95 protein-coding genes, 14 pseudogenes and 1 riboswitch (1 of these 110 only partly in view) are annotated in these 115,343 nt (G+C 31.9%); of the genes and pseudogenes, 77 read left to right on the forward strand and 32 right to left on the reverse strand.

Annotated features, from left to right (window positions below; all coding sequences use genetic code 11):
• Together MHB70_RS28030 and MHB70_RS28035 are read right to left on the reverse strand one after the other, a co-directional pair.
• A protein-coding gene (locus MHB70_RS28030) for a type IV secretory system conjugative DNA transfer family protein (RefSeq protein WP_061530022.1) crosses the window boundary here: on the reverse strand, positions 1-1,155 show its 5' end (the start). The gene continues 1,923 nt to the left of window position 1, outside the view; the window shows 1,155 of its 3,078 coding nt (coding positions 1-1,155); the start codon lies at positions 1,153-1,155; its stop codon lies off the left edge, out of view.
• Positions 1,127-2,677 (reverse strand): replication-relaxation family protein, encoded by a 1,551-nt coding sequence (locus MHB70_RS28035; protein WP_061530023.1) that lies wholly within the window; start codon positions 2,675-2,677, stop codon positions 1,127-1,129. The genes MHB70_RS28030 and MHB70_RS28035 overlap by 29 nt, the downstream gene beginning before the upstream one ends.
• 534 nt (positions 2,678-3,211) lie before the next feature.
• Here MHB70_RS28035 and MHB70_RS28040 point away from each other — a divergent pair.
• The 3 genes from MHB70_RS28040 (at position 3,212) to MHB70_RS28050 (ending at position 6,357) form a co-directional block, all read left to right on the forward strand.
• Positions 3,212-3,898 (forward strand): hypothetical protein, encoded by a 687-nt coding sequence (locus MHB70_RS28040; protein ID WP_061530024.1) that lies wholly within the window; start codon positions 3,212-3,214, stop codon positions 3,896-3,898.
• A gap of 576 nt (positions 3,899-4,474) precedes the next feature.
• On the forward strand, positions 4,475-4,909 hold the full coding sequence (locus tag MHB70_RS28045; RefSeq protein ID WP_001006721.1) for a hypothetical protein: 435 nt from the start codon (positions 4,475-4,477) through the stop codon (positions 4,907-4,909).
• Entirely contained in the window at positions 4,909-6,357 is a 1,449-nt protein-coding gene (locus MHB70_RS28050) for a cell division protein FtsZ (protein WP_001097026.1), read from the forward strand. Before MHB70_RS28045 ends, MHB70_RS28050 begins: the two co-directional genes overlap by 1 nt.
• A 25-nt stretch (positions 6,358-6,382) precedes the next feature.
• Here MHB70_RS28050 and MHB70_RS28055 read toward each other — a convergent pair whose 3' ends face one another.
• Positions 6,383-7,132 carry a terminase gpP N-terminus-related DNA-binding protein gene (locus tag MHB70_RS28055; protein WP_061530025.1) on the reverse strand — a complete coding sequence of 250 codons (750 nt, stop codon included), beginning with the start codon at positions 7,130-7,132 and terminating at the stop codon, positions 6,383-6,385.
• A 2,844-nt stretch (positions 7,133-9,976) separates the two neighbouring features.
• Here MHB70_RS28055 and MHB70_RS28060 point away from each other — a divergent pair.
• The 9 genes and pseudogenes from MHB70_RS28060 to MHB70_RS28100 all read left to right on the forward strand — a co-directional run bounded on the left by MHB70_RS28060 (position 9,977) and on the right by MHB70_RS28100 (position 19,394).
• Positions 9,977-11,290 carry a DUF3854 domain-containing protein gene (locus MHB70_RS28060; RefSeq protein WP_061530026.1) on the forward strand — a complete coding sequence of 438 codons (1,314 nt, stop codon included), beginning with the start codon at positions 9,977-9,979 and terminating at the stop codon, positions 11,288-11,290.
• 340 nt (positions 11,291-11,630) lie between these two features.
• Positions 11,631-11,861 (forward strand): hypothetical protein, encoded by a 231-nt coding sequence (locus MHB70_RS28065; RefSeq protein WP_000532869.1) that lies wholly within the window; start codon positions 11,631-11,633, stop codon positions 11,859-11,861.
• 22 nt (positions 11,862-11,883) lie between these two features.
• Entirely contained in the window at positions 11,884-12,855 is a 972-nt protein-coding gene (locus MHB70_RS28070) for a sigma-70 family RNA polymerase sigma factor (RefSeq protein WP_061530027.1), read from the forward strand.
• 406 nt (positions 12,856-13,261) lie between these two features.
• Entirely contained in the window at positions 13,262-14,833 is a 1,572-nt protein-coding gene (locus tag MHB70_RS28075) for a hypothetical protein (protein WP_097927647.1), read from the forward strand.
• Positions 14,834-14,853: 20 nt separating this feature from the next.
• On the forward strand, positions 14,854-16,581 hold the full coding sequence (locus MHB70_RS28080; protein ID WP_061530029.1) for an adhesin: 1,728 nt from the start codon (positions 14,854-14,856) through the stop codon (positions 16,579-16,581).
• 292 nt (positions 16,582-16,873) lie between these two features.
• Positions 16,874-17,395 (forward strand): annotated as a pseudogene (locus MHB70_RS28085) (peptide ABC transporter ATP-binding protein).
• A 23-nt stretch (positions 17,396-17,418) separates the two neighbouring features.
• Positions 17,419-17,625 (forward strand): hypothetical protein, encoded by a 207-nt coding sequence (locus MHB70_RS28090; RefSeq protein WP_061530031.1) that lies wholly within the window; start codon positions 17,419-17,421, stop codon positions 17,623-17,625.
• A 303-nt stretch (positions 17,626-17,928) separates the two neighbouring features.
• On the forward strand, positions 17,929-18,324 hold the full coding sequence (gene tnpA / locus MHB70_RS28095; protein WP_061530032.1) for an IS200/IS605 family transposase: 396 nt from the start codon (positions 17,929-17,931) through the stop codon (positions 18,322-18,324).
• An 11-nt stretch (positions 18,325-18,335) separates the two neighbouring features.
• Positions 18,336-19,394, forward strand: coding sequence for an RNA-guided endonuclease TnpB family protein (locus MHB70_RS28100; RefSeq protein ID WP_097927646.1), 1,059 nt, complete (start codon positions 18,336-18,338; stop codon positions 19,392-19,394).
• Between the two features lie 372 nt (positions 19,395-19,766).
• Here MHB70_RS28100 and MHB70_RS28105 read toward each other — a convergent pair whose 3' ends face one another.
• On the reverse strand, positions 19,767-20,354 hold the full coding sequence (locus MHB70_RS28105) for a TetR/AcrR family transcriptional regulator (RefSeq protein ID WP_141555850.1): 588 nt from the start codon (positions 20,352-20,354) through the stop codon (positions 19,767-19,769).
• 351 nt (positions 20,355-20,705) lie between these two features.
• Here MHB70_RS28105 and MHB70_RS28110 point away from each other — a divergent pair, with 351 nt between their 5' ends.
• Both MHB70_RS28110 and MHB70_RS28115 read left to right on the forward strand, forming a co-directional pair.
• Positions 20,706-21,896 carry an MFS transporter gene (locus tag MHB70_RS28110; RefSeq protein WP_061530014.1) on the forward strand — a complete coding sequence of 397 codons (1,191 nt, stop codon included), beginning with the start codon at positions 20,706-20,708 and terminating at the stop codon, positions 21,894-21,896.
• A gap of 909 nt (positions 21,897-22,805) precedes the next feature.
• Positions 22,806-23,087 (forward strand): hypothetical protein, encoded by a 282-nt coding sequence (locus MHB70_RS28115; protein WP_061530013.1) that lies wholly within the window; start codon positions 22,806-22,808, stop codon positions 23,085-23,087.
• A 360-nt stretch (positions 23,088-23,447) separates the two neighbouring features.
• Here the strand turns inward: MHB70_RS28115 and MHB70_RS28120 are convergent, their stop codons facing one another.
• Positions 23,448-23,621 carry a hypothetical protein gene (locus MHB70_RS28120; protein WP_002110892.1) on the reverse strand — a complete coding sequence of 58 codons (174 nt, stop codon included), beginning with the start codon at positions 23,619-23,621 and terminating at the stop codon, positions 23,448-23,450.
• Positions 23,622-23,748: 127 nt separating this feature from the next.
• Between MHB70_RS28120 and MHB70_RS28125 the strand changes: the two genes are divergently transcribed.
• The 3 genes from MHB70_RS28125 (at position 23,749) to MHB70_RS28140 (ending at position 26,955) form a co-directional block, all read left to right on the forward strand.
• Positions 23,749-24,162, forward strand: a complete 414-nt coding sequence (locus MHB70_RS28125) for a Holliday junction resolvase RecU (RefSeq protein ID WP_255298238.1) — start codon at positions 23,749-23,751, stop codon at positions 24,160-24,162.
• 63 nt (positions 24,163-24,225) lie between these two features.
• A complete protein-coding gene (locus tag MHB70_RS28130; protein WP_061530033.1) occupies positions 24,226-25,656 on the forward strand; it encodes a sialidase family protein in 1,431 nt (476 codons plus the stop codon).
• 1,098 nt (positions 25,657-26,754) lie between these two features.
• Complete coding sequence (locus MHB70_RS28140) at positions 26,755-26,955, forward strand: hypothetical protein (RefSeq protein ID WP_061530012.1); 201 nt, start codon at positions 26,755-26,757, stop codon at positions 26,953-26,955.
• A 195-nt stretch (positions 26,956-27,150) separates the two neighbouring features.
• On the opposite strand, the gene MHB70_RS28145 is transcribed toward MHB70_RS28140, so the two are convergent.
• The gene (locus MHB70_RS28145) at positions 27,151-27,261 is read right to left on the reverse strand and encodes a YjcZ family sporulation protein (protein ID WP_000542355.1); all 111 of its coding nucleotides are present in this window, start codon (positions 27,259-27,261) and stop codon (positions 27,151-27,153) included.
• Positions 27,262-27,663: 402 nt separating this feature from the next.
• Here MHB70_RS28145 and MHB70_RS28150 point away from each other — a divergent pair, with 402 nt between their 5' ends.
• Positions 27,664-27,933 (forward strand): hypothetical protein, encoded by a 270-nt coding sequence (locus MHB70_RS28150; RefSeq protein WP_000473848.1) that lies wholly within the window; start codon positions 27,664-27,666, stop codon positions 27,931-27,933.
• Positions 27,934-28,115: 182 nt separating this feature from the next.
• Here MHB70_RS28150 and MHB70_RS28155 read toward each other — a convergent pair whose 3' ends face one another.
• The 5 genes from MHB70_RS28155 to MHB70_RS28175 all read right to left on the reverse strand — a co-directional run bounded on the left by MHB70_RS28155 (position 28,116) and on the right by MHB70_RS28175 (position 31,556).
• Entirely contained in the window at positions 28,116-29,009 is an 894-nt protein-coding gene (locus tag MHB70_RS28155) for a helix-turn-helix domain-containing protein (RefSeq protein ID WP_000671042.1), read from the reverse strand.
• A gap of 265 nt (positions 29,010-29,274) precedes the next feature.
• Entirely contained in the window at positions 29,275-29,703 is a 429-nt protein-coding gene (locus tag MHB70_RS28160) for a hypothetical protein (RefSeq protein WP_000476458.1), read from the reverse strand.
• A 200-nt stretch (positions 29,704-29,903) separates the two neighbouring features.
• Positions 29,904-30,464: a DUF4236 domain-containing protein gene (locus tag MHB70_RS28165; RefSeq protein ID WP_061530011.1), complete on the reverse strand. Its 561-nt coding sequence runs from the start codon at positions 30,462-30,464 to the stop codon at positions 29,904-29,906.
• Positions 30,465-30,757: 293 nt separating this feature from the next.
• The gene (locus MHB70_RS28170; RefSeq protein WP_000516004.1) at positions 30,758-31,276 is read right to left on the reverse strand and encodes a DUF4352 domain-containing protein; all 519 of its coding nucleotides are present in this window, start codon (positions 31,274-31,276) and stop codon (positions 30,758-30,760) included.
• A 208-nt stretch (positions 31,277-31,484) separates the two neighbouring features.
• Positions 31,485-31,556 carry a YjcZ family sporulation protein gene (locus tag MHB70_RS28175; protein WP_176546237.1) on the reverse strand — a complete coding sequence of 24 codons (72 nt, stop codon included), beginning with the start codon at positions 31,554-31,556 and terminating at the stop codon, positions 31,485-31,487.
• Between MHB70_RS28175 and MHB70_RS28180 the strand changes: the two genes are divergently transcribed.
• The 4 genes from MHB70_RS28180 to dut all read left to right on the forward strand — a co-directional run bounded on the left by MHB70_RS28180 (position 31,526) and on the right by dut (position 32,712).
• Positions 31,526-31,789, forward strand: a complete 264-nt coding sequence (locus MHB70_RS28180; protein ID WP_043324812.1) for a hypothetical protein — start codon at positions 31,526-31,528, stop codon at positions 31,787-31,789. The two genes, MHB70_RS28175 and MHB70_RS28180, sit on opposite strands and share 31 nt — an antisense overlap.
• A 96-nt stretch (positions 31,790-31,885) precedes the next feature.
• Entirely contained in the window at positions 31,886-32,017 is a 132-nt protein-coding gene (locus MHB70_RS28185) for a Fur-regulated basic protein FbpA (protein WP_080451858.1), read from the forward strand.
• 67 nt (positions 32,018-32,084) lie between these two features.
• Complete coding sequence (locus tag MHB70_RS28190; RefSeq protein ID WP_176548873.1) at positions 32,085-32,225, forward strand: hypothetical protein; 141 nt, start codon at positions 32,085-32,087, stop codon at positions 32,223-32,225.
• A gap of 40 nt (positions 32,226-32,265) precedes the next feature.
• Positions 32,266-32,712 carry a dUTP diphosphatase gene (gene dut, locus MHB70_RS28195; RefSeq protein ID WP_061530010.1) on the forward strand — a complete coding sequence of 149 codons (447 nt, stop codon included), beginning with the start codon at positions 32,266-32,268 and terminating at the stop codon, positions 32,710-32,712.
• Between the two features lie 382 nt (positions 32,713-33,094).
• Here dut and MHB70_RS28200 read toward each other — a convergent pair whose 3' ends face one another.
• Both MHB70_RS28200 and MHB70_RS28205 read right to left on the reverse strand, forming a co-directional pair.
• Positions 33,095-33,343 (reverse strand): hypothetical protein, encoded by a 249-nt coding sequence (locus MHB70_RS28200; protein WP_001008433.1) that lies wholly within the window; start codon positions 33,341-33,343, stop codon positions 33,095-33,097.
• Between the two features lie 1,148 nt (positions 33,344-34,491).
• On the reverse strand, positions 34,492-34,656 hold the full coding sequence (locus MHB70_RS28205) for a hypothetical protein (RefSeq protein ID WP_080451902.1): 165 nt from the start codon (positions 34,654-34,656) through the stop codon (positions 34,492-34,494).
• A 100-nt stretch (positions 34,657-34,756) separates the two neighbouring features.
• Between MHB70_RS28205 and MHB70_RS28210 the strand changes: the two are divergent.
• From MHB70_RS28210 to MHB70_RS28225, 4 genes and pseudogenes are all read left to right on the forward strand, one after another.
• Positions 34,757-35,313, forward strand: a pseudogene (locus MHB70_RS28210) (Holliday junction resolvase RecU).
• A gap of 172 nt (positions 35,314-35,485) precedes the next feature.
• Positions 35,486-35,632, forward strand: a pseudogene (locus MHB70_RS28215) (ArpU family transcriptional regulator); the annotation flags it as partial.
• Between the two features lie 249 nt (positions 35,633-35,881).
• The gene (locus tag MHB70_RS28220; protein ID WP_141543700.1) at positions 35,882-36,073 is read left to right on the forward strand and encodes a hypothetical protein; all 192 of its coding nucleotides are present in this window, start codon (positions 35,882-35,884) and stop codon (positions 36,071-36,073) included.
• 344 nt (positions 36,074-36,417) lie between these two features.
• Positions 36,418-36,693 carry a hypothetical protein gene (locus MHB70_RS28225; protein WP_061530500.1) on the forward strand — a complete coding sequence of 92 codons (276 nt, stop codon included), beginning with the start codon at positions 36,418-36,420 and terminating at the stop codon, positions 36,691-36,693.
• A 130-nt stretch (positions 36,694-36,823) separates the two neighbouring features.
• Here the strand turns inward: MHB70_RS28225 and MHB70_RS28230 are convergent, their stop codons facing one another.
• A complete protein-coding gene (locus tag MHB70_RS28230) occupies positions 36,824-36,961 on the reverse strand; it encodes a DUF3956 domain-containing protein (RefSeq protein WP_000376551.1) in 138 nt (45 codons plus the stop codon).
• Between the two features lie 603 nt (positions 36,962-37,564).
• Between MHB70_RS28230 and MHB70_RS28235 the strand changes: the two are divergent.
• Positions 37,565-37,837 (forward strand): annotated as a pseudogene (locus tag MHB70_RS28235) (HU family DNA-binding protein).
• A 299-nt stretch (positions 37,838-38,136) separates the two neighbouring features.
• Positions 38,137-38,889 carry a hypothetical protein gene (locus MHB70_RS28240; RefSeq protein WP_061530501.1) on the forward strand — a complete coding sequence of 251 codons (753 nt, stop codon included), beginning with the start codon at positions 38,137-38,139 and terminating at the stop codon, positions 38,887-38,889.
• Positions 38,890-39,031: 142 nt separating this feature from the next.
• Here MHB70_RS28240 and MHB70_RS28245 read toward each other — a convergent pair.
• Together MHB70_RS28245 and MHB70_RS28250 are read right to left on the reverse strand one after the other, a co-directional pair.
• Positions 39,032-39,214 (reverse strand): annotated as a pseudogene (locus MHB70_RS28245) (type I glutamate--ammonia ligase); the annotation flags it as partial.
• A 17-nt stretch (positions 39,215-39,231) separates the two neighbouring features.
• Positions 39,232-39,537 (reverse strand): hypothetical protein, encoded by a 306-nt coding sequence (locus MHB70_RS28250; protein ID WP_061530502.1) that lies wholly within the window; start codon positions 39,535-39,537, stop codon positions 39,232-39,234.
• A 672-nt stretch (positions 39,538-40,209) separates the two neighbouring features.
• Here MHB70_RS28250 and MHB70_RS28255 point away from each other — a divergent pair.
• Together MHB70_RS28255 and hfq are read left to right on the forward strand one after the other, a co-directional pair.
• Positions 40,210-40,542 (forward strand): DUF1904 family protein, encoded by a 333-nt coding sequence (locus MHB70_RS28255; RefSeq protein ID WP_001120954.1) that lies wholly within the window; start codon positions 40,210-40,212, stop codon positions 40,540-40,542.
• A 366-nt stretch (positions 40,543-40,908) separates the two neighbouring features.
• Complete coding sequence (gene hfq, locus MHB70_RS28260) at positions 40,909-41,097, forward strand: RNA chaperone Hfq (RefSeq protein WP_061530503.1); 189 nt, start codon at positions 40,909-40,911, stop codon at positions 41,095-41,097.
• A gap of 106 nt (positions 41,098-41,203) precedes the next feature.
• On the opposite strand, the gene MHB70_RS28265 is transcribed toward hfq, so the two are convergent.
• Positions 41,204-41,899, reverse strand: coding sequence for an ArsR/SmtB family transcription factor (locus MHB70_RS28265; RefSeq protein ID WP_000993336.1), 696 nt, complete (start codon positions 41,897-41,899; stop codon positions 41,204-41,206).
• Positions 41,900-41,999: 100 nt separating this feature from the next.
• On the opposite strand from MHB70_RS28265, the gene MHB70_RS28270 reads away from it, so the two are divergent.
• The 5 genes from MHB70_RS28270 (at position 42,000) to MHB70_RS28290 (ending at position 47,715) form a co-directional block, all read left to right on the forward strand.
• The gene (locus tag MHB70_RS28270; protein WP_000738849.1) at positions 42,000-42,620 is read left to right on the forward strand and encodes a flavin reductase family protein; all 621 of its coding nucleotides are present in this window, start codon (positions 42,000-42,002) and stop codon (positions 42,618-42,620) included.
• Between the two features lie 596 nt (positions 42,621-43,216).
• Positions 43,217-44,338 carry an IS200/IS605 family element RNA-guided endonuclease TnpB gene (gene tnpB / locus MHB70_RS28275; RefSeq protein WP_341343701.1) on the forward strand — a complete coding sequence of 374 codons (1,122 nt, stop codon included), beginning with the start codon at positions 43,217-43,219 and terminating at the stop codon, positions 44,336-44,338.
• 60 nt (positions 44,339-44,398) lie between these two features.
• Entirely contained in the window at positions 44,399-45,064 is a 666-nt protein-coding gene (locus tag MHB70_RS28280) for a GNAT family N-acetyltransferase (RefSeq protein WP_230306549.1), read from the forward strand.
• Positions 45,065-45,448: 384 nt separating this feature from the next.
• Complete coding sequence (locus tag MHB70_RS28285; RefSeq protein ID WP_097927753.1) at positions 45,449-46,345, forward strand: helix-turn-helix domain-containing protein; 897 nt, start codon at positions 45,449-45,451, stop codon at positions 46,343-46,345.
• A 548-nt stretch (positions 46,346-46,893) separates the two neighbouring features.
• Positions 46,894-47,715 carry a class I SAM-dependent methyltransferase gene (locus tag MHB70_RS28290; protein ID WP_061530546.1) on the forward strand — a complete coding sequence of 274 codons (822 nt, stop codon included), beginning with the start codon at positions 46,894-46,896 and terminating at the stop codon, positions 47,713-47,715.
• Between the two features lie 439 nt (positions 47,716-48,154).
• Here MHB70_RS28290 and MHB70_RS28295 read toward each other — a convergent pair whose 3' ends face one another.
• Positions 48,155-48,286, reverse strand: a complete 132-nt coding sequence (locus MHB70_RS28295; RefSeq protein ID WP_000442770.1) for a hypothetical protein — start codon at positions 48,284-48,286, stop codon at positions 48,155-48,157.
• A gap of 100 nt (positions 48,287-48,386) precedes the next feature.
• On the opposite strand from MHB70_RS28295, the pseudogene MHB70_RS28300 reads away from it, so the two are divergent.
• From MHB70_RS28300 to MHB70_RS28310, 3 genes and pseudogenes are all read left to right on the forward strand, one after another.
• Positions 48,387-48,574: pseudogene (locus MHB70_RS28300) on the forward strand (hypothetical protein).
• Between the two features lie 359 nt (positions 48,575-48,933).
• Positions 48,934-50,463 carry a thiol-activated cytolysin family protein gene (locus tag MHB70_RS28305; RefSeq protein WP_400564037.1) on the forward strand — a complete coding sequence of 510 codons (1,530 nt, stop codon included), beginning with the start codon at positions 48,934-48,936 and terminating at the stop codon, positions 50,461-50,463.
• A gap of 529 nt (positions 50,464-50,992) precedes the next feature.
• Positions 50,993-52,642, forward strand: a complete 1,650-nt coding sequence (locus tag MHB70_RS28310; RefSeq protein ID WP_061530548.1) for a M4 family metallopeptidase — start codon at positions 50,993-50,995, stop codon at positions 52,640-52,642.
• Between the two features lie 329 nt (positions 52,643-52,971).
• Here the strand turns inward: MHB70_RS28310 and MHB70_RS28315 are convergent, their stop codons facing one another.
• Positions 52,972-53,556 (reverse strand): SCO family protein, encoded by a 585-nt coding sequence (locus tag MHB70_RS28315; protein WP_061530547.1) that lies wholly within the window; start codon positions 53,554-53,556, stop codon positions 52,972-52,974.
• Between the two features lie 801 nt (positions 53,557-54,357).
• On the opposite strand from MHB70_RS28315, the gene MHB70_RS28320 reads away from it, so the two are divergent.
• The 9 genes from MHB70_RS28320 (at position 54,358) to MHB70_RS28360 (ending at position 64,690) form a co-directional block, all read left to right on the forward strand.
• On the forward strand, positions 54,358-54,693 hold the full coding sequence (locus tag MHB70_RS28320) for a cupin domain-containing protein (protein ID WP_000800967.1): 336 nt from the start codon (positions 54,358-54,360) through the stop codon (positions 54,691-54,693).
• A gap of 408 nt (positions 54,694-55,101) precedes the next feature.
• On the forward strand, positions 55,102-56,376 hold the full coding sequence (locus MHB70_RS28325) for an ATP-grasp domain-containing protein (RefSeq protein WP_000791265.1): 1,275 nt from the start codon (positions 55,102-55,104) through the stop codon (positions 56,374-56,376).
• Positions 56,377-56,519: 143 nt separating this feature from the next.
• Positions 56,520-57,428, forward strand: a complete 909-nt coding sequence (gene rocF / locus MHB70_RS28330; RefSeq protein ID WP_001036991.1) for an arginase — start codon at positions 56,520-56,522, stop codon at positions 57,426-57,428.
• 94 nt (positions 57,429-57,522) lie between these two features.
• The gene (locus tag MHB70_RS28335; protein ID WP_001060359.1) at positions 57,523-58,812 is read left to right on the forward strand and encodes a lysine N(6)-hydroxylase/L-ornithine N(5)-oxygenase family protein; all 1,290 of its coding nucleotides are present in this window, start codon (positions 57,523-57,525) and stop codon (positions 58,810-58,812) included.
• Between the two features lie 16 nt (positions 58,813-58,828).
• Positions 58,829-60,844, forward strand: coding sequence for a class I tRNA ligase family protein (locus MHB70_RS28340; protein ID WP_000546771.1), 2,016 nt, complete (start codon positions 58,829-58,831; stop codon positions 60,842-60,844).
• 66 nt (positions 60,845-60,910) lie between these two features.
• Positions 60,911-61,819, forward strand: coding sequence for a branched-chain amino acid ABC transporter substrate-binding protein (locus tag MHB70_RS28345; protein ID WP_000659947.1), 909 nt, complete (start codon positions 60,911-60,913; stop codon positions 61,817-61,819).
• A gap of 10 nt (positions 61,820-61,829) precedes the next feature.
• Entirely contained in the window at positions 61,830-62,858 is a 1,029-nt protein-coding gene (locus tag MHB70_RS28350; protein WP_080451901.1) for an NAD(P)/FAD-dependent oxidoreductase, read from the forward strand.
• Between the two features lie 14 nt (positions 62,859-62,872).
• Positions 62,873-63,328 carry a GNAT family N-acetyltransferase gene (locus MHB70_RS28355; RefSeq protein WP_001061015.1) on the forward strand — a complete coding sequence of 152 codons (456 nt, stop codon included), beginning with the start codon at positions 62,873-62,875 and terminating at the stop codon, positions 63,326-63,328.
• Positions 63,329-63,472: 144 nt separating this feature from the next.
• Positions 63,473-64,690 (forward strand): MFS transporter, encoded by a 1,218-nt coding sequence (locus tag MHB70_RS28360; RefSeq protein ID WP_001122312.1) that lies wholly within the window; start codon positions 63,473-63,475, stop codon positions 64,688-64,690.
• A 418-nt stretch (positions 64,691-65,108) separates the two neighbouring features.
• Here the strand turns inward: MHB70_RS28360 and MHB70_RS28365 are convergent, their stop codons facing one another.
• The 3 genes from MHB70_RS28365 to MHB70_RS28375 form a co-directional block, all read right to left on the reverse strand.
• Positions 65,109-65,438: an Lrp/AsnC family transcriptional regulator gene (locus tag MHB70_RS28365; protein ID WP_000799648.1), complete on the reverse strand. Its 330-nt coding sequence runs from the start codon at positions 65,436-65,438 to the stop codon at positions 65,109-65,111.
• A 3,212-nt stretch (positions 65,439-68,650) separates the two neighbouring features.
• The gene (locus tag MHB70_RS28370; protein ID WP_061530609.1) at positions 68,651-69,241 is read right to left on the reverse strand and encodes a hypothetical protein; all 591 of its coding nucleotides are present in this window, start codon (positions 69,239-69,241) and stop codon (positions 68,651-68,653) included.
• A 161-nt stretch (positions 69,242-69,402) separates the two neighbouring features.
• On the reverse strand, positions 69,403-70,131 hold the full coding sequence (locus MHB70_RS28375) for a polymorphic toxin type 44 domain-containing protein (protein WP_061530610.1): 729 nt from the start codon (positions 70,129-70,131) through the stop codon (positions 69,403-69,405).
• A 189-nt stretch (positions 70,132-70,320) separates the two neighbouring features.
• Between MHB70_RS28375 and MHB70_RS28380 the strand changes: the two genes are divergently transcribed.
• The 6 genes from MHB70_RS28380 (at position 70,321) to MHB70_RS28405 (ending at position 75,886) form a co-directional block, all read left to right on the forward strand.
• Positions 70,321-72,588, forward strand: a complete 2,268-nt coding sequence (locus MHB70_RS28380; RefSeq protein WP_061530611.1) for a PA14 domain-containing protein — start codon at positions 70,321-70,323, stop codon at positions 72,586-72,588.
• Between the two features lie 94 nt (positions 72,589-72,682).
• Positions 72,683-72,976, forward strand: coding sequence for a thiol-activated cytolysin C-terminal domain-containing protein (locus MHB70_RS28385; RefSeq protein WP_371399365.1), 294 nt, complete (start codon positions 72,683-72,685; stop codon positions 72,974-72,976).
• Between the two features lie 648 nt (positions 72,977-73,624).
• Positions 73,625-73,891: an amino acid carrier protein gene (locus MHB70_RS28390; RefSeq protein WP_154698704.1), complete on the forward strand. Its 267-nt coding sequence runs from the start codon at positions 73,625-73,627 to the stop codon at positions 73,889-73,891.
• A gap of 503 nt (positions 73,892-74,394) precedes the next feature.
• Positions 74,395-74,994: a hypothetical protein gene (locus MHB70_RS28395; RefSeq protein ID WP_061530076.1), complete on the forward strand. Its 600-nt coding sequence runs from the start codon at positions 74,395-74,397 to the stop codon at positions 74,992-74,994.
• Between the two features lie 264 nt (positions 74,995-75,258).
• Positions 75,259-75,501, forward strand: a complete 243-nt coding sequence (locus MHB70_RS28400; protein ID WP_230306522.1) for a hypothetical protein — start codon at positions 75,259-75,261, stop codon at positions 75,499-75,501.
• A 187-nt stretch (positions 75,502-75,688) separates the two neighbouring features.
• On the forward strand, positions 75,689-75,886 hold the full coding sequence (locus tag MHB70_RS28405) for an aspartyl-phosphate phosphatase Spo0E family protein (RefSeq protein WP_002040189.1): 198 nt from the start codon (positions 75,689-75,691) through the stop codon (positions 75,884-75,886).
• A 496-nt stretch (positions 75,887-76,382) separates the two neighbouring features.
• On the opposite strand, the gene MHB70_RS28410 is transcribed toward MHB70_RS28405, so the two are convergent.
• On the reverse strand, positions 76,383-76,790 hold the full coding sequence (locus tag MHB70_RS28410; protein ID WP_061530077.1) for a hypothetical protein: 408 nt from the start codon (positions 76,788-76,790) through the stop codon (positions 76,383-76,385).
• A gap of 434 nt (positions 76,791-77,224) precedes the next feature.
• On the opposite strand from MHB70_RS28410, the gene MHB70_RS28415 reads away from it, so the two are divergent.
• Positions 77,225-78,208, forward strand: coding sequence for a glycerophosphodiester phosphodiesterase family protein (locus tag MHB70_RS28415; RefSeq protein WP_061530078.1), 984 nt, complete (start codon positions 77,225-77,227; stop codon positions 78,206-78,208).
• A 507-nt stretch (positions 78,209-78,715) separates the two neighbouring features.
• Complete coding sequence (locus tag MHB70_RS28420; protein WP_061530079.1) at positions 78,716-79,474, forward strand: DUF975 family protein; 759 nt, start codon at positions 78,716-78,718, stop codon at positions 79,472-79,474.
• A gap of 827 nt (positions 79,475-80,301) precedes the next feature.
• Here the strand turns inward: MHB70_RS28420 and mmuM are convergent.
• Both mmuM and mmuP read right to left on the reverse strand, forming a co-directional pair.
• Entirely contained in the window at positions 80,302-81,279 is a 978-nt protein-coding gene (gene mmuM / locus MHB70_RS28425; RefSeq protein WP_061530080.1) for a homocysteine S-methyltransferase, read from the reverse strand.
• Positions 81,254-82,663 carry an S-methylmethionine permease gene (mmuP, locus tag MHB70_RS28430; protein ID WP_061530081.1) on the reverse strand — a complete coding sequence of 470 codons (1,410 nt, stop codon included), beginning with the start codon at positions 82,661-82,663 and terminating at the stop codon, positions 81,254-81,256. Before mmuP ends, mmuM begins: the two co-directional genes overlap by 26 nt.
• A gap of 83 nt (positions 82,664-82,746) precedes the next feature.
• Positions 82,747-82,854: riboswitch (SAM riboswitch) on the reverse strand.
• A gap of 343 nt (positions 82,855-83,197) precedes the next feature.
• On the opposite strand from mmuP, the pseudogene MHB70_RS28435 reads away from it, so the two are divergent.
• Positions 83,198-83,718 (forward strand): annotated as a pseudogene (locus MHB70_RS28435) (IS4 family transposase); the annotation flags it as partial.
• A gap of 371 nt (positions 83,719-84,089) precedes the next feature.
• Here the strand turns inward: MHB70_RS28435 and MHB70_RS28440 are convergent.
• Together MHB70_RS28440 and MHB70_RS28445 are read right to left on the reverse strand one after the other, a co-directional pair.
• Positions 84,090-85,322: a HAMP domain-containing sensor histidine kinase gene (locus MHB70_RS28440; RefSeq protein ID WP_053446571.1), complete on the reverse strand. Its 1,233-nt coding sequence runs from the start codon at positions 85,320-85,322 to the stop codon at positions 84,090-84,092.
• Between the two features lie 4 nt (positions 85,323-85,326).
• Positions 85,327-86,019, reverse strand: coding sequence for a response regulator transcription factor (locus MHB70_RS28445; RefSeq protein WP_000362059.1), 693 nt, complete (start codon positions 86,017-86,019; stop codon positions 85,327-85,329).
• 709 nt (positions 86,020-86,728) lie between these two features.
• Here MHB70_RS28445 and MHB70_RS28450 point away from each other — a divergent pair.
• From MHB70_RS28450 to MHB70_RS28460, 3 genes are read left to right on the forward strand one after another with little or no spacing between them, the layout of a single operon-like run.
• Positions 86,729-87,529, forward strand: a complete 801-nt coding sequence (locus MHB70_RS28450; protein WP_061530082.1) for a lipoprotein BA_5634 family protein — start codon at positions 86,729-86,731, stop codon at positions 87,527-87,529.
• A 21-nt stretch (positions 87,530-87,550) separates the two neighbouring features.
• On the forward strand, positions 87,551-88,264 hold the full coding sequence (locus MHB70_RS28455; RefSeq protein ID WP_061530083.1) for an ABC transporter ATP-binding protein: 714 nt from the start codon (positions 87,551-87,553) through the stop codon (positions 88,262-88,264).
• A complete protein-coding gene (locus tag MHB70_RS28460) occupies positions 88,261-90,729 on the forward strand; it encodes an ABC transporter permease (protein WP_061530084.1) in 2,469 nt (822 codons plus the stop codon). Before MHB70_RS28455 ends, MHB70_RS28460 begins: the two co-directional genes overlap by 4 nt.
• A 444-nt stretch (positions 90,730-91,173) precedes the next feature.
• On the opposite strand, the gene opuD is transcribed toward MHB70_RS28460, so the two are convergent.
• Positions 91,174-92,724, reverse strand: a complete 1,551-nt coding sequence (gene opuD / locus MHB70_RS28465; protein ID WP_061530085.1) for a glycine betaine transporter OpuD — start codon at positions 92,722-92,724, stop codon at positions 91,174-91,176.
• 413 nt (positions 92,725-93,137) lie between these two features.
• Here opuD and MHB70_RS28470 point away from each other — a divergent pair, with 413 nt between their 5' ends.
• The gene (locus MHB70_RS28470; RefSeq protein WP_061530086.1) at positions 93,138-93,416 is read left to right on the forward strand and encodes an AbrB/MazE/SpoVT family DNA-binding domain-containing protein; all 279 of its coding nucleotides are present in this window, start codon (positions 93,138-93,140) and stop codon (positions 93,414-93,416) included.
• Between the two features lie 566 nt (positions 93,417-93,982).
• Here the strand turns inward: MHB70_RS28470 and MHB70_RS28475 are convergent.
• Positions 93,983-94,045: pseudogene (locus MHB70_RS28475) on the reverse strand (helix-turn-helix domain-containing protein); the annotation flags it as partial.
• A 704-nt stretch (positions 94,046-94,749) separates the two neighbouring features.
• Between MHB70_RS28475 and MHB70_RS28480 the strand changes: the two are divergent.
• The 5 genes and pseudogenes from MHB70_RS28480 (at position 94,750) to MHB70_RS28495 (ending at position 99,733) form a co-directional block, all read left to right on the forward strand.
• Entirely contained in the window at positions 94,750-97,365 is a 2,616-nt protein-coding gene (locus tag MHB70_RS28480; RefSeq protein WP_341343703.1) for a putative mucin/carbohydrate-binding domain-containing protein, read from the forward strand.
• A gap of 254 nt (positions 97,366-97,619) precedes the next feature.
• Positions 97,620-97,808: pseudogene (locus tag MHB70_RS31230) on the forward strand (histidine phosphatase family protein); the annotation flags it as partial.
• 18 nt (positions 97,809-97,826) lie between these two features.
• A pseudogene (locus tag MHB70_RS28485) lies at positions 97,827-98,095 on the forward strand (DDE-type integrase/transposase/recombinase); the annotation flags it as partial.
• Positions 98,096-98,382: 287 nt separating this feature from the next.
• Positions 98,383-98,916: an RNA polymerase sigma factor gene (locus tag MHB70_RS28490; RefSeq protein WP_061530599.1), complete on the forward strand. Its 534-nt coding sequence runs from the start codon at positions 98,383-98,385 to the stop codon at positions 98,914-98,916.
• Complete coding sequence (locus tag MHB70_RS28495; RefSeq protein ID WP_061530598.1) at positions 98,906-99,733, forward strand: SH3 domain-containing protein; 828 nt, start codon at positions 98,906-98,908, stop codon at positions 99,731-99,733. Before MHB70_RS28490 ends, MHB70_RS28495 begins: the two co-directional genes overlap by 11 nt.
• 47 nt (positions 99,734-99,780) lie before the next feature.
• Here MHB70_RS28495 and MHB70_RS28500 read toward each other — a convergent pair whose 3' ends face one another.
• Positions 99,781-101,505 (reverse strand): peptidoglycan D,D-transpeptidase FtsI family protein, encoded by a 1,725-nt coding sequence (locus MHB70_RS28500; RefSeq protein WP_098646536.1) that lies wholly within the window; start codon positions 101,503-101,505, stop codon positions 99,781-99,783.
• Between the two features lie 410 nt (positions 101,506-101,915).
• On the reverse strand, positions 101,916-102,356 hold the full coding sequence (locus tag MHB70_RS28505) for a MarR family winged helix-turn-helix transcriptional regulator (protein ID WP_061530705.1): 441 nt from the start codon (positions 102,354-102,356) through the stop codon (positions 101,916-101,918).
• A gap of 143 nt (positions 102,357-102,499) precedes the next feature.
• Here MHB70_RS28505 and MHB70_RS28510 point away from each other — a divergent pair, with 143 nt between their 5' ends.
• Together MHB70_RS28510 and MHB70_RS28515 are read left to right on the forward strand one after the other, a co-directional pair.
• Positions 102,500-102,973 carry a GNAT family N-acetyltransferase gene (locus MHB70_RS28510; RefSeq protein ID WP_061530704.1) on the forward strand — a complete coding sequence of 158 codons (474 nt, stop codon included), beginning with the start codon at positions 102,500-102,502 and terminating at the stop codon, positions 102,971-102,973.
• Positions 102,974-103,017: 44 nt separating this feature from the next.
• Complete coding sequence (locus tag MHB70_RS28515) at positions 103,018-103,185, forward strand: hypothetical protein (RefSeq protein ID WP_255298309.1); 168 nt, start codon at positions 103,018-103,020, stop codon at positions 103,183-103,185.
• 954 nt (positions 103,186-104,139) lie between these two features.
• On the opposite strand, the pseudogene MHB70_RS28520 reads toward MHB70_RS28515, so the two are convergent.
• Positions 104,140-104,413 (reverse strand): annotated as a pseudogene (locus MHB70_RS28520) (phosphatidylinositol-specific phospholipase C); the annotation flags it as partial.
• Between the two features lie 462 nt (positions 104,414-104,875).
• Between MHB70_RS28520 and MHB70_RS28525 the strand changes: the two are divergent.
• The 10 genes and pseudogenes from MHB70_RS28525 to MHB70_RS28570 all read left to right on the forward strand — a co-directional run bounded on the left by MHB70_RS28525 (position 104,876) and on the right by MHB70_RS28570 (position 115,130).
• Positions 104,876-105,562, forward strand: coding sequence for a response regulator transcription factor (locus MHB70_RS28525; RefSeq protein WP_061530480.1), 687 nt, complete (start codon positions 104,876-104,878; stop codon positions 105,560-105,562).
• Complete coding sequence (locus MHB70_RS28530; RefSeq protein WP_061530479.1) at positions 105,559-106,635, forward strand: HAMP domain-containing sensor histidine kinase; 1,077 nt, start codon at positions 105,559-105,561, stop codon at positions 106,633-106,635. The genes MHB70_RS28525 and MHB70_RS28530 overlap by 4 nt, the downstream gene beginning before the upstream one ends.
• A gap of 284 nt (positions 106,636-106,919) precedes the next feature.
• Positions 106,920-107,681, forward strand: a complete 762-nt coding sequence (locus MHB70_RS28535; RefSeq protein ID WP_061530478.1) for an ABC transporter ATP-binding protein — start codon at positions 106,920-106,922, stop codon at positions 107,679-107,681.
• A 16-nt stretch (positions 107,682-107,697) separates the two neighbouring features.
• Complete coding sequence (locus MHB70_RS28540; protein ID WP_061530477.1) at positions 107,698-109,527, forward strand: FtsX-like permease family protein; 1,830 nt, start codon at positions 107,698-107,700, stop codon at positions 109,525-109,527.
• 255 nt (positions 109,528-109,782) lie between these two features.
• A pseudogene (locus MHB70_RS28545) lies at positions 109,783-109,923 on the forward strand (integrase); the annotation flags it as partial.
• Between the two features lie 87 nt (positions 109,924-110,010).
• Positions 110,011-110,233: pseudogene (locus tag MHB70_RS28550) on the forward strand (YxeA family protein); the annotation flags it as partial.
• Positions 110,234-110,625: 392 nt separating this feature from the next.
• Positions 110,626-111,380: pseudogene (locus tag MHB70_RS28555) on the forward strand (ABC transporter ATP-binding protein).
• Positions 111,370-113,358: an FtsX-like permease family protein gene (locus MHB70_RS28560; protein ID WP_061530476.1), complete on the forward strand. Its 1,989-nt coding sequence runs from the start codon at positions 111,370-111,372 to the stop codon at positions 113,356-113,358. Before MHB70_RS28555 ends, MHB70_RS28560 begins: the two are co-directional and overlap by 11 nt.
• 81 nt (positions 113,359-113,439) lie before the next feature.
• Complete coding sequence (locus MHB70_RS28565) at positions 113,440-114,111, forward strand: response regulator transcription factor (protein ID WP_061530475.1); 672 nt, start codon at positions 113,440-113,442, stop codon at positions 114,109-114,111.
• The gene (locus MHB70_RS28570) at positions 114,108-115,130 is read left to right on the forward strand and encodes a sensor histidine kinase (protein WP_097927341.1); all 1,023 of its coding nucleotides are present in this window, start codon (positions 114,108-114,110) and stop codon (positions 115,128-115,130) included. The genes MHB70_RS28565 and MHB70_RS28570 overlap by 4 nt, the downstream gene beginning before the upstream one ends.
• The last annotated feature ends 213 nt before the right edge of the window (positions 115,131-115,343 follow it).

The following is a 115,343-nucleotide window of genomic DNA, read 5'->3' on the forward strand; positions in this document are numbered from 1 at the left end:
TACAAAATTTATTGAAGGGGTATCAGGATTTGTTGGATCTAAATAGAAAATAACACTTTCGGGAATCTTGTGTGCCAATACCAATTGATATACCTTTTCGCAGAAGTCGTTAGATGGCTCGATAACTGTAAGACCATTTATCTGCGTTCCTTTTACATCCTCTGAATGATAATCTTTTCTTGCATATAGGGTTTTAAAGTTATTAATCATTGAAGCCATATAGTCAAGAATTTGATTGGCAATTGGCAAACCTAGTGCAGCTGATTTACCTGTACCAATATTACCGATGATCATTATGTTAAGTGTTAAAGACTTGCCCTGAATAACTGCCATTTCCCGTGTAGCACTGTTAGGACCAAGAAAAATATCAGGTTCTGGCAATTTTGATGGATTTTTTTCAGTGAAAAATTTGTGTAATGAAGTAGCAAGTTTTCGTTGGCGATCATCATTCAAAAAGGAAAGCATCCAACCAGGTATTTTAAATACGTATTCCCATTTTCCGAATTCATCTAAAAGCTCTTTTTTATGTTCATAAAAAATCTTAAAGAGCCATAAGAGTACGAGAATAATAATAATTACAGGTATAGCAAATACAAGGTGCATGATATTACTGAAATTTGAAAGGATAGTATCTTCTAATCCTTTGTCATTTAGTGAAACCTCTCCAGCTTTCGAGTTTAAGAATGGAATAAATATCTTAGCTAATGGAACACTAAACGCCCATAAGAACTGCGCAACTATACCGATTAACATCATCGAGAAAATAAACCATCTACTCTTTATCTCCTGATAAGTTTTAACCTTGGTTGAAAGCTGCCAAGTATAAATTAAAATCCAAAAGCTAAAAAAGGTTTCAATGTAATAATTAGTTTTGAACGGATTACCGAAGATACTTAAGGTAGGTAATGGAACGCCCATTTGTATTGACCAAAAAGAAGCGTATTTATATATTCCCCTGAAAGCGAAATACCAAGCTAGCAGCAATAGTAAAGTTACAACATAGTAAGATGAGCGAGCTACTAAACGATATTTCCAGCTTTTTGTAATATCGATTGTAACTGTATAGGAATTTTTCTTGCTCCTCCCGGCTTTTGGATCCTCCCCATTACCTGGTGTATTATTAAGTTCAGCATTCTTTTGAACTGCGTTCTCCAAATTCTTGTTTCACCCTCTCTTTTAAAGAATAAAAAGAAGCGGTGAAATTAAGCAATTCAGCAGAAGTAGCCAATAATATATTCTCTGGTGCTATGGAATTGTGATACAAATCAGTAAAAATAGCCTGCTGCCCATGCTCTAATTCGTTCGCTTCATATATCCCCAATATTTTAATTGGGTTTAGTGATCGGTGTTGATTTTGCATGGCCAACAATCCTGATAATTGTTGTAATTTAAAGTGTGTGTTAACCTCCCCTACCTTAAGTATTGTTAATATACAAACTATTTCTAAGTAATCTAAAGATTTTTTTTCTTCATCAGATGTTTTTTTTCGTAATACCAGAATGTCATCTGTTAGCTCAAGTAGTTTAGAATGCTGAACCCCTTTCGCTTGCATTTCATTTTTATTAGATATCCACTCTACCGAATAAGGGAAAGAAGAATTTATGCTTAAACGTTCAGTGATTTTTTTGATTAGGTGACTTTTGCTTAAACTATTAGTTTCGCGAATTTCTTGAAGAATATTATTTACTACAAGTGCAGAACTACCCATATTGCATACGTAAACATTGAGGTTGTTTAACACACTTAAACGTGGAATATTACCAAAAGCTTTTTTTAAATTGGTAACACGTGTGGTCCGTTTTTTGTAAGTAGAAATGGTATGGTAGGAGTCATCAATAATAGAAAATAACACGTAATATTGCTTAGATTGGTTAGCAGCAGCGATATCGAGATATTTTTTTAATTTATTTTCTAAAAACGGAATGTTTTCCGATCCTGTATCAACTTCGATATTGATAATAGAATTGTTACAAGTAATAACCCAATCAGGAATTAGTAATGGGTTTCCCTTTGAGTCAGGATAAAATTCTTTAGATGGACGAAATGAATATACAAGTTGAGGCAGATCTGGTAGGAAAGAAACGGGTTGAAGTTCTGGCTGAAACACTTCACGGTATTCTTCATCTTCATATAAAAAGTAGACATCTTTTGAATCGGAATACATCAGGTGGGGCAACTGTAAGTTTTGCTTTACAATTTGGCTTAGTGGAAAGAGATAATCTCCATTACCGCCTACAATTGCGCCGGCATGTTCATTGTTTGATTCTGCTTTTAGTAAATTTAAGACAAATTGCGTGATTGCTATATTGTGTTCATATTGCCTTTTAGTAACAAATGAGGTGCTACAATCAGAAAGTAATTTTAATCTATATAATATTTCAGCTCCTTTCAAAGAGATAGAAACGAAATCTAGTGTGAAGCCTCGCTTTTTTCTCACGCTTATATTTTCCTTTTTTAGTAATTTCATTTTTGCCCATTTAGTTAACTTTGATGAAAAAGTAGTTCGACTTATAGGCCCCCCACTTATCAATTCATAAAATTTACGTAATTGAATTTGAGATACTGTTCGCTGTTCATATAAAAATAAAACTGTAAAAATATCAGAACGATTAAAATAAACTCCACGATCATTTTCTCCAACGATATATTTAACTGCATGATTAAATGATTTTTTCAATTTTAAACACTCCCCTGATATGGAAATAAAATACGGAAACTTGCATAAAATCGATTGCAACTATCCAAAAGCCAACCTAGACTGATTGGGTAAATAAAACATTTGAGAACATAAAAATGTTTTAAAAATATTTTAACTGAAATTTACAAAAAAACAACTCGTTATCCATCAAGACTCTGGATTTAAAAACACGTAATACATCTTCATGTAGGTCTAATAAAAATCAAATGTAATAAGGATCTATTTACTATTAGGGTTCGTCATATATCCTTCGACATAAATAAAAAGACATGTGACGAAGCTAAAAGATAAAAATAGAGTTCGTCATATGTATTACGTCATATCTGTGTAGAGTCCTCAAAATACATAAAATACAGAGTGAATATATTTTTGAATGGATGAAATTCAATATTGAAATGAATGTTAAAAATTTTTGGATGTAACTGTTTATTAGGAGGAAAAATCACATCATAAAAGAAATAAGTAAATAATTATAATAAAGTAAATGAAAATTTTGTATATTTCGTATTTTGCATGTTACAATCTGATTTAAGGGGTGAAAAAATGCGGAATTGGAACACAGAATATGGGTTAATAAAAAAGATTATACAAAGTGAATTTGAAACAGACTTTTTTTATAACAAGGTAACTAACACATTAAATAACGAATATGAGATAATTCCATTACAGTTTGCTGCTCTAGATCCTTATAAAATCTACAATACTTCACAAGTTAGTAGAATATTGAGACTAAAACCTAATAAATTAAGGTATTTAATTAACAGATACGGTGAATACATCCAATTAATAAAAAAAGGAACTAAATATATTATTTCATTTAAAGCTGTATACAAGATTTATTTAGTACATCTATGTTTAACAAAGAAATTAATTAGTTTATCTGAGTTTAATCGCTTTATGGCTTTACATGTGAGTTATAGTGATTATATTGATATGAAATTGACAAGTTATACTGACAAGTTTGTAGAATTTAATTTCAGAGAAAAACAAATGAATGAAAATGAATCACAATTTTATGTGTTATTTCTGCAAATCTCAGAAATAACTACGGAATTAATAAAAGAAATAACGAAATATAACATGACATTAACATCCCCTTTACTTTCTGTGGACAACCAACAGAAAAATGAGTTATTAAAAAAGAAGCAGGATCATAAAGATCTGTTTAATAAACTAAGTGTTTTATATAAAACTATATAGTTAAAAGAGTAATACTTAAGAAGTATTACTCTTTTTTTATAGGGTTAAATACACGTTTTATTGATAAGTCTTTCATATAAGTCCTTTAAATAGGACGTGTAATAATTCATGGTAATATTCTATTGACATAAAATTAATATAAAATCAAATAAAACCTTTAATAATAAGTGTTTGTCCATACGTCTTATATATAGTTTTTATATATAAGACGTATAAATCAAATAACCTTGATAATAGTACGTTATTTTAGGAGTATTATATATTGGAATTATAATTCCAGAAAAAATATACATAAATACTGCACTCATATTTATTATTTAATAGTTATTGTTAGTTATATGAAACCTGATATTAACATGTTTTATTTACTGCTTATATGAAAGACCTTCATGTACGTCTTATATATTTGACGTTGATATATAGGACATTGTTTCGATTTTACATTTTGTAAATGTTATATAAGTCTTGTATATAACAACTTAATATAAGTCTTATATATAATGACTTGATATACGTCTTACAATGATGTAATATATTTTTAGGAATAATTAACCAACGTTTTAAGGGGGGGACAACTTGAACGAGGTATTAAGTGAAAAATATAAACAAAACAAATTCACTGAAGAAGTTGTGGAAATGTTTGCAGATATTATTGAAGGAGACGAAATACTCTACAATGTATTTCATTACATAGGATCTCAAGTAAACAAACAATACCAAGAGACAAAGTATATGAGAGGAATCTCAATAAATGAAATAGTAGAAAGTGTTGTTATTGATAGGAGAGTAAAGAAACCTAAAGGTAAATCCTATTCGTTAGAACTTGAAAGAACTAACATTTCAAGAAGATCGGCAGAAGGTAGTGTTGCTACTTTAGCTTCAATGTCATTAATAACAGAAAAAATTATGCATCCGTATAAGTTTTTAATTTCAACTATTAGGGGACAACAAGTATTAGTTGAATTAGGGAAACGTAAAAAAAGTAATGAGAATAAGGGAGAGATAAAATAATGGCAAAAAACTTTCTAAAAAACGAAGTAGCAGTGAAAATGACTATGGTTGGTTTTGGTCAAGCTGGAACTAGAATGGTAGATAAGTTTGCTGAGTATAAGCATACAGACGGTACAGCAGTTTATAATTGCCTAGCATTGAATAGTAATGATGGGGATTTAGCTGAACTGAAAAATGTACCGAAAAGTAACCAAGTTTCACTAAAATTAGGTGGTTTAGGTAAGAATCCTGAGCGTGCTGTAAAGGTTTTAGAATCTAATGAAGAAGCTAAAGATAAACTAAAAGAATTTATAACGGAACGTGTTAGACCAACTGATGAATTAGTACTATTTTTTGCAGGTTTAGGCGGTGGTACAGGTACATCTACAATTATTCAAGCAATTGAAGAATTCTCCGCTTTTCATAATAAACCTGTAATTGCTGAAGAACTTAAAAGTATGGCAATGAAAATTCCTAGAGAAGAATTAATAAAAAATCAACAAAAGTATGCAAGAATTGCTTTCAATAATGCTATTGAGCGTAAAGATTTCATTAAAATGGGTATTGTAGTTACACTTCCAGTTAGAGCGGATGGGCCTGATGTACTAAGACAGGTGAATAAATTTTCACAAGAAATTTGGAAGTTAGCTAATGATCCAGCGAAAGGCGTTGCATTTGTTGTATTTGCAGATAACCAACACTTCTATGATGAGTTTAAGGGATTAAACGAAAATGAGAAAAAAGGCATTGGAAACTCACGAGACTATGCAAACCAACGCATTGGAGATATTATTCATGAGTTAAATACAGCTGCAAATGGTTCAGGAACATCAGTAATTCTAGATTCTCAGGACTTTAAACGAATTTTACTAGAAAGAACAGGCTGTTTAGTAATTAATAAGGTTTCACGTAATATGAATCAAATTGAAAACAGTAAAGAAATTGTAGATATGTTCTCAGAATCATTGAAAGGAAGTTCATTCCATCACCCTATTGACCTGATGAAGACAAATGAAAATGGAGATTTAGAGGCATCAAAGGTACATCATTTTGGGATGTTAGCAATTTTAGATGAACAGAAGAACATTGATGATTCATTTATGGATGATGCAAAAGTAGAAGTGACAAATAAACTACCAATCAATGGAACTGTTTTTAATGGTTATTTAGTCAGTAAAAATGACTTTATGGGCAGCGTGTATACTTTCTATAAGACAGATGCACTACCATCACGATTATCTAAAGGATTAGTTGAAGAATATAATGAATTTAAAGAAAAACAAAGCCAAATCCAATATACAAAGTCTCAAATTAATACAATTGAAGCGCAAGACTTTGATGATGATTTCAATATTAACTTTGGTGATTACTTTGAATTAGAACCAGTTAAAAATGAAGAGCCACAAGCGCAAAATGATGAAGAATTAGCAGCATTTATGGATCCAGATAAGATGTTTGGATCAAAATAAAAAATAAGCCTGGGATTTTCCAGGCTTATTTTTCTGTTTTCATTACACTTTTCATATATTCAATCATGTTCTCATCAATATAGTTTTCTATAAAAAGTTGTTTTCTTGCAAGATCTTCCTCTTTTTTAAACCAGCCAACTTTTTTAATACGAGTTTCTTCTGGTTGTGCACTCCACTCTCTTTCAGCTTGTTTTCTTAACTCTGTACGTGCTCTATGTTGAATTATCATATTATCTAGTCTTTCTTGTCTTTGGCGCTCTTTTAACATTTCAGGGTCTTCTGGTTCAGGTAGCACCGCACGTATAGCATCTTCAAACTTTCCTTGATACTCTAATTCAATGTTTTGTAAATGCATTTGAATCTTTTGCTCTACTATTTTCTCAATAGTCGCTGCAGCTTCCTGCATGTTTAATGGGGTTGAGACTTCACCAGTTTGATTTTCTGGAGAAACTGGTCTTAGTTCGAATTGATGTGGTAAAAGCTCAATAATTGCATCTAGCGACCACTTTTCATCCCTCTTTAGCTTAATAAATAAAGCTATGTCTAAATCCAGTGTGTTATATAGCTTTTCATTTGTATTATTGGTTCTTAATGTTCCGTGTAACCCCTTTTCCTCTAGGGTATTGAACCAATTGTACACAGTGTTATGATGTCGGCCTACTAGTTTTGAAAACTCTGTTATTCGCCAAGCTTTTTCAAAAGCATCTTCATGACTAGAGTTTGTATTATTTGACTCCATATGTTCATTTGTATTTTTGTTATCTTGTTCAATCATCGTTATACCTCCTTGAAATATAATGGCCACAATAAAATGGAATTAACATATAAAGTGAGATTAACATGTTAAGTGTTTTTCGATAATATAAACCCGAATCCCTTTATTAATTAACATTCACATGAAACGTATCATTAATATGTAAAGTACCACTTGTTAACATGAAGTTGATAAATAAAGGGTTTGGAATTAACTATTGTTAATATCTTGTTAATAATTCGTTAGTTGTTAATGATTATTGTTGCTATGAAATTAACAAATTAGTCTACAATATATTAATGATAAGAAAATATTAGTGATTTGTAAATAAATTATGAGGATATAGTATTAAACTTAAAGACTTAAAAGCTAAAAAGTATGTATAAATGTAAAGCGAAAAGCCAATACTAATAATAAATAAAGGCCTATATTTATTATAATTTAAGATACTTGGTAGTATAAAGCTAAGAACTGTATAGTTAATTAGTTTCAGCAGGTCTTTAGAATGCACATGAAGGTTATTATAGGTTATTGAATTAGTGTTAATACGGTTTAATATAAACTCGCTTTTTCTAGTGGGCACCGCCCTTTACAAGTGATCTCTATATAATCAAAATTGATTCATACAATTGTTACTTTTAAATCGGAAGTAATAAAAAGCAATTTATTGTTTTTAGCCACTATCAAAATGCTTTCAAGAATGATATCTTTCCCGGTTTATCCAGTGGATTTCGCTATAGAAAAAAGCCTTTTAATAAATGTAGAACTTAAAACTCTATTTGTATGTATATTCTCAACTTTAGAATTAATAATTGTTAATGTCATGTTAATACGTATTGGGGATAGTTGATATGATGCTATCATTAATTGATAACTAGCCCAATCAACATGTCAATCTCAGGTTATATATCAATGATAAATGAAGAGAAAACTATTAATTTTTGTGTGTTACTAATAAGAAACTATCAATTGTATGGAGTTCTTGTTGGTTTCTAGCTACAATTAGAGTTCTTTTGGGGTGTTTTCTTTTTTTTAATAGAAATCTGTGGTGGTAGATAAATTTTTAACTAATGCGGATCTTGAAAAAAATGAAAGTCACTTCTATGACCATTTCAACTATCTAATTGTTAATGTCATATCGATGTTAAATACAAATTGTTAATATGACATTAACAATAAAAGAGCATTTCTCTCTATGTTTGAATTTTAGATTATATATCAATGATAAACAAGGTGTGAAACTCATTGAATTGCTGTCGTCATTTATTATTGCGATTAAATTTCAACTATTTTTTGATAGTGTGAAAACATCTTCTTGGATATATCATTACTAGATTCGCTTCGAGCAAACCGCCACAGCAGAAAATTTTCATCAATATAGATTTTGAAATCTCGAAAGTTATAAACATTCCTTCTTTTTTGATACCGAATTGTTAATGTTATATCAATATCAATTAGAATAATATTGATAACAAAAGAAAACAAGCACTCAACATGTCAATCTCAGATTATATATCAATGATAAATGAAGGGAAAACTGTGGTGGTAGGTAAATTTATAATAAATAAAGATCTCGAAGACTCGAGACCTTTATTTATGCGTATTTCAACTACTTAATTGTCAATGTTATATCAATGTTAATTCCAAATTGTTGATATGAAATTAACAATACAAACTGTCTTCCTTTATATGTGCTGTTTTTTAACTATATGTAAATGATAAATAATGGGTAAAAATCATTGAATTGCTGTCAGCATTTATTACTCGATTAAATCTTTAACTATGTTTTGATAGTGTCGAAACATTTTTTAGGACAGATCGTTACTAGATTCGCTTCAAGAAAACTACCACAGAAGAAAAATTTCAGCCAATATAGATTTTGAAATCTCGAAAGTTATAAACATTCCTTCTTTTTGACACCGATTTGTTAATGTTATGTCAATGTTAATCAGAATGATATTGATAACAAGAGAAAATAATCACTTAACATGTTAATCTCGGTTAACATGTTAATAACAAACGAGAGATTAAAAATCAGTTATCTTTCCATTGGTATCAACATGAGATTGATAGTTTCGTGTTGTTTCTTTTGTATATCTTACTAGCATTGAAACATTTTCAATGCTAGTTTATTAATTAACATACTTCTATACAATCCGTTGCAATAGGCTAATGTTCAACTAATATAGATCTTGAAGTTTTGATAGGCACAAACATTTTTGATAAGCGTCTGCTTGTTAATGTTATGTTAATGTTAATTGATAGATACTGGCATTTAAGTTGGTGCGATTCAGTTGACATGTTAATCTTGTTTGATATGTCAATGTCAAACATGGGTAAGATGTATTGATTTTCTGTTGATATCAACATGAAGTTGATAATTATATAATTGTTTACAAGGGATTGATTATGGTTAACAAGAATGCGCTTAATAGTGCAATTAATTGATTAGTAGGTTATATATACTGTATCAAAAAAATTCAGCAGAGAAACATTAGTGAACCGTAAATAACGGGTATCCTTATAGCTTGGTAAATATAGATTGCTAAAATAGTATCTGATTCTGAAGAAGTTCTCGCTTCAAAAGGTCCAAAAGGAGTTAAATAGTGAGAGGCCCATGTATAATTATAGTGTGGGGTTTAATAATATTTAGAAGATTATTGATTAAGTGAAGAATATTATAATTAACCTCTAGATTAAATTTATAATTTTTAGTATATTCTTATTATAAAACGTAAATTTTTTTATGTTCTAGTGATTACATGAAGCCCTTCGGGTTACGGATTAAATTACACGTTTGTGTGGTATTTAACCTCCGTATTCCAAAGGGCTTTTTTATTTGATTAAGGGAAAAGGAGAGATGTTATGTCAATTGAAAAGTTAGCAGCAAGTAGAATATTAAGACCAGTGAGAAGCATGAATAAGGGGAGTAATGAGAGATGGTTTGAATATTATAGAACAACATGCCCTATATGTGGTAAGCAAGGATGGTGCATGGTTAATGATTCTGAAACCAAAATAATATGTGGACGAATTTCATCAGAAATAGTATTCGGGGAAGCAGGCTATCTGCATATAGTAGCTGAAGATCAAAAAAGGGGATATGACTTTTCTCAAGATCAGATGATTAAAGAACATAGGAAGAAAAATGATTACACCCTTGATATTATTTACACTTTATTCTTAGAATCTTTAGACATGCGAGATGAACATATTAAAATGTTAAGGGGATCAAAACGTAGGATTACAAGGGAAGTAATAAATGTTAGAAATTACAAAAGTTTTCCTATTAAACCTTGGGATACTACGAAAGAGTTAATAAAAAAAGTAGGAGGGAAAACAAGCTATATTGTTGGAATTCCAGGATTTTATGCAAAAGAAACGAAGGATGGAAGATATTTCACGTTTGCAGGTAGGAGAGATTCTTTATTAATACCGCAGAGAAATATATATAATCAGATATGCGGTTTTCAATGTAGAATTGATGATCCTGAGTATATGACAGTTGTAAAAAATCATAAACCAAGCTTTAAGGCAGAAGTTATAGAGCAACCCAATACTATAGAGGTGACCTATAAAATCAATGGGAAGATAGAGTCTATATTTAAAGATAAAGTCGATGTTAAAGAATGGTATGAAATTAATTATGAGGGTGAAAAATTAGGTGAAGTACAATTAAAGTTAGAAAGTAAATATATTTGGATCAGCTCAGGTGGGAGATTTCATGGAACAGGAGTTGGGAACCCATTGCCAATACATGTAGCAGTACCTAGTCTAGAGCTGAAAAATTGGGAACGTGGAGAATTAATAAAAAAGGATAATGTATGGATTTCAGAAGGGGGTCTAAAGTCTGATATTGCTGCAGAAAACTTAGACGAGCTACTAACAAATGAAGAAAAATTGATGTATGGTACCACAGTCGTATCAATACCTGGGGTTAAAGTATGGAAAATATTAATTGAACCATTAAAAAAAATGAGAGTTAAACAGGCAACGTTCGCTTTAGATATGGATATGATTATAAATTCAGATGTTCAGCGGTCGTTATTAGAATGTGCGCAAACGCTTTATCAAGAAGGAATAAGTATTAATTATGCAAGTTGGGATATTAATCTTGGAAAGGGGCTAGATGATTTACTGTTAAACGATTATATTCCAGCAATAGAGAAAGTGAGATAAACGCTATTGTTCAAAGAGGAAACTAACTTGTCAATGAAAGGATAGCATTATTAAGTTTTGAATGAATATTAAAAAATAGAAATTCTTTTTGATATTTAAGTAAAGTATTAAAGTAGATTTATATAAAAATATGTAACACCACTATAAGAAGATAATGACGAAATAGATACCTTTAAGCTTTAAGATTGTTCTAATAATTAATTTTACATTTTTTGTAATCGTATATATATTATATATAGGGGAATTTTGGAATAAATCTAATGGGGAAGTTTCGTATCTATGTAGTATCAATATTAGTCTTTAATTGCTAAATTCTATTCATTTATACGAGGTGAATCAAATGGGGAGAAAAGTTGATAGGAAGAAATCAAAAGAACAGTTTTTATATGAAAGAAAAAAACAGTTAGAAATAATGGAAAGCATCAGCAGCATCTGTAAAGGATGCGATATATATAATGAGTTAAAAAAGACGAAATCACGTAAAGAAGTTGCTAATACATGTGCAAAGGATTGCAATTTAATAAACAGTTTACAAGAAGAGACAAAAATATTTTTAGAAACACTTCGCTAAAAAACAGAAAGGAGGAATATGTATGAATCAATCATATAGCAGTTTAAATCGAGACCAATCACTAACAAGAACTATAAATTTAGGTACTACTGCAAGAAGTATTGGGCCGCTGGTTAAACCTGAGGATGAAAATTTTGAAGTCAAGGAGATTTGGAATTATAAAGTACTGTCAAAGCAAGAGAGTTTAAATTTATTTCGAAGGTACAAACATGGTGAAAAGGATCTACGTGAATATTTGTTCCATGTAAATATAGGCCTAGTACTATCTATTGCAAGAAAATATAAAAAGAAGCACCCAGAAATAGAATTTGATGATTTGGTTCAAGAAGGTAATGAGGGAATGTTGCGAGCAATTGAGGATTTTGATCCTGATTTAGGTTATTGTTTTTCTACATACGCTTACTGTTGGATAAAAAAGAGTATGTTAGGGTTTATATGTAAAAAAAAATATGGGCCTTTTAAAATCCCTAACTATGTGAATCAATTTAATGTGAAATATGTTGAAATCGAAGATAAATATTTACAAATGCACAACAGAATCCCTACAGTTGAAGAAGTAGTAAAAGAGTTAGATGTAACTAGAGAAAAGGTAGTTCGACACAACGTATATTATAATCGGGTTACTACTATGACTTTAGATATAGATACAATAAATGAAGATATAGGTATACTGAACTCATTCTGTAATGATAATTCAGCAATTCCCTCCACAAATGAGATGATAATGGAGGACTTGAATTACGAGATATGGATAATATTTGATGAAGTATTAAATCCGAAGCAAAAGATGGTACTAAATCTATGTTTTGGTCTACTAGATGGTAAAATTCATTTGCATAAAGAAATTGCAAAAGCACTTATGATTACAACTGAAAGGGTATCACAATTAAAAGATGAAGCGATTAATAGATTGAAGAAATGCGACTATAAAGATGAAATTTTTAATCTATTACATGAAAAGTTGAAAGTAATGGATGAACTTAATATGGCGTGAAATTATATATTCGTATTTATTAGAATATACAGTGTAACGAGCGTATTGTATTTTTTAATAGCTATTTCACAAAATTTTGCCCCTCGAGTAACGTGAATTACAAAATTGTTATTTAATTTTGTAATAATACGAGACTATGAGGTTTTTTTGTATCTAAAAGGTGGAAACAAAGTGATGTATTAAGGGTATAACATATATTATAACCTTAATAGATGCAAAATAAAAAAGAAGGATAAATGGGTGCTACCTGTTTATCCTTCTTTTTATATATCATGCTTAAAAAAATAATATTATCTTTTTTCCCTTAGTTTTTCTAAAGAAATATCTCATGATTAATTATGAAGGATAAATAATTTAATTACTCTCATTTATGAGGTACCAATAGAAAGGAGGCCATTGTTGTTATATGCAAAATAATAGAAAAAGAAACGTAATTAAAGAAAGGATTAGACAAGAAAAAGAACGACGGGAACGATTACTAGCAGAGGAAGAAGAACAATATGGGGATTTCCATAAGGATCAAGTAAGTGAGCAATTTCAGCAAGAGCATTTAGAACAACCACTGAAACAAAGCGAAGAAAGTGTAAATTTATGTACACCTAAAAATGAGGTTTCAAATAATAATCCGGCTCTTGATTGGATTACAACAATTCAAAAACAGTCAGGCACTTCTGAAAGTGAATTTAAAATAGAAGAAACACGTAGGAAAGCGAAAGAAGAAGCAAGGAAACAGGCAGAAGCAGAAGCACGTAGAAAAGCAGAGGAAGAAGCAAGGAAACAGGCAGAAGCAGAAGCACGTAGAAAAGCAGAGGAAGAAGCAAAGAAACCGGCAGAAGTAGAAGCACGACGGAAAGCAGAGAAAGAAGCAAGAAAACAGGCAGAAGTGGAAGCACGACGGAAAGTAGAGGAAGAAGCAAGGAAACAAGCAGAAGTGGAAGCACGACGGAAAGTAGAGGAAGAAGCAAGGAAACAAGCAGAAGTGGAAGCGCGACGGAAAGCAGAGGAAGAAGCAAAGAAACCGGCAGAAGTAGAAGCACGACGGAAAGCAGAGAAAGAAGCAAGAAAACAGGCAGAAACGGAAGCACGTAGAAAAGTAGAGGAAGAAGCAAGAAAACAGGCAGAATTGGAAGCATGTCGTAAGACAGAGGAGAAAAAACTTGAAGAAGTAAGAAAACGTAGATTAGAGGAAGAGAAGAAAATAGAAGAAGCACAAAAGAGACAAAAAATAGTAATAGCCAAAAGAGAATCAGAAAGTGAGGAAGTCAATTTAAATAAAGAAACAAATCCGTCAAATGAAACTAGATTTAAACAAGAAGAGAAAGTAGTATTCGATAAAAAAGGAATCTTAAATAATATGAAAAAATATAAGTACGCTATTATAGGAATCGCATCGATTGTTTTATTAATATTAGCAGGTTTTGCCTTTAGCAATTTGAAGAATTCACAGGCTGCATCTGTAAATAATGTAAATAGGTTAGAAGTTAATGTGAATTTAATAAATGGATTAAGATTATCTGCAATTCAAAAATATCAAGATGCTGCCTTGGAATTTGATAAAGTGGATTATAAAAAGTTAGGAAAAGATGATAAAAAGGCAGTTTTATTTACTTATCTTTTAAGCGGTAAAGCACAAAAGGCTATTGACTTAGAGCAAGATTTTGCAGAATCAGTAGTTTCATATTATATAGCTGTAGATAACTTGAAAAAGGTAAAAGAACTTAAAACTAAAAATCTACTAATTCATTTTGAAATTGCCGCGTTAGATAACAAACATGAAGAAGTTATCAAATTAAGAGATCAAGTGCCACTAGATGGCAGAAGAGAAGGAATTATTGTTAATAGTTATTTAAAATTAAATAAATCTGAGGAAGCTAAAAAGTTTGCTCAGAAAGTTGGAAATAAAGATTTACTTGAAAAAATTAATAATTCTGCACCCAATAGTTCTGCTACCTCTGTAGCAACTATTAGTGCAGGTTAAGTAATGGGGAGGAATTGATTGTGCCATTAGATTATTCGGAAATTTTTAAGAAAGTTTTATTTGCTACTACTGCTACTACCCTAAGTGTTGGGGTAGTTTCAGGCTGCTCGCTGTTTTCTTCGGAAAAAAAGAGCACCAAAACAGCATCAGTATCTAAAAAGAAAAAGGATACTGAAAAAGAAAAGAAGAAAGATGAAAGTAAGGATGAAACAACTGAGAATTTAAATGCTAATGATTTCGATGAAATCATTGATAATGCAAAACGTAGCTCAGATCAAAATTTATCTGAAATCATTGAAAATAACAAAAACAAAAAGAAATTTGATGATTTAACGGATTCAATTGCGACCGCGGCTATAAATTCAGATAGAAATCTAGCATCAGTTATTGACAGTGATAAATCAAATAATCGTTTTTCAGATTTAAATACTTCAATAGCATCCGCAACAAACAATCCTTCTGTCTCGGATAATAAGGACAGTAAGAACTTTGTATTTGGTGGCGATCTAAATATCAATGATGGAGTTGCTAGTGCAAATAATTTAATACCCCCAATTAATAATAATAAAAAGCCACCAGCTTCTGGAGACTCTAATGGCGGAGGAGATACAAAACCACCAACAGGCGGCGATGGTAACGATGGTGGTACAACAAAACCAGAGAAACCTGAAAAAGATACAGTGGCACCAGTAATTACAGCAAAACAAGGTGTGAAAGTATATGTCGGTGATGGTCTAAGTGTAGACGATTTAGTAGAAGTAAAAGATAATAAAGATCCAAATCCAGTAGTGACAGTAGGTGCGTATGATACAAGTAAGGCAGGGGAAATTCAAGTAACAGTAACAGCAACAGATGCATCAGGAAATAGCTTAAGTACAACAGTAACCGTTAACGTAGTAGAGAAAGAAGAGGAAAAAGATGCAGAAGCACCAATAATCACAGCGAAGCAAGGTGTGACAGTGCATGTAGGAGATAGTCTAAATGTAGGAGATTTAGTAGAAGTAAGTGATAATAAAGATCCAAATCCAGTTGTAACAGTGGGAGATTACGATACAAGTAAGGCGGGAGAAATTCAAGTAACAGTAACGGCAACAGATACATCAGGAAATAGTTCAAGTACAACAGTAACCGTTAACGTAGTAGAAAAAGAAGAGGAAAAAGATACAGAAGCACCGGTAATTACAGCAAAACAAGGTGTAACTGTACATGTAGGAGATAGCTTAAATGCAGGAGATTTAGTAGAAGTAACTGATAATAAAAATCCAAACCCAGTAGTAACAGTAGGAGCGTATGATACAAGTAAGCCAGGTACAATATCAGTTCAAGTAACGGCAACTGATAATGGGGGTAACAGCTCAACTGCAACGGTAACCGTTAACGTAGTAGAAAAAGAAGAAGAGAAGGATACGGAAGCACCAGTAATTACAGTGAAACAAGGTGTAACCGTACATGTGGGAGATAAATTAAGTCCAGGAAGTTTAGTGAGTGTAAAAGATAATAAAGATCCAAGTCCAGTAGTAATAGTAGGGACGTATGATACAAGTAAGCCAGGTACGATATCAGTTCAAGTAACAGCAACTGATAAGGCAGGTAACAGCTCAACGGCGAAAGTTAACGTGGTAGTTCTTGAGAAAGAAAAACCAGAACAAAAACCAGAACAAAAACCAGAACAGAAAACTGCAGGAACGATTTCTAAAGAGCAAGGTAATGGTTTACTTGTATCAAATTCTAATGGTGTAGCTAAATAAAATTTTAGCATAACGACAAAAAATTAAATGTACCCTATCGAATGGTTTATAGCGTAGAATTATCTTGTTATAAAATTAATGAATTTAATATTCAGAATATTATTGTTTTTGTGGATGGAATTTGCTAAAATTAAGTATACCTTTTTAAATTTTTTATATCTATAACTACTATAGCCCTTTCGGGGTTTCGATTTTCTAAGATAGTTTAAGTATTTTAACTTTACTTTCTCTGAAAATATAACTCTGAAAAGGGCCTTTTTGCGTTTTTTGGAGAACATTACATTGTGAAAGGATGAAGATTAAGAGATTGTTTTTATTGTTAGGCTTTTTAGCTATGATGTTTATTTTTTATAACACCTTTATAAAATACAAACATCAAACAAATGCTTTAACTCCAATCAAAGTAGAAGATTTAAAATATAAAATTCAATACGATTGTTTGTTTGAAGTTGAATTATCACAAAATGTGATTAATAACCTAGGAGGGCAATTCAAATTAATATTTGATGATATTGATAAGAACGGCCACTTAACCATTTTTCAAAATAAAAAAGAACTAGAAATGCTTTTAGGAAATCATGTAACTATTGCAGAATTAGCTGATGGATTTACATAAGACTATTTTAGTTTAAATAAGAATTACAAAGTTACTTATGAAAGTAAACCAAGTCAATTTAATTATGAAAAACCAAGAACTGTTAAAAAAATAAAAAAAGGATTGTTTTTGGTAAAATAAAACGACTTAATTCTGGAATTTAAATATGTACCAGAAATAGATGGATTTCGAATTTCTGAGATTACATATTTAAAATAAAAAATTATTGGGAGGGAGTTATTATGTTATTACAAATTAGAACTGTTATTGCTGATGCATTAAGAATAGATGAAGAAGTGAATGGCTTTTTGAAGTATTGTGCTAATTACGGGAAAGTAGTTAAAGAAATAACACCAAGCGGGTTCATGGAACGTGAACAAGGCCAACCGCTTTTGGTTATGGTAATAGAATATGAAGAAAAAAATGACTGCGGTTATGAAAAAGACTAGGATTGATTCCCTGTCTTTTTTATTTTCTAAGAAGTGTGGATATACCGACTATGAAAATTATAAAAAAGTGGCCGTCTTTAATTAAAAAGAATATGAGAATTCTTGGTTAGAAATGAATAATTGAGAATTAGATGGGGCTGATTTAACGAATTCCCCGAAAAAATTCTCCTTCCTCAAGCGTGTGAATGGTATAGCCTAACAATAGGTGGGAAATGAATTTCGGTTTGGCGTAGCCAAAAGGTTTTGCTTTTTATTTTGTCTCCAATATAATCAGTCTTATAAATTATAAAGGATGGTATATCAATGAAATTAGATGGTAATAACCATTCAGTATTCTCGTTGTATTATCACTTTGTGTTTGTCGTGAAATACAGAAGAGATGTGTTTGATGATATGTCAGGCTATGCAAAAGATATGTTTGTTCGACTATTTGAAAGCTATAACATGACATTAGTTGAATGGAATCATGATGTAGACCATGTTCATATTTTGTTCCAGGCGCACCCTAATACAGAAATGACAAAATTTATTAATGCTTATAAAAGTGCAAGTTCTCGACTAATCAAGAGAGACTTTCCAAAATTAAGAAAGAAACTTTGGAAAGAGATGTTTTGGTCAAGAAGTTTTTGCTTACCAACTACTGGTGGTTCACCAATAAACGCAGTAAAAAAATATATTGAAAATCAAGGTAAAAAGTGAGGTGGAATGATATGACAAAGCATAATAAAGCATATAAATTCCGTTTGTATCCAACAGAAGTCCAAGCACATCTTATGCGTAAAACCTTTGGCTGTGTACGTTTCGTGTATAACAAAATGTTAGCTGAACGGAAAGAAGCGTATGAAAAATACAAAGATGATAAGGAACAACTAAAGAAACAAAAGCTTCCCACTCCTGCGAAATACAAAGCAGAATTTGAGTGGTTAAAAGAAGTTGATTCATTAGCTTTGGCAAATGCTCAACTAAACTTGCAAACTGCCTATAAAAATTTCTTTAGTGGTCAAAATGATTTCCCGACATTCAAAAGCAAAAAAGACAGAAAGTCTTATACAACGAATGTAGTGAACGGAAATATTATGTTGCTTAATGGTCATATCAAATTGCCAAAACTAAAAATGGTACGTATCAAACAGCATAGAGAAATACCACAAGACCATATAATCAAGACGTGTACGATTTCTATGACACCTACTGGTAAATACTATGTGTCCATCTTGACTGAATACGAAAAAGAGATTGTACAAAAAGAAGTAGAAACAGTTGTTGGATTAGACTTTGCGATGGATCGATTATACGTCAGTTCTGAGGATGAGAGAGCCAATTATCCTAGGTTCTATCGTGAAATGTTAGACCAATTAGCAAAGGCACAACGAGTAGTATCAAGAAGAACAAAAGGTTCTATTCGTTGGAATAAACAACGTATCCGTGTAGCTACGTTACATGAAAAAGTAGCGAACCAACGTAAGAACTTCCTTCATCATAAGTCTAAAGAGTTAGCTACTCATTTTGATGTTGTAGCTATTGAAGATCTAAATATGAAAGGAATGTCACAAGCACTTCATTTTGGGAAAAGTGTCGCTGATAATGGTTGGGGTATGTTCACTTCTTTCTTAGCTTATAAACTAAATGAACAAGGAAAACAGCTTGTGAAAAATATGTCATTGTCTGAGCGAGTATATTCTTGTACATGCGGTGTAAATCTCGATAGAGATTATAACGCAGCTATCAATATCAAAAATGAAGCAATACGCCTATTAGCGTTAGCATAAATAGCAATAAAATAACCCTTGGAACAAGGGAGTTAGCTCGGCTGTCTTAGGACGAATTCGTTAGCTATCAAAAGTAACGACTAACCGAGAAGCCCCCACTTCAAACAGTCCGTTAGGACGTTAAGTGGCGGGTAGTTCACAATCCAAAATATAAACTATGTCAATCAAGTTAAGATATTATAAATATCCCATAAAGAAAATTATTTTCATGATGATTCTTTTAGAGTAATTATCAATTTTTAAACGGATGTATATAGGAGATCACTCCATATACATCCGTTTAAAAACATAAAACACTTTATTTATCAAGTTAATTTAATTTGCATCCGCATAGGAGGGAATGGGGATTCTAAACACTTATTTGAATATTAATCACTTCAATCGTATTCCTTCGAATGCATTTATTACCAAGTCATGCACATAGGATTCATCCAACTTTTCACCTGTTACTAGCAAACGATAGAAAATTGGTCCGTAGATGAGATCGATGCTTAAGTCAACATCGAGGTTTTCTTTTAATTCGCCTCGTTTAATTCCCTTCTCCAGAAGTTGCTTTGCTTGCAGGCGACGCGGATGGAAATAGCGAGCACGATATTCCTCTGCCAGTTTCGAATCAAATTGCCCTTCGCCAACTAACTCAGTAATAATAGTGCCTTCTCTACTTATTAAAAAACTGCCTAAACTTGTGGCGTGAGTTAAGATATCAGTCAATGCTGAACCTGTATCAGGTACAGGCAATCTGGCAGCAGCAGCAGAAAGAAAACCATCCATTACCACAGCAGCCTTATTTGGCCACCATTTATAAATCGTAGCTTTGCTAACTTTAGCACGGTCTGCAATTTTATCAACTGTGACTGCTTTAAAGCCACTTTCCAGTAATAACTCATAGGATGCGGAAAGGATAGCCTTTTGGGTTTCGATATTACGTGGTCGACCTCTTTTACTTTGCACATTAATCATTCCTTTCAAGAACATAAACTATACGTTTAGTATACTTAATATGAACGGATAATAAAATAGCCTATTTACAAAACTGAACGTTTAGTATATATTTTAGCTAATTAATAAACTGAACGTTTAGTTTATTAATTAGCTAGCAACTTATAATGGTAAGGTCTTTAAACAGGTTTCCAAATCCCCAAAGTGAATTACTAAAAAAATTTAGAAAAGGGGAATAAAAAAGTGGGGAAATTGGATCTTTTGAAAGAAGAACAGAAAGTAGTTCAGGCTCAATTTAGAATAATGGTAGTGCTGTAGTTCTTGCCAAGGTGATTCAGTAATTTTGAAATAAAAGTATGGGAGGAAATAGATATGTCTAATTTTAAAAATAAAGCAATTAATAAGGAGATTTCATCGGGTTTAATCATTCTTCTAGCAACTGGATGTGGTATTATTGTGGCTAATCTTTATTATGTTCAGCCTTTAATTGGGGTAATTAGTCATGTAATTGGGCTTTCTAATAGTAGCGCTGGATTAATTGTAACACTAACTCAGATTGGATATGTTGTTGGCTTACTATTTCTTGTACCTTTAGGGGATATTGTTGAGAATAGAAAATTGATAATTATATTGTTAATTCTAAGTGCAGTTGCTCTAACTGCCACAGTTTTTGTAAAGAGCGCAATCTTGTTGTTAGTAGTTTCATTCTTTATCGGATTGGGGTCGGTTGCAGCGCAAGTGCTCGTACCTTTTGTATCATACCTTTCATCGGAAGATGCACGCGGTCGTGTAGTTGGTAATGTCATGAGTGGCCTGTTATTAGGTATTATGCTTGCGCGTCCGATATCTAGTCTAGTAGCTGATATCTGGGGATGGAATGCAATATTTGCTTTATCTGCTACTGTAATCATTGTTTTGGCGTTTGTATTATTGAAAGTACTCCCTACTAGGAAACCAACGGAAAAAACAAATTATACTGCCTTACTTAGTTCAATGTGGCAACTACTACGAACTACTCCAATTTTACGCCGTCGCGCAATTTATCATGCTTGTGTATTTGGGGCTTTCAGCTTATTCTGGACCACTGTTCCATTATTATTGTCTAGTCCTGCTTTTCATTTTTCTCAGACTGCCATAGCATTATATGCACTTGTCGGAATTACAGGTGCAATAGCCGCTCCAATAGGTGGTCGTCTAGCTGATTTTGGCTGGACACGATCCGCCACTGGGATAGCTCTCACTGTTGTTATTATTTCTTTATTACTACCACTTATTATTCAAGGTAGTTCGCCCATCGGAATAGCTGTTTTAGTAATTGCTGCAATTCTGTTGGACATGGGAGTATCTGCAAACCTTGTGCTTAGTCAACGTTTAATTTTCTCATTGGATCCAGAAATTCGTAGTCGACTAAACGGGCTATTTATGGCTATTTTCTTTTTAGGAGGTGCTGTTGGTTCCTCTCTTGGAGGATGGGCATATGCCTTAGGTGGTTGGAGCCTAACATTATGGATAGGAATCGCTTTTCCGATCATAGCCCTTCTTTATTTTTCTACAGAGAAATAGTTTTATAATTGAATTTTAGCAGTCCGCATTCGTTTGAATGCTTATTCATTGGTATATCCCAGTTTTATAGATTAATGGCGGTTATTTTAAAATTTGTATCATTTCTATTTTTGTTTTCAGTTCCCTTAACTTTTGTCGCGCTTTCCATTGTCTTGATGATCGATCATCCATTTTTAACATTCCTTATACAATTATTTAAGAATGAGTATAGCATATAATGGCAGGCCTTATGAAAATGCACTTTTTAAATATTAATTAAACAAAAGCGTTATTTGAAAAAAGGACCCCTTATGGAAAGATAAGAGGTCATCAAAAAATGTTGTATTTGAAACACGCGATGTTTCATAACGACATTATAACGTAAATTTATATATTACGTATAACAAATGTAATGGTTTGTGAAAAGAATAAAAGTGCATAAAATCCGTATTTAAATGAAGAATCCCTAGGCTTAGGGGCTAGGGATTCTTGGTTTGGTATACTTCACACGGTATTATTAAAAGAATAGAACGTACTGAAGATAACATATGAATGTTTCGTAAATGTATCAAAAAAATGAATAAAAACGATATTTTAATTGTTGCAACCCCTTGGAGGGCGCTCCAAGGGGCTAAGATTCGAGAATTTTTAAACTCTTGCTTAATTACATGAGAACTCCCTAAGGAGTATATATGGAATTTTAACACTTAACTAGTTATTTTTACAACTATATATTAAGATTTTCATATAAAAATTAATAAAAAAAGGACCCTTACTACTAAGTAAGAGCCCCATAAACAGAGAAAAAGTCGTATGTGATTCTATATAAGAATCACAATAACATTGTAACAATTTAATATATAGTTGTCTATATATAATGGCGAAGTAGAACTGAAAACATGCTATTTTACTTGAAAGGGGAATGGAGAAATGATTGAACAGGTCGAGATTGAAGGGCAATTATCAATATTTGATATAGATGAAACGAAGATCAAGCTGTATGAAGTTTTGAAAGCTAACAACTATCATCACGAGATTAAGAGTTACTATTTACACAATGATTACATCGGATTAGTTAAGTACTTCTATATACGAACGACAGATAATACTGTTATTGATTTGTGTTTAAGTGAGTTCCCTGAAGTATTTGCGGTATATGAGGGATTCACTGAAGCGCAGATCAAGAAGATATACAGAGGAAAATTACAATAAAAGAGCAGCTAGCAAAGGCTAACTGCTCGGCTGGTTCTCCAAAAGGGGGGAAAGGAGAAAGGTTAGGGACTTCATTAAATGAGTTATGGCCATCGCCTATCTATATTATTGACGAAATATTAAGTTTTATTCTGGCGAACCCAAAAAAAGCACCTTTAAAAAGTGCTCTTTAAGGGAAAAGTGAGATACTGAAAAATAAATTAGGGTTTTTTGCTTCGAGATAATATATGACCATTTCATCATAATGTGACGATGAATCACAAAAGAGCAGCTAGCAAAAGCTAACTGCTCATCTCCAAGGGGGAATGGAGAAAATCTAATGTCATATACATTATTGACGGAATATTGAGTTTTATTCATCTATAAAAGTCGAGATAAAATATCTTTAATTAATCCTGAGGCTCCAATAAGGAGTATCGATAGAAAAATTATTGAGAATATACTTTTTTTAGGCTTTTTAAACTCTAGGTATAAGTTAATGATTGCACCAATTGCAACAACAATAAAGATAACGAGTCTTAATATATCTGGCATGAATAACACTCCTATTAATTACTTAATTGTATTATACAGGAAAGATATTTGAGGTTAATCAATAGTGATACGATTTAAGGAAGATTTAAACAAAGTTAATCCTTTTAATAGAAAGCGAGGGATAACAATGGGACTAGGAAACCGTGGAATGGCATTTGAAATGCTTATCAATCTAGCAAACGAAATGTATCGAAGAGGGCAGGTGGCGCTTATAAACAAGCGCCCGACTCCTGTGAAAGTGTTAAAAAGTAAAGGTGGCCGTGTACTAAATGGATTCTATGAAGCTAAAAGTACAGTAGACTATGACGGTGTGTATAAGGGACGAGCTATAGCGTTTGAAGCTAGATCTACAGAGAAGGACACACGTTTTGATTTAAATAACATTGCGCAGCATCAATTGGATTATCTGGAGAAAGCAGAAAGGAGGGGAGCAATATGCTTCTTCCTTATAGAGTTTAGTAAGGATAAGTCAGTGTTTGGGTACCCCTACTTAGAAAAAACAAATTACAAGAACAAATGTTACGGATTTTTCAAAATATAATAAAAAGATACAAACCCCTTTTCATTTTTTTAATATTATATATTGAAAAATAATAATGAAAGGGTGGTTAAAAAACCTCCAAAACCTCCAAAACCAAATAATAAAGAAGTACAAGTGAATAATTCTGCTAGTGATATAGCTAATTTTCCTAACATAACTCAAAGTGAGACAAGCCTAGCCCATTATAAAGATTTCATTCTCTATGGATTTAATGATTCAAATGATGAATTTACGAGAAATAGTTTCTCTGGATTTGCTTTTTCAAAAGATTTAGGTAAGACCTGGACTGATGGCGGTTCAATACCGACAAATCCCGGGGGAGTCAACAACGGAGATCCTGTAATAGCTGTAGATAAAAAAGGAATATTTTATTATAGTCAGATTGGACAAGAAGTTGTAGGAGGCACTCAACAAGACGTAATTAGTGTATCAACTGGAGTGATTAATCCGAACAAAACGATTACAATGAATCCGCCGCAAGTCGTCGGGAGAGGACAAAACCCTCAAAATGGTAACTTCTCTCAAGATAAAGAGTGGATTACTGTAGGAACTGATAGAATTAGACCAGGACAAGAGGCACTGTATATTGTTTGGAAAGATTTCACTACTAATCTAGGACGAATTCGTTTCTCAAAATATACAACCGGTGTTAATTTAAATCCTTTGATTACCGATATAGATATCATTTCTCCTCCAAATGCTAATACATTTGTAGAAGGAGAATACGTGATAGTAGACAAGCAAGGGGTTATTTATGTATTTTATGCAGTAATACCAAACAACAATCTACTATTAAAGCAGGCCAATAGGACAATTCGAATGAGAAAATCAACTTACGGTGGACAAACTTTTCCAGTGAATACGGACGTAGCAGTTTCTACAACACCTTTCGCTGCAGCAGCGAACAATGTTGTTCCATGTGAACCCGGATTTAACCGTACAGTTATTTTTGTAGATGCTCAAAGGGATATCAGGAATAATGAATTTCCTCAAGCTTCCATTGGACCTGATGGCACTATTTATGCTGTATGGAATGGTGGTACAGTTAATGGGGATATTAATATCTTTTTGGCATTCAGCAGAAATCAAGGGGCAACTTGGTCACAACCAGTGAATATCACGCAGGGTCTGCCAGTTGCATTTGTCCCTTCAGTAGCTGCCAATGTTAAAGGAGCGCATATTCAATATAATCGTTTTAATGATCCAGCGGGAGTTGGTGGAATTGGCAACGGAACATTCGGGATATTTAAGAAAACATTTTCTGTTACTAGAGGTTTAAATCCAGAATCAGTAATAAGTAACCCATCTTCTCCAGTAACTATTACTAGACCACCTCAAGATCCTGGTGTTGGTCCTTGTTATATGGCTGACTATAATCAAGTCATTACAGGTTCTCGAGAATCTCTGCTTCATGCCTGGAGTGATAATCGTAATACGTTGAACGGGCTGAATAATCCAAATGTATTCTTTAGAAAAACCGAGTCAAAGCCATAACCTAGCAAATTCCTCTAATAAACCTCTTTCTAGTAATTGCTCAACCCAATCCCAATTATTTAATGAGCCATCACCAGCATTTTGGAAAAAAACACGCTAAGAGTTTTTAAATCATTTTAATCTTATTTTAAATAGTGTTGCATTAAATATTCTTGGCTTTGTTAAAATTACTTGTTTTTATGTCGAAATGTGCTTAACGTGGTTTTTTCCTTTTTGCGGTCTGTATCCAAAAAAGAAAAGGCACCCAAAGGTGCCTTCCTCCGACTTGAACCACGTTCATTTAGTATAAACTTATCCGTAGGATCCCTTTGTTATACGTGTAAACACATTCTATAAAACAGAATCGTCTATATATACCAGATTGTTAGTTCACAAAATATAAAAGATTTGAGATCAATATTAGAGTGACGCCACATCTTCCATAGTGATTGATATGTTACGTCTTTCAAAAGAATCTGCTTTATAGAACGTGTCCACGATTTATATCTTACTACATGTAATATTTATTTAGTGTAACTTTTACAAATATGTATAATTACATAAAGTTTATGAGAAAAAGAGAGTATACTTTGATATTGTGTAATAAAGACAAGGCCCACCTACGGAAATAGGTGGGCTTTTTTATTGGGTATTACTATCTCAGTGCACAAAAGGGAATTTGTATTTAAATCATAGCATTTTCTTAAAGTTCTTATATTGAGAAATAAAGAAAAGACACCCAAAGGTGCCTTCCTCCGATTTGAACTATCCTGTATTAATGCCGTATCAATTAATAAATTAAATTATAATAATAAATTGTTGTATTTCCATGTACCCTAGCTGATATAATGTATAAGGAAATTATTGGTTATATTCCTTATTCTTTCGATAGTTTTAAGTGGTAAAGGTCAGCGAATAGCAAAAGAAATTTTAAAAGAGCTTATTAATGGTCTTGAGGGGAAAATATTAGTAGGTTTTTTTGATCTGCAGCAGTTACAGGAGTAATTTTTGTCATTTGGCCTTTATTGAAGTAAGCATTCCAGTTACTCAGGCTGATACAAGGTGCAAGAAAATTACTGGATAATTAAAGGTACACATATATTAGGGGGTACATAAGCCATGTTAGAGGTAATTACGGCATTTTTCTTACTAATTCTCCATTCCATTGTTTATCTCTTTTCAAGTGGAGAAAAGAAACAACAAGCAAAAGAAAATCTAAAAGAAGTTATTACGGGTGCTGATGGTAAACTCCTATTAATGACTGTTATGGGAATTATAATTGTGGTAATCTATTTATATTTTTATGGTTTCGGTTTATGAATCTAAACTAAAATCATATCCAAGTATACGAGACAATGGTTCACCTGGGAAGTATGCGTATTATGGTGGCGAATGGGACACAGGTGGTCTTTTTGGAGAAGCTAAATGTGTTTATAATAAACTGATGAATTGAATAATAAAATAATATACATAAAGAAAAGGCGCCCATATAAGGGGGCCTTTTACAATAGTTTTTTAGCAGAAGCAACTGCATCCAATAATGATTAATAGAATAAATAATACAACTAATAAAGCAAATCCTCCAGCGAAACCGCAGCCTTCGCCACAACTACCACTATATCCCATAACAATAGTGCCTCCTTTAGATCCGAGGGGAAAACTAGGGGTCATTTGATGTAATTTAATGGGTTCACATTACCTTATGTATTTAAAAATGAATTGAGCAAGTCTTCTTGAAAATAAAAAAAAGACGCTATAAAGCGCCTCCCATTTGGGTAAATAAGAAGTAAGTTTTCTAAGATAACTGAAAAAATAGAACAGGTGCTTAGATTTTATTACGATTTTTTTCTGAATGAACATGCATTATTACATATTATCATAAATACCTTTATTTTCCATTTGATAAAGTATATTTCCAATATTGATAAAATTTAAATAAATATTTCTACATATTCAAAATATTTACAAAAAATACAAAAGTGGTACATTTAAGGTGTAAGTTATAAAAATATTTAAGGAGGGATTTTTATGTTCAAGAAATTAGTAGTTGGAACATTAGCAACTGGTATTATGCTATCTGGTGCAGGTGGAGCGATGGCTGCAACACCTAATACTGATAGTGCAAAGACAGACAAGGTTACTATGGCAGCAGATAAGAAAAATATTAAATTAACAGGGTACCTATCAAGGAATTCTATACCGAGCACAACTGTACTATATGGAATCACGTGGTACTTGAAAGACGCATGGCAAGAAAGGGATGGTACATGGACAGGTTATTTTGAAGGATGGTATTAATTAATAAAATCTATTTATTATAAAAAGCCTCTTATAAAGGGGCTTTTTTATTTTTGTAAAATCATAAAAAAAAAAGACGCCCAAAGGTGCCGTCCTCCGACTTGAACCACTTTAATAATATAGTTCTAAGTTTAAAAACTATATGGATTTTTCCCGTGGGCTTTGTAAGTAGTTTTACGAAATTATGAGTGTTTTTTATTCTGTATTTCAATCAATTCATCTTTAATCATTTGTATATAATGTTCTTTTTCTGTTAATTCAAATATAAATAATGCTTTTTTCATGTTATTAACAACGTCTTCTTCATTATGTTGTTTAACCTTTAATAAATACTGACTTTTTAAATAGTATAGTTCACCTAATAGATATAAAGTGTTTAGATTAATAGCTAATTTGATGCCCTTATCAAGGTATTTTATTGCCTCTTCATGTTGATATGTGAGGTCTAAACATTTTGCTAAATTATAAACGATTTTTAATTTAATTTCTTTATCTCTAGGAAAATCTAACTTATTAAAGTTAGTTAAACATCTTTTTAATATATTAATAGATTTTTCGTATTCCTTGTTTTCCGCATACAATATAGAAGTTGCCTGCATAATAGCTATTTCTCTTTCTGATAAACAATCAATATTAGTTGCAGTTAGTTTTAATGCATTATTTAAAAGAGTTAAAGCCAATTTTGTTGCGTTATTCACACGATATATAGCAATTGCTTCATACCATAGTAGAAATTGTTTATCTTCTATTGATTGGAAATTATTTTCGTTTTTCTCTTTTTTTACTATTTCATGAAGTTCTTCAAATTGTTTTTGCTTTGTACAATCGATCATTACATATTTTACATTTTGTACGTATTTTAATTTCTTGTTTTGAGTTAGTGCAAATATATTATTTGGATCAACACCAAGTCTTTCTGATAATTGATATAACAATATGCTAGATGGATAAATTACACCCTTTTCGATTTTGCTAATTTGACTTTGTGAACATATTCCATGACATAATTCGGATTGTGATATATTTTTTTTAATTCTAAGTTCTTTAATGGTAATCCCCAAATCGTTAAATTTCATTTTCGACACCTACTATTTAGCACTTTATTAGTATAATAATATTTCCTAATCTTAATGTGAAGTAAAATTAATATATTTTCAATTATTGTTTGTTGTAAAGGTCTTACCGTGTTATAAGATGGTGAGGCTTTTTTATGTACAAAAAAAGACACCCAAAGGTGCCTTCCTCCGACTTGAACCACTTTAATTTTAATAATATGTATTGGACTCCCATCCAAATATTATTTTACCATGTTTTCATATAAATGAAAGCGGATTCTTTAACTTACTTAATTACTTTGTCCATAACTTCTTTATATTTGTTAAATTGGGCATCTTCCATATCACCATTCATTTGTATAAGGAAGTTACCTTTTGCGTAAGTATGAGAGAATAGCATTTGATTACCATTACCTAAATCGTCATAGTATTTCTTAGCTTTTTCAAGATCTTCTTTGTTTTTAAACTCAAATATTCTACCACCACTATCTTCACCTAATGCTGGAACAAGAATGCGTTTTGCTTCTTTTCTAGTATTTCCAAATTCTTTTTCTGGTAGGTCACTAGGATTGTCAGCTTCTAATCCTGCAGCTTTAAATTCTTCAATTACCTTACCAACCGTGACATTACTTGTCATTGATTTAACGCTGTCACAAGCGGATAAACCAAATAATAATAGAGCTCCAATAAGTAATACTGCTAATCTTTTAAACATAGTTGTTCATTCCTCCTAATGTAAATAAATCCATAAATATAATAACAAATTATTTATCTTTATATTGTTATATATTGTCGAACGGAAATAAAAAAGAGAGCTGGAGCCTTCAAGGAGGTATGGAAACAATTATGAGCTTCAAGGGTCATCTTGGAATTCAATACCACAATCCATTTGTGGGAAGTGTATTTGAGAACCTTTTATTTTTGGATTATAAGAGTGCTCTCGCATTTACGACAAGCAATCTTCTCTTCCTCAAAAATGAATAAATTCTCAGCATCACATTCTGGGCATATCACTGCAAATGGTGTTTTTATATTTTTATAGCATAGGAAAGAAATGACTGCAAGGACTAGAGCAGGTATAACAAGCAACATAATTAAGAATAGGCCTGCAAAAACGCCTGTAATTATGGAAAGTGGTTTCATTAGTTTTCTACCCACGGAGTTTACTTGATTATCCTTCTTACGAAAAGCAGTAACAATGTAAGTTTTGGTTTCTCTTACCTGCTCAAATGCTCTTACCGTATTGTAATCTTGTTCATTCATAGTGGGATAGGAAGTGTTTTGCCCTTGAAACCCTCGTTGTATATAATAGTTGTTTGACTCAGCTATTCGTGGTGTATACGAGATTCCAGTTCCAGGTATATAAGTTGTTGTTCTTGATTCAGGTGGAATGGCGCTGCCTCCCGTACCTGTGTATGTAAAGTTAATTTTCATACCTGGGGAAACTTGGATAATTCTACGAAACTTATAACCCATAATATTGTATCCTCTCCATCTAATTAATATAATTATTTACTAATTATAACAAATTTTTAACTTAACATTAATATATTAAGTTAAAACAAATTAATAAAAAAAGAGTAATATTGAAGTTTACTAATTTAAGGCGTTTTAGGAGTCCTTTTTTATAAAGAAAAGACACCCAAAGGTGCCTTCTTACGATTTGAACCAACGTAATATGGTATTAGATGCCAATCCAAATATTATTTTACCACGCTAATTAATATTGGCCATTGAGAAAAAAGGCACTCTTTCGAGTACCTTTTTATCTATTCTACTTTTAACTTAATTTCTTTACCTGTCATACCGCCACTAGCTTTTAAGAAAAGTCCTTCAGCATCTTTTGGTATATCAAATACAATTTTCCCTGTCTGTGTTAGACCAGGATTTAATTGTTTTAAGAAGAAGTCAGTTTTTCCACCGTTAGCTAAGTCAAAAGATGTTTGACCTTGTACTGAAGATGTGAATTCACGACCTTTGTTATCTACCAATTTAAAGCTGTTAGTATCGACAGTGATAGCGTCTTTTTGATTATTAGTAAGTGTAACTTCTAAAATCTTAAAGATACCTTGTGCTTGTTCTTTTGAGTATTCATTACCCACAGAATCTACTGTTTCCATAGACCCTACAGAGATTTTCACATCAGAAGATACACCTTCTTTTGATACCGCTTTAGTGTCTGTTGAAGTTTTTTCTGTTGAATCTCCACCACCAGCAACCATAGCAATTATTCCGATTACAAATAAAGCTATAATGCCTAGGCATCCAAACTTAAATATTTTTCCCACGTTTGTTCCTCCAATTATGTAAAATGTTAGATTGCAACGTAATAATAACATATTAAATATCTTTATATTGTCATATTATGTCGAAAGGAAATAAAAAGATAGTTTAGAAGTTTTAGACTATATCCCTGTCCTATAATTTATTTTTCCCACGTATCTCTTATTCATAAAGAAAAGACACCCATATAAGAGTGCCTTTTCCGATAATTTTTTAGCAGAAGCAAGAAGCTCCAACAATGATTAATAAAATAAATAAAACAACTAACACTGGAGGATGTAGCAAGAAGTTTTGATTATAGCGCAATAAGTACAGCGGAAAGATTTTTGAAGAGTAATAGTGTTATGACGTACTCAGTAGAGTTATACGATAAAGACGAGAAGTGGAGGCTTCGTTGGTTTGAGGCGAAGTCCGAGGGCGCAGCTATAGAAATGGCTAAAAAGAAATACGGAAAGATACAAATCATTACTACTTATATTTCGGATAGAACCTTAGAGGAAATCATGAATTTGGATTAGGAGGCATAGCGCCATGATGATAAATAGATGGAATCCACAAAGGGCAGCGACTACACCTATAGGGAGAGCTACGAAGAAAAGAAGCTAGGAGGCAGCATGGACAGGAAACAAATCTACATCGATGTATTACTACAAAAGGGAATTTATAAAGAAGAAAAGACAGGGCGACAACTTTACGAGATGACTGAACAAGAGTTGTGGAATCTAATAAAAGGAGTGTATCAGTAGTGATGGAAATGGAGAACGGTGTGTACGAGATCACGAAGTTAATGAGCGAAGCAAAGGGAAGAAAGTAATGAAAAAAGAAACTGCAGTGCAGGTGCAAAGTGAACTCCAAGTAGTAGAGAGTGAAATTCGTAAGATGGAATATCACTTAGTGGAATTGGATAACGAGAAGTGGAAGACGAAGCTTTCCTTGGAAGTGTTGAAGAAATAGAAAGAGAAATTGAAAAATTACTTATAAGGAGCGGGACAGAATGAAATTAAGAATGAAGATTAAACGATTGAAAGGTGTGGATTTACCAAAGTATGCACGGGAGTTTGATGCTGGTTTTGATCTAGTTGTACCAGAGGTCACGATTATTTGGCCTGGCGAAACAAAGGTTGTACCAACGGGATTGGCGTTCAAAATTCCGCCAGGATATGAATTGCAGGTGCGCCCGCGTAGCGGTATGACGCGTGATACAAAGTTAAGGGCCGCTTTTGGAACGGTGGATAGTGGCTACCGCGGAGAAGTTGGAGTGTTGGTTAATCACACTGAAAAACCAATAAGTTTAAATATGCAAGCCCATGTGATTGAACGAGGAACAAGGATTGCTCAAGGCGTTATAGCGGCAGTGATAACAGCTAATTTTTATGAAGTGGACGAGCTATCAGAATCGGAAAGAGGAAATCTTGGGTTTGAATCGACCGGAATAAAGTAAGACCAAATTTGAATTTTGTTATGAAATGGGATTACAAGCATCGATAATTGTAGGGGAAATAGAGCATTATCACTGAAATAAAAAAGCCCTGCACACAGGGCATCTAAAAAGATACCTTAGTAATAACGACGATTAGGGGACGTATTAGCTAAGGTATCTGGATGGTTACATACTAAGTATGCAATCAAGAGCACTGTTGAATGTATTGGGTTATTCAACAAGTTAAGAATAAAATGAAATTCCTGTTAATTCAGCCGGTAAATTTGTCCAAAAAGGGTGCTTTTATAAAAATAAATAGTGAATCAATTTTAACAAAATAGTTATTTGGATTGATTGTAAATAAAGAGCACTACCCATTAGTACTCTTTGAATGAAACGTAATCTATATTTTGTTTTGAGCTACAATCTTAATATTCTCCGGAGGTATAATGCTTTGGATGTCTTCTTTTAAATCTTCAAGAATCATTTCCTCAAGATGCTCTAAAGGGACTTCAAAGTTTATACATTCTACCGTTTTTATGTTTAATAATGAGTAATTTTCATTCTTTTTAAAAACTAGATATTGAGTATTATCTGTTTTTACTATACATCCTAACTGAATACCTAGTTTACGGTTGTCTTCAAAATTCATAAATGTTTCTCCTTTAATATGTATTTCTGACTAAATAGTTTACTACGTAAATACATTTGTTCATAGTTAATAACCTTACATTGTCATTGCAAGTTTGCAAGGTTCCTGAATATTTTTTGGAGGTAGTGATAAAGAGAGTATAAAAATTTTAATTGAAAATTTAATAATATCCTTATTTAAAATGAAGAAGCCCTAGAGTTAGGGCTCTAGGGCTTCTTGTTTTGGTATTCTCACATGGTTCTACAAAAAGAAAAGAACGTACTAAAGATAACATATGAATGTTTCATAAATGTATCAAAAAAGTGAACAAAATTGCTATTGCAGAAGTAGCAGAAATGAAGTTTCTAATAGTTAAGTACGTAAAAGGTGTTATTTTCAGTGGATAAAATGCGCATGGGGCACCTAATCATTATTTTACCAGAGGAAAAGAATATGTTATGAACTTGGTTGAATGAAAAAATGAAAATTTTACTTTAAGCGAAGTTAATGAAATATATTTTGTGGGTTTTATCAATGATTGTTATCTCGATGGACACTTTAAATTTATAAAAGTCCTAGAAGCAAAACACAACCATGAGGAATAGCAAGCTATAAAAGTGAACAAAATTGTTAATTTAAATAAAAAAAGAGCCCCGCGATAAGGGCTGCAGGGCTTCATTAGGTAGAGTTATGTCGTACTCACAAGGGATTTTAACATGAATGTTGTGGTAAACATACTGGTAAATGTATCTAATTTATTTAGAGCTGTTATTTTAAACAAAAACGCTATTTAAATAAAAAAAAGAGCTTGCAAGGAAACAAGCTCTAACGTAATTGAGATGTCTATATATTACCATTCATTTCATTATAATTCCATAAGTTGTGGTTGAGAAATAAAGTATAAGCAATTTAATAAAAATTTCATTTTGTAGAAATAAAAACCCTAGTTTCCTAGGGTAATGGTATAACAGCTCAATATATTCTACTCTTTTATATGGTAACGTAATATTAAGTTAAAAACATCAGGGAAATGTAACCAATTTCAGAAAATAAGAGCAGCTAGCAAAAGCTAACTGCTCATCTCCAAGGGGGAATGGAGAAAATCTAATGTCATATACATTATTGACGAAATATTGAGTTTTATTCAGGGGGTTTATTAATTATGTAGGTTACATGAGAAGCCCTATTAACATCCAAGCTATCCAGATTAGAATTAAAGTTTCGAATGTAATCCAAAATTTTTTCTTTTCTGGTTTTTGAAATTCTTTAATTACAGAAAATACGGTACTTATTCCTACAAGAGTGAAAAGAACAATTCGGATCGTATCATTCATTTGCATCACCACCTAAGATTTGAACAGTTTAATTATATATTAATTACCTTTTTCGGGAAATAAATGAAATAATCATTTTAATAGAAAGCGACGAATAACAATGGGACAAGGTAACCGTGGAATGGCATTTGAAATGCTTATCAATCTAGCGAACGAAAATGTATCAAAGAGGGGGGAGTGGCGCTTATAAACAAGCTCCAGACTCCTGTGAAGGTATTAAAAAGTAAAAGTGGCCGTGTACTAAATGGATTCTATGAAGCTAAAAGTATAGTAGACTATGATTGCGTGTATAAGGGACAAGCTATTGCGTTTGAAGCTAAATCTACAGAGAAGGATACACGTTTTGATTTAAAGAAAATTGCACAGCATCAATTGGATTATCTGGAGAAAGCTGAAAAGATGGGAGCAATATGTTTCTTTCTTATAGAGTTTAGTAAGGATAAATCAGTATTCGTAGTACCACTATCAGTCATTCAATCTTATGTAAGGATGTCTCATCAACCGAAGGACAAGAAGTCTATACCAGGAGAAGACTTTGATATTTATGGGTAGTTAGTAGAGCAGACAGAACGAGCTCCAGTTATGTTTGATGGAATGATTCAGATTGATCAGGATCATATGAGAGTGACAAATAACATTGAAGCAGCAAAAGAATAGATGGCAAATAAGACACGTAAATTATTAAAGGCTTAATGGATAATAGAAACATGCAGAGTGGATGGTGTGGGCTACTCGCTATGCATGTTTCCCTTATTCAACAATAAGATAGTGAAATTTCACGTACCTTATGTGATGTTAAAAGACAAATTCAGAAATAGGGGATTCCTTCATGGAGAGACAATTAACTTTATTACCGGCTATCGATGATAAGAGAGTACAAAAGGAAGTAGTAAGTGTATTAAAGGAATACATAGCACTCAAGATGCGATTCAGTAATGACGTGGAGCAGGAAGGAATCAGTTTATTCCCTGAGTTACCAAAGAAATACTAAATGCATAAGTGAGAAAGCATCCATAATAGGTGCTTTTTTCTTTTTTATATAGAAATTACATGATAACTGTATTTAAAGAGTGTTCTAGGTATAAAGATAATCGATATATATGAGATGTTGAGAATTAATTAGTATAATGAGATAATAGTGATAGATAGATTTTATGATGTATGTGATCAATCTATTTAATATTGAATTTTAAATAGATGATCTTCGAGTGGAGGAGAAATTAGTTTGTTCGAGCAAAGAAAGAAAAGAATGTTTGTAATCATTTTACTAGGGATAGCCCTCACTGTAGATTTAACGGCTAAACAGCTAGGTTATTACACCGTTGCAGGTGTAAGTGTTCTTTTTGGTATCGCTGTTTCTTTAGCGTGGATTGTTGAAATTATTAGAGATAAGAATAAAGCAGAGGAAACAGGATGATAATTAACATCCAACACGGGTGCTTTTTTCTTTATTGTATAGAAATTACACATTAACCATTTAGCATATAAAGAAATATCGAGCATAGAATGATATTGACACCACGATATTAGAATTATTGCTGCGTTTTAGTGTTACCCCTATGTTCACGAAAGGGCACCTGGATAAGGTGCCTTTTTGATGAACCATTTTAATAAAGAAATCATATAGTATAGTGTAGGACAAGCTAACTGCTTATATCCTATTCAATGCTCATCGAGAAGTCCATTCACATATTTCAGCATCTACTGACGTGGATGCTCTTTTTTATTGAGCAAAACAGACATTAAATTAGGAGGGGAGTGATGGGTATAACATTAGAAGAGTTAGAAAAGTGTTTTAATGAAGCTTTAATTGAAGAAGCAGAGTATGTAGCTGTTCTAATTGAAATGGATGGAATTCCTAGCGATGAAGTAATTATTAACGACAAACATAACATTGATTCTAAACTAGCATATTATATGAAACCGTACAATGAAGATTTAGAACATAGATACACTCCAGGAATTCGTATTGTAGGTTTTGCGTATGGTTATTCGTTCTCAGAAATCCTACGTCAATTAGGATTGTTAGTAAATTAGTGATTAAACCCAATAGTAATTATTGTAGGCGCTGCCGTGATCTGGGTGGCGTCTTGTTTGTTGTTAAGGAAAGATAAAGGGATAAATAAAAAAGAGGACAAAAGCCCTCTTTTTAATAAATACCTAAGGCTTACGCACAAATCGGAATCCCTAATGCTATTAAAGTCAATGCTACTTGAAGAGAAAGCTCTAATCTAGCAATTTCGATTCCAGCAACTGAGACCACTAAAAAAGGTTGTCCATTAACGAACAAAACACAACTGTCCATGCTTACGCCTCCTTTCTAGCAATCTAATACAGTATATGAATAAAACAATAAAATGTAATAGTTTGATTAATTAATTTGATATAATTGATAGATTTGTCCTGTTTAACTATCTAAAAGTTGATACTTCTAGACAACATTTAAAAGTGATGTGAAATTAATCGAAAACATATCTTGAAACTATCTAAAAATTAGTTTGAAATGAAATGTATAAAACACTTATAACTTTTAGACAGTATCAAGTGGATGATTTAATAAAATGATTTAAAGGAATTATCGTGAGGTGTAGGAATATGTCTGGAGAGCCAATCTGCTGCTTTTTTATTTTTAATAGAAAAAAGGAATCCCGAAAGATCCCTTTTTCTAATTCTGATATATCGTAATCGCATATAAGTAAAAACATTAAGTGTTATATAAAAATAAAATAATATAAACAATAAATATTTTAGGATATACAATAAGGAGGAGTTATAACGATTGTCTTCTTAAAATATTGAAAATAGACGATTACACTTGTGACGCATATCAGTACAACATGTTATTTATTGCGCCATGAGTATAGGCACGTTATAATAGTCTCTAATTACATATAAAGAGATGCAGAAAATGAATAAAACAGAATTAATAAAAGTAATAGCGGATAAAGCAGAACTTATACAAAAGGATGCTGCTACAGCGACACAAGCTGTATTAGACGTAATAACAAATACTCTTTCAAATGAAGAGAAAGTACAGATTCTTGAATTTGGTACATTTGAGGTACGTGAAAGATCTGCACGAACAGGGCGGAACCCGCAAACAGGTGAAAAAATGTAAATTGCTGCTTCTAAGGCGCCTGCATTTAAAGCTGGAAATGAATTAAAAGAGGTAGTGAAATAATTATACATAGTGAAAAAGGATCTGATATTCATATCGGATCCTTTTTATTTGTAACATGGCAAGGTCCCTCTTAAAGATGAAAATTTGTATATCTTATTTACGTAATTTATGATATGGTTTCATATGTTAATAAATTACAACAATTTTAAAAAGAAGTATACATTATGATAGATGCTACTTCTTTATAGGAAAAGTCTCAAGGTTAAAAAACGATTTTCGTAGATGAAATGATTGCGAAACAAAAAAGAAAGAGTTGGAAGAAAAGAAACAACAATCACGAAACAAAGGGGTAAATTACAATGAAACGTAAGTTATTAGCAGTTGCACTGCCAGTAATGTTGATGAGTGGTGTAGGTTGTGCAAGTAAGGACGTAGCGGAAGAGAAAAAAGAGGATAGTGTAAAAGTAGCAGACTATAAGGAAACAGAGAAGGAGAAAGATAAAGATAAAAGAACAAATAATGACTCTTCAGCAAGTGATAGCGAGTCTGGAACAACAAATAAGGACCCAATAGCTACTGTAATTAAAGACGTAGATAAAATACACGAAGAAAAAGACAAGTTAGAGAAACAAAAAGAAGCGGAAACAAAGAAGGAAGAAACAAGTAAAAAGGAAGTTCAGGTAGAGAAGAAAGAAGAAGTAAATAAAGAGAAAGACAAGGTGTCTGACGCTACGAAACCTAATAGTATGAAAGAGTATCAAGAAAAAGTAGAAATACAGGCTAATAAATTCATAGCTGCGGTAAAAGCTACGAAACCAATAGTTGAAAAAGATAAAACTCTACGAACAAATAAAGACGAATTAAAAGCACAGTTTAATATAGTGAAAGGAGAGGCAGAGAAGTTAGTAGGCCTTAAACCACCTGAAAAGTACAGTTATTTTAAAATTGAATTTATAGATGCTAATAAGACATTCCTACGGGCATTAGGCGACTTGTTTACAGCTCTAGATGAAGGAGATGTAGAAAAGGGTGATACGGCTTTAAATGGTGTATTATATGGTTTCGAGCAATTTGGTATGACAATAAATGGCATAAGAGACATAGAAGAATAAAGTAAGTCTTAGATTGAATAATAAAATTATGAGAAGTGAAAACAAAAAACCTTGATACAGCTGGTATCAAGGTTTTTTCCTCTTAGTAAGGAGACATATATTGATCGCGTTTCCATTGGTATACTTGCGTGCGGAAGCTATCTCACTCAATTTCTTTTGCTTCGATGAATTGCTCAAATAAATGGTCTCCTAGTGCACCGCATATGACTTCATTCGATTGTAATGTAGCGAATGTTTGCGCTAATGTTGCTGGTAAGTCAATGATACCCGTTTCTTCACGCTCTTCTTATGTCATTACATAGATGCTGCGGTCTACTGTAGCTGGGTCAACACTACGTACTTCTATACTTGTTTTGTTTTCTTTGTTAGTGCAAACTTCAAAAAAGCTGCAAGTAGTAGGAGGAGCGGTATTGCCTGAATAAAGAGAAATCCACTACAAAAATCAAATTCAGTACTATATGGAGAGTCTGTTGCCATCACACCTATAAAAAAAGCCACTGGAATTGTGCATAGATTTACCCCTAAACTGCCCATTATGAATATTAGATTTTTATCCTTAGTTTTTGGTGAATCAGAATTGAAGAATGAGAATACTGCCATGCCGATTATAAAAAGCAGTATTACATAAAGCTGATTAAGATATCCCATAATATTCCTCCGTTATCCTAATTGTACCATTAGTAAGGACGTTTTTGTACAAATTTGGATGAATAAGATATTCATGTAAAGTTAACATAACGTCTCATTATCAGTAGCAAGGAACAGTGGAAACCGTAATCTCACCAAGGAACCTTCTTTTTTGTTCTACGGATCTATGCTTTTTTATACACTCCTATCTTTGCGCAGTTTTAGGGTTCTTGTTTGTTTTTAGATCAACCAAAAAACTGCATTAAATCTTGTTTGATCCTAGGGGTCACTATATATGAACACTACGTATTTGACTTTCTCAATGACCAATATTACTTAACTTGGTAAAATAATATTCAGATGGGAATCCAATGTTATTAAAATTAAAGTGGTTATCAAGTCGGAGGAAGGCACTTTAGGGTGTCTTTTCTTTTTAAAATATATAAGCGCACCATCCCTTTCCTAATAGAGGTCCCCTCATGCCTCCTTACAGGGAGAATGTGATAAGGCATTTTTTATTTACCCAATTACCGAGCTCTCACATGTTTTAAATAGTTACAATACTTGTATTGCTTCAATAACATATGATCATTCTTAAGAATGTCATTGAAATGTATCAATAGATTCTAGTGCAGCAGAATAAATTGTGCTATGATGTGAGCAAATATAAAGCTATCTAACGGAGGGATTCACATGCCGCATGTTGTGTTTCGTGGAATTACTACTGAACAATTAAAACACATAAGCAAGCCATTAGTAGAAGAGCTCGCAGAGATTTGTGAGTGTGGTACGGATAATTTTACGTTGGAACTACCAAGTTCTACGTTTGTATTTAATGGAGAAGAAATAGAAGCGTTTCCTCTTATTGAAGTGAAATGGTTCGAGCGTGGACAGGAAATTCGTGATCGATTTGCCAAGGCCATTACTACATATGTAATGGATTTTGGACTTCCAGAAGTAGAGGTTGTATTTACGGTTTTCACAGAATCAGCGTATTATATTAACGGGAAGCATTGTGCAAGTTAGAGCCATTTGAAAGATTTTTGTAACATTTATAAGGGGTAGAACCACATCGCTATCAAGCTAACTAGACAAAATACCCCCTAAAAAGAAAATGGCGTTATCCTTTCTGAGAAATTATAGGAAAGGATAACGCCTTTATATCAATATGACGGTATCCTATATGAAAAATTAACATCGTTCCAAATGTATATATTGTGTTCATAAGCATCTAAAAGGCAAGGAGTTGAATCATGAGGATCTTACTATCTAATGTAAGCAAAATAGGAAAATGGTTTGGAAAAATAGAAGGTGAATGGGAAATACAAATAGACCACAATGGAAGGCAGAAAGTATTAAAAGAAAAGTAGCTAAAAATAGGGGGCGCATTTCATGTATAACTTACAAGAAGATATGTATGAACAATTGAAAGATAAAAAAGGAGAAGTTACTGTATTTTTAAAGAATGGCATTCCAGTACGTGGAAAGATTCTTGCAACAGATAAATTTACCGTCCTAATGATGGTTCATGGTAAACAACAACTAATCTATAAACAAGCAATCTCTACACTTGCTATTTAATGGGTACCGCCAGCATTTCGGAAAAACCCCACGTTAAGCAAATTTCAACACAAAATAGCCGACTTTAACCCCTTTAAGACTAAATCGGCTGTTTTATATTCAAAACTTAGTTGTTTGTAATATCAAAAGAAAATGTTTCTTTTAGTCCCTTTTTCCCGTCAGAAGTGATTTTTATTGCTCTTGTTTTAGGTAAACGTTGAACCCAATTTAGTTCTAATAGTCTTTCTAGAAGGGCATTTCCTAATGCTCCCGCAAGGTGGTGACGTCTTTCACTCCAATCTAAACATTTGTGTGTAAATGAACGACGCTTTTTCTTAACCCTTTCAAGATCAATTTGAAAATTTGTAAAGAATGACTCCCCTTTTTCAGTAACAGTAAAACCGTCCTTTTCTTCATAAATAACACCTATTTTAATTAAAGAATCTGTTAATTGTACTCCTAAATTTCCCGCAAGATGATCATAACATGTTCTTGCAAAACGCATCGCTTTATCTTCCGAAGCCTGTTTTAATGATTTAATTTCAATGGGTGGAGCTATTGATAAAAATGACTCCATAACTTGAGCAACTTCCGGATTTCGAATTCCATAATATCGATGTCTCCCCTGTTTTTCAACTATAACTACATTCGCATCGACCATTTTTGTCAAATGGAAACTAGCCGTCTGTGGTTTGATTCCTGCCATATATGCTAATTCGCTTGCAGGGTGGAATCTACCATCTAATAAGACTGTTAATATTGTTGCACGAGAAGCTTCACTCACAAGAGTAGCAATCATTGCTACATTTGGATTTGCGTTCATTTTAATTTCCCCCTAATGTAATCCATATTTCGATGATAATCGAAATGTTTATATTCTACAATAAATAGGGAAGAACATATGAATAGGAGGAGAAATAAAGATGAAAAAAATGACTCAGGTTTCAAACACAGAGACTATTAAACCTAAAATTCTATACTACGGAACTCCTGTAATTTTACTAAATTCACTAAATGAAGATGGAACAGTAAACATCAGCCCTATGTCATCATCATGGGCATTAGGAGATTGTATTATATTAGGAATTGGACTTGGTGGGAAAGCTATTGAAAATTTAGAACGACATCCTGAATGTGTAATCAATGTTCCGAGTCCTTCATTATGGGAGAATGTTGAACAATTAGCCCCCTATACAGGGAAAAATCCTGTTCCAGATTATAAGAAAAAGAATGGGTTTACATATGAAAAAGAAAAATATGATATTAGTAGATTAACACCTACTGAGTCTAAATCGGTAAAACCTACTCGAATTATGGAGTGTCCAATTCAAATTGAGGCAAGGGTGAAACATATTCGAATTCCTGATTATTCTCCTGATTTTGCAATTGTTGAGACACAGGCTATACATGTACACGCTCATAAGGAAATCATTCTTGAAGAAAATCATATTGACCCAAATAAATGGAGCCCACTTATATATAATTTCCGTCATTATTTTGGTCTTGGTAACCAGTTAGGTAAAACCTTTCGATCCGAAATATAAATAAATATATTATCTTTTAAATGGGACAATCCTTTCTTAATTAAAGTTATATATTGTAGTAAGAAACCGAATTCCACCTGTTAAGGAATTCGGCTTCTTTATTATTTTTAATTTTGCTAAGAAGTGTTATTTCGATTTCCTTATAGCATCCAATACAACACAATTTAAATTAGCGTTAAAATGGCTCAAAAATCCTTAGCGTGGTTTTATTCCGTTTTGCGGTCTGTATCCCTTAATGGAGGAATGAAGAATAAAGATTGCTGTATCGGAATGGAAAGCATTGAAAAAAGAAACAAAGTTAAAGCTATTGCGTTATGCGATGTTAGAAAGTAAGTATAAGTAGGGGGCCCGCCAACATAACGCGAATTTCGTACGTTAAGGAATTATTAGATGTCTGTTATTTGTTTTAATCATTTTAGCCAAGAAGACTCCTTCCTCAAGGAACGCGAAGTGAGTAGGTGGGAGATGAATTGGCTTCGGACAAGGGATGGCAGGGAGCCATCTTAATTGTTCGACATACATAAATTGTTACTTCACTACCTATCGAATGTATGTTAGTTATATAATAGATACATATCGAAATGGAGGTGAAATGAATGATGATCAATAAAGCATATAAATTTCGTATCTATCCAAATAAAGCACAAGCGACTCTAATCAATAAAACGATTGGCTGTTCTCGTTTTGTATTCAATCATTTCTTATCTCTATGGAATAATGCATACAAAGAAACAGGAAAAGGTTTGACATATGGTACATGCTCTGCCAAACTTCCTGCCATGAAGAAAGAGTTTGTTTGGCTAAAAGAAGTGGATAGTATTGCGATTCAGTCGTCTGTTCGCAACCTTGCGGATGCGTATACACGCTTTTTCAAAAAACAAACTAGTGCCCCCCGTTTCAAATCTAAGAAAAACAACGTACAATCTTACACCACAAAACAAACAAATGAAAACATTACCATTGTAGGAAAAAAGATTAAGCTGCCGAAACTAGGTCTTGTTCGATTTGCCAAGAGTCGCGAAGTAAAGGGACGTATTGTAAATGCTACAGTTAGAAGGAACCCTTCCGGCAGATACTTTGTGTCATTGTTAGCTGAAACAGAAGTACAAGAACTTCCGAAAACACAATCTTACATTGGAATGGATGTGGGACTAAAAGATTTCGCCATTTTGTCAGATGGAACAACCTATAAAAATCCGAAGTTTTTTCGGTCATTAGAAGAGAAGTTGGCGAAAGCACAGCGTGTTCTTTCTAGAAGAATGAAAGGATCTTCTCGCTGGAATAAACAACGAGTAAAAGTAGCTAGAATTCATGAATACATGACAAATGCTAGAAAAGATTACTTGGACAAAATCTCGACTGAAATCATCAAAAACCACGATGTTATCGGTATAGAGGATTTGCAAGTATCGAATATGTTAAAGAATCATAAGTTAGCAAAAGCAATTAGTGAAGTATCATGGTCACAATTTCGAGCCATGTTGGAATATAAAGCAAAATGGTACGGAAAACAAGTCATTGTTGTATCGAAAATATTTGCTTCCAGCCAATTATGTTCTTGTTGTGGATATCGAAACAAAGACGTTAAAAATCTCAACCTACGTAAATGGGACTGCCCTTCTTGTCTTACACACCATGATAGGGATATTAACGCAAGTATTAATCTAAAGAATGAAGCGATGAGGCTTCTAACCGCAAGGACTGTGGAGCTAGCCTAATAAATTAGAGTTCGATAGAACTCTTTACTTAGGAATCCCCCTCTTCTAAACGAAGGGAAAGTGGGGGTAGTTCAAACAATCAATTACAATTCTGAAGTTGCAGGTTATTATGCCATTCATAGTAATCAGTCCCTAACACAATTTTATTTAGATTTATCATACTATAATGAATCCCAAGAGATTTTTAACAATGTTCTTAGTGAGTATTCAATTCAGTCAATACTGGTTCCAACATGCGACGAACTTTTTTTAAGTTTGGTATTAGATCATGATTATAAGATTGAAAAACAAGCTTACTTTTTCCAAGATAACAAAGTGGAAATTCCAAAGGAAAAATTATTTAAAGATGGGGAACTCAGAGCTGCGGTTCCTAGCGATGCTCCAAAAATAACTGAGGTATGTCAGGATTTCATTGGAAAAGTGGAGGAACGTATTGAAAATAGGGAAATATTCACCTACACCAAAGGAAGTATTCTGCTTGGAATAGGGATTATAGAAACAAGTAAGTTACTCGACAGATATGGAAATATGAGCATGTTTACAAATGAACAATACAGAAAAAAAGGAATAGGCAGAACTATAATACATCATCTAAAGGAATGGTGTTATGACAATAATCTAAATCCGATTTGCGGTTGTTGGTATTATAACGCTCCCTCGAAACAAACGTTAGAAAGTGCTGGTATGGTCTCTAAAACAAGATTATTAAATATTAGAGTCCTATAGATTTTTAAATGATTGAATTTATAGCAATCTTAAGTTATTCAAGAATTGGGCGCTTTAATGGAATAAGGATCACAAAAATTATTAAACTTTTTTATAAAAGGATGATTCAATTGAATATAGAAAAAGCGTGTTTTGATCAATCTTTTTTCAAAGCACGCCTTTTCTATTTGTTTTTTATCAAGGTTTAGTAAGTTAATTTAATCAAACTTTATTCAAAAGCTACACATAATAACAAAAATCATTACTGCAATTACGAGTACCGAAAAACATAGACTAATATATGCACTATTAATTAACCAATAATTGCAACTATATTAATTTTACATTACATTAAGGGTGGAGAATATTCTTATACTAATAAAGTGCTAAATAGTAGGTGAAAAGATGGAATTTAACGATTTGGGTATTACCATTAAAGAACTTCGAATTAAAAAAAATATATCACAATCCGAATTATGTCATGGAATATGTTCACAAAGTCAAATTAGTAAGATAGAAAAAGGTATGATTTATCCATCTAGCATATTGTTATACCAATTATCAGAAAGACTTGGTATTGATCCAAATAGTATATTTGCACTAACTCAAAACAAAAAATTAAAATATGTAGAAAATGTAAAATATGTAATGAGAGATTGCACTAAGCAAAAACAATATAAAGAACTTTATGAAATAGTAAAACAAGAGAAAAACCAAAATAATTTCCAATCAACAGAAGATAAACAATTTCTACTATGGCATGAAGCAATTGTTATATTTATGGTGAATAAATCAACAAAAATTGCTTTAAATCTTTTAAATCATGCATTAAAACTAACTTTAACCAATATGGATTGTTTATCAGAAAGAGAAATAGAGATTATGCAGACAATGGCTATATTTCATGGGGAAAATAAAGAATATGAAAAAAGTATTAATATATTACGAAGATGTTTAACTAATTTTAATAAGTTAGATTTTCCTAGAGATAAAGAAATTAAATTAAAAATCATTTTTAATTTAGCAAAAATTTTAGGCCATACAAATCAACATGAAGAGGCAATAAAATACAATGATATAGGTATCAAATTAGCTATTAATCTAAATACTTTATACCTATTAGGTGAACTCTACTATGGAAAAGGTTGGAATTTATTAAGATTAAAACAAAATAATGAAGAAGATGTTGCTGATATCATGAAAAAAGCATTATTTATATTTGAACTAACAGAAAAAGAATATCTTATAAAAATCATTAAAGAAAACTATTTTGAAAACCAAAATAAAAAAAAGCACCCATAATTTCTTAAAAACTACTTACAAAGCCTCCGAAAAAATCCCTGTAGTTTTTAAAATCAGAACCATATTATTAAAATTAAAGTGGTTCAAGTCGGAGGAAGGCACCTTAGGGGGTCTTTTCTTTATACATTAAAAGGGTCTCGGTCTCGACAGCATTTCGGAAAAAAACAATGCTAACTAAGAATATGCAAGATTTCATACAATTTTGCGGATAATTCAGTAATAAACAAGAGCCCTAAAACCGCGCCAGGATAAGAATGTATAAAAAATGCATAGAGCCATAGAAAAAGCTAGATTCCTTGTGAGAGTGAGAATCCGGCTTTTTTTACTAACAATAATAATGCGTTACGTTAACTGGATTTGTATATCATATGCATGTGATAATTGTTCAATAATCGGACCAAATTATGGAGGATCTCCCCTAAAATAATTGAATATTAATGTTAAAGTAGATCCAGCTTATGAAGTAATGTATTTAAACTATAGGACAAAATTATTGATTTCCTATATAATTACAACAAACAAAAGATAGGTTATTTAAGGATGGTGGTATGTTGAAAACAAAAGCTAAATATAAAACTTGGATACGAATTTACAAACTAATTATTTATTTAGTTATTTCACTCATTCTTCTCTTGATAACATTATTACCTGTTAATTTATATCTGCGAGTCCTGTCAGGTATTTTTGCGTTGCCTTTTATTTATATAGCATTTATACTTTCTTATTCAGTTTACCAATTTGCAGCATTTGGGGGTAATTATCAGTCAAAAATACATAATTTAATTGTTACCAAGGTGAATTGGGATGGAAAAGGAAAAATACTAGATATAGGAACGGGTAGCGGTTCACTAATTATTAAACTGGCAAAGACCTTTCCTAAGTCCTTCCTAACTGGGATTGATTATTGGGGGGGGAATTGGGAATATTCCAAATCCCAATGCCAACAGAATGCTAAAATAGAAGGAGTCTCTGATAGAATTGATTTTCTAAAAGCAAGTGCTGCAGAACTCCCTTTTACTGATAATGAATTTGATACAATTGTAAGCTGTCTAACATTTCATGAAGTAAAAGATAGAGAAAATAAAACTGAAGTAATTAAAGAGGCATTAAGAGTGTTAAAACCTGGTGGTAAATTTGTTTTCTTAGATTTGTTTATGGATGAAAAAATATTTGGAGATGAAAAAGAACTCTTAAATGTCTTAAAGAAACAGGGTGTATCTGAATTAAATAGCTACAAGCTTACTGAAGAAATGGAATTACCAAAACTTGTATTGAACAAAAAAGTATTAGGAAATGCAATGATTTTAAGTGGAAGGAAGCTGAATGGGGATAATTCAACACATGCACTTCCAATAACGATAATTATGTAAATGAGCTGTCCATATGGGCAGCTTATTATATTTTTTGCTTAGCGTGTTTTTTCCGAAATGCTGGCGGTTCCACTACTAGTATTCTTGCATTTAAATTATTTTTAATATATTATATTTATATGGTTATATAAAGATGGACGTATACAAAAAGATTTTACCAAAATGTAATATAACTTATGCTTGTCTTTTTAATATGTATCTAGTAAAAAGACATTTTTTATCAATACAATTATGTTTTCAATATAAACGGAAGCTTTTAAATGGAAGTTTACTTACTTTCAATGATAGGAGCTAGTTGTTCTAGAACGTAGAGGAACAAGGCACCATACAGAGTAATCTGACGAACCTAAGAAATACTGTATGCAGTTTGTTCATCTCAAGTACAACAAGAGAGCCTTACCTTTCTAGGCAAGACTCCATTAGTGTAGTTGTATAATTTTTACATATCAAATAAGAAACAGAAAACATATAACACAAAGTAGCAGAACCCTACCATTCCGCCTACAGCTAATACCTGTTTAACCCAACTCTTAAATTTTAGATTACTGTAAATCTCTTGTACTCTTTCCATATTTCCTCCTATTAAGAAGAACCCTTAAAGACTCTCACCTTGCTATGGTACCATTAAAGAATGACTAATAGAGGTCTAATTTTTGTCTAAACGTATAAATATGCAATATTGCATACAGAAATCTATTGTTACAAATGTAAACGCTTACTATAATAGGAGTATAAAGATTAATCACATCCTAGTACTAACACAAGAGGAGGAAATTATATGGAAATCGCAATGGCAGTTTTAAAATTTATCGGTGGAGCAATCCCATTAGTTCAAGAACTTCTAAAAGCATTTATGTAAATTCACTATTTAGCAATTATTTATAAAAATTATCATACAAATGATCTGTATATCAAAGATGAATTGATATACAGATTATTTGTGTGAGTAAAGTTCCTTTAACATTATAAATATGCAATATTACATATAAGAATGTGTTGATAGAATTGTAAGCGCTTACTATAATGAGAGTATAAAGATAAATCACATCTTAGCAACAACAAAAGGGGCGGAAATAATATGATAATTTTAAAATTTATAGGTGGAGTAATTCCATTAGTTCAAGAACTTTTAAAAGCATTTATGTAAGTTCATTATTTAGCAATTATTTATAAATAATTATTATACCTTAATACGAAAAAAGGAAGAAGTTGATTTTTGTGAAGACTACAAGAAATACAAAAGGAAAAAAATTACTAGCAAGTTTAATAATCAGCTTTTGCACTATTAACTATTCATCTATTTCATTAGCGGAAACACCTAAAAGTAATTCAGCTAATGCACCGAAACAAGCTATTGGTATTGATACTGGTATAGCAAATTTAAAGTATGATAGTAGAGATATTTTAGCAGTAAATGGTGATAAAGTAGAGAGTTTTGTTCCGAAAGAAAGTATCAATTCAAATGGTAAATTTGTAGTAGTTGAGCGTGAAAAAAAATCACTTACAACGTCACCGGTTGATATTTCCATTATTGATTCTGTAGCTAATCGTACGTATCCAGGAGCAGTACAACTTGCAAATAAAGCTTTTGCCGATAATCAACCTAGTTTATTAGTGGCTAAGAGAAAACCTTTAAATATTAGTATAGACTTACCTGGAATGAGGAAAGAAAATACGATATCTGTGCAAAATCCGACATATGGTAATGTGTCTGGAGCAGTAGATGATTTAGTGTCTACTTGGAATGAGAAGTATGCATCAACACATTCGTTACCTGCAAGAATGCAGTATACAGAGTCCATGGTGTATAGTAAATCACAAATCGCAAGTGCTCTTAATGTCAACGCTAAATATCTTGATAACAGTCTAAACATTGACTTTAATGCCGTTGCAAATGGAGAGAAAAAAGTGATGGTTGCAGCATATAAGCAAATATTTTATACCGTAAGTGCTGAACTACCTAACAATCCATCCGATCTTTTTGATAACAGTGTTACGTTTGATGAGTTGACTCGTAAAGGGGTAAGTAATACGGCTCCGCCTGTTATGGTGTCAAATGTAGCCTATGGTAGAACCGTTTATGTAAAATTAGAAACATCATCTAAAAGTAAAGATGTACAAGCTGCTTTTAAAGCTCTAATTAAGGGTCAAGGCGTTGAAGCGAGTGGACAGTACAAAGATATTTTTGAAGAAAGTACCTTTACCGCTGTCGTATTAGGCGGAGATGCAAAAGAGCATAACAAAGTTGTTACAAAAGATTTTAATGAAATCCGAAATATCATTAAAGATAATGCAGAATTAAGTTCTAAAAATCCAGCATACCCAATTTCATATACAAGCACTTTCTTAAAAGATAACGCAACTGCTGCTGTTCATAACAATACAGATTATATTGAGACGACAACTACAGAATATTCAAGTGCGAAAATGACGCTTGATCATTACGGTGCATATGTTGCTCAATTTGATGTATCTTGGGATGAATTTTCATATGATGCAAATGGGAAAGAAGTATTAACACATAAAACTTGGGAAGGAAACAACCAAGATAAAACGGCTCATTACTCTACAGTAATACCACTTCCACCAAATTCAAAAAATGTAAAAATCGTAGCGAGAGAATGTACAGGTCTTGCATGGGAATGGTGGAGAACAATTATTAATGAACAAAATGTTCCATTAACAAATGAAATAAAAGTTTCAATTGGAGGAACAACTTTATACCCAACTGCTAATATTAGTCATTAGGTAGAAGTGAAGCACCTTGTTTACAGGGTGCTTTTTTACTTGGTCACAAGTATATTGGTTTTTTAAAATATAGCATACTCATCAGATAGCGATGGAGTGTAGACTCATTTAGTAAACTTTGTAACAGAGCCACTAATTTTATTTTTATAGATTTGTAAGACTTTTGTTGTATTCAACTTAGTGTTTTTTGACACTCCCAAGGCTAAAGACACAAGCTGACTAACGTCAGTGTGATTCTTGCTACCAAAGGCGAAGTCTATTTCTAGTATCGCTGACGTGTAAGACTGCGGTGTGCCATCACCACTCCCACAACAGACTATATAGGTTTGTGGGCTACGGTACTGTGACCATACCGTACAAATAGTTGGTTCTCATATGATTTTACGTCTTTTGCATGACCATGAAATGTTTATAATTATTGTTATCTGAATTTTCTGTTTTATTTTTATATAATTTCAAACAGGAGGCGATTTACTATTATATCTAGAATTGTGTAAAAGTGTTAAAAAATGGGATAGGAAGTGGTATTTTGAAAAAGGTGATTTTATCTTCAACATTAGCTGTATCTATGGCTTTAGGTGCATTTGCGACATTAGGAACGTCACGTACATATGCAGCAGAGCAAAAGATTCAATACAACCAAGAATTTCAAACACCATCTTATATTGGGGAAGAGTGGAAAGCACCAGAAGGACTAGATAAAAAAGAGACTGTGTTCGAGTATTTAAAGAGTAAAAAAGACATGTTTAAATTAGCAGGAAATATGGAGAAACATTTTGAAATCGTTAAAGAGGAAAAAGACACAGAAGCAGAAACAACGCATGTGAAGCTTATTGAAAAATATAATGGTGTTCCTGTATATGGATCTGATCAAACAGTAGCACTTGATAAAAATAATAATGTGAAAGCATTTTTTGGACAAGTTATACCGAATTTAGAAAATAAAAATATCCCATCAACTGCAAGCATTTCAGAAGATGATGCTGTAAATATTGCGAAAGCTGGTATTGAGAAAGAGATTGGAAAAGTAGATAACTATGATGGTATGAAGAAAGATTTATACGTTTATGAAAAAGAGGGACAATATTATCTTTCCTATCTTGTAAAAGCCTCTGTTTCAAAACCAGCACCAGGCTACTGGCATTATTTTATTGATGCAACAAATGGCAATGTGATCAATAAATATAATGCGGTCGATCATATTACTGGTTTTGGATATAGTGTTTTAGGAAACAGACAATCATTTGAAATTGTTCAAAATGAAAAAACAGGTGCATTCCATTTATTTGATGGTAAACGTGGAAACGGTGTTTATACGTTTGATTGGAGAGATTTGTTGAAACAATCCTATAATTCAACATCAAAAGGACTGGGATATACAGGTTATGAAATTGAAAGTAAATCCAAGTTCTTTGAAGATAAAGCAGGTGTTGATGCACATGCAAATGCAGAAAAAGTATATGACTATTATAAGAAAACATTTAATCGTAATTCCTATGATAACAAAGGAGCGAAGTTACGTTCTGTTGTTCACGTAGGAGAAAACTGGAATAACGCTAGTTGGAACGGTGTGTATATGGCGTATGGTGATGGTGATGGAAAACTGTTTATTCCATTTTCAGCGAGCTTAGATGTAGTCGCCCATGAGTTAACACATGCTGTAACAGAGCATACAGCAAATTTAGAGTATCAAGATGAGTCTGGTGCATTAAACGAGTCATTTTCGGATATTTTCGGTGCGATGGTAGACCGTGATGATTGGGAGGCGGGGGAAGATATTTATACACCAGATATAGCAGGGGATGCGATGCGATCCTTAAGTCATCCTGCATCTATTCCCAATCCATTAGAACCCACTCAAGGTTATCCAGATCATTATAGAAAATATTATCCTGGACCATATGATAATGGCGGTGTTCATATTAACAGTAGTATCAATAATAAAGCAGCATATTTATTGTCGGAAGGTGGCTGGCATTACGGTGTGGAAGTAAATGGCGTTGGTCGCGAAGCTACAGAAAAAATTTACTATCGTGCTCTTACAAAATATTTAACGGCAAAATCTGATTTTAAAATGATGCGCCAAGCTGCACTTCAAGCCGCAGAAGATTTATATGGTAAAAATTCAAAAGAAGTACAAGCTGTAGCGAAGGCTTATGATGCAGTTGGTATAGAGTAAGACCTGAAAAGGACCTGATATATAACGTCAGGTCTTTTTTCACTGCGTAATCAGGAATGGTTTTCGCTATGCCTTTATAAACATTCATTAAATGAGAATGTAAACTTCATAACTCGATAAATATATTGTTCACGCTTTTCTTCTTCTGTTTAAGATAAGAAGAATACAATATTGCAGCAACAATGTTTCTTCTACGTGCCCTTGTACGCTAAGTGTCTATTAAAAAATTTCAACTTGAGCTACAGTATCTGTTGTAGCATTCGCACATCCTGTCGTTACTTTTAGTGAAATACGATCATCTGCTAGAAATGTCACCGAAATATCATTATTTATCGAATTTTTTTAATGTCTTGAACAATTTCGTCATAAGGAGTATTTTCGACACCTGAATATTTTTTTAGAACTTTTCCATTTTTGTTAATCAGATAAAAACTTGTACCATGTATAACTTGTGTATCATTTTCTGGCTTAGTTACAAGTGATTGGAAGTTTTCTTTAGCAAACTTTTCAATATCTGCTCTTTTATATCCCGTGAGGAAATGAGTCCTATTTCCATCCATTTCATAGACCTTCATAAATTCTGTTATTTTTTCTGGTGTGTCTACTTCAGGATCCACACTAAATGATACAAATTCTACATCTTTAATCCCGTCCGTATTCAACATTTTCTGGAGTTTTGCCATATTGGCTGTCATAGGTGGACAAACTGTTTGGCAACTTGTAAAGAAGAAATCAGCTACCCAAATTTTATCATATAGCTCAGCTGATCCAAATTGCTTCCCATTTTGATCTGTAAATGAGAACTTTTGCACATCCCAATTTAGTGAATTGTTGAGTTCTGCATCTTTGCATGCTCCTAAAGCTATAACTGTGAATATAAGTATAAGTGATCTAATGAAATTCATTTTTTTCATATGTATTTATCTCCTTTCAATTTCTATAGATATTACGGAATGGTTATATGAACTACCCAATACTCGGTAGTATTTACTTTGGTTAATTTTTATTTTTAATAGCCGCCGAATTAATCTTAACAAAACCGAATGAATCCCCTTGTTTCAGGGTATTTATACTACTACTATGCGTACAGCATCCTCTTTGATGTTTATAGTTCACAAGACTGCTTATAATTAAGATTGTTAGGTATGTTATTAGTACATACATTGCTTCTTTATTTTACGGATTATAATAAAAGGTTAAAGATAAAGTAAAACAAGAAGATATTATCTAGTACTTTGTTATACAAGGCGCGATATCTGATAAGAAGTATTATATGTAAGGAAAAATAGATAGTTCATTCAAGGATTTATTGAAAATACTGATAATAAATTCATCTCGGTGTGATCCTTGAATTAATATCCTACATAAGAGTGAGAAAACACCATATATTTGGATAACGTGTTAAAAATAGAGTTAACTATAGTATAAATTAAAGATTAAATTATACATATTGAGAAAATATTTTAGAGATTGAATATTAAGATTTCCCCTATTAAAATTAAATTTGAAATGAAAGGATAATCTGTAAGCATGGCCTTTATGTAGAAAAGAGATAGGACTATTTCTATCTCTTTTTGTTATGCTGGCAGTTTATATATCTTTAATTAATTCTTTAGACACATGTAAAGGAATTTAGATTATACCTGATATATTCCTTTTATTAAGTTAACTAAGTTAATTGATTCTAGAATTTTATAACATTAGGAGGATAGCAAATGAAAAATTATCAACTTACACAGATTTTAAGAGAAAAAAGAAATATAGACAAAAATTATTATGAATTTTTGCATGAAACGGATCTAAGTATGGGAATTTATGAATTGAAAGCAGGATCTTTAGATATGCAACAACCACATACAGAAGATGAAGTATATTATATTATCAATGGCAGAGCACAACTTGAAGTAGAGAGTGAAAATATTTTTGTGGAATCTGGTTCTATTATTTATGTAAAGGCTAACATGAAACATAGATTTCATACTATTGAAGAAGATCTCACGGTACTAGTTTTCTTTGCACCTGCTGAATACTCTTGCGAAAAAGATTTTTAATTACAACGATAATTGCATAATAAGAAAGGTAAAAATAAATGTCTTTTTATCAAGTTTGTTTAAATTAGACAACAACTAATTATAGGCAGGTATGTTATTCCATTAAAGAAAAATAAACTTTTTCAATAAATAATAATCAATAGAAAAAAACATAAATGTTAAAAAAAGTAAATTTATGTTTAAAAAAGGTAAACTTTACGGCGTTTTAATGAATTCTTGTTTGTTTTTCTTAAGTAAAAATATCTAGTTGTATGACTTTTAATTTGGGAATTTTTAGTGTTTTTTTACATAAAAATATATTTACGGGAAAATATTTCTAAATATTTCTAATCTATTGAACAATTAAAAGTTTTAGTATACGATTACAACGTGATATCAAGATATACAGAGAAGAAAAGGAGATTACATATGAAAAATAAAAAAATTGGAATCATCATGAGAAAAGGTTATAGCATTCATGGTGATCATATTGAAACTGCAGGAAGAATATCTGATGAACTTTACTTGTTTACGAGTGTACCAAGTAAAACAATGGATGCGCGCTTTAAAGAAGTAATTGTACTTGAAGAGGCTTCTGAAATAGATGCTGAAAATTATATTTTTACAAAAGGAAAAGATATAGGAATTAGCTTTTTTGTAACTTGGCAAGAAACTGATATTGTCTTAACTGCTAAAATTAATGAACGCTTTGGGAATAAAGCATTATCTGTTGAAGCTGCTACGACATCTCGAGATAAATCAAAGCAGAGAGAATTTATGTTAAAGCATTCTATTGCTAGTCCTAAATTTGCAAAAGTTAATTCTATAGAGGATGCAGAGAAAGAAATAGAAAATATTCCTTTCCCTGTAATCATTAAGCCTACTATGGCTGCTAGTAGCGAATCTGTATATTTAGTTAACAACTTAGAAGAATTGAATAATTCATTAGAAAAAATTATTAATCTTTCTAAAACAAATAAAGGATTCTACTTTAACCAAACGCAACAATGTGTGGCATTAGTAGAAGAATTTCTGACTGGTGAAGAAATTACAGTTGATGGAGTCGTTTTAAATGGAGAATTTTACCTTGGTGGAATTCACAATAAAAATAAAATGATGGGCCCATATTTCGAGGAAGATGAATACACTTTACCGTATGTTGGTGTAGATGAAGACATAGTTGTTAAAATTGCTAAAGAAATATGTGGAAAATTAGCTATTGAAAACAGTTTATTTAATGTAGAACTACGCCGAGATACGCAAGGGAATTTTAAAGTTGTAGAATTTAGTACTAGAATCAGTGGTGGGCATGTTTATCGTAATATACGTGATGTACATGGAATTGATTTAGTAGCCGTTAATATTCTTGGTTTATTAGATTGTAAAGGGGATATTATGGAATTCTTCTTAACTAGATCTACAACACCCAAATCTTGTACTTGTATTAAATTTGTATATAGATCTGGAATTATAAAGAAAAATGAATTGGGAATTGTTGCTGAACAGCCAGAGTATAAGGCTTACTATCCTGTAGCAAAAGTAGGATCTGAAGTATATCATGCTCCAAAAGGATTTGATATAACGGGCTTACTTTCATTAAGAGCACCATATAATGATAAATCTGATGTAGAAAAATTGCGCCAAAGAGCTAGAGTATTAGATAATCAATTAGATATAGAATTAGAAATTCCGGTTCATGCATAAAAACTTAAGTAAATCTGGTTGTTATATTCCTTGTTTTAAATGAGGAATATAACCGCTAGATTTATCGATAAATGATTTAATAGTATCAATTCAAAACCTAGTAATCCTATGTGTATTCTTATAGAAATGGAGTGGAAAATATTATGAATAAAAAAGTATCTATTTTGGGAGCACCTACTTACTTCGGAGCTAGTATAGGAGGGGTTGACCTTGGACCATATGTTGTAAGATATGGCGGTATGTCGAAACAATTAACTGAAATCGGAATTGATTTTGTTGATCTAGGAGACATTTCTCTTCCTTCAACCAATAATAAAAATTATGGAATTGTCAAACAAGAGTTTTCAAATGAAGTAATTGATATATGTAAAAATATTGCTTCGACAGTTGAGAACGAATTAGAAGAAGGGCATTTCCCATTAGTTTTAGGTGGAGATCATAGTATTGCAATTGGTACTGTTACTGGAATTCTTAGAAAAATACCACGATTGGGAGTAATCTGGTTTGATGCTCATGGGGATGCAAATACATTTGAAACATCGATTTCTGGTAATATTCATGGGATGTCTTTAGCAATTCTCTTAGGATACGGTAACGAAAAATTTAAAGATTTTCTAGAGAAAGAAACAAAAATTGATCCAAAGAATATCGTACAAATAGGAATTCGTGATTTAGACCCAGGGGAAGAAGAGTTTCTCAAAAATTTAGGAGTAACAATTTTTACAGCAGAAGATGTGAGAAAACAAGGAATAAAAAGTATTATGGAAAAGGCAATTAAGATTCTCAATAATAATACAGATGCAGTTCATCTAACATTTGATTTAGATGCATTAGATCCTGAATTTGCTCCTGGAGGAGGATTGGCAGTTCCACATGGTTTAAGTTTAGATGATACAAAAGAGGCAATTGATATGCTAAGAAATAATACAAACTTAGTAGCGGCAGAGTTCACGGAAATAAACCCTATATTAGACAAGGATAATATTACTGTCAACACAACAATTGAACTTATCACTGAACTTTTAAGTAAGAAAGTTACTATGTCTAAATAAAACTTTTTCTGGAAATATTTTTAAAAATATAAAAAAACTATAAAAATAAAATTATATACGAGAATTTTAAAAAAAAACGAAAAGGACGAGTCAAATGAATAATAAAATCTATGACGTTATTGGAATTGGATTTGGGCCAGCGAACCTAGCTTTAGCAACTGCTATTGAAGAAGAAAATAATTCAATGGAAAGAATTTTTCTGGAAGAAAAAACGCACTATCAATGGCATCCGGGGATGCTTTTAGATAATACAAATATTCAAATTTCATTTTTGAAAGACCTTGTAACTCTAAAAAATCCTAAAAGTAAATTCTCCTTTTTAAATTATCTACATGAAAATGAAAGACTAAGCGATTTTATTAATCTCTCAGAGTTTTATCCGTCACGACTTGAATACAATGATTATATGTCTTGGGTTGCTTCTCAATTAGAAGAACATGTTTATTATAGTCGAACAGTAATTTCAGTAGACCCTATTGTGTCTGAAGATTCTGTCGAATTATTAGAAGTTATTGTGCAAAATACAAAAACTAATCAATTAGAGAGCTATATTACTAAAAATATTGTTTTGGCTACGGGTGGAACACCAAGAACGCCAATAAATATTGAAATGAATAATAGTAGAGTATTTCATTCAAGTCAATTTAAAAACAAAATTAATAACTTTAATCAAAATGATGCTCATAAGTTTTTAGTTGTAGGATCTGGACAAAGTTCAGCTGAATTATTTTTCCATCTAATCAATAATTATCCGAAATCAGATATTACGGCAACGATGAGACCTTTCTCATATAAAGCTGTAAATGAAAGTAAGCTTGTTAATCGTATATTTGACGCTAATATGATTGACTTTATTTATTCTTTACCAGAAAAAAATCGAGATGCTTTATTAAAACACCACAGTGATACTAATTATGCAGCTGCGGATGGAAGTTTAATAAGCCAAATTAATAAAGCTTTATATAACCAAAAATTTCATGGAGAAGATCGTTTTAGAATAAAGCCATTTTTAGAATTAACGGAGATAAAAACACTGTCTGATAAAGCGGTTGTTTATTACAAAGACATAGTTAAACATACAGAAGTTGTTATTGAAGCTGATGCTGTAATTCTTGCTACTGGGTACGAAAGTAGAAAGAACCATCCTTTATTAAAAAATCTTAACTCATACATTTCAGATAATATTGAAGTTTCCCGAAATTATCGTTTAGAAACAACTGATAAATTTAAACCGGGTATTTATTTGCAAGGTGTAAATGAAAGCACTCATGGACTGAGTGACACTTTATTATCTAATTTATCTATTCGATCAAATGAAATTTTAAAAACTGTACAAGAAAATAATTCATTAACAGAAGAAAAAACTAAAAACGTGGTTTCATAATATAGGGGGTCTAAAGATGCATATTGAAAAGATAAATCCACAGATTTTCACAAATGAATATGATATTATGTGTCAACGATTATTTCCGCATTCTAATAAATTGTATGATTCACCATTTGGTGCAATGTGGGGAATCATAGAACCTGGAGAAATTTCTAAAATTCATGGACATCATGAAGTTGAAACTTTTATTATCTTTAAGGGTGAAGGAATAGTTAAAGTGGGTAAAAAAGAAGAACCTGTTACGCAAGGGGACGCCATCTTCATTCCACCATTTGAAGAACATAGTTTGAAAAATACATCAGATGAAAATTTGATATTCTTCACCATATGGTGGGAAAATGCTTTTAGTAAAAAAAATAGCAAGAAGTTAGATTCAGGTAAAAAGAAATATTTAATAACGGCCACACCACCAACACCTAATGGTGATTTACATGTGGGGCACCTATCTGGTCCATATACAGGAGCTGACATTTTAACTAGATATTTAAAACTTAAAGGAAATGAAGTCTTTTATATGAGTGGGGCAGATGATCATCAAAGCTATGTGCCGTTTAAGGCGGGACAATTAGAAAAATCCCCTAGAGAAACGGCAGATCATTTTGCTAATGAAATTGAAAAAACATTAAGACTAGCAGAAATTAATCCGGATATTTTTGTAAAACCTCATTTTTCAACATTCCATATTGAGTTTGTCAAAGAGTTTTTTGAAAAACTGTGGAATGAAGGTAAATTAGTAGAAAAAGAAGTCGACATTCTATTCTGTAAGCAATGCGATAAGCACCTTTATGAAGCTTATGTGAGAGGTAATTGTCCACATTGTGATGAATTATCAGATGGCAACGCTTGTGAAAAATGTGGTAGACCTAATTTGTGTATAGATTTATTAAACCCAACTTGTAAATGTTGTGGCAGCGAACCAGAGAAATCTAAAATTAAACAACTATTTTTCCCATTAAGTAATTATAAAACACAATTAAAACAGTACTACAAAGAATTAAAAATAGGGCCGCATCTAACGGCATTATGTGAGAGAATGCTAGATGAGGATTTGCCTGATATTCCTATTTCACATGTATCTGATTGGGGAATTCCAGTTCCGGTAGAAGGATATGAAAATCAAACTATATATGTATGGTTTGAAATGGCACCTGGATATTTATCTGCGACAAACGAATTAATTCAGGATAAAAATCTTTCGTATACGTTAAGGGATTTTTGGAATAATCAAGATACGACTATCATTAATTTCTTTGGATATGATAATGGTTATTTCCATTCAGTGCTTTTCCCAGCTATTTGGCTAGCATATAGTGAAGATATAAATCTTCCTAAAACAATGATAACAAATGAATTTTATCAACTAGAGGGTCTTAAGTTTTCAACAAGCAGGGGACATGCTGTATGGGGCAAAGAATTATTAGAAAATGCTTCACATGATGTTGTAAGGTATTATTTATCTTATAGTAGACCGGAAACAGTTGAAACAAACTTCACTATGGAAGAATTTAATCATATTGTAGATAAGAATTTAAACCAAGAATGGGAATCATGGTTACATGATTTAAAATGCAAGTTAGAAGCAGAGTTTCCAAATGGTGCTCCAGAATTAGAGACACTATCAGGTAACTATTTAATGTATTATCAACATGTAAATCGAATTATGAATGAAATTATGAATGCATATGAACCAAATACATTTTCACCGCAAAAGGTAGTTAGATTATTAAACGAATTAGTGAGAATTGCTAAAAAATTCTCGGCAGGAGAAGAATTTTTAACGGTATTAAAGAATAATCAACAAAGAAGAAATACTGCTATTGCACTAGAATTATATACTGCAAAAATTTTAGCAATATTTTCTAGCCCAATCATGCCTACATTTGGTAAAATGCTATGGGGGGATTTGGGATTTAATGTTGACATGCAGTTGGATGAGGAAGTAAGCTTTTTGCCTGCTGGACAGAAAGTGGATCTTCAAGAGAATTATTTTTCAAAAACAAACGACAGTTTTTATCTTCAGAATATTTGATAATATGAGGAGGTAGTACTTACCTCCTCATATTTCCTAATAAAAAATATATAGGGAGCTCAAATTATGAAAGAGAAAATAAAAATTGGAGTAGTAGGCCCTTTTTCAGGTCCTAGGTCTGTATACGGACAAATGTTAATTGAGGGTGTAAATCGTGCGAAGCTAAATTATGCTGATAACATTGAATGGGTTTATCAAGATGATAAAGGAGATCCAAATACCATCAAAGATATTTCTAATAAAATGATTGAATCAGGGGTTGTTGCTGTAATTGGACACTTTAATAGTGCATGTGCTTTAAAAGCAATACCGTTTTATTCCAAGGCGAAAATTCCATTCTTAGTCCCTGCATCAACTAATTTAGAAGTTACGCTTAATAGCGAGGAATTAGTATATAGGTTTTGTTCTAATGATTTGGTACAAGCTGAAACTGTTATTAATTTTTTGAAAACTAAAGATATTCAAACGATTACGGCAGTTTCCGATGAAACATTTTACGGGAAAAGCCTAGCAGATTTACTGTATCAAAGTGCAAATTCTTTATTTAAAGAAGTTACTAGAATTGAAGATTTTAATAGTGAAAATAATAAGCATAGCGATGCAATATTCTTTGCTGGGACACACTTTAACTCCGCAACTTATCTAAGGGAACTAAGGATGAGAGGGTATAAAGGAATTTTTATAGCTTCAGATGATTCTTATGTAGATGAATTTATAGAATTAGCCCAAGATTATTCTAACGATGCTTTTACCATAAAAGCAAAAGAAGATTATGTAGAAACATCATTTCTTGCAGCTTCGTATCTATTAGAATGTATTGAATCTAATGTAGATAACTTAATTAATGAATTAGCAACAGGTAATTCTACAATTAAATTTTCAAGCAATGGAGATCGTTTAGGAGCTTCATGGATAATTGCACAAGTTATTGATAAATCTTTTGTTGAGGTGAATTATCATAAAACATTCAGCTGATGTAGTTATTATTGGCGGCGGCATTATTGGTGCAGCTATACAATATTATTTAACCAAGCAAAATATTACAAATACAATTTTATTAGAGAAAAATTCCTTTAGTAGTGGATCAACAGGCCAATCCGGAGGTTTTATAAGGGTCTATCATAATGATCCTTATCTAACTGAAATAGCAAAAGAAGGAATAAATGATTTTTTTAGTATTAGTGAAGAGGTTAAATTTAAGCAGACTGGAATGTTATATGTTGAAAATGAAACACAACATATAAAAATGGAAAAGCAAATTGGAGAACTTGAAAAATCTGGGCATAAAATTAGTATCCTTTCACCTGAAGTATTAAAGAAAGAATTTAAATTTATAAATTTCCCTAAAAACAGCTGTGTGGCTTACGAGGAACAAGCAGGGTACATTAGCCCATCGTTAGCCACGAATACATGGATTGAAACATCTAGAACTAAAGGTGCATTAGCTTGTGAAGGAATCGAAGTGAAAGAAATTCTAATGGATAATAACTGTGTTGTAGGTGTTAAAACCTCCTATGGGACTATACATTGTAAACATGTTGTTGTTGCAGCTGGAGCCTGGAGTGGAAATATATTAGATACTATAGGCATTAAAATTCCAGTAAGAAGTAAAATTATTCAAATTCATTTCTTTGATGGAATAGGACAAACAGACCATCCAATTTTTATAGATGATAGTACTGGATTATATGGCAGACCTGATAATCTAGGTACTTCTCTAGTAGGATATCCAGTAGATAAGTATGATATTGATCCGGACAAAAAAATGTCAATTGACCCAAATGACTTTGAAGAAATGCTTCAAAATTCAAAAAATAGATTGCCATATCTAAATAAAAAATTATTTATAGGTGGAAGAAGAAGCTTTGATGCATATACATCAGATAATCGAGGAATTATAGAACAATTTCCACAAGCACAAGGCTTAATCGTTGCAACTGGCTGGAGTGGTGGTGGAGTAAAGTTGGCTCCTGGTATTGGTAAGAGAATAGCGAAAATGATTACTGGAGTATAAGGGGAGAAAAGACTATGAACAATCTCGAGAATATTGAAATTTTTGAAGCGACCTATGATGATAGAGAGACTGTTATCAATTTAATTAGAATGTATATGGAATTCTATGAAAAACCTGTGCATGAAAAAAGTTCTTTAGATACATTAGTAAATACGATAATAAAAAATAAAGATTTGGGATTATTCTACGTTTGTACGGTTAATAAAGAGCCAGTAGGATTTGCTACTTTATATACCACTTTCAGTACGTTAAGTATGGGAAGAGCAATGATTTTAAATGATTTATTTGTTATCCCTAATTATAGAAAATTGGGTGTTGGGGATATGTTATTTAATACTTGTAAAAAGTACGTCCAAGACAATAATTATGCATATATGGAATGGGTTACCGCAAAAGATAATATAGTTGCCCAAAATTTCTATAAAAAACAAAAAGCAAATAAGAGTGATTGGATTGTTTACAGTATTTAAATAGCAATCTAATAGTATTTAGGGCGGATATAACAGAATATTTTCAATGTGCAATTTTGTTATGTATTTTCCAAATCCCTTTCTTTAAACAAGTTAAAACAAATTTAAGGTCAAACAACCGATATAAGAAAGAAGGAATGTATAATGCCAATTCAATTTATATTTATAGTACTATTGGCGCTGACTCTTTGTGGGGAAGGTATGTTAACGGTAACTCTAACCTGGACAATTTTGGATAAAGGGGGATCAGTTACTCATTTAGGAATTATATTAACATTAATGAGTTTGTTACCATTCTTTATGCAAAAATATTCGAAAAGTCTTAAGATGTGGTTAACAAAAAGTCCATTGTTAATTTTCTCTGGTGTCCGTTGCATCGGTATTATTCTGATTATAATAAGTCTTTTAAATAGTGAGCATATCAATGTTTTTACTTTATATATTTTTGCAGGTGTTTTTTCTATTATTTTATTTTTATCTACGCAAAGCTTGGAAACTTATATGTCTCAAATGGTATTATCAGGAGAAATTCCAGCAGGAAAGGCTTCAAATATGTTACAAACTGCAATACAAATTGGAGCATTTGGTGGGAACGCAATAGCAGGATTTATGATGAATGTAGGTGGATTTAATAATGTACTTTATGGTTTAGCATTCTCTTTAGGTATTGGGGTATTTTTACCTCTTCTAATGCCTCTATTAAAAAGTAAAGATGTTCAGCAAAATAAAAAACCTGTATCAAATCATATTGAAAAAATAAATCCAATAGATAATTCAAAAATATTATGGATTACAATTACTGGTATTGCTGTTTTAACAATACAACTTGCCTCATTTAATTTTTTAGTACCAATTTTATTTCACGATGTATATCGTTGGGATCCTATGCAGTATGGATTTGTTAGTGCTGCAGCAGGTTTAGGGGCTTTATTAGCTACACTTGTTGGGAAATTTGAAAAATTTATTCCAAGGTCAATTTTTCTATTAATTGCTGTTTTTGATATTACTTTAGGATTAGTACATTCCTGGTATTTAGCAATTGCCGTTTCATTTATGCTTGGTTTTGTTTTTAATCGTTCACGTATCAATCAAAGAACTGTCATGTTTGACTTTATTAAAACAAAAGAAGAAACGGTTATTTGGTCAAGTCGATCTACACTAGCATTCCAGTTTACCAAAGCTGCTTTACCTTTATCATTAGCATTACCTATTCAATGGATTGGGATTATGAATGCAGGCCATCTGTTTGGAGTGATAGGTACGGTTGTTGCCGCTACTATGATGGTAATTTATCTTAACGAACTAAATCATAGAAAGAAAATAGAGGTTTTACAACAAGAAGTTGCTCCGAAATCATTTTAATAGTAGCGTATTAAATGAAAAGAATAGCTAATGAAGTAAATTTTATAACGTCGAAACAACGTATAAATAACTATGTAGAAATGAGTACTGTATTATACAGTGCTCATTTCTTTTAGTTCGTCTTTAATTATAATTAAAATAGTCAATATCATTTCCTAATTCCAATTCAAATAAGCAATTAAATTTCAACTACTCTATTAATAGATTTCTCAAATGAAACAATATCAACATTAATTCCTTATATAGATATGAGAGTATTAGATCCATTTTACTATGCATTTTGTGTAGTAATGTATTTATATTATGTTTTAGAGTGGTGACTTAAACTTAATTTATATCGTCAAAAAACTACACCCAAATTGTTAGGAGTGTAGTTTTTAGTTATGGTGTTTATTATTAGGAAAAGTCGCTTATAACCTTAATTCTCTGTCAAATCATAATTAGTATTTGTTTTGAATATTATAAGATTAGATACTATTTGAGCCACAGAAATATAATTATCAACAAATTCTTCTAATTCTCTCAAATCAGCTATTATGATTTTAGCAATAAAGTCAGTCTTTCCTGTAACTCTATAACAAAATTCAATATTTGTTTCAAGTTGAATACAATCCATAAATTCCTGATATTGTCCTTCTTTAACTTTTATTTCTAATATTGCTTGTAAAGAATTTGTAGTTGTTTCTTTATTGCTATTTTCCGTTCCAATCATGTTAGTGGATTTAGTTTGAATAACGGTATTTTTCATTTGATAAAAAATCCTTTCAAATTAGTTTCAAATAGAAAAAATATAACCTTTTTCCATTGCAGGTGAAATGGTAAGACGAAGTAGGGTTTAGTATTATAAAGGTATTCAGATATAGATATAAGATATTATATGGTAAAAAATTTTAAAAGGAGGAATTTATATTATGAAAAAAGCATCGGATGATCAAAAGTTATTGAGTATCTATTTTCAACAAATTGTAAAAGCAATTATTCTCATGAAATAGTATAACATTCTATCATTCATTAAGAAGTATATTATTGAAAAAATTTAATAGACCTTGGTAATTATAATAGTTTTCCAAACGCTAAAGAGTAATTTTATAAAACTGAAAATATTGAGAAATAAGAAAAGTCAGTCACTTCATATTGGATTTATTACGCGAAATGTTATAATACATATATAAGCATTATTTAAAAAAGCAACTCGAACCCCAATCCGAGTTGCTTTTTTATCGTTTTCCGACAGAAGACTCCTTCCTCAAAAATGTGAAGGTGTGAAACACCAATTTTAGGTGGAAGATGAATGTCGGTTGGCATAGGCCAACATGTTTGCTATCATTTACTTGTACAGATTGCTCTTTGAAAACTGAAGATATGAGGTTGGTTGCAGAAAAACGTTGCAACCGTAAAATCTTCAACGTTCTATCTCCCACACTTGCCGAAGTTGCGAAAACCAAGCTAAAGTAGGGAGTGTGGTGAGTCAACGTACAAGATACTTATGTTTTCACCGTAGGGACTACGGGTAGAGCCTGCTAAGATAACAACCGGTGGATAATCGGTGTTCGCAGGAATCTCCCACTTCAAACAGTCCGTTAGGACGTTAAGTGGTGAGTAGTTCAATATCTGTTTAATTATAAAATAAAAACTAATTGAGCTGTTATTTTATAATATGTGATTGTTTGAAAATTGAATTTTTTATATGCAATATTGCATATAAAAGCCTTTGTTTAACATGTTATAATTTTGTTAGTAAATTATTCATCCATTAATTTACTGCTATTCATATCAACAGATATGAAAACCCTAAATTTATAAATAAAAAGAGAAGAACTATGGTGGGTTCTTCTCTTTTTATTTATAATTATTTATTACTTTTAAAAAGTCTATAGAACCTTAGTCATTTTAAATTTGCTAATAACCATTTTCAAGTATTAGAATATTTAGCAAGTTTGTATTCTAATCAAGTGTTTTTGTACAAGTAGCAGATATAACAATTTAATTAAAATATGACAAGCATAGTGAGTAATTTTTAAGTTGAAGTATGTGAGAATAATGATTATACCTATGGAATAGATTTAGATGGAACAAATACATGATTATTATATATTTGTTCCAAATTTAATAGATTTTTAAAAATGAAGTTTATTTTTAAGGTATTGATTATCGTGATTCTGTAAAATTAGAAAAACCAATATGCCACTTATACGTGCATTTGATTAGCGGTCTTATTTGTTTCCTACTATTCTCCATTTGTTTATGAATATTTGATAAAAGAAACTAAAGAATTAACAAGCCAATCATCGTAGCAGTTTAATTTTTTGCAGAAAAACGGACAAAAATCCTATAGAAATGAGAAGAAAACAATCTTGTTATCCTAAGGCATTGTGTAAATTTTAATTTGTCCCACATTTTTGTATTTTAATTTTAATAATATATTATTAATTGTTTATATTCATATCTGGTATTTAAGACTTAGGGATTTGCTAACTTATTAAGGCTATATCTGATTAAAGATTAGAATGAATTTGAAATAAATGGGGTGTTTATGAAAATTTAGGTGTACAAAAACGAAACCTTTATTTCATAGCAAGTAGGAAGAGTAAGCGCATAAGCATGCTCTTAAAAAAGGTAGATTTTTATGAGCGAAAAGTCTTTTATGTCTATCTAGTTAAAAAATATTATCTTATTAGTGAGAAAATTAAGAAGGACCTGATGTATTACATCAGGTCCTTCAATTAAAGCACTAGAAAACAAACTGTCACCATTATAATAACAATAAAGGGAATTTAATTCAATATGTTAAATGTTGAGAAATAAACGATAATAATTCCATTGTATCGTAAATAAAAGAGTACTTACTTCTTGTAAGTATTGCCACAATAGGTAAAGTGATCATACCAGCAATAATTAGACGCCTGTGAATCAGCATCACTATTTAAATTTTTACCAGAGAGCAATTTAATTAATTGGAAGAAAAAAAGGAAGGGTCCTATTTGACTCCTTCCTTTTTCTCATACATACATAACGCTTGTTGACAACTTATGAAATAATAGCATTCATCGCTATTAAAATATAACACTAAAAGCAATTAAGTAGATATGTAATTATGCATACATCGTGCTATTTCATGAATGGGAACAAAACTATTTATCTCTTTCGGGTTGGGAAATAAATAGACTCAGGTATACTTAGGGTAAAAACACCTAATCATTGATTGCTGGTTAAACCATATTTCTACATATCTGAAACAAATTATTTCACTGGATTGCATGTTAAAGAGGGTCAGGGCTTTATCGTTTTCCGACAGAAGACTCCTTCCTCAAAAATGTGAAGGTGTGAAGCACCAATTTTAGGTGGGAGATGAATGTCGGTTGGCATAGGCCAACATGTTTGCTATCATTTACTTGTACAGATTGCTCTTTGAAAACTGAAGATATGAGGTTGGTTGCAGAAAAACGTTGCAACCGTAAAATCTTCAACGTTCTATCGCCCACACTTGCCGAAGTTGCGAAAACCAAGCTAAAGTAGGGAGTGTGGTGAGTCAACGTACAAGATACTTATGTTCTCACCGTAGGACTACGGGTAGAGCCTTGCTAAGATAACCGGTGAATAATCGGTGTTCGCAGGAATCACCCACTTCAAACAGTCCGTTAGGACGTTAAGTGGTGAGTAGTTCAATAAATGTAGATTGTTCCTTAGTTTCTTGATCTTGATTTTACTAGGAGGATGCATCGGAAAAGAAGTTACGTTATATACGATTCCAAAAGGGGGATTAGTCAGTGCCCCCAAAGACACGCTCCGTTTACGGTTTCCTATCCTACTAAATTACCATTCTAAGTAGATTCCTTCTCTTTCAAATGATTCATTCTATTGAATAAAGTTGATTCCGTCATACGTATCGCGTGGCATGGTAAAGAGGAGCGCGTATATCGGTGCAACCATTGAAAAAGTCAGGAAAAAATAATTGTGTTCTTAGTGAGATGTAACATAGTACCAATTTTTTTCTATTTTCATTATATCTCTAAAGATACTATTAAAATCGTCTTCATTTGGTTTTACATCATTGGGCGAGTAAATAAATCCAGAAAAATTGTCTATTAGGCCACGATAAGTATAGAAGAAAACTGAAGCATTTTTCTTTCCATAGTGGACAATTACATCTCCTCCCCCCTTTGAGGTAGCTTTAAATTTTGGAGGCAAATGAATTTGGTTGTTATCATAAGATACATTAGGGATTAATTTTTTATGCTCTATAAGTTCTATAACTTGTTTACGATCATCTTTGTAAATTAAAAAATCTAATTTTGTATATATCTTTGTAAAGGGGGTATATATCCAAATAGTTATTATGATTAATTGAATAATTAAAGGTTTCGGATTTTTATATCTAGCAAGATGTATAATTGATAAAATTAATAATATGAAAAACCATCCATGAATTGCTATTGAAAGAAGTGGCATAACAAATGGAGTAAGGAATTGAGTTAAATACCATTTTGAAAAGTGATAGAATATTAAGACAATACCGCTTATCATTGTGATTTTGGTTAAATTTTTTTTCATATTTTGTATGTCCTTTCACTTTTAATTAATATGTGATTTTAGTGATTGATTTTTTCATTTATTCCTTGAATGTCGAATATATATCAGTTTAATAATATTTTAAACCAAAAAAGAACAAGTTAAAAATAAACTTGTTCTTTTTTAGTTTAAATTTATATAAATTAATATCCTTTGTTATAATAATCTATACCTAGTTGAATCATTTCTTGGTCTCTAGGATCATCGAAAAATGTTTTATAGTATTCCCATTCCCAGGTCCATTCTTTTATTTGATAAGCGCCAGCTCCACCTTTAAGCTCAAAATCTGTAAAACCAATTGCTTTACCAACATATCCAAAGTGGAAGTTCCCGATGTCTTCTCCAGTCAATGTTCTGTTATCAAAAGTATATTTATTCCCATATCCATACTTTAATTTATAGTCCCATGGACCTCCTGATTTTACTAATTTTACAAAAACAGTATACCTAAAAGCTCTTGATGCAGCAGCACCTTCAAGAGGGTTATTACTCTTTTTTGCAATTTCGTCAGCTGATGCTTTTACAACTTTCATACGATTCTTATTGGCCTTCATTAAACTAGTAAAATCACTGGTGAGATCCGGATAAGTAGTTGGCTTAACTCCATCACTTCCTGGACTAAAGTTATATGGTTGTAATTTTAATCGAAGCCTTAATTCTTTCTCTTGTCTTAAGGTATCTTGAGCAATTTCATCAGCTAATTTCTCCGCTTGAAGTTTTAGTTCGGGAGATAATTCGTAATTTTCTATATCTTGCAATTGTTGTTCTGCTGAACCTTTGATTGAAGATTCAGTCGCTGCTGAAACTGGCGTTAAAGTAAAACTAGAAAAGAAAACACATGATAATCCTAAAACTGCAATACTTTTCTTCACAACTCCACCCCTATTAATCTAAGTATTTACCATAAATTGTATTATATTTTAAGTTCATAATTTTTTCAATATATTTATTTTAAAAAAATATCTGACTATTATTCTCGATATCTATTTATTTAATAAATCACTTATGGTATATTCAGGATATTAATGTAAAATAATAGAATTTAGGGAAGAGGAACATGTATGAATAAGAAGCGTTTATTTGTTTCTGTTAGCGCGCTTTTATTAGGATTTTTCTTAAGTGATCCAATTAATTCAAGAGCAGAAGAAACAGTAGAAATTGTGACAAAAGAAGATGCACAAAGTAAAGCAGAGTTTTATTTAAAAGGTATAAGTAAAAAATCTTATCCGGAATGGAAAGAGGCTAATTTTAGTGAAAGTAAAACTTTATATGATTTAGAGGGAAAAGTTAAAGGGTATGTATTTCAAGTGAAAAAAGAGAATAAAGATTTTGGATATATTATTGTTAACAGCGATAAAAATGGTACTCCAATTATAGAGTCTACAAGGGAAGGTACTAATCCGTATAAAGGGGTAGAAGAGGGAAAAGCAATATATACAGGACCTATTCAATATTTAAAGAAAGAAAAAGAGAATGTTACAAGCATTTCAGGGGATCAAACGCTGAGCATTAAAGAAGCAAAAAAAAATGGGGAAGAAAAAGAGTTACAGCATAATAATAAAAATGATTCCAACAAAAAAAATAAGACCTTTATGAAATCTGCACTTGCATCCGATAATGAAGAATTCAAAAAAATAGAAGGTGTACCAGATTATAATTGGTATAAAGGATGTGCACCTACAGCGTTAGCAAATTTAGTTGCTTATTGGGATAAGCATGGATATCATAATTTAGTAGCAGATAATGTAAGTGTTGATCAATTGATAAGTAATTTAGCAATTGAATTAGAAACAGATGATAAAGGATATACATACACATCTAAAGTTGCTCCAGTAGTGTGGAAATATTTTTCTAATCTTGGGTATTTCCCACAGGCTTATCAGGATAATAGTCCGTCATACGATAGATTTGTAGGAGAGATTGATATGGGGAGACCACTCTTAGTCTCTACACAATCTGACCCATTTTATAAAAATCATATGATGACTGGTGTAGGATATCAAAAAGTCTTTATTCCTGAACTGAATGAAGAATTTAAAGAACTAATTGTTCATGATACCTGGCATACGACTCCAGTAGATGTACATATAAACTATGATCAATATTCTAAATATATTTCGAATTATCAAATTATTAATCCGTTCCCAACTGGTTGGCTTACAAATTCTATTTATCAAGAGGTAAAAAAGGAACTGGAATATAATTATCTTAATGGTAGTCCGTTTGGTGTTAGAAATGATGATTTTATAGCTAAATATGATCAATCGCAGACATTACGGGCTGGAGACTATTTTTTCCAAGCCCTTGCAGATGATTATGTAAGAGTTAATTTTGATGGGAACTTAATTATCGATGGATGGAGTGATAGTTCCACTGGGGTTATTCAACGTGCATTAGTTACAAACTTAAACAAAGGGCACCATTATATTACTACAGCATTCCAAGAGAATAAGGGAATTGCAGCAATCTTTTCTCACGTTGTACCTTTTGATTCTTGGTTGGCCTATTATTATAATAATAAGGATCTAGTAGGGGCACCTTATAAGTCGAAAATAATTGCTCCACAAGGCCTAGAAAAGAGTCTAATTGAAGATAATGGAACCGGATTTCCAATTTGGGGCATTAACCCTGATAATTTCTCTGCAAAATATACAACAGTAAAGCGCTTACCTGCAGGGGATTATATAATTCGAGGAAAAGCTGACGACGGTATTCGTGTATTTGTTGATGGTAAACTTGTTATCGATCGTTTTTATGCAGCTGGCGGATTCGTTGAAGATGCTAGAAAAATTACCATTCAAGATAATGCAGCAAATGGATTATTTGGGAAGAAAAATGAGAAAGATGTACATCTTATAGAAGTACAGTATTTAGAAGAAGGCGGTAACAGTAATTTAGAGTTTAACATTGAACCATACAAAGAATCTGTGGAACACCCTACTTGGACAGCAGAATACTATAATAATACTGAATTAAGTGGTACTGCAATAGTGACTGGAGGAGAAAACTCTAATGCAAGAATTGATAAATTGAACTTTGATTGGGGGGCCAAATCACCAGGTGCAGTACAGGTAGATAATTTCTCTGCAAGATTTACAAAAACAGAGACATTTGAACAAGGAAATTATTATTTTGAAGCAATGGCAGATGATGGAGTCCGTGTATACGTAGATGATAAAAAAATTATTGATTCCTGGGGATCAATAGGAGGGAACGACGTAAGATCGGTGACAGTCCCTATTACAGCAGGGGATCATAAAGTCAAAGTAGAATATTTAGAGTTAAGTGGAAACGCTAAGTTACGCGTAGATTATAGAAAAGTAAACTAGTATTTATAAGTTTTTTAATGGAAGTAAAGGGGGAAGCGATTCTCTCTTTTTTCTGTGAAAGGAATTGAGTTAAAATAGCTTTAATTTTTCAAGAATTATCATTAGAAATCTTCATTGGAATAAACTCTCATATAATCAAAATGGGAAAGAAGTACTAACACATAATACTTGGGAAGGAAACAACCAAGATAAAATGGTTCATTACTCTACAGTAATACCACTTCCACCAAATTCAAAAAATGTAAAAATCGTAGCGAGAGAATGTACAGGTCTTGCATGGGAATGGTGGAGAACAATTATTAATGAACAAAATGTTCCATTAACAAATGAAATAAAAGTTTCAATTGGAGGAACAACTTTATACCCAACTGCTAATATTAGTCATTAGGTAGAAGTGAAGCACCCTGTTTACAGGGTGCTTTTTTACTTGGTCACAAGTATATCGGGATTTTTTGCAAATATAGCATACTCATCAGATAGCGATGGAGTATAGACTCATTTAGTAAACTTTGCAACAGAACCACTAATTTTATTCTTTTATAGATTTGCAAGACTTTTGTTATATTCAAGTTAGCGTATTTTGACACTCCCACGGCTAAAGCTACAAGCTGACTAACGTCAGTGGGATTCTTGCTACCAAATGCAAAGTCTATTTCTAGTATCGCTGACGTGCAAGATTGCGGTGTGCCATCATCCCTCCCACAACAGACTATATAAGTTTGTGGGCTATAGTACTGTGACCATACCGTACCGTACAAATTGTTGGTTCTCATATAATTTTACGTCTTTTGCAAGACTATGAAATGTTTATAAGTTTTATTATCTGAATTTTATGTCTTGTTTTAAATATTTATATCAATGTAATAGCATGTGATAATAGATATGTTTGTTTAGTAACACCTAGTTAATGTAGGAATAAAATTTACTTTTTATTACTTGTTCCACTTGTGGGTTTTTCCGAAATGCTGACCGTAACCCTATAAAGAACCTTCGATTTGTGCTCTCTTCATATACTATTTTAGAAAGGGATATTTTGATGAAAAAAAGTAGCATAAAAATAAGCATATCAATTTTAATACCTATTTTATTAATCATATGTTTTATTAATGTTAAATACAGAATCCTATTAACTGCATTATTTGGAGCTTCGATTATTTCAACAACATTTCTTTGTGCAATTGGATTTATCTTAGCTGTTTTATCATATACAGAAAATAAAAATATTTGGGCGGAAATCGGAATAATGTTAAACGTGTTAGTATTTTTTATTCCTCTTATTTGGATTATAGGGGGTAATGGGTAGTTTAGATTTAGGGGTACCAGTTTATCAATATCAAAACAAGCAAAGTGAATACTCCAAAACGAAAAAATGAGCTTTTTACTTACCAGTTAGCACAAAATTTCGTTTTGGGAGCACTGTAAAATTTCACGCACCATATGTTTAATATATTTTATATAAATAAGTACACGTCAAATCTTACTTTAATCGCTAATATTGACTAAGATAAATCTTATAACAAAAAGGCTATGTATTATGAGTTTCATAAGTCGAAAAACAAAGATTGTATCGTTCTCTTTTGGCTAGTTGGTCTAATTTCTCCCGCATTTTCCTGGAAATATAAATTGATTATAAATATTTCATTTTAGAGTTTGATAAATATAATTTATAAAAAGTAAATATGAAAAAGTTAGAGAATTATCTTAGTTATTAAATAGATTCTGCCTATACTTTAAGTAGAGCCCAATTTATTAAATTTAAATAGTTTATATGTTTATATATAGAATTTTGAAGGGGGTAAATTGTAAATGATTCCAATGTCAACATATGTGGCTAAATGGGTATTAGATGACTTAACACTTGCATCAAGACCAAATCAGGGAATCAAACTAAGTACATTTAAAAAGTTAGAGAAACTTTATGTAGAATACAGAGAAATGATTGAGGGAGATACTAGATTTGAAATCACACATTATCTGCTAGAGTTTATCAATCCACATAATCTTTTTGTAGTAAGAGACGGTTACTATATATTTGATAATAAAACGCTGAAATTTATTAAAGTATCGGACGATATTCATTTTTCAAATCAAAACTTAGCGTATTGTAATAATGGAGTTGCAGTGGATTTAATAAACGGAAAAATGCATTTTTTAGAAGGGCATTATTATAAAGTTAAGACCTCATATGTTGATTTACTAAAAGGAGAAACTATCCCTGTAATGGTACTAAGTCATTTGGATAATAATGTTGGAGTATCAGTTCCTTTGAAAATGTTTAATGAGGAAAGAACTTTTAAAATTTCAGAGAGTTATATAGTTGATCTTACCTCTACGAATTGTAACAACGATAGTGAATTTAATCAAAAGGGAAACATAATACGATTTCTAAAACCTTCCATTGTGTAGTTAAGGATATATGGTAATTAAATTCATAATGGGTTCAAGAGGGTGAAAAAGGTGCCATTTTAAATGTATACAGTCTTTCGCGGTAAAGTAATTATAAAGGATGAATATAAAGTGTTGGTTGAATTAATAAATACAGGAAGCTGGGAAGAAGCAACTCTAAAATTACTACTCGTTAAATAATATACAAAAGTTTATCAGAGCAAGGATATTCCATTTACAAAGAAACAAATAAATGAAGCATTAGCAGAAGATGATTGTCTATATATGAGATGGCAGCCTGGCAACTGGGAAGAAGAAAATGACTATTATACAAATTTAAAAGGTAATGAAAGGGCATTTATAACCAATTTAAAGAACTACAGAGATACAGAACATAACGTGGCACCTATTACCTCATTTATAAATGTGATATTAAAAGAAGTAGCGACACATATTATAAAGCTGGAAGTTTGGTATGGTGAAGCTGATGGATCAGGGGAAAATGTTTTTATAAATAATGATTTATAAAGAAGTTGTAGCAGTAATTAAATATTGCTGCTTTTTTATTTATTAATACACTAAAAATTATTGTTGTTAGCTTTATGTATATTCATTTATAATAGAATATGGAAAATTTTATACTGCATTTAAGTATACAAGGGCTGGGAGCAGCTCTTTTTATTTTGCTCAGGGGGAGTGTGAAAGAAAAAAGTGTATGTTAGTGACAATATTAAATAATCTAATAGAAAATAAAAAATTAGAATTGGTAGAACTTGTAAATAAACATGGCTTTAGTCATACAAAAGTAATCCATTTAAGTCAAGAAATTGATAAATTAATTAATAAATATTTGAATATAAAAAAGGAACCCTATAATAGGGTTCAAAGGGAACAGATACATAAAAATAAATAAAAAGAATAATTCAATTATATAAGAAATTTGATACTGTAATATTGAGAAGGTGTAAAAACTCAATTAAGTTTGTTTAAAATTTACCCTTTTTAAGGGGATGGGTAAAGAAACCCAATTAGTGATTCAAACAGCATAGGACAGGATAAAACTTGCTGCACAGGTGCAAAGATATATATTGAGGAAAAAGAAGGTAACAACGAAAGAATAAGCGTAACAAGTAGGGGATACAGCGGTCCGCCAGGTGAAGATTTCTGATTAAAACTCCCTTAGAATTTTTAAAAAACATCAAAATGTCGCAACTGATTTGTGCACATGGCGACTTCATTTAAAAATACTGTAACCTATATATTTACCTCAACTCGTAAAAAAATTATTACCAATAGACCAAAAACACTTCTATGGCGAGCTGTATTGCAACCTATCAACTTAATCTTGCCCATCTGCCGTTTTGACTTTTACGTATCAAACCTGGATTATTTTTCATTTTGTTAATGGATTAATCAAAAAAGATTAAATGCATCTTACTGCTAGATCTTGATTTCGCAAAAAATTCCGCTTCATTTCCTCCATCCACAAAGCCACCAATATTTCTGAAAACTCCACATTCACCGGGGCCTAAATATCGTACTCCTACATAATCATTATAGCTATCAGGATCGTACTCCCATAGTTCAACTTTTAACTTACTAGTTGAACCTACTTCAGCAGCTCGACAAATCTTATAATCTCCACCAGTAGAGGCATATACATCACTTTCAGCACCATTTGAATATAGCGTTTGTTCTCCTAAGTAATCCCATCCAGAACTAAAAGGATCTATTGTGTTTGCAAATGTAGAAGAAGGGACCGACAATACTAACAACGTCGTTACGAATGCCACCATACTCATTTTAAATTTTTTCATTCTTATTCCTTCTCCCTTGTTTGTAATTAAAAATTATTGTTCTCCACATAATACATAAAATATTTTGTTTTATTCCAAATAAATGAATGCTTTAAAATAATGTTGTTTGAAATTACTTCTGTCCATATGTCAGAGCAAATAAATAACTTTTTTAAATAGTTTGCTTAAAAATTATTTGAAATTTATTAATCGAAAGAGAAGAAAACACTACGATTTTTTCAAATCAATGCATAAGTCATACAATTATCTAAAAGAAAAATCATCGCAACATATTTATAGTACTTTTCTATTACTCTCGCTTTATATCAAATTACTAACCTTTAAATACCAATGATATCCATTGTAATGTAATAAGATAGGTTGTAACATTTACCAGTATTTAAATGACAAACGTTGTTTAAATCATTTCAACAAATAGTTACGAGGAGAATACAATGATTAAAATAAAAAGGTTACTAAAACGTAAAACGACTTGGATAATTCTTATCCTATTTGTATTTATTTATGTAAATAATAGTTCTTTTTTTGCTAAGAGGGATGAGGGAGCTCCTACTCTTCTTGCTCACCGAGGACTTTCACAAACATTTAGCATGGAAGGGATTGAGGGTGATACATGTACAGCAGAACGTATAAATAAACCTGAATATCCTTATTTAGAAAATACAATTCCATCGATGGAAGCGGCATTTAAAGCTGGGGCTGATCTAGTAGAGTTTGATGTTCAACCTACTAAAGATAATAATTTTGTTATTTTCCATGACTGGACTCTTGATTGCCGTACAAATGGTAAAGGTGTTACAAGAGATTTTACAACAAAAGAATTACAAGCACTTGATATTGGTTATGGTTATACAGCTGATGGGGGGAAAACATTCCCGTTTCGTGGTAAAGGGATTAATCTTATGCCAACACTCGATGAAGTACTTAATCATTTTCCAGATCGTACTTTTCTTATTCATATCAAAAGTGATGATGAAAATGAAGGAATCCAATTGGCTGATTACCTAAAGAAACTACCAGCTAAACGCCTTGAGCAACTAACTGTATATGGTGGAGATAAGCCAATTGCTGCAATAGAAGAGCGCATCCCTAGTTTACGAACAATGTCAAAAGCAACTATGAAAAAGGATCTTCTTACTTATATTGCGTTAGGGTGGACTGGTTACATGCCTTCAAGCCTGAAGCATGGTGAGTTGCATATACCAGACAAAGTAGCTCCTTGGCTTTGGGGATGGCCAAATCGTTTTCTTAATCGAATGGATAAAGCGGATACTCGAGTTATGATTGTAGGGGGAAATGGATTTGGATTTTCAAGTGGATTTGACTCACCTGAAGATATAAAGCGTCTTCCTGAGGATTATACAGGTGGAATTTGGACAAATCGCATTGATAAAATAGCACCTTTATTTAAGAAATAAGGGATAATATAATAATCGAAGTGTTTATATGGTGACAGTATTACTTTAAGTTCCTAGAATTGTTGTTTTAGAATTGATAGAATGAAATATTTAACAAAAAAGATGAATTTATGATATATTTCTAAAGTAGTGCACGAGTGCAAAATCACAAGAAAGATCACCTATTTTATAGGTGATCTTTTAATGTTTATTAAATGCATTTTTTATTGATCTAATACAAATAATTTTTAAACCTTTTTACAAAAGATAAAACTACATGAAAATTAAAAGCAAGTAAAAAAATGCAGAGTGGTTTATCTAAAAATATAGAATTTTCAACAAAGATGCATAATTATGTTATATAATGATGTTAACAAACCATATTTTAGGCATTACCCCGATTGTGTAGAATAAATAATTTGTTTTGATGAGCTAAAATATTTAGCTAAAAGAACTTGTAGCGGGGCCTGCTACAAGTTCTTTAATTTTTTCAGTAAAGGAAAATAAGAAAAAGGAGGGAATACAAGTATGACAAGAAATTTAAAGAAAGCAGCAATTAATTCGTTAGATGGTAAATGGGGGCTGGGTATAGGAGTATCAGCGTTAAACTATTTTGTACCTACTCTTAGTGCATCAGCAATCGCGGGTTTTATGTATTTAATAGTTGGCCTATTTATTGGAGTAATTGGTTTGGATGTGTTCTTAATTTATTCAATTAGTGGGGAACCACAAGTAGATCCGATTGCATTAGTATTACTTATTCTAAGTTATATATTTTTAGGACTTATTTGTTTCTTAATTTACAGTTCCATACAAGGTATCTTTAACTATGGATACTCTGTTTTCACCTTACATTTAGGTAAAAATGAAGATGCTAAAGTAGATGATGTATTTTTGGGGTTTAAGAAGAACAATTTGTTTAAGTCAATAAAATTAGGCCTGTTGCAGGCTATTTTTCTTTTTTTATGGAGTCTCTTATTAATTGTTCCAGGTATTATTAAATATTTTTCTTATTCCATGTCGTATTACATATTAATAGAGAATCCAGATTATACAGCAAGTGAAGCATTGAGGGAGAGTAAAAGAATAATGAAAGGACAAAAGTTAAAGTTATTTGTTATTTGGTTATCATTTATTGGTTGGTTTTTCTTAGCCGCATTTATAGGAATGTTTACATTTAATCTATCATTTATTTTCATTTCTCCTTATTACAACACAACTGTCTCACATTTTTACTTAGATCTAATTAAAAAACAGGATGTTGGAGAAGCGAAGGTAAGTATATAAATAGGAAGGAAGAAAGTATGTATAAGGAAAGTGTATACTATCTTGATAGTGGATATGCAATTAAGCATATCCATTTTTAAGTATTATATTAAAAGAGTTAAGCTGCTAGATATATGATATTTATTATGATTTGAGCAAGGATACCGCAAACATGTTGCGAATTGGAGGAAATAGCGATGTGGCGGTACGCCATACCCATCAACTTAAGAATGGAAACAAAGTGTACTTTCATTTTGTGGGGTAAAGCATTCCTAAAATAGAAGCATACTCTTAATAATACGCATACCAAATAAACCCTATCGTTTTATTAAAAGTCAAGGCAAGAGTAATGAAATCCTATATTTATGCGATTGAATATAATGTCACACATTTTATAAGGTAAAAAGGAAAGGATAGATAAACAGGAGAGTATACCTGTTTACATCTATCCTTTTTTACAACAATATGACCACATTTACTACTACAACAAGGATTTTTACCACAACAAATTTTCATATAGTTATTGAACTATTTTTTGAATAACTAAATAAACCTCTTCGTTAACTTTAATTACGAATAAATGGTCCCCTTCACCTTCAATTGGATCAACTACATCTTCATTAAAAGATTCAGCATGTTGTCTACCATATCTATTAAACTAGCGGTTTTTATTTTCCCTAATTCCTTTCCATACCTAAGGTACACAAAAGTCCACTGGATTCCCGAGGCTACCATCCACATCTGTGTCTCTGAAAAGACATTTTGTGCCACTAGACGAAACTGTAGATTCCTAAACAAGCTAAATCATGAAAATACACACAAAGATAGATTATCATCTACATACACCATTACTGTTTTGCTTCGTTCGAATAGAAAAACTCGGAAGAACGCCACTTGTTCGATATCTCCTCAATGTGATAAGGTGTCGTTCTGCAGCATCCACCTATTAAACGTGCACCTGCTTGGTACCATTCTTCAGATTGAATATCCAACGCGTTACATTGTTCATGATCATGCCATGTTTTTGTTTCTGGATTATAAGTCTCGCCAGAGTTTGGATAAACAATAATCGGTTTTTTGGTGTTTGCCCTCAACTCTTGGATTGCACCAGTCACAACGGTTACTGGCGCACAATTGATGCCTATCGCTACAATTTGTTTACTTTTCTCAAAAGCTCGTGCACACTCCACGAGTTTTATACCTTCACTAATCTCTTTCTTATTTTTTAGCGAAAAGGAAAGCCACGCATATGTTTCTGGAAACTCACGCAATAATGTATCTAATACTCTTGCTTCTTGCAGGGAAGGGATTGTTTCAAATGCCAATAAATCTGCACCTGCTTCGATTAACGCAGACATTCTCGAACGGTGAAAGTCTGCTAATGTTTTATCTGTCACACCATAGTTGCCTACATACTCTGAACCATCTGCAAGATAAGCCCCGTACGGCCCAACTGATGCAACAACCAATGGTTTAGGCCTATTCGTTTGCGTATTTTCCTTCCAAAAATCATCTCTTGCCCTTCTTGCAAGTAACACCGTTTTCTTAATTAATTCCAAAGCTTCCTGTTCTTGTATTCCACGCGCGGAAAACCCACTAATAGTAGCTTGATAGCTTGCTGTTATGGCACAGTCCGCTCCAGCACGAAAATAGTCCAAATGAACCTGATAAATGAGTTCCGGATTTTCTAGTAACACACGTGCCGACCAAAGGGGATCGTCCAAATTACATCCATGCGCCTCCAATTCTGTAGCTAATGCTCCGTCAAGAAGCATAATGGAATGTTGGGATAAAATAGCATCAATTGGGTTGGTTTTGTTCGACATAATCTACGCCCCTCTTTTTTAGATTTTTTGTTAGATAATAACTTCCATAGCAAAACAAAATAAACGGTATGCCACAATATAAGGCAATTCTCTGTGTTGGATCGAATGCAATTCCAATACACGATGCCAAACAAAGGATAAAAGAAGCAATTGGTACTAATGGATATAGTGGTGTGCGATAAATCAAGTCCTTTTCAGAATTTCCTTCTTTCAAAAATTGTCTGCGAAATAGGAACTGGGAAGCACTAATACTCATCCAAACTACAACTACTGCTAGACCGGAAATGGAAACAAGTACGATATAGACAGTATCTGGTGCCACAATACTTGAGAGCAAAGCCAAAGCTCCACCCACCATGCTGAAAATGACGGCGTTGATTGGAACACCTTGCTTCGTCATTTTTCCAAAAATCGGGGATATCGTATTCTTATTAGCAAGCGACCAAAGCATTCTAGAAGAGGCATATAGGCCTGAGTTTGCCGCAGATAAAATGGCTATTAAGATAACGAAATTCATTATGTCAGCTGAATATGGCACCCCAATTCGTTCTAGAACTGCAACAAAAGGGCTCTCTGATACCCCTGCATCGGAAATAGGCAATAACGCAGATAAAACAACAATCGTTCCTACAAAAAAGATGATCAATCTCCACAGAGTAGTTCGAATAGCCTTCGGTATCATTTTTTCCGGGTTCGCTGTTTCTCCAGCTGCAACGCCTATTAATTCTGTTCCCGAAAAAGCAAAATTAACCGCAAGCATGGTCATCATAATGGCCGTAGCACCATGAGGAAATAAACCTCCACTTGTAAAATTAGAAAAGAATGGTGCTGCTTTTGAATGAGTCATCGGAAGAAACCCTAGCATTGCCGCTACTCCTAAAACAATAAAAATCACAATAGCTATAACCTTTATCGATGAAAACCAAAATTCGGATTCGGCGAAAAATTTAACAGTCAGGACATTTAATACAAAGATCAAAATGGCAAAAAGAGCACTCCATACCCAAACATTAATCGATGGAAACCATCGCTTCATAAGTAATCCTGCGGCAGTAAATTCAGAACCTAAAGCAACAGTCCAAGTTAGCCAATACAACCAGGCTACTGTATACCCTGTACCTGGTCCAATGTATTTAACTGCATAACTATGAAATGCGCCCGTTTCAGGCATATGTACGGATAGCTCTCCTAAACATAGCATAACTAGATAAACCACTAGCGCACCAATCAGATAGGATAGAATTGTTCCAAACGGGCCAGCTTGTTGAATAGTGTAACCCGAGCTTAAGAATAACCCCGTTCCAATCACCCCACCAAGTGATAGCATGACTAAATGACGTGCTTGCATTTTTCTTTGAAATTCTTGCCCATTTTTGTTCTCCATTTCTACTCTCCTTTAGTTACTATCCAGAAAAAACAAAAACGCACTCTAAAAAAGAGGGCGCTACTGACAAATAAAAACGGAAGCTCTCATCTATCAGGATTATCACCCGCTGGAATTAGCACAGTGTCTACATAAGCAGACCTGTTGCTGAGGTTTCATAAGGCCAGTCCCTCCACCTCTCTGGATAAGAAATATTTTTTTATAACCTTATCAATCCATTCAATAACTGTCAAGATAATTCTGTTTTTTTAAAAAATTATCTATTATAGAAATACAAAAAATAGAGTATTACTATAACTGCAACCCACTCCTTCTTGGGTATTATTTAAAAATCGAACATACAAAATCTCATTTATTTATGATACGGTTCACAAACACTTCCTCAAAAGTTGATGCACTTCTAAATATCTTCTTACTTCTTTGGCTATGGGGTCACCATACATAACCATCAACTCAGGAGATTTTAATACCCTCAAATATCAAAAAACGTTATCCTTTCTAAACAAGCTAAATTAGAAAGGATGATGTTTTCTTATGAATCTCTCGATTCAAGATGAATTACTACCATTTGCAGAAGAATTACAACGATATGTTACACCTGTATTCTTAGAAGAACTTGCAAGAGAAATAGGATTTATAAAGCGAAAACGTAAGTTTTCTGGATCAGACTTAGCTGCTATTTGCATTTGGATTAGTCAACGGGTGGCAGTGATTCCTTGGTTCGATTATGTAGTAGGCTTCATGCAGCGACAGGCACTTTACTTAGCCCTGAGGGCTTAAATATACGTTTAAATGCTAAAGCTGTTTTGTTTTTAAAACATATTTTTTTACTGTTAGAACAAAAGATATGTGAACAAACACAAATTTCTAACCACCTTTTCTCTTATTTTCAACGAGTCTGTATTCTAGATGCCACCGTATTTCAAGTGCCAAATGCTTTAGAGAATGTGTATCTAGGCTCTGGAGGGTGTGCCCAAACAGCTGGAATCAAAATTCAATTAGAATATGATCTGCACAGTGGAGAATTTCTTAACTTTCAAGTTGGACCAGGGAAAAAATAAAAGAGCCTACATCTCCAATTACTTAGTAATTGGAGATGTAGGCTTTATTTTTCAATGTCTATTTATAGTTATTTATATTTAAAGTTCCGGGTAAAGTTATGGTTTAAATTGTGGCAGATGTATGCTACAAATCACATTTATAGAAAGACGTGAAAATAGTAATTAATTTTATAGTGTTAGGGGTCTTGTCACACATGCTTAAGTTGATGGATATGTGACAAGACCCCATGACCATCAAGCTAAGTTCCTATAATACCCTAAAAACGAAAAATTTATCTCTCCACAGTCATTCTTCTTTTTTCAACGCTAATTAATTTTTGAAAATTATACTTAAAAGTGTGGATGTTAAAAAAATTTAATGACTATTAATACTTCATAAAAGTAATTGTAAACTTTGTAAATGAATGTTTTTGGCTTTCTACTTTAATAAATCCATGATGAGCTTCGATAATTGATTTTGCTAGTGCTAAGCCAATTCCAATAGATCCTTCTTTTTTAGAATTTTTTGCTTTGTAAAATCTATCGAATATATATGGCAAATCTTCTGATGCAATACCTTCACCAAAATCTTGAATTATAATTTCAGTATGAATAGGAGAGTTTGTGACTTCAATATAAATAGAACTATTATCATTTGAATGTTCAATGGAATTCTTTAAAATATTTAATAAAGCTTCTTGCATCCAAATACTGTCATGCAAAAGTGATATTTTTTCATTGGTTTCTAAATGTATGTTCATATTTTTTTTATTTAATTTACTGTTCAAACTAGCAATGACCTCATAAATTGTATCAATAATATCAGAATTTTCTTTTTCAAATAATATTGCCCTAGCATCTATTTTTGAAACTTTTAATAAATTATGTATTAAAAAGCTGATTCTTGAAATTTGAACTTCATTATTGTGTAAAAAATGATATTGCTGTTCATTTAATTTACCTTGTAATAAGATATCATTGTTCACTGTTAGTGTTGAGAGTGGTGTTTTTAGTTGATGAGAAATATCTTGTAAAGTTTGAATTAAAAATTGTTTCTCTTCCAATAAATTATGCATACTTTTTCTAATAACATTTTTCAGTTTATGAAAAGAATTAGCGAGTTTTGCTAGATCTCCTTCTCTATTTTCCTTTATATCAATGGTGTAATCACCTTCAATAATTTTATTCGCTGCAGCTGTTACATTTCTAATTTTTAAGAAAAAAGATTTATATTGTAAGTAATTTAGAAAAATTAGGATTAAACTGAACCCTATTGCTCCAAGGAACATGTATATATTGTTTTGGGATATATGTTTATTTAAATAAGGAAAAAGTCTTGAATCCAATTCAGCAGATAGACCATATTGATTTAATAGCATTTCTCCATCACTGGAATAATCTTTTTTATTCGCTGTATCATTTGTAAGTGCTTGTATTATTTCGTATTCATTTTCTGGGTTTTGTGTAATTAGTTTTCCGGTAATTTCACTCCAAATAGTAATATAATCATTTTTTAAATGGTCATATAGAATATGAACTGTGATAACTTGATATATAATAAATAAAAAAGAGATTAATGCTAATGTAAGTATATTAATTTTTATTTCTCTATTTATCATTAAATTACTCCTTACTGACGTCTTTATTCCAGAAATATCCGACACCTCTTTGTGTAATTATACAGTTAGGATTTTGTGGAGTATCCTCAATTTTACTTCTTAATCTTTTTACATAAACAGAAAGAGTATTTTCATCGAAAAACACTTCACTTTCATCTACTATTTTTTTCAATATCTCATTTCTTTGTAACACTTTATGAGGATTTAGCATTAGCGTTAATAAAAGTTTGTATTCTAAATGTGTTAAATTTATACTTTTCTGATGCTTAAAAGCTCTGGCCGCCTCAACTTCAAGCTGTATATTTCCAGACCTCAATATAGTATTAGAAGCTGTTTTAATTTTTTTTCTTAATTGTACCTTTACTCTAGATAATAGCTCTTTTACCCTGAAGGGTTTTGTTATATAATCATCTCCACCAATTTCAAGGCCCATTACTACATTCGCCTCCTCATCTAGTGCTGTGAGGAAAATAATAGGTATATCACCTTTTCTTTTAAGATAGGTACATAAATCATACCCATTTCCATCTGGGAGTCCAACATCCAATATAGCTAAGTCAAATTTATTATTTTCGTATTGGTCTTTTGCATCTTGTACAGTAGAAACTCTTATAACCTCGAGTCCTTCTCCTTTTAGAGTAAACTCAATAGCCATTCCTAGATCGTTATCGTCTTCAACGAATAATACTTTATCCACAGTATCTCTCCTCATTTGTCTTTGATTATGGCAGTATTTTAGATTATGACAGTTATTTTACACGTTGATTGGCTAATTTAAAATAGTTTAGTATGGAAATGGACTTTTAGAGGCTTTTCTGAGTATAAGCATAATACCCAAATCGGCTTTCAGCTTTTCAGCACATAATGAGATACAACAATTATTTAAAGCAGAATATTTACGTAATTCATACAAGTTATTGCTTATATTTTGAAAAACCTTGTAATAGAATCTTGTAGAAATTGTCCGTTTTTATAAAATCAGTAATGTTTTATTTAAGTTAACTTATACAAAAATGTTAAATGAAAATTGAATTCGCATTAATTATGTAAATGAATTTTAAAAACAGCCCATTGAGAATAAGAGCTGAATGGGAGCGGATTTTCGAGAATTTGAAAAGTATGTGTGTCCTTAAATAAGTGTATAAAAGCCATTTAAGTGTACAATTTTAAAATATATCTTGAGCAGAGTTACGAGTATATAAAAAGTTAGATTTAGTAATCTTACTAAACTGTAAGATTAAAGTATATATAGTAAGACAAGAGTTATTCAATTAACAATTAAAGGCGTCTATACTGAAGGTAATCATTCTTTATTAAGACTTGTAGCATTTTAGTCACTGTTTTATTTAAAGAAGAAAACCACTGTTCTAATCCCAGATTAAACATAGTATATGAGGAGGAAGAAAATGAAAAAGGTAATAGGATTTCTAGCAGTAACAGCAATTTTTATAGGTATAGGGTTTGCTGTAAATCGTTATATAAATGGTCCCTCACAACCAGTAAACGGTATCATGGTATCTGGAACGAAAGAAAATATATCTGCTGTTAAAAATCTGTATAAAGATCAAAACGTACAAACAGCAGATTATAGTTATAAATTGGTCACAGAAATAATAAAACAAGAACTCACTACCGAACAGAAAGAATATATGAAGAAAGAATGGAAAGAAAAAGGAGAAAATATGACTGAAGAAGAGATGGACAAAGAACTTGATAAGTCATCTGTTAGAAAGAAACAATACGCGGTTATTACAAAATCTACAGCAGAAAAATTCTTAAAAAAAGGAATTGTAAGAACGCCCTTATCAAAAGAAGATAGTTCATTGACTTCAACCCCAGTAAAAGAAATAAAAGAATTAGCGAATGAAAAAAATTTATTTTATAGAAAAAAAGCGGAAGATGAGGAAGTTAAGGATGGAAATTTAAATTTAAATGGACAGATGATACCTGTTCAACATATTGAACAAAATAATTGGATTGGCTATTTTTCATCACCGATAGTAATTGTTAATGAGGACACATATAAACAATTAAAAGAAAAAGAAGTAAGCCTTTCGTTAATTCAGTTTGCAAAAGAAAATTTTGATTATAAAAATAAAAACAAGGTAAATAAGGTGATCGAAAACATTTCAAAAGTGTATGAAGTGAAAGACGAGAATAGTGAATACGATAGAGATAAAATCTATTTTGTAGAGATTCAAAATTAATCTGTGAAAAGGATGAGTTGTATGGAGGTTGTTAGATTAGAAAATGTAGAAAAAACATATGGAGAGGGAGAAACGCGAGTACAGGCGTTAAATGGAATTAATCTTTCCATTCATAGGGGAGAATTCGTAACCATAGTTGGAGCGTCAGGTTCTGGTAAAAGTACGCTATTACATATTTTAGGAGGGTTGGATCGTCCGAGTTCAGGAAATGTGTTTATAGGTGGTGAAAATATCTATAATTATAAAGATAATGAACTTTCTATTTTTCGCCGAAGAAAAGTTGGCTTTATATTTCAGTTTTTTAATTTGATACCTGTCTTGAATGTACAAGAAAATATTGCTTTGCCAGCTCTACTGGACGAGGAACAGGTAGATGATCATTACCTGGATGAAATTATACGAACTCTAGGATTAAATGAAAGGCGAGATCATTTGCCTTCTGAATTATCGGGTGGTCAACAACAAAGGGTATCTATTGGTAGATCTCTTATAAATAAACCCGATATCATCTTAGCAGATGAACCAACCGGAAATCTAGATACAAAAAATACAAAAGAAGTTCTGAATTTATTAAAAGTAACGGCTAAAAAATATAATCAGACGGTGATTTTAATTACCCATGACCCTGCTATCGCATCAAACTCTGATCGAATTATAACCATTGCAGATGGCATGATTATTTCAGATAAACAATTAGTGCAAAATCAAGCAAAATGTGGAGGGGAGGAGTATTGATTCGTAGTTACAAACAGTTAAGTCAAAAATATCTCAGAAGTAATATAAAACGTACTCTGCTAACATTAACAGGCATTATTTTAGCATTGGCGCTAATAACAACGATTGGATTGTTTTTTAATAGCGGATACACTTCGGGAATTGACAATGCTAAAAAAGGTTCTATGGGTTCCGCAAATATTTTAGTTGAAAATTATAATCAAAAGCTTTTCAATATGATAAAAAGTAATCCGAATATATCTTCTTATGGCATCATAACTCCAGGAGAGACGCTCGATGTTGATGAAATAGCTGTCTCTTATATGTATGCAGACCAACAAGCATTAAAGCTGTTACATTCTAGTATGCCTGTACAAGGTAAGCTACCTTCAAATGAAAACGAGGCTGTTTTGGAAAAATGGATGCTACCTTACTTCGAGCCCAATCTTAAATTAGGCGGTATGTTTACTATTCATGATAAAAAATATAAACTTGTTGGTTTGCTAAATAAGTCTAATAGTACTCAGGAAAATAAAACAGGTCAATTATTGACATATAAAAATAGGTTTAAAGTTGGAGAAGGTAGCGTATTGATTGAATTGCATAAGTACGCAAACTTTGATGAAGTTGAAAATCAATTTAAATTATTAACGAATAAAGAAAATATAAGAGTGAATGATGGATTAAAGAGAGCCTTAAAGCCTAGTGTGGAGATAATGATGGCAGCCGCTATTAGTATTGGGATTGTTGTGATTTCTACGATTGTTATTATTTACAATGCATTTCAAATTAGTATAGTAGAGCGAATGAAACAGTTTGGGTTATTGAGGAGTATAGGAGCTACAAAAAAACAAATCAGAAAAATTGTGATAAGGGAAGCAACATTTCTTTCAATTATTGCTATCTTTTTTGGGATTATGTGCAGTATATTAGTAGTCTTTTTACTTAATCAAGTACTGATAAACGTACTTAAAAACTCTATGGGATATACAATTAAATTAGATTGGTTAATTATATGTGTAAGTTCTCTAATTACATTGATAACTGTCTATATTTCAAGCTATTTTCCTGCTTTTTTTGCAGGTAGAATTTCACCGTTACTGGCCGTAAGTAGCCGATTAGCTATAAAAAAAGAAAAAATAAAGAAAAAAAAGAGAACAAAGTTAAAGAAACCACTATCTTTTCCCTTAAGTATGGCATTAAAAAATATCCAAAGGAATCCCAATAGATATACAGTTACAATCTTGTCTATTATTATAAGTAGTGTACTGTATATTACGTTTACGTTTCTCATAGATACTGTCATTCAGCGTAAACAACCGGAAATTCAAGCTCTAAAATCGGACATATCAGTTATGCTTAATTCAAATTTAGACAAGCCTAGCATAGATCGTATGAGTCGAAATATTTATAAAGTCAATAATGTAGAGAAGCTGTACAAGCAATATCAGGCAAATGATTTTTATACGAAAGTACCAAAAAATAAACAAATTAAAGAATTACAAGGAAATGAATCGCTGTATCAAAAAGTAAAATATAATAATCAAACTGTAGAAATTATGAAAACACAAATAAAAGCATACGATGAGAATAGTTTAAAGAAACTAGCTGAAAATGTAACTAGTGGAAGAATTGATATTTCAAAATTAAATCGTGAAAAAGAGGTTATTTTAGTAAAACAAGCTGCAACGAATGATATGAATACAAGTAAAAAATATATAGGTTCTCTAAGCACTTTTCAGGTAGGGGATGAAATCCAAATAACAAGTCAGCAGGAAAGAAAATCTACAGAGGAAATCTCCTACAATGAAGAAAAACTGGAAACTTTAAAAATAGCTGCAATTGTAGAATTGGATATTTTTAATATGAGCAGAGTGATGGATACCATAACTTTTATTACTAGTGAACAAATAGCTGAATATATTACACCATCTCCACAAAAATTATCAGGTTTTGAAATTGATTTAGAGAATCAATCTCAGGCTGATGCTACAATTTTAGATATACAAAAGAAACTGGGTGGAGATGCATCTATAGATGTACAAAATAATATTGTTCAAAGTAATTTTCATACAGACAATGTACTTTATATAAAAATATTAGGGTACGGATTTATAGCTGTTATTACACTGATTGGTTGTGTGAATATTTTAAATACCATTACAGTCAGCATCATTATGAGAAGAAAAGAACTAGCTGCTTTAAAATCGATTGGTATGTCGCAAAAGGATTTAAAAAAGATGATTACTTATGAAGGGCTCCTGTACGGTCTCTTTGGAAGTATACAAGGAATCTTTTTCGGCTGTATGCTTTCATATATTCTTTATATAGCGCTTTCGAATATGGTGTCTTTTGAATTAATTATTCCTTATCAATCTATCTTTACCACATTTATAACTGCACTGTTGATTAGTTATGTAGCGGTACTAATACCACTTCGGAAAATTCAAAAGGATAATGTTATAGATGTAATTAGAGAAGAATAACAGTAGTCATAACAATATGTTGTTCGTGAAATACAATGCCTGTAATTTTTAGAGTGGAATATAAAGGGTTTGTAAAAGAAGGTTAGACAAAGTTAAAGCTTTATCAAGGGAAGGTAATTTCTTCTCTTGATAAAGCTTTTTTTTGAGATAAGGGATAGTTTTAAAATGTATAAAATAGAAAAAGCTTCAGAAAAAGATAAAGAATAGTTAAATGAAATCAAAAGGATTAGAACTAAATGAAAGGTGAAAGTGGACACATTGTTAATGTTAGTTCATAAAAGGTTATCACCATATGTTTATCAAGCTAATATTTTAAAGTGTCTCCGAAATAAAAAATTTCTTCGTCTTGAGGAACTATCAAATTCTTAAGTTGATAGATGTGTGGCTACAGTAAGGTTAAATAATAGAAAAGCACCTCTCTAGCAAAGAAGAGGTGCTTTTCTATTATATAACTTTTTTAATTTTTTGCGGTGATTGTTTCGTTTGAGTAATGATATTCTCTTGTCGTAATTCTTTAAAGAGCGACGTGACCATAAGAACGACTACAATAGAGAATGGTAAAGCTGCTATGATCGCTGCAATTTGCAGTGCATTTAATCCACCAGCTTGCAAGAGAATGGCTGCAATAGCTGCAATTGTTAAACCCCAAATAAGCTTCAAACTGTTTTTCGGTGATAAGTTACCATTGCTTGTTTGCATAGCAACAACAAATGTTGCGGAGTCAGCAGAGGTAACGAAGAATGTTGCGACTAAAGTTAGTCCAATAATGGTCAAAAATGTTGAGAATGGTAAATGCGAAATGACAGCGAATAAACCAATTTCGGTACCATTTTTCGCAATTTCATCAGCAATTCCAAGTGATTGGAACATTTCCATATGAATAGCTGTACCACCAAAAACAGCGAACCAAAATGTACAAATGAATGTTGGGATTAATACGACGCCGATAATAAATTCACGAATTGTACGCCCGCGAGAAACACGGGCAATGAATGTACCGACGAATGGAGACCAAGAAATCCACCAGCCCCAGTAAAAAATAGTCCAATTTTCAATCCAAGAAGAAGATTCTTTGCTAAAAGCACCTAAATTTAATCCCATGCTTGGTAATGCTCCAATATAAGAGCCCAGTGTGGAAGTAAAATACTTCATGATAAAGACAGTTGGCCCTAAAATTAAAAAGGAAACGAGTAATATTCCAGCGAGTGAGAAGTTTAAGTTACTCAAATATTTAATCCCACGATCTAAGCCAGTTTGTGCACTTGTTAAATAGAGTACAGTGAAAATGGCAATAAGTACGAGTTGTGTACCAATTGTGTTATTAATAGAAGGGAATAAATAGCTTAATCCTCCAGCGATTTGTTGTGCACCGATGCCTACGGATGGTACGATTCCAAATACAGTTGCTAAAACAGCCAAAATATCTACTGTTTTTCCAATAGGAGAATGTTTCGATCGATTAAATAATGGAGTAACAGTAGCGCCAATTGTGCTACCTTTTTGTTTTCGGAATGTAAAATATGCAATTGTTAGAGCGACCATTGCATAAAGTGACCAAGGGAAGAGACCCCAGTGGAAAAATGAATATTGCATAGCAAGTTTTGCGCTTTCCTCAGATCCAGGTTCACCGGTAAGCGGTGCTCCAAAGTGTGAAATGGGTTCAGTAATTCCATAAAAGAGAAGTCCGATGCCCATTCCTGCTCCAAATAACATGGAAAGCCAAGAGAGGTAACTATATTGCGGTTTTTCATCATCTTTACCAAGACGAATGGAGCCATACTTTGAAGATGCTAAATAACCAGCTAAAATAATCATTGTGGTCATAAGTAGAGAGTAAAACCATCCAAACTTATTGAGAATAAATGCGTTTAAAGAAGAGGTAACACTTTGTAAATCATAGCTTTGTATCCAACTTGCTGGAATTATACCCCATATAATAAATAAGGTTGTAAGCAAGATGGAGATATAGAATACACTGTTTTCTTTTTTTATCATAGAATCCCACCTTTTATTTAATAAAGTTAAAAATTATATTAATAATAACAATGATAGGGTTAATTGTCAAAAAATTCTTTTTTTATAGGTGATATAGGGTACAGCCAACGTACTAACATAAAACCCGCATTAAGAATTGTTTGCACCGTAAAAATACTGTACATTTTTGTTACAATGCCTTGCTTGAATCGCCTACTGGGATAGCACCACATGCCCATTAAGCTAATATTTTAAGGTACACCCTAAATAGAAAAAAATTTTTATAGCACAAAATTTCATTTTTGGCTTTTTTAGGGTAACCTGTTCTGTTAGGTTTATAGTAATGTGGTAATACCTCTTTATGGCGAAAGCCTGTTACAATAGTTAATAATAACTTAGGTACAAATTGATAATGAAATGGGGAAAGAGACTAGATGAAAGCAACCGGAGTAACTAGAAAAGTAGATGAATTAGGGCGTGTAGTAATTCCAAAGGAACTTAGAAATACGCTTGGTATTAAAGAAAAATCACCATTAGAGATTTTTGTAGAAGGGGAAGACATTGTTTTACAGAAGTATCAGCCTGGCGGTGTTTGTGCATTAACAGGAGAAGTGTCAAATCATAACATAGCATTAGCAAATGGTAAGATAACATTAAGTCCAGAAGGTGCAGAATTATTACTAAAAGAAGTAGAACAGTATCTTGTAAAATAATTGCTCCTTTCAAGGGGCTTTTTTTATAAGGGAAATATAAAATTTCACGTATCATAGTGTTTAATAAAAAACTGAAAGCCTAATTAATAGTCTACATTTAATCTTATGTTGAATTAATACGCTAAACAGATACTGTATTGTTTGTTATGAGAAGATTAGCAAATAAGTTAGTACGAGATGCTGAATAATAGGGAAAAAAGAAAAAGGACGCTTAGCTTTACAGGACTAAACGCCAAAATGAATAGATAAAATATAAGTACATAGAGGGGAGAGTGATTCCCCGACTCATTATGATTATATCATAGAATCAGGTTATAAAGAAAAATAAATGATAATTAGGCTTGTTAAGTGATGGGGCAATTTTGAAGAAACTTACAAATGAAAAAATTGTACTGTTAAAGGTAAATATAGGGGTACTGCCAAGATACATGTAATTTTGAGTCATAGGCTTACTTTCATTTTGAAAGATAATCAAATCGGGGTTTTTTCTATAATTTTTAAACTTATTATCATACACCCTAATCATACAATTGAAACAAAGTATTTTCAGTAGCTAACTAATGAATGATTAAGGTTGCTTGTGCTTTATTTGGATAGATACGAAATTTATATGCTTTATTGATCATCATTCCTTTCACACCCATTTTGATGTACCTATTATACAACAAACGTACATTCGAATGATATTGAAGTAACAATGTAAGTATGTCGAACAATTAAGATGACTTCCTGCCATCCCTTGTCCGAAGCCAATTCATCTCCCGCCTACTCATTTCACGTTCCTTGAGAAAGGAGTCTTCTTGGCTAAAATGATAAAATATAAAAACTACGCTACCTTTTCTGCGGAATCCTAGGAAAAGATGACGCTTTTATCTCCCAATAACTTAAAAACTTAAACTATAAGAGAAAAAAGAATGAAGTATTCTGATGGTAGTAAATGACTTAGCGGTGTAAATGTATATATGACAATTCCGCCTATAGCTATTTATTTTCTTGAATTTTACATAATATTAATTTTTTGTGAATTATTACTCTGTAATTAATTAGATTTAATGTATTATTCACACGAAATGACTACCTTTGTGTAATTTATTTGATTTGTAAGACAGTTAGGAATACTAGATTAAAACATAAATACACGTTTTTGATAGATATTTTATAAAGTTGTATTTATATGTGTCATAAAATAACATCTAAATATAATTATAAACAGAGTAAAGGGAGGGCTATGTAAAAAGTAATAAATACAAGTTCATGAACTGTTTTTGCACGTAAACCATGCTAAAGAAATGAAAACTTTTAAATTTATCAAGGAAAATGAGAGGGAGATACTATGGGGAATAAATCAAAGCATAAAACCAAAAGAATACTTGTAGCTACTGCAACATTAACTATACTTGCTTCTGGAATGGCTTCTTCACCAGATGTTTTTGCAGAGGAAAGGCAGCAGCAAAAAAATTTATCGACATCACTGCAAAATGAAAAGTCAGTTAAATCAGAAAATAGAACATTTACAGTCCCAGGAAAAGGGGATGTTGAGGTACTGAAACAACAGGAAAGAAAAAGTATGGCATTTAGTCCATATGAACCAACTGGTTTATATGCAAAGCCAAATGAACAAATAACAATTAATGTAGAAGGAAATCAAGATATTCAAGCATACATTGGAACGTATTCGTATGATGCTTCTTGGAGAGAAGATTCTAAAATAAAATCATTTACATTAAAACCGGGTATAAACACAATCCAATCTCCAAATGGGGGATTGATTTATTTTTATAATAAACAACAAGGTGGTACCATTCGAACAACAGTCACAACAGGTGGGACGACTACTCCTTTCTTTGAACTAGGAAAGCATACGAAACAAGATTTAATAAACATGCTGGACCAATATCCAAATGCACATGCAGTGGAGTTAAAAGGAGAACGTGTATTAATTACAGCCAGCCCTGCACGTGTTAAGAAATATTTGTTGGGTTCTAATACAGATCCTGTACAACTCTTAAAAAAGATGGATGAAGCTACTCGAATTCAAGACAAAGTAGCTGGATTATCCGAAGAACAAGTAGATAAACATTATGTTCATTACGTAGAGGAAAATCATTCTCCTGATTATTATATGTATGCAACTTCTTATCGAACCGCATATGTAGGAGATGCTATCCAACACGTGTTAGATATTAATAAGTTTATAAAAGATGGTTGGGGGCCTTGGCATGAGGCGGGACATATGAGACAGCAATGGCCTTGGAATTTTAAAAATATGACAGAAGTGCAAAATAACATTTACAGCCTTTCTGTAGAAAAAGCATTTAATCAACCATCTCAATTAGAGAAATATGGACATTATACGAAGGCATTTCAATATCTAGAACAGACCAATAAAAATTATGACGAAATTAGCGATGTTATGGTTAAGCTTGTTATGCTTTGGCAGCTACAGTTAGCGTATGGAGAGGATTTCTATCCTAAATTGCATCAATTGTATAGAGACATGCCTTCAAATGAACTTCCACAAACTGATGAAAATAAAAAACAATTATTTATGATTTCAGCATCAAAAGTAGCCAAACAAAATTTGATTCCTTTCTTTGAGAAGTGGGGATTACGTCCAAATAACGATACTATTCAAAAAGTGACTGCATTAGGATATCCAATTTTAACAGCAGAGATTTGGAAGGGAACGGATTCTAAGCCAATTAAACCAGATATGCCTAATGAAAATAATATTTTAGAAGGAAACAAGTTTGCATGGTCACTAAAAGGAATTAGTGATTTTGAGTTTGCTAAAATCAATTTCAATAAGCCGACAGAAGAAATGCAAATCGACTTAAAAGCAGGCGTACCGCATCATTATTTTAATGAAACGTATGCGAGTATTAAAGTACAAAATGCATCAGGAAAAGTAGTATACAAGAAAGACATTTATGGAAACAAACAACAAAATGCTGAATCACAAAAGGTACCAGTCAAAGTAGGAGATTATATCGAGTTAACACATTTAGAAGGTGTGCATAGAGCTACTTTTACGAATGTCGATAATAGTAAACAAGAGAGCTTTGGAAAAAAAGCCATATACGAAGTTACCAAAGAAGGTCTGAAGAAAGTAGAAAAAATGCCAGAAGCAACAATTTTAGATGGAAATCAATTTACATGGTCATTAAAAGGATATAGTGATAGAGAAATTGCAAAAGTAGATTATGATAAAACGGCAGAACAGATGAAGGTAAAACTAGAAGCAGGTGTACCACATTCCTACTTTGCTAGTACGTATGCGAGTATTAAGGTCCAGAATGCTTCTGGCAACGTCCTGTACAATAAGGAAATTTTGGGAAATAAACAACAAAATGCTGAAAGCCAAACTGTGCCCGTTAAAATAGGGGATTACATTGAACTTACTCATATAGAAGGGGAAGCAACAAAGGAAAAGACGCGAGCAACTTTAATTAACCTTGAAAATAACAAAAATGAAACCATTGGAAAAACAGCAAGATATCAAGTTACAAAAGAAGGCCTGAAGAAAGTAGAGAAAATGCCAGAAACAACGGTTTTAGATGGAAATCAATTCGCTTGGTCATTAAAGGGATATAATGATCGAGAAATCGCGAAAGTACAATATAACAAAACAACAGAGAAAATGCAGATTAAATTAGAAGCGGGTATACCCCATTCCTATTTTACTAGTACGTATGCAAGCATTAAAGTTCAAAACTCATGGGGCAATATCTTGTACAATAAAGAAATTGTAGGAAATAGACAACAACCTTTTGAAAGCCAAACCGTTTCAGTCAAAGTAGGGGATTATATTGAATTTACTCATATAGAGGGAGAAGCACAAAAGGAAAAGACACGTGCCACACTTACTAATCTTGAGAATAGTAAACAGGAATTTGTGGGTAAGAAAAAAACATATCAAGTTACTCCTACGGGATTATTAATAAAATAGATTAAAAGGATGTCTAAAAAAATAAAATTTTTTTGGACATCTTTTTTATTATTAAAAAGTGTTAATTATTGATGGAAAGACCGCATTTTGTATTGTTTTTGTTGAGGAAAGAGTACAGGTAGTATGAAGAGAAAATAGATTTTGCCAATTAAAAGAATATGTTATTAAAAGTAAGGATTTATCGTTAATTTGAATAAATAGATAAAATATAATGATATATCCATTCGGTTTAAAAGATGTAAGGGGGAAACGGTATGCTATTAATTAGGTACGGGGAATCGGAAGCGGATATTTTAAACGTGCATGAAGTAAGAGCAGATTTTGAATTAACGGAAATGGGTAGATGAAAAGTGGGAGGTTTAGTACATAAAGTCAAAAATGACTTTCCACCAGATTTTATATGGGCAAGTACATTAAAGAGGGTGCGAGAAACTGATGAAACATTTATAAAACATTTATAAAAGTTTAAAGGGCAATGGATGTACCTGTAACGTATTGTTGATTCGAAAGGCAACACAATCGATTTTTGTCTAAACAAAACAAGAAATCAAGAGGCTGCAAAGCGCTTTTTTAGGAAAGCTTTGCGGCCTTTTTATGTTTCAAAGCCACGTGTAATAACAGTCGATAAGCATCCGGCTTATTCTATAGCAATTGAGCAGTTGAAAAAAGAAAGAGCATACCTGATGGTATGCAACTTAGACAACAAAAGTACTTGAATAATATAGTAGAAGGACGTGTAGCATAAAATACGATTCCGTTAGGAATATATATTTTATTCTCTTTTACTTTGTTTTTGCACCAGAAACAAAATACAAAGGGATCAAGAAGAGCTAAATAACCATCAAGAAAAAATAAAGAAAGAGGAAGAAGAACGACAACGTATTCAAATACAGAAAGAGCAGTTATATAGAAAAAAGAGCTATGGAACAAATGAGACTTGTATCATGTCTATCTATTGAAACCATATTAAAAGTGAGGGCAGTTTTATGTTTATTCAAATACGTTTGAGGTGTGGAAATGGAACAGAAGTTTATTGAAAAATGTAATCATGATGAGCTTGACTATGTTATTAAAGACTATTGGCAAGATGTATGGAATTATTCATTTATTATTACGAAAGATCCACACTTATCAGATGACATCACACAAGATGTCTTTATAAAGGTTTTTAAACATTGGCATTCGTTTCGAAAGGAGTCATCTATTAAAACGTGGATATTAAAAATTACAAGAAATACAGCGATAAACTATTTGAAATCCTCTTATTTTAAAAGGATATCTTTAGTGGGATTTTTTAGTGACGACAAGCAATCTTCCTCGGCAGAACAAGAGTTTTTTAAGCAAGAGGAACTAAATGAAGTGTGGGATGTTGTATTAAAACTACCTAAAAAACACCGTGAAATACTAATACTGGACGCGAAATATGAATTATCTTATGAAGAAATGGCTGAAACATTAGGTGTATCAATTGGAACAGTCAAATCTAGATTAAGCCGAGCGAGAAGTAAAGTTTCAAAACTAATAGGGGAGGGTAGTAGTGATGAACAGTAAAAAAAATCCTGATTGGTATAGTAAATTGAAAAAAGGCCCAATGGAGCATCGGAAAGATGAAGAAGAATTTATTTATAAAATAAAGCAATCGGTATATCAAAATAGTGAAGTAGATTCTGTAACAAATAAGAGACCATTTCGTAAAAAAGCATTGCCTGTTGCAGTTGTTTTGGTTTGTACAATGTTATTTTTTATTGTTCAACAACCTGGGCTTGATGATAATAAATCACCGGTACAAAGTAGTACACAAATTAAGCCGAAAACAAAAGATGAGTCTGCTCAAGATCCATCATTAAAACAATTTATGAATGATTTATATCAAAGCACAAATTCAAAAAATGAAAATGATTTGTATAGAGCATTAAATAATGAAGTTCTATTTAAAGGGAAGAGTTATAAGAAGCATGAATTGAAGTTTGATGAAGATATTTTTCATGAGTTGCAAGTCGCTCTTACAATGGGGGGAGAATTTGCAAATGATACAAAGAAAGTATATAAAGTACCAAGTGGAATGACAGAAAGTAACCAATCAAAGCGAGAACATTTTATATATGTAACTGTTACTGGAAATAAAACGAAAATTTTAGCTGAACCAAAACGAGAATCACAAGTTTTATATGAAGTATCTAATGAAATGGTAAAAGCTTGGATTCCAGAAAAAGAGCAGAATGATGGATATATAAAAATATCGACATTTAACGGTAATACTGGGTATGTACAAAAAGAGTATGTTTTAACTGATATTAAATATTCATTCGTGTTCGAAAAGGATCATGAAGGCATGTGGAAAATAATAGATATAGGTTCTATATGGTAAAAGAGGAAGGTTCACTTTAATGAACCTTCCTCTTTGTTTTTATTTTCTTATTGAAGTGTATGCCAGAACTCTAAAACTTCTGCTGTAACGAGAGCAGCGATGTTTTTTTCTGAATTACTACCAGGAATAACGACAGAAATGGCGATTTGTGGATCTTCGGTAGGAGCATATGCAATGAAAAGTGAATGATTTATCATTCTTTCTTGCTCATTCGGAGAATCGGTATTACCCGTTTTACCTGCGACATGAAAGGGTAAATTTTTAATCTCCTCTATATTTTGACTCATTCCACCTTGCACGACACTCCAAAATTCCATAGGATAACGATTTGAACTTTCTAAAATTGGTTTAAACTTTTTTGTTTCCTTACCGTCCTGACTCATAATAGCACTTACGATTTGAGGTTTATACTTATCACCTTTACTTGCCAAAGTTGCTGCATATTGAGCGAGTTGAAGAGGGGTATGCACTTCATTTCCTCCCCAAGAGGCATTTAATAAAGCGGAGATTCCATTTTCAAACTTATTAGATGGATGGAATTCATATTGTCCGTCTTCTTCAAAGGGTAAATCAATCCCGGTTTTAGAACGTAGGCCGAATTGCATTAAATAATCTGTCCATATATGTGCCACTTTTTCTATATTCCCATTATTTTTGTTGAATAAGGGCAGAGCTACTTTTGCTGTCATAAATGTATTAGATGAATTAATGATAGCCTGCCTTGGTGTAATCTCACCTGTTGGTGTTCCAGGTGCATTCGTAATGTTATTTTGATTATCATACTGAAAAGTACCCTTATCTAAATAAGTATCTTCAGGTTGAAAAAGCTTTTCGTTTAATCCGATTAAAATAGTAAGCGGCTTTATAGTAGAGGCCATATTTACATAAGATTCACCATACTTTAATTTTTGAATTGCTTTGTTCTGCGAAAGTGATTTAATGTTTTCATTTTTAGATGATACATGTGTATGTAATGTATTTGGATTAAAAACTGCCGAGTTGGCCATAGTTAAAATTGCGCCAGTTTTTACATCAGTTACTACAACATAACCAGCTTTAGCATCAGGTATTTTCTTAATTTGAGATCTTAATGCTTCCTCTGTTTTTTGCTGCAATTTCGAGTCTAAAGCTAGCCGGACATCTTTTCCTCTTTGTACTTTTTGAATGTTCCATGAGAACTTTTTATTATTCATTTTAAAAATCAGAGTTTTTCCGGGTTTTCCTTTTAAATCATTTTCATATTGAAGCTCAACCCCACTTTTTCCCACAGGTCCATATTTAGAATTAAGGTCATTTTCTACATATCCAATTAGCTGTGAACCAATTTCTTGTTTTGGATAATATCGAATCCATTCATCTTTAATTATTACATTATTGGGTTTATTCTTGTTTATGAATGTAAGTTCACTCTCATTTATGTCAGAGTATAACGGTATATCATTCATAGTCTGCTTTTTACAAGAGTGTTGTAAGTGTGATTTTATGTCCTCTGCAGAAATGTCATGTTGAAACTCGTTTGAAAATTGATTGAAAAAAGCTAATGTGTCTAATGTATCTTGATTCGATAGCTTTTCATCATTAGAAGTGCAATATAGAGACTTCACTTTCTTATTTGTAGCTAGTATGACCCCATTTTGATCGGAAATTTTTCCTCTTTCAGCTGAAGAAGTTGCGATAGTAATTGAAATGAAGTTGATTTTTATTAAAAGTAGTAAAATCAAACCTACAATAGAAAGAATCGCAAAAAATTTCCATCTTTTTATATGTAACATATAACCCTCCCTTATATAGTCTATTTCATCTTATAGTTAATTATTTTTTTTGTAAATGTGGAACAATTTTATTATTTAGGTTATCTATTAAGTATTACAGCATGAAGAAAGGAATAATTAGTATGAAAAGTTACTAGCAAGTCTATGTGTAAGCTTAATATGAGTCATTATACAATTTAGCATTTCTAATGTAAGCAAAAAAATAGAGAGAAAAACAAGATAGGAGATTTATCAATTACTCGGCTGTACCCCATGCCCATCAAGCTAATATTTTAAAGTATCCCCTAAACAAAAATTTGTGTTTTTTATAGCATCAAAGTTCATTTTTATCGTTTTAGGGGTAACCTGTTCTGTTAAGTTGATGGATGTGTGACGTTACTCCAATTAGTTCTTTAAACTCATTCATGTTTTTACTTTTGTTTAATATTTTTATCTAATTTGTCTTTTATTACCATCATGGAAACGCGAATTTCATTAATCTCACTATCACTTAGTCCATTAAACAATTGATTTATTTGTTCATCTGACTGAATATGAATTATATCTAGTAGTTCCTCTCCTTTTTTTGTCAAAAAGAGCAAGTTTTTTCTGCTGTCTTTTATTGAGCTTCTTTTTTCTATTAATTCTTCCTTCTCAAATCTACGTAAAATTCTGCTCATATAGCTTCTATCAATATTAAGTTCTTGTACTAGATTATTCGCAATACACTCTGTTCTTTCGCTTATTTCAAATAGTATTCGTGTTTCGGTTAATGAGTAATCTGTATCTAGAATCTGGTTATTAAATAAATCAAGTACCTTTGTATAAAATCGGTTGAATAGTCTGATTTCATAAATAATTTTTTTATCCATAGATCCTCCTTTTGTTGACTAAGTCCACATTTAATATTAATATAACTGTACTCATGAAATATGGACTTAGTCAACATTTTAGGGTTGCCATTTTCAAAAATCTATTGCAATCTTTATTAAAACCTAATTGAAGGAGATCGTATATGATTATTCGAGAAATGAAAAAAGAAGACAATGCAAAAATAAAAGAAATTATACAAGATTCATTAAAATCACTTGGATTAGCGCTTCCTGGAACAGCTTATTTTGACCCTCAGCTTAACGACCTACACCAATATTATAATAATCTAAAACATGCGAACTATTGGGTAGTAGACATGGAAGGAGAAGTTGTTGGTGGAATTGGTATAGCACCGTTTAACGAACATGAAAAAGTTTGCGAATTACAAAAGCTATACTTAAGTCCAAAAGCACAAGGTTTAGGGTTTTCCAGGAAACTAATGGAAACAGCTTTGTCATTTGCCTCTAAACATTATGAAAAGTGTTATTTAGAAACAATGCATGAATTAAAAACTGCATGTCAATTATATGAAAAATTTGGATTTATACTTTTAAATGAACCACTACCAGGTTCTGAACACTCCACTATGAATGCATGGTATATAAAATCTTTTTAAAATTAGGTGTAGTAAACGCATCTATTAAATCTAAAGGTCTTCCATTGAAGCTAACTTCTAAAGAATCTGAAGTTACGGGGCTTATGTTAGTTTCTCTAGTGAAACCTATTGATAATGGAGATGGAACAGGATTTCAGCCAGACCATGTTGGAGAAGTTGATATAATTCACGCAGATGAATATCAAAACAATATGGTAAAGAAGATTATGTAGCATTTGCTGCATGGGAATAAGTCTAGTTATATTACCAACAATCTAAGATGAATTTATGCTTATAATTAATAGAAAGCGTCATTCTTTTTATAGAAATCTATAGAAAGGATGGCGTTTTTATTTAAAAATGAGTTTCATTTGTTTGCTAAAAAATTTCGGTGAGATATATTTATCCATCAAGAATTATTTGGCAAGCGTATCAAAATATTAATTCTATAGGCAAAAGTTCATAGAACACCAAAACTTGGCTTGATGGGGATAGTAAGGCAGGTTCTACTTTCATTTGTTAGATACCTCATAGAATTTTATACTAAAAGGATGTTTTTCTGTACCCTATTATGTTTATTAATAATTGGAAGTGAAATGTTGTCATACATGCTTTTACAGTTATAATCCGTGGTGATGAGCTTAGCGTTTAATTGTGTTGTAAGCAGTTATTAAACCTTAATCAACTATTATTTTCAATTGGATACTAAGTAATAAAATATTATGGAAATTAGTTAAAGTGTGGATTTTAAATGCCTTTGCTATAAGTAAATTATATAAACAGAAAGGTGATATAATTATGTACTGATATGAAAGTAACGGGGAACGAGAACAAGAAAGGTGACATGAATCAATTACCATAATAGAATGAAAATTTAGTTATAGTACTTTTATTTTTAGGGCAGTCAGCGGTTTATTAGTTTTTATTTCGACTATTTTATATAAAATAAAAGCATTTTTATCTTAATATGAATTGTTTCCAAAAATAAAAAAGAATCTAGTAGCATTTCTAGATTCTTTTTTATTATATTATTTTATAATCCTAAAGATATGTAACATAAAATTTTATCAAGTGCGCTGGATTCTTTGTTGCCTTTAATATAGCATACTTGGAGAGATTGTTCTTTTGATACAGAAGGTAATTGAACTGCTTAATCTGACTGAGAGATAAAGTAACCTTTCAAAAAATTAATTGGTGATTGCATATATTTTTACTGTAAATTGCTGATTTGCGCCAACTAATACGATGTAGACCTAGAAAAACATCGACCATAATATTGAAAGAGATACTGGTAGAAGTCTCTCCCTCGCTAGTTTCAATAATCCATTTTAACCCAAGTGTTCCTTAGGGCAAATTATTTATACTAAAGTTTTGGCTGGATCGGTTCTTTTCTCCAGGCAACGGCTTAGAGTCAGAAGAAATTTGGGGAATTAATATTTCTTTTTCATTAACGTTTACCCCATACCCATCAAGCTTAGAAATGCAAATATCTCAAAATAAAAAAATGAGCATTTTGTTACAAGTTAGTACAAAATTTCGTTCTGAGGTACTATAAAATTTTAGATTGATGGGCATGTATGGTGAGGCCTAATAGTGAACACTTCAAGAGTGGCTATATATCCTTATGACAAAATGCTGTAGAAAGCTTAAGAATTCTTAAGAACTTTTCCCCCCTTTTTTTAAGAGTTGGATGCTAGTGTATAATTATGAATTCAAACCTGTGGGTGGATTAAGTATGAAAAAAAATCATTTTCTTATTTTTTTATATAATGAACTAGAAATCAGTTGGTGCAGCCCTTCCAATTTCAAGGTTTATTGGAGTCAAAAAAATTTATGGAATTAATTTGAGGAAAATAAGATAGAAATGTTTCAACTGTTTATGTCTTTAGTTGTCCAATACGAGAAAAAATATGGAGGAATCATATGGAGTCAAAAATTCTTATTGTCGATGATGATAAAGAGATTAGAAATCTTATCTCTGTTTATTTGGAAAATGAAGGTCTGAAAACTCAAAAAGCTGAAGATGCTATGGAAGCTTTACAACTGTTAGAAGAAAAGGAGTTTGATTTGATTATTTTAGATATTATGATGCCTAATATGGATGGTATTGAAGCGTGTATGAAGATTAGGGAAGACCGCAATATACCTATCATCATGTTATCTGCAAAATCGGAGGATATAGACAAAATTCAGGGTCTAGCCTCTGGTGCAGACGATTATTTATCAAAACCGTTTAACCCATTGGAATTAATCGCTAGGGTAAAATCCCAATTAAGAAGGTTTAAAAAATACAATACGTCAATAGATCATAATAAAAACATCCTAGAAATTGGTGATTTAACCGTGAATACAGATACACGTCAAGTATGGGTAAGGGGAAAGGAAACAAGGCTAACTCCAAAAGAGTTTGATATCCTCGTACTACTTGCCCGTAACAAAGGGATTGTCCTGAGTGTAGCAAAAATATATGAAGCAGTTTGGAAAGAGGTTTTTTATAAATCAGATAATACAGTTATGGTGCATATTACAAAAATAAGAGACAAAATTGAAGAGGATTCTAAACATCCCATTTATATTAAAACTGTGTGGGGAATTGGATATAAAATATGAAGAATGTTAGTTTTAGAAATAAGATCATTATAAAACTTCTTGGTGCTGTTGCAGTTAGTTTTTTTGTTTCATTTGGTTTAACAATCCTTATTTTGCAATACGTCATCGATCCATTATTTACAAAACACGAAGATTTTGGTGTGTTTGAAGGCAATTTGGCATTGTTGTTCTTATTTGCGTTCGCAATCTGTAACTTTATCATACTTTTTTTGATATTGGTTCGAAAGAAAATAGTATATTTGAAGCTCATTTCTGATAATGTGAATGATATTGCCAATGGAAAACTGGGTTTGACAATTTGGATTAAGGGGAAGGACGAATTGACCCAACTTGCTCAAAATATTAATTATATGTCCAAGGAATTGGAAAATACATTTGAACAGGAAAGACGATTGGAACGTACAAAAAATGAACTCATAACCAATGTATCTCATGACTTACGCACACCATTGACATCTATTATCGGCTATGTAGATTTATTAAAAAGAGGGCAATACGACAGTAAAGCACAATTACAAGAATATCTCGAAACCACTTATTTAAAATCACAGAGATTGAAATATCTAATTGATGAACTATTTGAGTACACCCGTTTATCAGATATCGATGCAAAATTAAACCTTAATGAAGTTGATTTGTCAGGTTTGTTGGAGCAAATAGTTGGAGAATACATTCCTATATTTGAAAAGGAAAGTTTAATCGTTCAAAAATCAATCACGGAAGAAACAATACCTATCTTCATAGATGTAGAAAAAATGGTACGTGTTTATGAAAATCTGTTTATGAATGCGATAAAGTACAGCATGAGACCTTCCGAATTATCCGTATGTCTTGAATTAATAGGTAACAAAGCAATTTTGAAAGTATCAAATAAAGTCGAGAAGCCGCCTGTTAGCGACCCTAATAAATTGTTTGAAAGATTTTTCAGGGGTGATAAGGCAAGAAAAAATGATCAAGGAAATGGACTGGGACTTGCTATCTCAAAAAGAATTGTTGAACTTCATCATGGTAATATTTATGCAGAATATAAAGAAGGCTGGATATCCTTTATTGTTGAACATCCAATCAAATAGATTGGCTTATGGAATTACAGGTTCCATAAGCTTTTTTTTTTAAAACTTAAGAATTCTTAAGGATTTTACAGGGTGTTTCCTAATTTTCATAGTTTATCATGTATGTATTCAGAGCAATGAGGTGAGTGGAGAAATTAAAAATAAAATTTTCTTTACGGCTTTCGATTGGATACATCGTGACAGCCTTATAGAAAAGGTAGATGCAACATGACTATTTTGTTAGTAGCAAATGTGAATAGCAACTTATTTTAAAGAAATGAAAAAACAAACGTAGGAGGATATATATGACGAAACCAGTTGTAGACGTGAAAAACGTCCAAAAAGTGTACGGTAAAAAAGGTGAGAACCAATCACACGCGTTAAAAGGTGTTTCATTCTCAATTCAAGAGGGTGAGTTTGTCGGAATTATGGGGCCATCTGGTTCTGGTAAAACAACATTATTAAATGTAATTTCAACGTTAGATAAAGCAACAGGTGGCGTTGTTGAAATTGCGGGTACGGATATTACAAAAATGAAGCAAGGTGAGCTTTCAGATTTCCGTTCACAAAAGTTAGGATTCATCTTCCAAGACTTTAATTTATTAGAAAACTTATCTATTTATGAAAACATTGCACTTCCACTTTCACTTCAAGGTGTTTCATCACGTAATATTGGACAGAAAGTAGAAAAGGTAGCTGATATGTTAGGAATTTCAGCAATCCTTCAAAAGTATCCATCTGAAGTATCTGGTGGACAAAAACAGCGTTCAGCAGCAGCACGTGCATTAGTACATGAGCCAGCAATTATTTTAGGAGACGAACCAACAGGAGCGCTTGATTCTAAAAATGCAGCAAGTTTACTTGATGCGATGACAAACTTAAATGAAGAACAAGGTGTATCTATTATGATGGTTACTCACGACCCATATAGTGCAAGTTACTGTCAGCGTATTTTATTCATTCAAGATGGTGAGTTATATAAAGAAATTCATCGCAGTGGTACCCGTGAAGAATTCTATAAAGAAATTTTAGACGCGCTTGCAAACTTAGGCACACAAAAAGCGTAAGGAAGGAAGTTCAATCATGTTATTTAAGCTTTCTATGTCAGGCCTAAAAAGTAAGTTGCAAGATTACATTGTTTTACTTGTTGGTCTTATTGTCTCTATTTCAACTTTTTATATGTTTCAAACGCTAGCATCCAATAAAACGTTCCTTGAATCTAACTCTTCTATTAGGGATATTGTGGCTGTCTTTAAAATTGGTTCCGTTTTGTTAGCGATTATCACATTTTTCTATATTTTATATGCAAACTCTTTCTTATCAGCTCTTCGTCAAAAAGAATTTGGTATGTATATGATGTTAGGAGCAAAAAAGCATAAAGTTACATTACTTATGTTTATCGAAACAATCATATTAGGTGCCACCTCTCTTTTGATTGGAATTACAATTGGTGTAGGACTTGCAGAAGGTATCGGTCAGCTATTAATGAAACAACTCGAGTTTGCTGGCGAAGGTTATAAAGCATTTTATCTGCCATCTATAGCTATTACTTGCATCTTCTTCTTTGCACTCTTTGTATTATCTGCAATTATGAATAGTATTAAATTATCTCGTATTTCTGTACTGCAACTTGTACATGCAGATGCACAAACTGAACGTGTCGCCGTGAAAGGAAAAATGACCGTTGTAGTTGCATTCCTTGGTATTCTTTTATTGGGTATTGGTTATGCATCATTGATTTATATGTCATATGTAAATCCGCTAATTGCTTTAGGATTAATGGCTGTTGGATTAATCACAGCAACCGTTGGTACTTACCTTATATTTGGATCACTTCTCCCAGTTATGATTAACAAGCTAAAGGGTAATAAAAAACATAGTGAAAAAGGCTTAAATGCTTTTACTTTTGCACAATTAAATTTCCGCATTAATGGTCTAACAAATGTGCTTGCAACAGTAGCAATCTTAGTGGCTCTTGGTGCTGGTGGAATTGCTTGTGGTATGGCATTTAAAAACAACATCCTAAAAACGACAGATCAAATGCGAATTTACGATTCAGTCATTCATAATCCAACAGCGGAAGAAAAGAAAATTTTGGGTGGTATCTTATTTCAAGAAAAACATGAATATCATTACAAAGTTGATGATAGGTATGTTTATTATCTTAAAGAAGATGTAGAAAAAAATCGCCCTTACTTGCAAGGTATGAAAATAGAGAAAGTTTCAGAGGAAATACCCATTGGTGCATTTTCAATAAAACGGGTTCAAGGAGAGACGAACACAAAACAATGGATCCAGGCTTTCAGAACGATCCAGCCAGATTATATGTATCCTGATTATGAAATGAAAATTGTAGATCAAAACATATACGATGGTATGAAGGGTAAAGAAAGTACTGTGTTTATGGGGAAAACAGATGATTTTGGATCATACATAAAAGAATGGAAAAAACTTGATGAATTACAGATGGCAAAATATAAAAATGTGAGAGCGGAAGAATTGGATAGTAAGTATCAAGCGTATATTGTGAGTCATAATTTTGCCAGCGGACTAATGTTTATGGGCTTTTTCGTTGGAGTTGCATTTTTAGCAATGATGGCAAGTTGCTTGATGTTTAAAGTTCTGTCTGGTGCATTCAAAGATTGTACACGTTATCAAATGCTTCGTAAAATCGGTGTTCGCCAAGAGTTATTAGCACAATCAATTTATAAGGAGTTATTTTTTGTATTCTTAGTCCCAGCAATTGTGGGTATTGTTCACGTATTAGTTGGTATGAACATGTTCAGAGTTCTTTTGCCTAATCCGTACAGTCGTATTTGGGTACCAATTATTATTTTTGTAGTAATTTACTCGATTTACTATTTTATTACAGTTCAATTGTATAAAAGAATTGTAATTCCAAAAGAAAATTAGTTTTACAAAATATACAAAATGTTAAACTCATAAAGCCCAGTAATATCGGTACCTATGTATGATATTACTGGGTTTTTATTTGGATATTCAACGCCGTGTTTTACAAAGTATATAAATACCTAAACTTAGTTTTATTTTTTATATATGGGGTAGCACCACGCTATCAAGCTAATATTTTAAAGTATCCCAAAACGAAAAATTCATATCACTACAACAGTTATTTATGAGAATTTAGTGTGTTTTTTGTGTTTTGGGGAACAATCAATTTTTTTAATAGAGGAAACTCATTCAAAATGGAAGAATGGAGAAATAACTGTTGTTATATTTATGGAAATGTTAGAACTAAAGAAAAACACCTTTTATAAAAATATGAAGGAATATGAAGAAGTAAATTAGGGCTTTTCCTATAAAGCGTACGACCAACACTTTAACGAAACGCTAGCAAACCATCCGAATTTAAAATCTGTACGTATTTTGATTGGTAACGGAGAAATATCAAAACGTTTTAATTATAATTTAATTGTATTTGATAAAGACGGTAAAGAAAAAAGAATTAGAATTCAATACTCAAAAAAACCTTCGTAAAGAAGCATTCCTACGCGTCTACTACTCTGATAAAAAAGTTGAAGAAGATGTATCAGGTTGGGAAGAAGTGAAGCAGGACGAGATTCCTGCGAAAGTGAAAGAAAAACTAGCTGCGAAATAATAAAAATAAAAAGGGTTTGGTTTTAACGGTCGAATCCTTTTCTGTTTTCAAAATCTTTTTCTGAAATGACTATGAATCCATGTCTTTTAAATAGAGCTGTTGTTACGCCGTAATCAGTTTGTTTATTTCCATTAATTACATAAGTCTTGTCGTTTTTTGCACCAGAACAGATATCCCTACATTTATCTGCCTCTTTGGTAAGGCATCGAATAAACCTTACTTATACCATCGAGATTCCTGATAACTTATATGTAGAGATATTACTCAATATAACAAAAATGTAATGTTAATGAAATGTAATTCCATCGATACTATAAATGAAATTATATAAAATTAGTTACATAAATGAATGAGAGTTAAAGAATTTTTAAAATGAAAAAGGAGAAGTATTAATGCGAAATATATTAAGTGTAGAAAAAATTGAAAAATATTATGGTAATAAAGATAATGTAACAAAGGCTATAGATAATATTAGTTTTAAGGTAGATGAGGGATAATGGGGCCTTCAGGAAGTGGCAAAACCACATTACTTAACTGTATATCAACTATTGATAATGTTACTACGGGAAAAATAATGATAAATAATAGTGACATTACTCGGTTAAAATCAAAGTCACTAGATAAGTTTAGACAAAATGAATTAGGGTTTATATTTCAGGACTTTAATTTATTAGATACCCTTACTGCTTATGAAAATATTGCCCTAGCGTTAACAATAAAAGGTGAGAAAAGTTCAAAAATTGATGAAAAAATACAAGCAGTTGCAAAGTATTTAGACATTGAACAAGTATTAAGCAAATACCCTTATCAAATGTCAGGCGGACAAAAACAAAGGGTTGGTTCGGCAAGAGCTATCGTAACAGATCCATCTTTAGTACTTGCAGATGAACCAACAGGATCATTAGATTCTAAATCAGCTAGATTATTACTTGAAAGATTTGAAAGTCTAAATAAGGATTTAAAAGCTACAATACTTATGGTTACTCATGATGCATTTACAGCAAGCTATGCTCGTAGAATTCTTTTTATTAAAGATGGAAAAATATTTATCGAGTTGGTAAGAGGGAATGATTCCAGAAAAGAATTCTTTACTAAAATTATCGAAGTTATAACTCTTCTTGGAGGCGACGATAATAATGTACTCTAAGATTGCTATTGGGAATGTAAAGAAAAGTTTTAAAGATTATGCAATATATTTCTTAACACTAACACTGGCTGTTTGTATATTTTATAGCTTTAACTCAATAGAATCACAAAAGGCACTTATGGAAATTAACGCTTCAGATAGAAAGTATGTGCCTACAGTAATGAACGCTATCTCAAATGTGTCAGTATTTGTATCTGTAATATTAGGTGGTTTAATATTGTATGCAAATAATTTTTTAATTAAAAAACGTAAAAAAGAATTAGGAATATACATGACTTTAGGTATGGGAAGAAGAAACATATCCAGAATATTAGTAACAGAGACATTTCTAGTTGGCGTTATATCTTTAGTGAGTGGACTTCTAATAGGTATTGGAGTATCGCAGGGGTTATCTACATTTGCATTAAAGCTATTTGACTTGCCCATCAATAAATATAAATTTGCAATTTCAACAGGTGCTATAGGTAAAAGTGTATTATACTTTGGAATCATGTTTTTACTTGTTATGTTATTTAATGTATATGTTGTTTCTAAATACAAAATAATTGATTTGTTAACAGCAGGTAAAAAAAACGAAGATGTAAAATTTAGAAATCCTCTTATCTATGTAATCATATTTTTTATGTGTGTAGCATCACTTGGATATGCATATATGACTGTACTAAAAATCGGATTGAATTATAATAATCCTATGTTCATGGTATCAATCATACTTGGCATATTAGGTACATTACTGTTTTTCTTTAGTTTATCTGGATTTATATTATATGTTGTAAAGAAGAATAAAAAAATCTATTTTAAAGGTTTAAATATATTTATCATCAAACAAATAAATAGTAAGGTTAATACAAATTTTATATCCATGTCTGTAATCTGTTTAATGTTATTCCTTACAATGGTGGCTCTATCTACAGGAATCAGCTTTAACAGAATGATGGACGCAACAACGAAAGAAGTAACACCATTTGATGCCAGTATTACGTTGGAGAATAAGGATGAAAGTTACACTATAGAAGACGTATTAAATAAAGCTAATTTTAAAATAAGTAATAACGAAAAATATGTATCTTATAATGTATATCCAACAGAGATGGAAGTGGGGGACTTAGTACCGGAAGTACGTAAAGATTATAAGAAAAGCGGTATGGATTTCATTAAAGTATCTGATTATAATAAAATTTTAAATCTTAAAGGTGAAAAGGAAATCACTTTAAATAATAATGAAGTTTTATTTTTATCAAATGATAAGCAGTTGCTTAATTCGATAAATGAAAGATTAAAAAATAGCAATAAGGTGAATATTAAAGAAAAAGAATATCTGGTAAAATACGCTAAAATTATACAAGAGAGTCTTTACACTTCTGATACGCAACCTTATTTCTTCAAAATCGTTATAAATGATGATTTTTTATCAGACTACAAAATTATTGAATCCGTACTTAATGTAAATTATTTAGATGGAAATAGAGAAGAATATAATAAAAAATATGATAACGTTGCACGGAGCTTTCATGAAGAAAATGGCCCGAAATTAAATATTAATCGTATAGCAGGCAAATCAAAGGATGAAGTTTGTGCAGAAATTAAGGGAATGAAAACTATCGTACTGTTTATTGGGATATATATAGGTATTGTATTTTTAATAACGAGTATGGCTGTGTTAGCTCTTCAACAATTATCAGAAGCTAGTGATAGCATAGATCGATATAAATCTTTGAAGAGAATTGGTTCAAACGGAACAATGATCGACAAAGCGATTTTCATTCAAACTTTCGTATACTTCAGTCTTCCAGTTTTTCTTGCTTTAATTCATTCTGCAGTTGGAATTTATGTAGTCAATGATTTTATTAACGCATTTCAACAAGTAGACATTACTTTACCAGCATTGATGACTGGCTTAGTATTTCTTGTAGTTTATGTAATATATTTCTACACGACATATGTCGGTTATAAAAATATTGTAAAAAGTAATACTTGATTTTATAATGCTCATTAAGGCTATTACACCTTGTTTCTCAAGATGTAATAGTCTTATATTCTGTATAGGGAGGAAAAAGTCATGAAAAAAATCATTCTGATTGAAGATGATGAAATCATCAGAGAAGAATTACAACATTTTTTTATAAAGTATGGATATGAAGTAAAGGCTCCCACAGATTTTAATCATATTATCGAATATATAGAAAGTGAGAATGCAGACCTTATATTACTAGACATAAATCTTCCTGTGTTTGATGGCTATTATATATGCAGAGAAATACGTAAAACTTCAGATGTTCCAATCTTCATGGTTACAAGCAGAGATAGTGATGTAGATGAACTAATAAGTATGAATTTAGGAGCAGACGATTTTATAACAAAGCCGTATAATACAGAAATACTATTAGCAAGAGTAACAAATATTTTAAGAAGAACATCTGGAGATTTCAAGATGAATCATATCTTACTTTATAGGGATTTTAATTTAAATCTTTCAAATGCAACAGTTACTTATCAAGACAAGTCTGTAGAATTAACTAAAAATGAAGTTAAAATACTCTCATGCTTAATAAATAATCGCGGAAATATTGTAAAAAGAGATTCACTCATAGAAACTTTATGGAAATCTGATTATTTTGTGGATGATAGCACCTTAACTGTTAATATAAATAGATTAAGAAAAAAGCTTGAAGAGATAGGTATAGAAAATCCAATTGCAACAAGAAGAAGCTTAGGGTATATAATGCCATGAATATAGGTGAATTTATTAAAGATAAAATAGTAGTAATACTATCAAATGTACTGGTATATATCATACTAGCAGGTATATTGCTGACTGCGCACATTCCGTTCATTATCATATTCTTTGTCTTTTGTATTTGGTTTTTTCCATTGATCTCATATATGGCTATAGAATTTATAAGATGTAAAAATTATTATAATGAGATTAACAGCATATTAGAAAACTTGGAGAAAAAATACTTACTTCCAGAGGTAGTAAAGGAAGCAAATTTTATACATGGGGAAAAGCTTAACGCTATACTGAAAGAAGTAAGCAGAGATATGCATGAAAATGTAAAGTATTATAGAGATATGCAATCGGATTATAGGGAATATATAGAGACATGGGTGCATGAAATTAAGACACCAATAGCTTCTACAAAGCTTATAATTGAAAATAATCAAAATGAAGTAACGAATAAAATTGACTCTCAAATGAATCGGATTGAGGGGTTTGTTGAACAGGTTCTGTATTATTCTCGAAGCAATAACGTTAATAAAGACTACATTATCAAGCCAATCAACCTTGATAATGTAGTAAGGAATGTAATTAAAAGAAACTATAGGGATTTTATTCATAAGAGAATAAAGTTAGATATACAGGATATTGATGAAATCGTATATAGTGATGGGAAATGGGTTGAATTTATTATTAATCAAATAATAGGAAATTCTATAAAGTACTCAAATAACAAAGAACAAATGATACGTATATGCTCAATTAAGAAAGCTAACTCAGTAATACTAACTATAGAGGATAATGGAGTAGGGATAAAAACTAAAGATATAAATAGAGTTTTTGAAAAAGGATTTACTGGAGAGAATGGAAGGAGATTTAGCAAAAGTACAGGAATGGGTTTGTATCTATGCGAAAAAATGTGCTCAAAATTAGGGATGAAAATAGGCATTGAATCTGAAGTGAATAAAGGAACTAGAGTTACATTAATATTTCCGTTGTCAGGTATGGTAACTTTTGAGTCTTGTTTATAAAATAGATGCTGCCATCTTTCCACGAATTTCGTATGAACTTATAAACAAATTTAAAACGGTATGAAAAGAGTAGAAATTCTTTTCATACCGTTTGTACTATTTATCCATTTAACATATTGGTATATGTAATTGTGAGTCGGATGGATGTTAATCTGGATTAATCATTACTATTTTTGATGTCCACTAATACTTAACGTAAGATTTGGTTCGGTT

Origin of the sequence: Bacillus sp. FSL M7-1020, from assembly GCF_038050415.1 — a bacterium.
GTDB classification, from domain to species: Bacteria; Bacillota; Bacilli; order Bacillales; family Bacillaceae_G; genus Bacillus_A; species Bacillus_A toyonensis.

Excerpts from the sequence above, each read along its gene's own strand:
- MHB70_RS28405 (WP_002040189.1), top strand. The coding sequence starts at position 75,689 with ATGTTAGTGACAATATTAAATAATCTAATAGAAAATAAAAAATTAGAA.
- MHB70_RS28540 (WP_061530477.1), top strand. The coding sequence starts at position 107,698 with ATGTTATTTAAGCTTTCTATGTCAGGCCTAAAAAGTAAGTTGCAAGAT.
- MHB70_RS28340 (WP_000546771.1), top strand. The coding sequence starts at position 58,829 with ATGCATATTGAAAAGATAAATCCACAGATTTTCACAAATGAATATGAT.
- MHB70_RS28390 (WP_154698704.1), top strand. The coding sequence starts at position 73,625 with ATGAAAAAAAGTAGCATAAAAATAAGCATATCAATTTTAATACCTATT.
- MHB70_RS28505 (WP_061530705.1), bottom strand. The coding sequence starts at position 102,356 with ATGGATAAAAAAATTATTTATGAAATCAGACTATTCAACCGATTTTAT.
- MHB70_RS28510 (WP_061530704.1), top strand. The coding sequence starts at position 102,500 with ATGATTATTCGAGAAATGAAAAAAGAAGACAATGCAAAAATAAAAGAA.
- MHB70_RS28380 (WP_061530611.1), top strand. The coding sequence starts at position 70,321 with ATGAATAAGAAGCGTTTATTTGTTTCTGTTAGCGCGCTTTTATTAGGA.
- MHB70_RS28490 (WP_061530599.1), top strand. The coding sequence starts at position 98,383 with ATGGAACAGAAGTTTATTGAAAAATGTAATCATGATGAGCTTGACTAT.
- MHB70_RS28570 (WP_097927341.1), top strand. The coding sequence starts at position 114,108 with ATGAATATAGGTGAATTTATTAAAGATAAAATAGTAGTAATACTATCA.
- MHB70_RS28290 (WP_061530546.1), top strand. The coding sequence starts at position 46,894 with ATGTTGAAAACAAAAGCTAAATATAAAACTTGGATACGAATTTACAAA.
- MHB70_RS28415 (WP_061530078.1), top strand. The coding sequence starts at position 77,225 with ATGATTAAAATAAAAAGGTTACTAAAACGTAAAACGACTTGGATAATT.
- MHB70_RS28365 (WP_000799648.1), bottom strand. The coding sequence starts at position 65,438 with ATGAAAAATACCGTTATTCAAACTAAATCCACTAACATGATTGGAACG.
- MHB70_RS28105 (WP_141555850.1), bottom strand. The coding sequence starts at position 20,354 with ATGATTAATGTGCAAAGTAAAAGAGGTCGACCACGTAATATCGAAACC.
- MHB70_RS28335 (WP_001060359.1), top strand. The coding sequence starts at position 57,523 with ATGAATAATAAAATCTATGACGTTATTGGAATTGGATTTGGGCCAGCG.
- opuD (WP_061530085.1), bottom strand. The coding sequence starts at position 92,724 with ATGATAAAAAAAGAAAACAGTGTATTCTATATCTCCATCTTGCTTACA.
- MHB70_RS28120 (WP_002110892.1), bottom strand. The coding sequence starts at position 23,621 with ATGCCAGATATATTAAGACTCGTTATCTTTATTGTTGTTGCAATTGGT.
- MHB70_RS28200 (WP_001008433.1), bottom strand. The coding sequence starts at position 33,343 with ATGAATTTTGAAGACAACCGTAAACTAGGTATTCAGTTAGGATGTATA.
- MHB70_RS28450 (WP_061530082.1), top strand. The coding sequence starts at position 86,729 with ATGAAAAAGGTAATAGGATTTCTAGCAGTAACAGCAATTTTTATAGGT.
- MHB70_RS28115 (WP_061530013.1), top strand. The coding sequence starts at position 22,806 with ATGATTGAACAGGTCGAGATTGAAGGGCAATTATCAATATTTGATATA.
- MHB70_RS28315 (WP_061530547.1), bottom strand. The coding sequence starts at position 53,556 with ATGAAAAAAATGAATTTCATTAGATCACTTATACTTATATTCACAGTT.
- MHB70_RS28565 (WP_061530475.1), top strand. The coding sequence starts at position 113,440 with ATGAAAAAAATCATTCTGATTGAAGATGATGAAATCATCAGAGAAGAA.
- MHB70_RS28050 (WP_001097026.1), top strand. The coding sequence starts at position 4,909 with ATGGCAAAAAACTTTCTAAAAAACGAAGTAGCAGTGAAAATGACTATG.
- mmuP (WP_061530081.1), bottom strand. The coding sequence starts at position 82,663 with ATGGAGAACAAAAATGGGCAAGAATTTCAAAGAAAAATGCAAGCACGT.
- dut (WP_061530010.1), top strand. The coding sequence starts at position 32,266 with ATGAAATTAAGAATGAAGATTAAACGATTGAAAGGTGTGGATTTACCA.
- MHB70_RS28190 (WP_176548873.1), top strand. The coding sequence starts at position 32,085 with ATGAAAAAAGAAACTGCAGTGCAGGTGCAAAGTGAACTCCAAGTAGTA.
- tnpA (WP_061530032.1), top strand. The coding sequence starts at position 17,929 with ATGAAATTAGATGGTAATAACCATTCAGTATTCTCGTTGTATTATCAC.
- MHB70_RS28055 (WP_061530025.1), bottom strand. The coding sequence starts at position 7,132 with ATGATTGAACAAGATAACAAAAATACAAATGAACATATGGAGTCAAAT.
- MHB70_RS28325 (WP_000791265.1), top strand. The coding sequence starts at position 55,102 with ATGAAAAATAAAAAAATTGGAATCATCATGAGAAAAGGTTATAGCATT.
- MHB70_RS28420 (WP_061530079.1), top strand. The coding sequence starts at position 78,716 with ATGACAAGAAATTTAAAGAAAGCAGCAATTAATTCGTTAGATGGTAAA.
- MHB70_RS28285 (WP_097927753.1), top strand. The coding sequence starts at position 45,449 with ATGGAATTTAACGATTTGGGTATTACCATTAAAGAACTTCGAATTAAA.
- MHB70_RS28495 (WP_061530598.1), top strand. The coding sequence starts at position 98,906 with ATGAACAGTAAAAAAAATCCTGATTGGTATAGTAAATTGAAAAAAGGC.
- MHB70_RS28320 (WP_000800967.1), top strand. The coding sequence starts at position 54,358 with ATGAAAAATTATCAACTTACACAGATTTTAAGAGAAAAAAGAAATATA.
- tnpB (WP_341343701.1), top strand. The coding sequence starts at position 43,217 with ATGATGATCAATAAAGCATATAAATTTCGTATCTATCCAAATAAAGCA.
- MHB70_RS28100 (WP_097927646.1), top strand. The coding sequence starts at position 18,336 with ATGACAAAGCATAATAAAGCATATAAATTCCGTTTGTATCCAACAGAA.
- MHB70_RS28225 (WP_061530500.1), top strand. The coding sequence starts at position 36,418 with ATGGGTATAACATTAGAAGAGTTAGAAAAGTGTTTTAATGAAGCTTTA.
- MHB70_RS28455 (WP_061530083.1), top strand. The coding sequence starts at position 87,551 with ATGGAGGTTGTTAGATTAGAAAATGTAGAAAAAACATATGGAGAGGGA.
- MHB70_RS28265 (WP_000993336.1), bottom strand. The coding sequence starts at position 41,899 with ATGAACGCAAATCCAAATGTAGCAATGATTGCTACTCTTGTGAGTGAA.
- MHB70_RS28440 (WP_053446571.1), bottom strand. The coding sequence starts at position 85,322 with ATGATAAATAGAGAAATAAAAATTAATATACTTACATTAGCATTAATC.
- MHB70_RS28110 (WP_061530014.1), top strand. The coding sequence starts at position 20,706 with ATGTCTAATTTTAAAAATAAAGCAATTAATAAGGAGATTTCATCGGGT.
- MHB70_RS28360 (WP_001122312.1), top strand. The coding sequence starts at position 63,473 with ATGCCAATTCAATTTATATTTATAGTACTATTGGCGCTGACTCTTTGT.
- MHB70_RS28530 (WP_061530479.1), top strand. The coding sequence starts at position 105,559 with ATGAAGAATGTTAGTTTTAGAAATAAGATCATTATAAAACTTCTTGGT.
- MHB70_RS28090 (WP_061530031.1), top strand. The coding sequence starts at position 17,419 with ATGTTATTACAAATTAGAACTGTTATTGCTGATGCATTAAGAATAGAT.
- MHB70_RS28060 (WP_061530026.1), top strand. The coding sequence starts at position 9,977 with ATGTCAATTGAAAAGTTAGCAGCAAGTAGAATATTAAGACCAGTGAGA.
- rocF (WP_001036991.1), top strand. The coding sequence starts at position 56,520 with ATGAATAAAAAAGTATCTATTTTGGGAGCACCTACTTACTTCGGAGCT.
- MHB70_RS28400 (WP_230306522.1), top strand. The coding sequence starts at position 75,259 with ATGAGATGGCAGCCTGGCAACTGGGAAGAAGAAAATGACTATTATACA.
- MHB70_RS28255 (WP_001120954.1), top strand. The coding sequence starts at position 40,210 with ATGCCGCATGTTGTGTTTCGTGGAATTACTACTGAACAATTAAAACAC.
- MHB70_RS28295 (WP_000442770.1), bottom strand. The coding sequence starts at position 48,286 with ATGGAAAGAGTACAAGAGATTTACAGTAATCTAAAATTTAAGAGTTGG.
- MHB70_RS28155 (WP_000671042.1), bottom strand. The coding sequence starts at position 29,009 with ATGAAATTTAACGATTTGGGGATTACCATTAAAGAACTTAGAATTAAA.
- hfq (WP_061530503.1), top strand. The coding sequence starts at position 40,909 with ATGTATAACTTACAAGAAGATATGTATGAACAATTGAAAGATAAAAAA.
- MHB70_RS28525 (WP_061530480.1), top strand. The coding sequence starts at position 104,876 with ATGGAGTCAAAAATTCTTATTGTCGATGATGATAAAGAGATTAGAAAT.
- MHB70_RS28240 (WP_061530501.1), top strand. The coding sequence starts at position 38,137 with ATGAAACGTAAGTTATTAGCAGTTGCACTGCCAGTAATGTTGATGAGT.
- MHB70_RS28145 (WP_000542355.1), bottom strand. The coding sequence starts at position 27,261 with ATGGGATATAGTGGTAGTTGTGGCGAAGGCTGCGGTTTCGCTGGAGGA.
- MHB70_RS28165 (WP_061530011.1), bottom strand. The coding sequence starts at position 30,464 with ATGGGTTATAAGTTTCGTAGAATTATCCAAGTTTCCCCAGGTATGAAA.
- MHB70_RS28500 (WP_098646536.1), bottom strand. The coding sequence starts at position 101,505 with ATGTTACATATAAAAAGATGGAAATTTTTTGCGATTCTTTCTATTGTA.
- MHB70_RS28160 (WP_000476458.1), bottom strand. The coding sequence starts at position 29,703 with ATGTTTAAAAGATTAGCAGTATTACTTATTGGAGCTCTATTATTATTT.
- MHB70_RS28560 (WP_061530476.1), top strand. The coding sequence starts at position 111,370 with ATGTACTCTAAGATTGCTATTGGGAATGTAAAGAAAAGTTTTAAAGAT.
- MHB70_RS28470 (WP_061530086.1), top strand. The coding sequence starts at position 93,138 with ATGAAAGCAACCGGAGTAACTAGAAAAGTAGATGAATTAGGGCGTGTA.
- MHB70_RS28075 (WP_097927647.1), top strand. The coding sequence starts at position 13,262 with ATGCAAAATAATAGAAAAAGAAACGTAATTAAAGAAAGGATTAGACAA.
- MHB70_RS28140 (WP_061530012.1), top strand. The coding sequence starts at position 26,755 with ATGTTAGAGGTAATTACGGCATTTTTCTTACTAATTCTCCATTCCATT.
- MHB70_RS28065 (WP_000532869.1), top strand. The coding sequence starts at position 11,631 with ATGGGGAGAAAAGTTGATAGGAAGAAATCAAAAGAACAGTTTTTATAT.
- MHB70_RS28535 (WP_061530478.1), top strand. The coding sequence starts at position 106,920 with ATGACGAAACCAGTTGTAGACGTGAAAAACGTCCAAAAAGTGTACGGT.
- MHB70_RS28125 (WP_255298238.1), top strand. The coding sequence starts at position 23,749 with ATGGGACTAGGAAACCGTGGAATGGCATTTGAAATGCTTATCAATCTA.
- MHB70_RS28355 (WP_001061015.1), top strand. The coding sequence starts at position 62,873 with ATGAACAATCTCGAGAATATTGAAATTTTTGAAGCGACCTATGATGAT.
- MHB70_RS28410 (WP_061530077.1), bottom strand. The coding sequence starts at position 76,790 with ATGAAAAAATTTAAAATGAGTATGGTGGCATTCGTAACGACGTTGTTA.
- MHB70_RS28345 (WP_000659947.1), top strand. The coding sequence starts at position 60,911 with ATGAAAGAGAAAATAAAAATTGGAGTAGTAGGCCCTTTTTCAGGTCCT.
- MHB70_RS28250 (WP_061530502.1), bottom strand. The coding sequence starts at position 39,537 with ATGGGATATCTTAATCAGCTTTATGTAATACTGCTTTTTATAATCGGC.
- MHB70_RS28230 (WP_000376551.1), bottom strand. The coding sequence starts at position 36,961 with ATGGACAGTTGTGTTTTGTTCGTTAATGGACAACCTTTTTTAGTGGTC.
- MHB70_RS28205 (WP_080451902.1), bottom strand. The coding sequence starts at position 34,656 with ATGAATGATACGATCCGAATTGTTCTTTTCACTCTTGTAGGAATAAGT.
- MHB70_RS28185 (WP_080451858.1), top strand. The coding sequence starts at position 31,886 with ATGGACAGGAAACAAATCTACATCGATGTATTACTACAAAAGGGAATT.
- MHB70_RS28040 (WP_061530024.1), top strand. The coding sequence starts at position 3,212 with ATGTTACAATCTGATTTAAGGGGTGAAAAAATGCGGAATTGGAACACA.
- MHB70_RS28270 (WP_000738849.1), top strand. The coding sequence starts at position 42,000 with ATGAAAAAAATGACTCAGGTTTCAAACACAGAGACTATTAAACCTAAA.
- MHB70_RS28480 (WP_341343703.1), top strand. The coding sequence starts at position 94,750 with ATGGGGAATAAATCAAAGCATAAAACCAAAAGAATACTTGTAGCTACT.
- MHB70_RS28395 (WP_061530076.1), top strand. The coding sequence starts at position 74,395 with ATGATTCCAATGTCAACATATGTGGCTAAATGGGTATTAGATGACTTA.
- mmuM (WP_061530080.1), bottom strand. The coding sequence starts at position 81,279 with ATGTCGAACAAAACCAACCCAATTGATGCTATTTTATCCCAACATTCC.
- MHB70_RS28070 (WP_061530027.1), top strand. The coding sequence starts at position 11,884 with ATGAATCAATCATATAGCAGTTTAAATCGAGACCAATCACTAACAAGA.
- MHB70_RS28150 (WP_000473848.1), top strand. The coding sequence starts at position 27,664 with ATGTTCAAGAAATTAGTAGTTGGAACATTAGCAACTGGTATTATGCTA.
- MHB70_RS28370 (WP_061530609.1), bottom strand. The coding sequence starts at position 69,241 with ATGAAAAAAAATTTAACCAAAATCACAATGATAAGCGGTATTGTCTTA.